Origin of the sequence: Rhodococcus sp. KB6 (assembly GCF_001445685.1) — a bacterium.
Taxonomy (GTDB): Bacteria; Actinomycetota; Actinomycetes; order Mycobacteriales; family Mycobacteriaceae; genus Rhodococcus_F; species Rhodococcus_F qingshengii.
Map to the genome: position 1 here is coordinate 1 of NZ_LNAK01000018.1, position 82,810 is coordinate 82,810.

General features: G+C 63.0%; 72 protein-coding genes, 1 tRNA gene and 2 pseudogenes. 31 read left to right on the forward strand and 44 right to left on the reverse strand.

What is annotated here, in order from left to right:
- Positions 1 to 121 precede the first annotated feature (121 nt).
- The 4 genes and pseudogenes from ASU23_RS03235 to ASU23_RS03250 form a co-directional block, all read right to left on the reverse strand.
- Positions 122 to 310: pseudogene (locus ASU23_RS03235) on the reverse strand (type I restriction-modification system subunit M N-terminal domain-containing protein); the annotation flags it as partial.
- 207 nt (positions 311 to 517) lie between these two features.
- Positions 518 to 691 (reverse strand): hypothetical protein, encoded by a 174-nt coding sequence (locus ASU23_RS34460; RefSeq protein ID WP_216637112.1) that lies wholly within the window; start codon positions 689 to 691, stop codon positions 518 to 520.
- Between the two features lie 691 nt (positions 692 to 1,382).
- Complete coding sequence (gene ychF, locus ASU23_RS03245) at positions 1,383 to 2,462, reverse strand: redox-regulated ATPase YchF (protein WP_058037238.1); 1,080 nt, start codon at positions 2,460 to 2,462, stop codon at positions 1,383 to 1,385.
- A gap of 70 nt (positions 2,463 to 2,532) precedes the next feature.
- Positions 2,533 to 3,054 (reverse strand): CD225/dispanin family protein, encoded by a 522-nt coding sequence (locus ASU23_RS03250; protein WP_050656010.1) that lies wholly within the window; start codon positions 3,052 to 3,054, stop codon positions 2,533 to 2,535.
- 89 nt (positions 3,055 to 3,143) lie between these two features.
- Between ASU23_RS03250 and ASU23_RS03255 the strand changes: the two genes are divergently transcribed.
- From ASU23_RS03255 to ASU23_RS03265, 3 genes are all read left to right on the forward strand, one after another.
- Positions 3,144 to 4,721 carry an FMN-binding glutamate synthase family protein gene (locus ASU23_RS03255; RefSeq protein WP_037132028.1) on the forward strand — a complete coding sequence of 526 codons (1,578 nt, stop codon included), beginning with the start codon at positions 3,144 to 3,146 and terminating at the stop codon, positions 4,719 to 4,721.
- 112 nt (positions 4,722 to 4,833) lie between these two features.
- A complete protein-coding gene (locus ASU23_RS03260; RefSeq protein ID WP_007726338.1) occupies positions 4,834 to 7,116 on the forward strand; it encodes a carbon starvation CstA family protein in 2,283 nt (760 codons plus the stop codon).
- A 17-nt stretch (positions 7,117 to 7,133) separates the two neighbouring features.
- Complete coding sequence (locus ASU23_RS03265) at positions 7,134 to 7,328, forward strand: YbdD/YjiX family protein (RefSeq protein WP_030536248.1); 195 nt, start codon at positions 7,134 to 7,136, stop codon at positions 7,326 to 7,328.
- A gap of 6 nt (positions 7,329 to 7,334) precedes the next feature.
- On the opposite strand, the gene ASU23_RS03270 is transcribed toward ASU23_RS03265, so the two are convergent.
- Positions 7,335 to 7,739: a hypothetical protein gene (locus ASU23_RS03270; protein ID WP_003945253.1), complete on the reverse strand. Its 405-nt coding sequence runs from the start codon at positions 7,737 to 7,739 to the stop codon at positions 7,335 to 7,337.
- Positions 7,740 to 7,891: 152 nt separating this feature from the next.
- On the opposite strand from ASU23_RS03270, the gene ASU23_RS03275 reads away from it, so the two are divergent.
- Positions 7,892 to 9,085: an AI-2E family transporter gene (locus tag ASU23_RS03275; protein WP_003945249.1), complete on the forward strand. Its 1,194-nt coding sequence runs from the start codon at positions 7,892 to 7,894 to the stop codon at positions 9,083 to 9,085.
- On the opposite strand, the gene ASU23_RS03280 is transcribed toward ASU23_RS03275, so the two are convergent.
- Positions 9,086 to 12,064: an AAA family ATPase gene (locus tag ASU23_RS03280; RefSeq protein ID WP_058037239.1), complete on the reverse strand. Its 2,979-nt coding sequence runs from the start codon at positions 12,062 to 12,064 to the stop codon at positions 9,086 to 9,088.
- A complete protein-coding gene (locus tag ASU23_RS03285; protein ID WP_058037240.1) occupies positions 12,061 to 13,236 on the reverse strand; it encodes an exonuclease SbcCD subunit D in 1,176 nt (391 codons plus the stop codon). Before ASU23_RS03285 ends, ASU23_RS03280 begins: the two co-directional genes overlap by 4 nt.
- Before the next feature lie 217 nt (positions 13,237 to 13,453).
- On the opposite strand from ASU23_RS03285, the gene ASU23_RS03290 reads away from it, so the two are divergent.
- Positions 13,454 to 14,410, forward strand: coding sequence for a DUF6542 domain-containing protein (locus ASU23_RS03290; RefSeq protein ID WP_042448843.1), 957 nt, complete (start codon positions 13,454 to 13,456; stop codon positions 14,408 to 14,410).
- Between the two features lie 69 nt (positions 14,411 to 14,479).
- Here ASU23_RS03290 and ASU23_RS03295 read toward each other — a convergent pair whose 3' ends face one another.
- Positions 14,480 to 15,493, reverse strand: coding sequence for a 4-hydroxy-3-methylbut-2-enyl diphosphate reductase (locus ASU23_RS03295; protein ID WP_003945273.1), 1,014 nt, complete (start codon positions 15,491 to 15,493; stop codon positions 14,480 to 14,482).
- A 153-nt stretch (positions 15,494 to 15,646) separates the two neighbouring features.
- On the opposite strand from ASU23_RS03295, the gene ASU23_RS03300 reads away from it, so the two are divergent.
- Genes ASU23_RS03300 through ASU23_RS03310 form a run of 3 tightly spaced genes read left to right on the forward strand, consistent with a single transcriptional unit; the run spans position 15,647 to position 17,723 of the window.
- Positions 15,647 to 16,246, forward strand: coding sequence for a lipid droplet-associated protein (locus tag ASU23_RS03300; RefSeq protein WP_134932325.1), 600 nt, complete (start codon positions 15,647 to 15,649; stop codon positions 16,244 to 16,246).
- Positions 16,243 to 17,508 (forward strand): exodeoxyribonuclease VII large subunit, encoded by a 1,266-nt coding sequence (gene xseA / locus ASU23_RS03305; RefSeq protein WP_003945258.1) that lies wholly within the window; start codon positions 16,243 to 16,245, stop codon positions 17,506 to 17,508. The genes ASU23_RS03300 and xseA overlap by 4 nt, the downstream gene beginning before the upstream one ends.
- Complete coding sequence (locus ASU23_RS03310) at positions 17,505 to 17,723, forward strand: exodeoxyribonuclease VII small subunit (RefSeq protein ID WP_003945276.1); 219 nt, start codon at positions 17,505 to 17,507, stop codon at positions 17,721 to 17,723. Before xseA ends, ASU23_RS03310 begins: the two co-directional genes overlap by 4 nt.
- A gap of 21 nt (positions 17,724 to 17,744) precedes the next feature.
- Here the strand turns inward: ASU23_RS03310 and ASU23_RS03315 are convergent, their stop codons facing one another.
- Positions 17,745 to 18,314, reverse strand: coding sequence for a DUF4245 domain-containing protein (locus ASU23_RS03315; protein ID WP_003945206.1), 570 nt, complete (start codon positions 18,312 to 18,314; stop codon positions 17,745 to 17,747).
- A 180-nt stretch (positions 18,315 to 18,494) separates the two neighbouring features.
- On the opposite strand from ASU23_RS03315, the gene glpX reads away from it, so the two are divergent.
- Positions 18,495 to 19,529 carry a class II fructose-bisphosphatase gene (gene glpX / locus ASU23_RS03320; RefSeq protein WP_003945202.1) on the forward strand — a complete coding sequence of 345 codons (1,035 nt, stop codon included), beginning with the start codon at positions 18,495 to 18,497 and terminating at the stop codon, positions 19,527 to 19,529.
- 101 nt (positions 19,530 to 19,630) lie between these two features.
- Complete coding sequence (locus tag ASU23_RS03325; RefSeq protein ID WP_058037241.1) at positions 19,631 to 21,034, forward strand: class II fumarate hydratase; 1,404 nt, start codon at positions 19,631 to 19,633, stop codon at positions 21,032 to 21,034.
- Between the two features lie 49 nt (positions 21,035 to 21,083).
- On the opposite strand, the gene ASU23_RS03330 is transcribed toward ASU23_RS03325, so the two are convergent.
- Positions 21,084 to 21,803 (reverse strand): NADPH-dependent F420 reductase, encoded by a 720-nt coding sequence (locus ASU23_RS03330; RefSeq protein WP_082661311.1) that lies wholly within the window; start codon positions 21,801 to 21,803, stop codon positions 21,084 to 21,086.
- Between the two features lie 59 nt (positions 21,804 to 21,862).
- Positions 21,863 to 22,318 (reverse strand): nitroreductase family deazaflavin-dependent oxidoreductase, encoded by a 456-nt coding sequence (locus ASU23_RS03335; protein WP_042920867.1) that lies wholly within the window; start codon positions 22,316 to 22,318, stop codon positions 21,863 to 21,865.
- Between the two features lie 340 nt (positions 22,319 to 22,658).
- Here ASU23_RS03335 and ASU23_RS03340 point away from each other — a divergent pair, with 340 nt between their 5' ends.
- The 5 genes from ASU23_RS03340 (at position 22,659) to ASU23_RS03360 (ending at position 27,483) form a co-directional block, all read left to right on the forward strand.
- Complete coding sequence (locus ASU23_RS03340; protein ID WP_058037243.1) at positions 22,659 to 23,225, forward strand: TetR/AcrR family transcriptional regulator; 567 nt, start codon at positions 22,659 to 22,661, stop codon at positions 23,223 to 23,225.
- A 97-nt stretch (positions 23,226 to 23,322) separates the two neighbouring features.
- A complete protein-coding gene (locus ASU23_RS03345) occupies positions 23,323 to 24,894 on the forward strand; it encodes an MFS transporter (protein WP_058037244.1) in 1,572 nt (523 codons plus the stop codon).
- 97 nt (positions 24,895 to 24,991) lie between these two features.
- Positions 24,992 to 26,605, forward strand: a complete 1,614-nt coding sequence (locus ASU23_RS03350) for a serine hydrolase (protein WP_047270320.1) — start codon at positions 24,992 to 24,994, stop codon at positions 26,603 to 26,605.
- A 17-nt stretch (positions 26,606 to 26,622) separates the two neighbouring features.
- Positions 26,623 to 27,048, forward strand: a complete 426-nt coding sequence (locus ASU23_RS03355; RefSeq protein ID WP_007726363.1) for a limonene-1,2-epoxide hydrolase family protein — start codon at positions 26,623 to 26,625, stop codon at positions 27,046 to 27,048.
- 30 nt (positions 27,049 to 27,078) lie between these two features.
- Positions 27,079 to 27,483, forward strand: coding sequence for a carboxymuconolactone decarboxylase family protein (locus ASU23_RS03360; RefSeq protein WP_003945227.1), 405 nt, complete (start codon positions 27,079 to 27,081; stop codon positions 27,481 to 27,483).
- 60 nt (positions 27,484 to 27,543) lie between these two features.
- On the opposite strand, the gene ASU23_RS03365 is transcribed toward ASU23_RS03360, so the two are convergent.
- The 5 genes from ASU23_RS03365 to ASU23_RS03385 form a co-directional block, all read right to left on the reverse strand.
- On the reverse strand, positions 27,544 to 28,911 hold the full coding sequence (locus ASU23_RS03365) for a PhoH family protein (protein WP_058037245.1): 1,368 nt from the start codon (positions 28,909 to 28,911) through the stop codon (positions 27,544 to 27,546).
- Between the two features lie 275 nt (positions 28,912 to 29,186).
- Positions 29,187 to 29,903: a LuxR family transcriptional regulator gene (locus ASU23_RS03370; RefSeq protein WP_007726367.1), complete on the reverse strand. Its 717-nt coding sequence runs from the start codon at positions 29,901 to 29,903 to the stop codon at positions 29,187 to 29,189.
- Between the two features lie 26 nt (positions 29,904 to 29,929).
- Positions 29,930 to 31,363: an amidase gene (locus tag ASU23_RS03375; protein ID WP_019744590.1), complete on the reverse strand. Its 1,434-nt coding sequence runs from the start codon at positions 31,361 to 31,363 to the stop codon at positions 29,930 to 29,932.
- A 152-nt stretch (positions 31,364 to 31,515) separates the two neighbouring features.
- Complete coding sequence (glyA, locus tag ASU23_RS03380) at positions 31,516 to 32,823, reverse strand: serine hydroxymethyltransferase (RefSeq protein ID WP_058037246.1); 1,308 nt, start codon at positions 32,821 to 32,823, stop codon at positions 31,516 to 31,518.
- 76 nt (positions 32,824 to 32,899) lie between these two features.
- A complete protein-coding gene (locus tag ASU23_RS03385) occupies positions 32,900 to 34,096 on the reverse strand; it encodes a hypothetical protein (RefSeq protein ID WP_058037247.1) in 1,197 nt (398 codons plus the stop codon).
- 172 nt (positions 34,097 to 34,268) lie between these two features.
- Here ASU23_RS03385 and coaA point away from each other — a divergent pair, with 172 nt between their 5' ends.
- Positions 34,269 to 35,201 carry a type I pantothenate kinase gene (coaA, locus tag ASU23_RS03390; RefSeq protein ID WP_003945270.1) on the forward strand — a complete coding sequence of 311 codons (933 nt, stop codon included), beginning with the start codon at positions 34,269 to 34,271 and terminating at the stop codon, positions 35,199 to 35,201.
- 6 nt (positions 35,202 to 35,207) lie between these two features.
- Here the strand turns inward: coaA and ASU23_RS03395 are convergent, their stop codons facing one another.
- Entirely contained in the window at positions 35,208 to 35,975 is a 768-nt protein-coding gene (locus tag ASU23_RS03395) for an isoprenyl transferase (protein ID WP_003945211.1), read from the reverse strand.
- A gap of 172 nt (positions 35,976 to 36,147) precedes the next feature.
- Between ASU23_RS03395 and ASU23_RS03400 the strand changes: the two genes are divergently transcribed.
- Complete coding sequence (locus ASU23_RS03400; RefSeq protein WP_058037248.1) at positions 36,148 to 36,816, forward strand: hemolysin III family protein; 669 nt, start codon at positions 36,148 to 36,150, stop codon at positions 36,814 to 36,816.
- Here ASU23_RS03400 and ASU23_RS03405 read toward each other — a convergent pair.
- The 3 genes from ASU23_RS03405 to mca are packed head-to-tail and all read right to left on the reverse strand — an operon-like array spanning position 36,783 to position 40,019.
- Positions 36,783 to 38,810: a thioredoxin domain-containing protein gene (locus ASU23_RS03405; RefSeq protein ID WP_058037249.1), complete on the reverse strand. Its 2,028-nt coding sequence runs from the start codon at positions 38,808 to 38,810 to the stop codon at positions 36,783 to 36,785. The two genes, ASU23_RS03400 and ASU23_RS03405, sit on opposite strands and share 34 nt — an antisense overlap.
- Positions 38,811 to 38,829: 19 nt before the next feature.
- Entirely contained in the window at positions 38,830 to 39,144 is a 315-nt protein-coding gene (locus ASU23_RS03410; RefSeq protein WP_007726381.1) for a hypothetical protein, read from the reverse strand.
- A complete protein-coding gene (gene mca, locus ASU23_RS03415; RefSeq protein ID WP_007726383.1) occupies positions 39,141 to 40,019 on the reverse strand; it encodes a mycothiol conjugate amidase Mca in 879 nt (292 codons plus the stop codon). The genes ASU23_RS03410 and mca overlap by 4 nt, the downstream gene beginning before the upstream one ends.
- Positions 40,020 to 40,322: 303 nt before the next feature.
- Here mca and ASU23_RS03420 point away from each other — a divergent pair, with 303 nt between their 5' ends.
- Complete coding sequence (locus tag ASU23_RS03420; protein ID WP_007726384.1) at positions 40,323 to 40,748, forward strand: DUF4307 domain-containing protein; 426 nt, start codon at positions 40,323 to 40,325, stop codon at positions 40,746 to 40,748.
- A gap of 227 nt (positions 40,749 to 40,975) precedes the next feature.
- A complete protein-coding gene (greA, locus tag ASU23_RS03425) occupies positions 40,976 to 41,470 on the forward strand; it encodes a transcription elongation factor GreA (RefSeq protein WP_007726385.1) in 495 nt (164 codons plus the stop codon).
- Between the two features lie 88 nt (positions 41,471 to 41,558).
- Here the strand turns inward: greA and ASU23_RS03430 are convergent, their stop codons facing one another.
- Positions 41,559 to 42,659 carry a bifunctional lysozyme/C40 family peptidase gene (locus ASU23_RS03430; protein WP_003943296.1) on the reverse strand — a complete coding sequence of 367 codons (1,101 nt, stop codon included), beginning with the start codon at positions 42,657 to 42,659 and terminating at the stop codon, positions 41,559 to 41,561.
- Positions 42,660 to 42,864: 205 nt separating this feature from the next.
- Between ASU23_RS03430 and ASU23_RS03435 the strand changes: the two genes are divergently transcribed.
- Positions 42,865 to 43,110, forward strand: a complete 246-nt coding sequence (locus ASU23_RS03435; protein WP_153211881.1) for a hypothetical protein — start codon at positions 42,865 to 42,867, stop codon at positions 43,108 to 43,110.
- Positions 43,107 to 43,901 carry an FAD:protein FMN transferase gene (locus ASU23_RS03440; RefSeq protein WP_003943281.1) on the forward strand — a complete coding sequence of 265 codons (795 nt, stop codon included), beginning with the start codon at positions 43,107 to 43,109 and terminating at the stop codon, positions 43,899 to 43,901. The genes ASU23_RS03435 and ASU23_RS03440 overlap by 4 nt, the downstream gene beginning before the upstream one ends.
- Before the next feature lie 6 nt (positions 43,902 to 43,907).
- Here the strand turns inward: ASU23_RS03440 and ilvA are convergent, their stop codons facing one another.
- From ilvA to ASU23_RS03455, 3 genes are all read right to left on the reverse strand, one after another.
- Positions 43,908 to 45,071, reverse strand: a complete 1,164-nt coding sequence (ilvA, locus tag ASU23_RS03445) for a threonine ammonia-lyase (protein WP_223304414.1) — start codon at positions 45,069 to 45,071, stop codon at positions 43,908 to 43,910.
- A 135-nt stretch (positions 45,072 to 45,206) separates the two neighbouring features.
- Positions 45,207 to 46,379, reverse strand: a complete 1,173-nt coding sequence (locus ASU23_RS03450) for a cystathionine gamma-synthase (protein WP_003943272.1) — start codon at positions 46,377 to 46,379, stop codon at positions 45,207 to 45,209.
- Between the two features lie 44 nt (positions 46,380 to 46,423).
- On the reverse strand, positions 46,424 to 47,809 hold the full coding sequence (locus tag ASU23_RS03455) for a cystathionine beta-synthase (protein ID WP_003943292.1): 1,386 nt from the start codon (positions 47,807 to 47,809) through the stop codon (positions 46,424 to 46,426).
- Positions 47,810 to 47,880: 71 nt separating this feature from the next.
- Between ASU23_RS03455 and ASU23_RS03460 the strand changes: the two genes are divergently transcribed.
- Both ASU23_RS03460 and ASU23_RS03465 read left to right on the forward strand, forming a co-directional pair.
- On the forward strand, positions 47,881 to 48,852 hold the full coding sequence (locus ASU23_RS03460; RefSeq protein ID WP_042448870.1) for an SGNH/GDSL hydrolase family protein: 972 nt from the start codon (positions 47,881 to 47,883) through the stop codon (positions 48,850 to 48,852).
- 121 nt (positions 48,853 to 48,973) lie between these two features.
- Positions 48,974 to 50,191, forward strand: a complete 1,218-nt coding sequence (locus ASU23_RS03465; RefSeq protein ID WP_058037250.1) for an acetyl-CoA C-acetyltransferase — start codon at positions 48,974 to 48,976, stop codon at positions 50,189 to 50,191.
- A gap of 66 nt (positions 50,192 to 50,257) precedes the next feature.
- Here ASU23_RS03465 and ASU23_RS03470 read toward each other — a convergent pair whose 3' ends face one another.
- The 8 genes from ASU23_RS03470 to ASU23_RS03505 form a co-directional block, all read right to left on the reverse strand.
- Positions 50,258 to 51,013 (reverse strand): enoyl-CoA hydratase/isomerase family protein, encoded by a 756-nt coding sequence (locus ASU23_RS03470; protein WP_058037251.1) that lies wholly within the window; start codon positions 51,011 to 51,013, stop codon positions 50,258 to 50,260.
- Between the two features lie 120 nt (positions 51,014 to 51,133).
- Complete coding sequence (locus ASU23_RS03475; protein ID WP_020970268.1) at positions 51,134 to 51,982, reverse strand: Bax inhibitor-1/YccA family protein; 849 nt, start codon at positions 51,980 to 51,982, stop codon at positions 51,134 to 51,136.
- A 194-nt stretch (positions 51,983 to 52,176) separates the two neighbouring features.
- The gene (locus ASU23_RS03480; RefSeq protein ID WP_058037252.1) at positions 52,177 to 53,313 is read right to left on the reverse strand and encodes a class I SAM-dependent methyltransferase; all 1,137 of its coding nucleotides are present in this window, start codon (positions 53,311 to 53,313) and stop codon (positions 52,177 to 52,179) included.
- Between the two features lie 73 nt (positions 53,314 to 53,386).
- Positions 53,387 to 54,073 carry a nitroreductase gene (locus tag ASU23_RS03485; protein ID WP_003943290.1) on the reverse strand — a complete coding sequence of 229 codons (687 nt, stop codon included), beginning with the start codon at positions 54,071 to 54,073 and terminating at the stop codon, positions 53,387 to 53,389.
- Between the two features lie 68 nt (positions 54,074 to 54,141).
- Positions 54,142 to 55,047 (reverse strand): TIGR03619 family F420-dependent LLM class oxidoreductase, encoded by a 906-nt coding sequence (locus tag ASU23_RS03490; RefSeq protein WP_042448880.1) that lies wholly within the window; start codon positions 55,045 to 55,047, stop codon positions 54,142 to 54,144.
- A 3-nt stretch (positions 55,048 to 55,050) separates the two neighbouring features.
- Complete coding sequence (locus tag ASU23_RS03495; RefSeq protein ID WP_030536264.1) at positions 55,051 to 55,902, reverse strand: SDR family NAD(P)-dependent oxidoreductase; 852 nt, start codon at positions 55,900 to 55,902, stop codon at positions 55,051 to 55,053.
- 46 nt (positions 55,903 to 55,948) lie between these two features.
- Entirely contained in the window at positions 55,949 to 58,339 is a 2,391-nt protein-coding gene (locus ASU23_RS03500; protein ID WP_156423083.1) for a bifunctional diguanylate cyclase/phosphodiesterase, read from the reverse strand.
- Positions 58,332 to 60,635 (reverse strand): bifunctional diguanylate cyclase/phosphodiesterase, encoded by a 2,304-nt coding sequence (locus ASU23_RS03505; protein ID WP_225320105.1) that lies wholly within the window; start codon positions 60,633 to 60,635, stop codon positions 58,332 to 58,334. The genes ASU23_RS03500 and ASU23_RS03505 overlap by 8 nt, the downstream gene beginning before the upstream one ends.
- Positions 60,636 to 60,931: 296 nt before the next feature.
- Between ASU23_RS03505 and ASU23_RS03510 the strand changes: the two genes are divergently transcribed.
- The 3 genes from ASU23_RS03510 (at position 60,932) to ASU23_RS03525 (ending at position 63,724) form a co-directional block, all read left to right on the forward strand.
- Entirely contained in the window at positions 60,932 to 61,609 is a 678-nt protein-coding gene (locus ASU23_RS03510; RefSeq protein ID WP_007728823.1) for a tellurium resistance protein TerA, read from the forward strand.
- A 289-nt stretch (positions 61,610 to 61,898) separates the two neighbouring features.
- Positions 61,899 to 62,093 (forward strand): hypothetical protein, encoded by a 195-nt coding sequence (locus ASU23_RS03515; protein WP_058037253.1) that lies wholly within the window; start codon positions 61,899 to 61,901, stop codon positions 62,091 to 62,093.
- 944 nt (positions 62,094 to 63,037) lie between these two features.
- Positions 63,038 to 63,724 carry a hypothetical protein gene (locus tag ASU23_RS03525; protein ID WP_007728826.1) on the forward strand — a complete coding sequence of 229 codons (687 nt, stop codon included), beginning with the start codon at positions 63,038 to 63,040 and terminating at the stop codon, positions 63,722 to 63,724.
- A gap of 93 nt (positions 63,725 to 63,817) precedes the next feature.
- On the opposite strand, the gene ASU23_RS03530 is transcribed toward ASU23_RS03525, so the two are convergent.
- From ASU23_RS03530 to ASU23_RS03555, 6 genes are all read right to left on the reverse strand, one after another.
- A tRNA-Leu gene (locus tag ASU23_RS03530) sits at positions 63,818 to 63,894 on the reverse strand.
- 34 nt (positions 63,895 to 63,928) lie between these two features.
- Positions 63,929 to 64,894: a Ppx/GppA phosphatase family protein gene (locus tag ASU23_RS03535; protein WP_058037254.1), complete on the reverse strand. Its 966-nt coding sequence runs from the start codon at positions 64,892 to 64,894 to the stop codon at positions 63,929 to 63,931.
- Complete coding sequence (locus tag ASU23_RS03540) at positions 64,891 to 65,436, reverse strand: DUF501 domain-containing protein (RefSeq protein WP_003946286.1); 546 nt, start codon at positions 65,434 to 65,436, stop codon at positions 64,891 to 64,893. Before ASU23_RS03540 ends, ASU23_RS03535 begins: the two co-directional genes overlap by 4 nt.
- Positions 65,433 to 66,002 carry a septum formation initiator family protein gene (locus ASU23_RS03545; protein ID WP_019744627.1) on the reverse strand — a complete coding sequence of 190 codons (570 nt, stop codon included), beginning with the start codon at positions 66,000 to 66,002 and terminating at the stop codon, positions 65,433 to 65,435. Before ASU23_RS03545 ends, ASU23_RS03540 begins: the two co-directional genes overlap by 4 nt.
- Before the next feature lie 176 nt (positions 66,003 to 66,178).
- Positions 66,179 to 67,465: a phosphopyruvate hydratase gene (gene eno / locus ASU23_RS03550; protein ID WP_003946309.1), complete on the reverse strand. Its 1,287-nt coding sequence runs from the start codon at positions 67,463 to 67,465 to the stop codon at positions 66,179 to 66,181.
- A 214-nt stretch (positions 67,466 to 67,679) separates the two neighbouring features.
- Positions 67,680 to 68,492: a lytic transglycosylase domain-containing protein gene (locus tag ASU23_RS03555; protein ID WP_087503791.1), complete on the reverse strand. Its 813-nt coding sequence runs from the start codon at positions 68,490 to 68,492 to the stop codon at positions 67,680 to 67,682.
- 140 nt (positions 68,493 to 68,632) lie between these two features.
- On the opposite strand from ASU23_RS03555, the gene efeU reads away from it, so the two are divergent.
- From efeU to efeB, 3 genes are read left to right on the forward strand one after another with little or no spacing between them, the layout of a single operon-like run.
- The gene (gene efeU / locus ASU23_RS03560) at positions 68,633 to 69,535 is read left to right on the forward strand and encodes an iron uptake transporter permease EfeU (RefSeq protein WP_058037265.1); all 903 of its coding nucleotides are present in this window, start codon (positions 68,633 to 68,635) and stop codon (positions 69,533 to 69,535) included.
- Between the two features lie 14 nt (positions 69,536 to 69,549).
- The gene (efeO, locus tag ASU23_RS03565; RefSeq protein ID WP_058037256.1) at positions 69,550 to 70,680 is read left to right on the forward strand and encodes an iron uptake system protein EfeO; all 1,131 of its coding nucleotides are present in this window, start codon (positions 69,550 to 69,552) and stop codon (positions 70,678 to 70,680) included.
- On the forward strand, positions 70,681 to 71,961 hold the full coding sequence (gene efeB / locus ASU23_RS03570; protein ID WP_058037257.1) for an iron uptake transporter deferrochelatase/peroxidase subunit: 1,281 nt from the start codon (positions 70,681 to 70,683) through the stop codon (positions 71,959 to 71,961). It begins immediately after the preceding gene.
- Between the two features lie 15 nt (positions 71,962 to 71,976).
- Here efeB and ASU23_RS03575 read toward each other — a convergent pair whose 3' ends face one another.
- Positions 71,977 to 73,221 (reverse strand): Hsp70 family protein, encoded by a 1,245-nt coding sequence (locus ASU23_RS03575; RefSeq protein ID WP_058037258.1) that lies wholly within the window; start codon positions 73,219 to 73,221, stop codon positions 71,977 to 71,979.
- Positions 73,222 to 73,284: 63 nt separating this feature from the next.
- Here ASU23_RS03575 and ASU23_RS03580 point away from each other — a divergent pair, with 63 nt between their 5' ends.
- Both ASU23_RS03580 and ASU23_RS03585 read left to right on the forward strand, forming a co-directional pair.
- Complete coding sequence (locus ASU23_RS03580) at positions 73,285 to 75,213, forward strand: alpha/beta hydrolase (RefSeq protein WP_082661312.1); 1,929 nt, start codon at positions 73,285 to 73,287, stop codon at positions 75,211 to 75,213.
- Positions 75,210 to 76,442, forward strand: coding sequence for a lipase family protein (locus ASU23_RS03585; RefSeq protein ID WP_082661313.1), 1,233 nt, complete (start codon positions 75,210 to 75,212; stop codon positions 76,440 to 76,442). Before ASU23_RS03580 ends, ASU23_RS03585 begins: the two co-directional genes overlap by 4 nt.
- 1 nt (position 76,443) lies before the next feature.
- Here ASU23_RS03585 and ASU23_RS03590 read toward each other — a convergent pair whose 3' ends face one another.
- From ASU23_RS03590 to ASU23_RS34170, 5 genes and pseudogenes are all read right to left on the reverse strand, one after another.
- Complete coding sequence (locus ASU23_RS03590; protein ID WP_253741170.1) at positions 76,444 to 77,829, reverse strand: glycoside hydrolase family 71 protein; 1,386 nt, start codon at positions 77,827 to 77,829, stop codon at positions 76,444 to 76,446.
- Between the two features lie 254 nt (positions 77,830 to 78,083).
- Entirely contained in the window at positions 78,084 to 79,865 is a 1,782-nt protein-coding gene (locus ASU23_RS03595) for a polysaccharide biosynthesis tyrosine autokinase (RefSeq protein WP_058037262.1), read from the reverse strand.
- Complete coding sequence (locus ASU23_RS03600; RefSeq protein WP_058037263.1) at positions 79,862 to 81,277, reverse strand: hypothetical protein; 1,416 nt, start codon at positions 81,275 to 81,277, stop codon at positions 79,862 to 79,864. Before ASU23_RS03600 ends, ASU23_RS03595 begins: the two co-directional genes overlap by 4 nt.
- Positions 81,274 to 82,077 (reverse strand): SGNH/GDSL hydrolase family protein, encoded by an 804-nt coding sequence (locus tag ASU23_RS03605; protein WP_007728848.1) that lies wholly within the window; start codon positions 82,075 to 82,077, stop codon positions 81,274 to 81,276. Before ASU23_RS03605 ends, ASU23_RS03600 begins: the two co-directional genes overlap by 4 nt.
- A pseudogene (locus tag ASU23_RS34170) lies at positions 82,074 to 82,810 on the reverse strand (hypothetical protein); the annotation flags it as partial. The pseudogene ASU23_RS34170 and the gene ASU23_RS03605, both read right to left, overlap by 4 nt.

Here is an 82,810-nt window from a genome sequence, read left to right on the forward strand (position 1 = left end):
GTGTTCCACAAAGGCAAGCTGCTCGAACGACCCATCGACATCTCACCCGCTGAGCCCGACGAATCAAGCGAAACGGAGGTCGCCTGAAACACCCTCATCCACAGGTCTTGACAATATCTCCGTCGCCTGCGTCGTGCTCGCTCTTGTTGATGTAGGCGGTGAGGTTCTCTGAGATGAACCGGTAGAACAGCATGCCGAGGACGTAAGACTTGAAGTCCCAACCGTCCACTGATCCGCGCAGGTCATTCGCGATACGCCAGATTGTCTTGTGCAGCTCCGCACGCTGGGCTTCGCTCGTGGTCGGTGTCATGCGTTCGTTCTCCTTGACCGCATGGAGGCGGCTCTTCAGTCATACCTGCGGGACAATCTCAACGTACCGGCGGGCACCGACATCGCGCGGGACGCTCGCCGCGAATGGCCGTTCGAGGCAACGGTCCAGGCGGTGACGAAGCCAGGACGGTCGGCGAATAAGCCGAGAGCGAGCTCCTGATCATCCTCATCGAGCAAAATGCAGGCATCACAGACGAGTGAGTAGCGTCCGAGCCTCGACGTCCAATAGCTCGGCGAGGGCGTCGACCGAATCCAAGGTAAGGTTGCGCTCTCCTCGATCGATGCTGGCGAGGTATTGGTCCAACCCGCCTTGCGGAATGACCACACCTGCACCCGGCGTATGGAGCTGACCTGCGGGCACATCGAGATCGTGACCTCAGGCACCCTCATCACGTTCAATCAACAGCTTGATGCCCGGAGTGCGCCATCATCCGCGGAGTGGTCAAAGCCGTCCGCATCGATGATCAGACCGGCGCTGATGCCGGAGCGTGCGGCGTCCACGGCCTGGTGCCTGAGTATTCACCGCTCACTGAGGAGCAGGGGAGCTCGAAAGCACATCGTTCAAACAGACGAGGGGCCTCGCCGCGGGCGGCCCCGGGCTGACTCACGAGCCATCGTCGGTACTCCACTCTACAAGACCCCGCCGGTACCGCGTGGCGCAACCTGCCAGCGGAGTTCGGTTCGTTGCAGACATGTCTCACGTCGGCACCACCAACTCATCGCGAGCTCTCAGGTGGACGAGATCACCCGAACGCCGGCGGACAGCGACTCGCACGATGAAGCCTCGCGTTTTGAGACATGCAGACGTTTGAGTCAGACGTGACTCAGTCTACGAGGTGGCAGGAAGCGGCTTCGACCTACTGAGCACTCGGATCCTCAAGCGAAAGAGTATCGGTCCTGGCATCCGCGCCCTGCGCCCAGGAGCGCGTAACCCCTGATGGTGTCTGGTTTTACGCGTGTCCAACATTCATGTCCGACGTGCACGACTAATGTCAGAACTGAGGACAAGCCGCGTCCGCGACACTGACAAAGGTGTTGATCTATCAGGCTTTTTAGACGTTGAAGCGGAACTCCACCACATCGCCGTCGGCCATGACGTATTCCTTGCCCTCCATGCGGACCTTGCCGGCAGCCTTGGCTGCGGCCATGGAACCGGCCTCGACGAGGTCGTCGAAGGACACGATTTCAGCCTTGATGAAGCCGCGCTCGAAGTCGGTGTGAATGACGCCGGCAGCCTGGGGCGCGGTGTCACCCTTGTGGATCGTCCAGGCGCGAGCTTCCTTCGGACCAGCCGTCAGGTAAGTCTGCAGTCCGAGGGTGTGGAAGCCGGTGCGCGCGAGAGCGTGCAGGCCGGGCTCGGTCTGACCGATCGAGTCGAGCATTTCCTGGCGATCTTCCTCGTCCAGCTCGAGCAGTTCCTGCTCGACCTTCGCGTCGAGGAACACGGCGTCGGCCGGAGCGACGGAAGCGCGCAGGTCCGCGATCTTCGCCTCGTCGGTGAGCACAGACTCGTCGGCGTTGAAGACGTACAGGAAGGGCTTGGTGGTGAGCAGGCTCAGTTCACGCAGCAGCGAGAAGTCGAGCTTGTCCTTGACGCTGAAGAGCGTCGTGCCCTCGTTGAGGAAGGCCTGAGCCTTGAGTGCCTCGTCGTGGGCCGGCTTGAGCTCCTTGTTCTTGCGAGCTTCCTTGTCCAGACGCGGGAGAGCCTTCTCCAAGGTCTGCATGTCGGCGATCACCAGCTCGGTCTCGATGACCTCGATGTCCGAGGCCGGGTCGACCTTGCCGTCGACGTGGATGACGTCGTCGTCGGCGAAGACGCGAACTACCTGGCAGATGGCGTCCGCTTCACGGATGTTGGCCAGGAACTTGTTACCCAGGCCTGCGCCCTCGGACGCTCCCTTGACGATGCCGGCGATGTCGACGAACGACACGGTCGCGGGGAGGATGCGCTCGGAGCCGAAGATCTCGGCGAGCTTCTGCAGCCGCGGATCGGGCAGCTCGACCAGACCGACGTTGGGTTCGATGGTCGCGAACGGGTAGTTCGCTGCCAACACGTCGTTGTTGGTCAGTGCATTGAAAAGGGTGGACTTGCCGACGTTGGGCAGTCCGACGATTCCGAGGGTAAGGCTCACGGTCTGTGGATTCTACGGCCTCGCGGCGACGTGACGGGTACTCGCCCCACCGTCACGTCGCGGCAGGTGATCAGTTGTAGGTATACGAATCGACGGACGACACGATCGCAACCAGGAAGATCACGTAGAACGCGATGAACAGCACCCAGCAGATGACGGCTATCAGGAGCGAAATCTGCCCGAGCTTCTTCACCCGCTCGGACGCGTACTGCGCGCCCTGGTGATCGCCCATCGCCCACTTCGGGTAGATGTCGTGGAGATGGTTGAACGCGGCGAACGCGATAGGCCAGAAGAAGATGATCGACGCGACGGCCCATCCCGCGTTGGACTTCGGCGGACCGTACTGAGGCGCCGCGTACGTGGGAGCAGCGCTGTACTGCTGGGCTGCGCTGTACTGCTGACCGGTCGGATACTGCTGTCCGGCTGAGTACTGCGGGTCGGTTGGGTACTGCTGGCCCGTCGGATATTCCTGGCCTGCTGAATATTGCTGACCGGCTGAATACTGCTGGCCCGCCGGATACTGCTGTTCCTTCGGATACTGCTGCTCCTTCGGATCCTGCGGGTCGGTCGGATATTGCGGTTCGGTCATGATTCCCCCAAAGAGTCGGATTCGGTTCTCTATCGCAGAACCTAGTGGAGACTTACCGCTGCCGTGTCACAGTGAGCGCCTACGCTCTCGAGGTGACTCGGATGCTGATCGTGCTCTTGATATGGATAGTGGGTCTCGGCACCGCCGCGCTCGCAATTGTCGCCTCGCCTGGATGGTGGGTGATCGCTGTCGTCACTCTCGCGCTGGCGGCGATGGGCACCTACGACCTCACTCAGAAGTCTCACAGCATCCTCCGTAACTATCCGGTCCTGGGGCACGCGCGATTCCTCCTCGAGAAGATTCGACCGGAGATCCAGCAGTACTTCGTCGAATCATCCACCGATGGAATGCCATTCGATCGCGAAACGCGAGATCTGGTTTACGAGCGGGCAAAGGGAACACTGGCGGAAGAGCCCTTCGGGACCGAGCGCGACGTCAATGCGATCGGCTACGAGTTCATGACGCATTCGATTCGCGCACGGACCGCCCCCGACACCGTTCCGCGAGTTCGCCTCGGCGGACGCGATTGCACGAAGCCGTACGACATCGCTCTCCTGAACGTCTCCGCGATGAGCTTCGGGTCGTTGTCCGCCAACGCAATCGAGGCCCTCAACGCCGGCGCCGCCAAAGGCGGTTTCGCTCACGACACCGGTGAAGGCGCGATCAGTCCGTATCACCGCAAACACGGCGGCGATCTGATCTGGGAAATCGCTTCGGGATACTTCGGATGCCGGACCGAGGACGGCCGATTCGATCCTGACCGTTTTGCCGAGCGCGCAGGCTCCGACCAGGTGAAGGCCATTTCGATCAAGCTCTCGCAAGGTGCGAAACCCGGGTTGGGTGGCGTGCTTCCCGGAGTCAAGGTCTCCCCCGAAATCGCCGAAACCCGCGGGGTACCCGTCGGCCAGACTGTGATTTCGCCACCCGCGCACACCGCGTTCAGCACCCCGGTCGAACTGGTCGATTTCATCGCGACCCTGCGAAAACTGTCGGGAGGCAAGCCGGTCGGGATGAAACTGTGTGTCGGCTCGCGTCGTGAATTCCTCGGAATCTGCAAGGCGATGATCGAACGCGGCATCACGCCCGACTTCATCATCGTGGACGGTTCCGAAGGCGGCACCGGCGCAGGTCCGGTGGAGTTCGAGGACCACATGGGCATGCCGTTGACCGAGGGCCTGATGCTGGTGCACAACGCTCTGGTGGGAACTGGTTTGCGCCCTCTCGTGAAAGTCGGCGCTTCCGGAAAGGTGGCGAGCGGTTCCGACATCGTCAAACGCATCATCCAGGGCGCAGACTTCACGATGGCGGCCCGCGCAATGATGTTCGCAGTGGGCTGTATTCAGGCCCAGATGTGCCACACCAACCGCTGCCCGGTCGGCGTTGCCACTCAGGATCCGGCACGCACCCGCGCACTCGACATCCCCGACAAGAGCGAGCGCGTCTACCGATTCCAGAAGGCAACCGTCGCCAGCGCGCAACAGATGATCGCGTCGATGGGCATCGATTCCTTCGACCAACTGCAACCGGGAATGCTCAACCGCCGCGTCGACGGTCTCACCACTCGCACCTATGCCGACCTGTTCGACTGGCTGATGCCGGGCGAACTGCTCGACTCCCCGCCGCAGAGCTGGCTCACCGATTGGATCGACGCCGACGCTCACCGATTCTGACGTCGGTCGACTCCCGCGTTTCAGATCGCGCGGATTCACCCTTCTGGTCCTACAGTGACAGATGGCCCGCTGTGACGGCGGCCACACGTGCACTAGTGGACGGAGTTCGACGATGAGCTTGACGACTGCGCCGGAACCAAATGTCGAGTACCTGAAAACCGATCCTGACCTGCCACCTGTCGGCGTCATCGACAAAACACCCATCTCCACGACTGCGCGCGTCGTCTTCCTTGTTCTCGGACTGGTCGGCGCGGGCGCCTGGTACATGATTGCGATCGTCCGCGGTGAACACATCAGCGCTGTGTGGTTCGTGTTGGCCGCAATCTGTACCTATCTGATCGCCTACCGCTTCTATGCGCGGTTGATCGAACGCAAGATCGTCAAGCCTCGCGACGACGTCGCCACTCCCGCCGAGATCATGGAGAACGGCGCCGACTACATGCCGACCGACCGTCGGGTGCTGTTCGGTCACCACTTCGCGGCAATTGCCGGTGCCGGCCCCCTGGTCGGACCCGTGTTGGCCGCGCAGATGGGATATCTTCCGGGAACGATCTGGATCATCGTCGGCGTCGTGTTCGCCGGGGCGGTGCAGGACTTCATGGTCCTGTGGATCTCGTCGAAGCGCCGCGGGCGCAGCCTCGGTCAGATGGCCCGCGAAGAACTCGGCCTTGTCGGCGGCGTCGCCGCACTGATCGGCGTGTTCGTCATCATGATCATCCTCATCGCGGTGCTCGGACTTGTGGTCGTCAATGCGCTCGCCGAGTCCCCGTGGGGAGTGTTCTCGATCGCGATGACCATCCCCATCGCGCTGTTCATGGGCGTGTACCTGCGGTATCTGCGGCCGGGCAAGGTTTCCGAGGTCTCCCTGATCGGCGTCGTCCTGCTTCTCCTTGCCATCGTCTCCGGCGGATGGGTTGCCGATACCGGTTGGGGCGCAGACTGGTTCACACTCTCGAAGGTCACCATCGCGTGGCTGATGATCGCGTACGGATTCGCCGCATCGGTGCTGCCGGTCTGGCTGCTCCTGGCACCGCGCGACTACCTGTCGACGTTCATGAAGGTCGGCACCATCGCGCTGCTGGCCATCGGAATTCTGGTCGCACGACCCGCTCTGAACATGCCGGCAGTGACGCCGTTCGCCTCCAACGGCGAAGGCCCGGCCTTTGCCGGTTCACTGTTCCCGTTCCTGTTCATCACCATTGCCTGTGGCGCACTCTCGGGCTTCCACGCACTGATCGCGTCCGGTACGACGCCAAAGCTGCTCGAGAAGGAAAGCCAGACCAAGATGATCGGGTACGGCGGCATGCTGACCGAATCGTTTGTCGCGATCATGGCTCTGGTCACCGCCTGCATCCTCGATCAGCACCTGTACTTCGCACTCAACGCTCCCGCGGCACTGACCGGTGGAACACCGGAAACCGCAGCCGAATACGTCAACAATCTGCCCCTCGGCACTGCCCCCATCACACCGGACGTGCTGACTCAGGCAGCCGAGGCCGTCGGCGAAGAATCGATCATCTCGCGAACCGGCGGCGCCCCGACGCTCGCGTTCGGAATGTCCGAAGTACTCAGCGACGTCTTCGGCGGCGACTCGCTGAAATCGTTCTGGTACCACTTCGCGATCATGTTCGAGGCGCTCTTCATCCTCACCACGATCGATGCCGGCACCCGCGTCGCTCGATTCATGCTCTCCGACTCGCTCGGCAACTTCGGCGGTCCGGCAAAGAAGTTCAAGGACCCGTCGTGGCGCATCGGCGCGTGGCTGTGCTCGCTGATCGTCGTCGCTGCCTGGGGCGCGATTCTGCTCATGGGTGTCACCGATCCGCTGGGCGGAATCAACACACTCTTCCCGCTCTTCGGCATCGCCAACCAGCTACTCGCCGCGATCGCACTGACGGTGGTCATGACGATCGTCATGAAGAAGGGCCTGTTCAAATGGGCCTGGATTCCCGGCGTGCCGCTGGTGTGGGACCTGGTCGTAACCATGACCGCGTCGTACCAGAAGATCTTCTCCGACAACCCCGCGATCGGGTACTGGGCTCAGCACAACGTGTTCAAGGACGCGAAGGCTGCCGGCGAGACGGCGCACGGTTCCGCGAAGACTCCGGAGGCCATCGATGCCGTCATTCGCAACACCTTCATCCAGGGCACGTTGTCGATCATCTTCGCGTCACTGGTGATCGTCGTGGTCATCGCCGGGATCATCGTATGTGCCAAGGCAATCCGAGCGGGCGGGCTGCCGACCACCGAGTCCCCTGAAGAACCGTCGAAAATCTTCGGACCCGCCAGCTTCATTCCGACGCCCGCGGAGAAGGAAATCCAGAAAGAATGGGACGAGCTGATCAAAGCCGGGAAAGTCCGGGCGCCCGGCGCCGCACACGGAGGTGGGCACTGACCATGACGACGGCGACCATGACGGCAAAACTCACCACAGCGTTCCGCGGAACGCTGTGGTGGGTTCGCTCGGTGATGGGTGATCTCGACTATCAGCGCTACGTCGAGCACACCCGACGCCACCACGCCGACTCACCGGTGATCAGCGAACGAGAGTTCTGGCGCCGCCGACACGCAGCAGCCGACGCCAACCCAGGCGCCCGCTGCTGCTGAATCCGGTCAGGGGCAGGTGGCCTTCGCGAGTTCGTAAATGTGGCCGGCCTGCTCGTCGGTGGGCTTGTTGCCGTTGTTCTCGGCCAGGTCGGTGATCTTGGTCTTGACCTCCGCCTCGTCCGTGCCGTTGGCGACCTCGGTACACGTGGTCGTCAAGATCTCCTCGATGTCTGCGTCGTCGCGGTTCTCCGCCAACGGTGCGTAAGCCCCACGGAACGTGGCGACGAACAGCGCCGTCTTGCCCTGATCGATGGCGTTGCCCGCTGACTGTTTCGCCGTCTCGAGCGCCTGTTGCCCGCTCGTGACTGCCTCGCTGATCTTGTTCTGCGCGTTGTCCTGATCCTCGGTGCTACACGCGGTGAGCCCGAGAACGACGATTGCTGCTGCCCCGACTGCTGCTGCGATTCTCATGACGGAAATGTTAGTCCGATCAGCATGCTTCAAAACACAGTATTGCAGCGCAACACACGAGTTATCGCATGCAGTCGTTACGATCAGCTCAGCTAGATCACCGGATTCGCACATCGGCGAGGAGATCCCTGCGCCGACGGAAAGGACGATCAGTGAGCGAGCAAGACAAGGGGACGTCCGCAGGGGTGCGCAAGCGCGACCGCGGCGAGATCATCGGGCAAGGGGGTATGTGGCTCGCAAAATGGTCGTTGGTGTTGGCGTCGATTTCGCTGGGCGCCTGGATTTTCGGCTGGCTGATCGAAAAGCTCTGGGTCATCATCCTGCCGGTGGCTCTGGCTATCGTTGTTGCGACAGTCATGTGGCCGCCGACCCGCGGCATGATCAAGCGCGGTATGCCACCGGCCGCGGCAGCCGGCATCACCCTGGTGCTCTCGATCGGAATCCTGGCCGGTGTGATCGCCGGCATCGTTCCGTCAGTGGTCAGCCAGGCCCCCGAGCTCGCGAACAAGACCACCGAGGGCATCAACCAGGTTCAGGACTGGCTCCAGGGTCCGCCGCTGAACCTGAAGGACGACCAGATCGACAACGCCGTCCATGCCGTCATCACCAAGGTGCAGGAAAGTGGAACCGCCATCGCTTCAGGCGTTTTCAGCGGCGTGAGCACAGCGAGCTCGTTGTTGGTCACGCTCGGTTTGGTCCTGATTCTCGCTTTCTTCTTCATCAAGGACGGACCGAGGTTCATCCCCTGGCTCCACGCTGTCGGCGGCGGCCGCGCCGGTCGGCATCTCGAAGAGGTCCTCACCCGCATGTGGGACACGCTCGGCGGATTCATCAGGACACAAGCACTGGTGAGTCTGATCGACGCGGTCTTCATCGGCGCCGGACTGCTGATACTCGGGGTCCCGCTGGCACCGGTGCTGGCAATTCTCACGTTCATCGGTGGCTTCATCCCGATCGTCGGTGCCTTTGTCGCCGGCGCCCTGGCCGTGTTGGTTGCGCTGGTGGCCAACGGTCTCACCACCGCCATCATCGTGTTGATCATCATCCTGGCCGTTCAGCAGATCGAAGGAAACGTCCTTCAGCCTGTGCTGCAGAGCAAGTCGATGAAACTCCACGCCGTCATCGTGCTGCTTGCCGTGGCCGCCGGTAGCTCGCTGTACGGCATCGTCGGCGCGTTCCTCGCAGTGCCCGTCGCCGCTGTGGCAGCAGTTGTCATCCGGTACATCGGCGAGCAGATCGACGAACGCGCAAGCGACAACGAGCCGATGCCCGCCGGCGATGCGTCGGACATCCTCGAGGATCAAGACGACGACGCCGAGTCAGAGGTAGAGAACAAAAAGGCCTGATCAGCCCGCGATCACCTTCACCGAGGAGCCTGCACGTCCGCGAATGACGTGCAGGCGACTCGGGATTCGCTGCCTCATCTCGTCCACGTGACTGACGATGCCCACCACTCGTCCACCGTCGCGAAGCTCATCCAACACAGCCATCACCGAGTCGAGGGTGTCGGCGTCGAGAGTGCCGAATCCTTCGTCGATGAACATCGTGTCGAGAACGATTCCGCCGGACTCCGCCGCAACCACATCGGCAAGTCCGAGGGCCAAAGACAATGACGCCAAGAATGATTCACCGCCCGAGAGCGTCTTCGCCGAGCGAACGACACCCGTGAAGTCGTCCCGGATGTCGAGCCCCAGACCGCCGCGGCGACCCCGAGAACCTGCCTCGTCACTGTGCACGAACTCGTATCTGCCCCCGGACATCCGCTGCAGCCGAACCGATGCCGACACCGCGATCTCTTCCAACCGCGACGCGAGTACATAAGCCCTCAGCGACATCTTGCGACTGTTCTGCCCTTTACCGGCGATCACGTCGGCGAGGGCCGCGAGTTCGTCGTGCAGTTCCCGCTCAGGTGCAACCGCTTCGTATGCCTTCTCGAGTTGTCCGCTGAACCGTTCGAGATCCGACACACGGTTCTCGGCCAGGGAAGCAGCTGCAACAGCCGAGTTCACCACCTCGGCGCACTGAAGAGCACGCTCGCGAGGACCGTCGACGTCGACTGTCTCGACTTCGCTCACCGCAACGACCTCGGGGTCGTCGAGGACCGTCCGAGCGGCCACCTCGAGGTCGCGTGCTTTGGCGAGTTCCGTTTCGATCGCTGCGATTCGGGCCGGCGATCTCACCCCTTCGATCGCAGCCTCGACCGAATCGAATCCAGCAGCGGCCGCCGCAGCGGCCAGTTTGGTCGACAGTTCCGCCGATCGCGCCTGCGCACGAACGGCGTCGTCACGCATCTCAGACGCCGCCGAGGCAGCGGAGGCAAGCCTTTCGAACCGCGAGCGCTGAGCAGCGATGGTCGAATCTTCTCCCACCGCAGCGACGATCGCCGCTCGAATCTGCTCGACCGTGGCCGACAGAGTCGTCGTACGCTCGGTCAGTGCCGCCAATTCGGCCGTCAGAGAAGCGGATTCCTGTTGCAGCTCGCCGTCACGCTCGTTGAGATGCCCGAGCTTGTCGGCCAACCCTCCAACCTGACCGGCAGAGTGGGTCGCCTCGTCAACGGCGTTCCGAGCCGCGGCGCGGAGCCTGTCGAGTTCTGCGACGTCGCCGTCCCCGCCGCGGGCGATCACCCGGTCGATGTCACGGTCGACGGTTACCTGGCGGTCGACTACCTTGCTCAGGGCTTTCTCGGCCGCACGCTCGGCTGCGGACGCGACTTCCAGATCGGGCTCGGTGACCGTCACGACATCAGACTGCGCCGGCGCAGGGTGTTCACGCGAACCACACACCTGGCATGGGTCACCGGGCGCGAGTGAACTCGCCAACTCCGCAGCCATGCCCTCGATACGCTTCTGCACGAGGTCGAGCCAGCGCCCGCGAGCACTCTGATGGGCGTCGCGCGCATCCAACACCTGCACACGAATCTTCTCGGCTTGCGCACGCAGAGAGACGAATTCATGAGCCGCTGCCGCAGCATCCGATGCTTTGGCCAGTGCAGCTTCGAGGCCGGGCAGAGCCGCGTGCGCGCGTTGCGCATCCTCCAGTCGTTGGCCGGCCGAGCGCACCATTTCTGGCAGTTGAGTGCGTTCAACCGCGATGGCATCGATGCGCTCGGACAGAGCGTCTCGCCGAACTCCGAGTTTCTCGATCTCGGCTTCTGCCGCATCGGCTCTGCGAGCATCCTCCGCCATTGCGTCCAGGCGAACGATCTCGTCACGCCAGGTCCGGATCCGAGCTACGACGCGTTGACGCTCGTCGTCGGTGGGTGGCCACACCTCCGGCACGAAAATCTCCGGACCGCCCGTTGCGGAGTAGGTCGACATCGCTGCGGTCATCGATTCGAGTGCGGCAGCGAGGTGCAAGCCGGCAGCGTCCACATCGCCGGCGACAGCGGCCACCGGCAGTGCGCGCTTGGCGGTCTCGAGTTCAGCGCCGATCACAGCTCTTTGGGCGGCGCCCGTATTGAATGCTGCGAGTTCAGCGGTCGCACGATTACGACGAGCGACCAGATCTGCGGTTCGCTGCGCCGCCGACAGAACCCGATTAGCCTCGGCTGCTGCATCTTTCGCGGTCACCAGCTCCGCAAGACTTGTATCGCGGGTGTCCTGAGCCTCGGCGAGGAGTTTGCGCGACCATTCCAGTGGGTGTGCCTCGGCGCCTACCTCGAGTCCCGCAGCTGTCTCGACCTTCGCGAGCAGCAGCCGCACGGATTGCTCCCTGGCCGCGAGCGCGGTCGCACTTGCCTTTCGCTTGGCGTCGAACCATGCCTCGACGGAGACAAAACGCTTGGTGTCGAACAGACGCTCGAGCAGTTTGCCTCGCTCGTCACTCTCGGCACGCAGGAATTTGGCGAACTCACCCTGCGGCAAGAGCACCACCTGGAAGAACTGATCAGCGCTCATGCCCATGAGGCGGTTGATCTCGTCACCGATGTCAGGGATGCGCGAAAGATTCTCGCCGCGGCCGTCCAACCACGTCAGTGTGGCCTTTGCATTCTCGGTGATCGAACCGGTGCCACGCTTCTTCGGGCGCGAATACTCTGGACTACGAACAAGTTTGATTCTGCGACCACTGATGGTCGCTTCGAGTTCCACGCGCGGCACCGAACCGGCGGGCGCGTGATCGGACAGTAGCCGTTTGCCCTCGTTGCGCGTACCCGGCACCCGCCCGTACAGGGCAAACGCAACCGCGTCGAGGATCGTGGTCTTGCCTGCCCCGGTGTCACCGTGCAGAAGGAACAGCCCGTCTGCACCCAAACGGTCGAAGTCGACTTCGACCGTGTCGGCGAAGGGCCCGAAAGAGCTGACTTCGAGTTTGTGCAGCCTCACGCGGTTTCACTCAGTTCTACCGTGGACTCCTCGGCGCGCGCGGCAGCGCTGAGCGCTTCGGCCATCAACGTGACCTCACGCTCGGACGGGTCACTACGCACTGCCGAGACAAAGCCGCGGGCGATCTCCATGTCGGATCGACCCCGTACCGCGTCACGGTACTTGAGATCCGATTGCCCTTCCGGCCTTTGCCATTCGAGATGAACGGCAAAGGGAAAACGCGCCTGAAGTTGCCTCATGGCATCGACGGGACGAACCGGATCAGTGAGCAATGCGGAGAGGTAGCACTGCTCGGAATCGGTGTACTTCGACTCACCGAGTAGTTCCTCGAGAGTTCCCGTCACCTGGCTCAGCCCCCGAATGACCGGGAGATCCAGGCGCTGCACCGACGACAGGCCGGCTGCGTCGAGTTCTATCAGCAGCGCCGCCTTACGGTGGCTGCGCTCACCGAACGAATACGGCAACGGTGAACCTGAGTACCGCACACTCTCCGAGAGCATCTGCGGAGAATGCAGGTGTCCGAGGGCGACATAGTCGACGCCGTCGAATTCGCCCACTGCGACGGTCTCCAGTCCGCCGACCGAGATGGAGCGTTCCGATTCAGAGGCCTCACCGCCCACGACGAAGGCATGGGCGAGCAATACCGATCGAGTCGCGGGGTCGGCAGCCGTTCGTTCGGCGAGATCTCGCCGAACACGCGACATGGCCGCTCCGAGGATGTCGGAATGAGTACGAGCCCGGGGCACGTCCAACTCCACGCGCGTGATCTCCGGCTCGAGGTACGGAATCCCGTAAAAGGCGACAGGACCGAACTGATCGCTCAGCATCACCGGAGTACCGATCTGGCCGACGCGAGTGATCAAGTGCAAGCCGCCGGCAGCGGCAAAGGATGCCCCGGCTCCGAGCCGCACCGCGGAATCGTGATTGCCGGACGTCGCGACGATGACCGCCCCCGCCGCCCGGATTGCCTCGAAGCCTCGATTGCACACGGTGACCGCGTCGGAACTGGGAATCGAGCGGTCGTAGATGTCACCGGGCACGACCACGACGTCGACGCCGTGTTCGCGGACGGAATCTGCGATGGAACCGAGCACACTCGCCTGATCGGCCAACAGATCGACGCCGTGAAAGGTGCGACCTATATGCCAATCGGAGGTGTGCAGAATCTTCATGAATCCGACGGTAGAGCAGCCCACCGACACCGCCGATCTCCCACGCTGACGGCTTCGTCGGTGTGCCCCAACCCACGAGCGTCCGGTGACCCTGCACACAATCCGTCCGGTTCGTTTGACGAAGAACCCGAAACCATCGCGCCATCGCGTCGATAAATGCGCCAGCCACGACCCGCACAAACACGGCCGACAACGCAAGAACCGCTAATGTCGTTATGTGTCTGCAACCCAACGTGCTCGCTCCGGGGTACCGCTGGACAAGCGATCGCTCATCGTGACCGTCCCCGGCCTGCCCTGGTGGGGAGTGATCCTGCTTGCTGCCGGTGTGACCGCCGTCGGCGTACTGATCGATGCCACCGGAGGCGGCGGAGAGCTCACCGCGGTGTTCTCGACGTTCTACTTCCTGGGCTGTCTCTTCGCTGTGGTTGCCGCTTCGAACAAGGCCCTCTTCACCGCGATGGCCCAACCGCCGTTGCTGCTCTTCGCTGCGGTGCCGATCGGGCACACGCTCATCGGCAAGGACAACAGCACCGCGCTGCGCGATATCGCGATCAACATCGCGTATCCGTTGGTCAACCGCTTTCCGATCATGTTGGCCGCAACCGTGGTCGTGCTGATCATCGGTGGCTTCCGATACTTCCTGCTCAATCAGCGCCCCACCGGACCCGCGCGCTCGACCCGCTCCCGCCGCTCGGCGGCCACCACTCGTGACTCCTCTGCAGCTGCCACGCGAGAACAACCCGCACCCGAGACCGGGCGTCGACGCAGAGTCTCGGACGCGCCCGTCCCCGGGCCCCCGCGTCGCCGCGCCCCCGAGGTGGACGAGCAGCCCGCCTACCGAAGCACCCCCAGGCGCGAGCCGATCCAGGACGAGCGTCCGCTGCCGCCTCGGAGAAGCCCTCAGCCACCCAGGGTCGATCGCACGCACCAACCGCCTACGCGTCGCCCCCAGCCCGACAGTCGGCCCGTGGCAGACGACGACTACCCGTCGTACGGTCGCCGCCGGGCGCCCGAGCCCACTCCGTCGCCCAGACGTGAGGAGCGGATGGAGCCCTTCTTCGCTTCGGGTGACGACGTATCGCCGCCGCTGCCCCCTCGCCGCCGCCCACCCGGAGTCGATCTTCCCGCGTATCCGCCGCCGCGAGTTCGGTACCGCGATCGCGAAGAGCCCTGAACAGACGCGCCCGGTAGCACAAAAATGCGGGGCACCTTCCAGATGGAAGGTGCCCCGCATTTTCTTGTTTCAGGACGTGCGCGCTGCTCGCAATTCACGGGGAAGGGCGAACACCAGAGTCTCGTTGGCAGTGGTGACGGGTTGAACGTCGTTGTATCCGTGCTCGGCAAGAAGTTCGATCACGCCGCGCACGAGCACCTCGGGTACCGATGCGCCTGACGTGATGCCGACTGTCTGGACACCCTCGAGCCACGCGAGATCGACCTCACGGGCGTAGTCGACCAGGTACGACGCGGCAGCGCCCGCCCCGAGCGCGACCTCGACCAGGCGAACCGAGTTGGACGAGTTCCGCGAACCCACCACGATCACGAGATCGCACTCGGGAGCCATCGCCTTGACCGCGACCTGACGGTTCTGCGTGGCGTAGCAGATGTCGTCGGACGGCGGGTCCTGCAGATTGGGGAAGCGCTCACGCAGGCGCGCGACGGTCTGCATCGTCTCGTCGACGCTCAGTGTGGTCTGGGAAAGCCAGATGACCTTCGACTCGTCACGAACCGTGACCGCGTCGACCGAATCCGGGCCGTCGACGATGGTGACGTGATCGGGAGCCTCACCTGCGGTGCCCTCGACCTCCTCGTGGCCTTCGTGGCCGATGAGCAGAATGTCGTAATCGTCGCGGGCGAATCGCTTTGCTTCCTGGTGCACCTTCGTGACCAGGGGGCACGTTGCGTCGATCGTGCGCAGGTTCCGCTCGGCAGCCGAGTCGTGGACGGCCGGCGACACACCGTGCGCCGAGAACACGAGCAACGATCCCTCGGGAACCTCGTCGGTTTCGTCGACGAAGATCACGCCTTGATCTTCGAGCGTCTCGACGACGTGGCGATTGTGGACGATCTCCTTACGCACGTAGATGGGTGCGCCGTGCTTCTCGAGGGCCTTCTCGACGGTCTCGACCGCGCGGTCGACGCCGGCGCAGTAGCCGCGAGGCTCGGCGAGGAGCACGCGCTTGGCGCTGCCCTTGCGGGTGGACGGCGAATCAGCCGAGTGCGCGATACCGAGATTGAGAGGAACAGCCGAAGACATGTGACCAGCCTACTGGCACCTCGAACGTGAGACACTCCGGCAAACGTGAACACCTCGGTTTCGGGCTCCGATCGAAGGTTCCGAAGTAAACGAGTACGGCCGTCACAGGCAAGTCGGCTACCGATTGTCGGAGCTTTGCGGCAAGCTGTGGGAATGATCCGACCACCGTTCGTGGCGCGCGTTGCCGCGGGACTCGCCGTCACCGCGATGGAAGAGGCAAAGAAGTTGCCCACCACCGCCGTCGCCCTGCCGATGACCGCCGTGAGCCAGATGCTGCAGACAAGCATGCGCGTGCAGCAGTCGATCACCTCGTTGGCCATCAAGGGCGATCAGGCATTTGCACTGATCAACTGGTCTTCCGAGGACGAACAGCCCGAGTGGGCGGTCTTCGACGAAGACGTCGACGCGCCTGCTGACCCGACGTCTTCCACCGGATCGACCACCGCTGACACCCCGACCAACGCCGGTCGCTTCGCGCTCTACTCGCTCGAGCCGACTGCCCCCATCGAGGAACCCGCACCCGTCGCCGAGTCCGAATCCACGGCAGCTACGACGGACGGACCTGCCGAAGAGCCCGAGATCGTCACCGAACTCGACTACCCCAACCTCACACTCGCACAGCTCCGTGCGCGCATCCGGACGCTCAGCATCGACGAGCTGACCGCAGTCCTGGACTACGAGAATGCGACGCTCGCCCGGGCACCGTTCCAGACCATGCTCACCAACCGCATCACCACAGCCAAGGCAAAGTGACTTCCGCAACGCCCCCCGCTTCATCGCAGCGATCGTCCGGCGCCAGCAGCGCTGAGCAGCCGTGGCCGGTCCGCACGGTTTCCGCCAAGGTCGCCGGCTGGATCGATCGGCTCGGCAGCATCTGGGTCGAAGGCCAGATCACCCAGATCAATGCACGCCCCGGCACCCGAACGGCCTTTCTCGTCCTGCGTGATCCGTCGGCAGACATGTCGCTGTCGATCACGTGCTCACCGCAGTTGTTGCACAACTCCCCGGTGCCGTTGACCGAGGGCTCGCGTGTCGTGATGTTCGGCAAGCTCTCGTTCTACACCGGACGCGGAACGGTGTCGTTGCGTGTCACCGAGATTCGCGCCGTGGGTATCGGTGAGCTGCTTGCCCGCATCGAGAGACTGCGCGCCTTGCTCGCCGCCGAGGGCTTGTTCGATCCGCGGCTCAAACGGCCGCTTCCGTTTCTGCCCGGCACGATCGGCCTGATCACGGGCCGAGCCAGTGCGGCCGAGAAGGATGTCGTCTCAGTCGCCCATCGTCGTTGGCCAGCAGTTGCCATCGCAGTGCGTAACACCGCGGTTCAGGGCCCGACTGCTGTTCCCCAGATCATCGAAGCGCTGAAGGAACTCGACGCCAACCCGGTAGTCGACGTCATCATCCTCGCTCGCGGCGGCGGTAGCGTCGAGGATCTCCTGCCGTTCTCCGACGAAGCGCTGTGCCGCGCCATCGTGGCCTGCACGACGCCGATCGTCAGTGCCATCGGACACGAGCCGGACAGCCCGCTCAGTGACCACGTCGCCGACCTGCGCGCAGCCACACCCACGGACGCGGCCAAGCGCGTCGTACCCGACGCGGTTGCGGAAGCTGCCCTGGTTGCGGATCTGCGTGACCGCAGCGCTGCGGCACTGCGCAGCTGGGTCAAGCGTGAGTCTCATCTGATCGAACAGTTGCGCACTCGACCGGTCATGGCATCGCCGCTGCTCGCGGTGGACCGTCGCGCCGAGGAGGTCGAAAGGCTCCAAGCCGCCGGGCGACGCGATGTGACTCGGTTGATCGACTCCGAGTCCCGAACGATCGAGCATCTGCGCGCCCGGCTCACCACGCTGGGCCCCGCCGCGACGCTGGCCCGCGGGTACGCAGTCGTGCAACGTGTTGTCGCCGATGGCGATCCGGAGGTTCTGCGCTCGGTCGAGGACGCGCCACCCGGTACCCAGATTCGAGTTCGACTTGCAGACGGCGCCGTTCGCGCCGCAGTGATGGGAAGAGAAAAATGAGCAACGCCACCGACACCGACATCAACGAACTCGGCTACGAAGCAGCCCGGGACGAACTGGTGAGCGTCGTGAAGATTCTCGAACAGGGCGGTCTGGACCTCGACGCGTCACTCTCACTGTGGGAGCGAGGCGAAGCGTTGGCCAAGCGCTGTGAAGAGCACTTGGCCGGCGCGAGGGCCCGCGTCGAAAAGGCTCTGGCCGAAGCGGACGAGTAGCGTCCGCTCCGACCGCAAATCCTATGGCGTGATCGGCTGCGCTGCGCCGACCTTCTCGGCAAGTATCCGGAACTCTTCCGGCGTCGCCGCGCCCGTGAGCAACAGGCGAACATCCCCGACGTCCGTGACCCAGATCGACTCGACACCTTCGCCGCCGAAGACGTTCCACGTATCGGCACCGACGGTCTCGACTCCGGTCGCGAATCGCTGTCCACCGGCAACATGTGACACCAACGGGAATTCCTCGGCGTTGCTCTGTGTCAGCTGGATGTAGCGACCACTGGTCGTGATGAATCCCACAGTGCTCGAATCTCCGCCGCCGTCGCCGGAGATGATCTTGCGACTGCCGGAGTTCGGAGTCCACCCGTCCGGAACACCGGGATTACGGATGGGAAATCCGAGTTCCTTCGCGTCGTAGTTCAGAGCTGCGTCCACGTCGACGCTCGGGATAGGCCCCTGTGTCGGGCCGCCAGGACTGAACGTGCACTGGCTGGCGATGCCCGCAATGATGATGCAGAACAGCACCAACGGTACGAGAGACCAGACCATGTCTTTGTTGTCTTCGAGAATGCGGGGTTTCTTCGATGCCACACCCCCAGTATCCAGGTACTGCGCAGTAGATACGATTCCCGGTCCCCCTCGAGCGAGACAAAACGTCTCTGCGGCGACCCGACAGCGCACGTAGCCGCTCCCATCTGGGACAATGACGCCTGAAGAAACCACTGCGTCGACACACCCCGTCGACCGCGACCGCGCCAGGAGGCACCGCACATGACGGCCAGCAGCACTCATCGTGAGACCCCGGACCGTAACCTCGCACTCGAATTGGTCCGAGTCACCGAAGCCGGTGCTATGGCTGCCGGCCGCTGGGTAGGCCGCGGCGACAAGGAAGGCGGCGACGGAGCAGCCGTCGACGCCATGCGTCAGCTCGTCTCGTCAGTCTCGATGCGCGGCATCGTCGTCATCGGTGAAGGCGAGAAGGACGAAGCGCCGATGCTGTTCAACGGCGAAGAGGTCGGAAACGGCGACGGCCCCGACTGTGACTTCGCCGTCGACCCGGTCGACGGCACCACCTTGATGTCCAAGGGCATGCCCAACGCGATCTCTGTTCTGGCTGTTGCCGAGCGCGGCGCGATGTTCGATCCGTCGGCCGTGTTCTACATGGAGAAGATCGCTGTCGGGCCGGATGCCGCAGATGTCATCGACATCAGCGCACCGATCGCCGAGAACATCAAGCGCGTGGCCAAGGTCAAGAAGGCGTCGGTCTCCGACATCACGATCTGCATCCTGGACCGCCCGCGTCACAACCAGCTGATCCAGGACGTTCGCGACACCGGCGCTCGTATCCGTCTGATCTCCGACGGTGACGTTGCCGGCGCGATCGCCGCAGCGCGTCCGGAGTCCGGCACCGACATGCTCGTGGGCATCGGCGGAACGCCAGAGGGCATCATCGCCGCAGCAGCCATGCGCTGCATGGGTGGATCGTTGCAGGGCAAGCTGGCCCCCACCGACGACGAAGAGCGTCAGAAGGCCATCGACGCCGGTCACGATCTCGATCGGATCCTGTCCACCGAAGATCTCGTCTCGGGCGAGAACGTCTTCTTCTGCGCCACCGGCGTCACCGACGGTGACCTCCTGCGCGGCGTCCGCTACTACGGCGGCGGCGCCAGCACGCAGTCCATCGTGATGCGTAGCAAGTCCGGCACCGTTCGCATGATCGACGCGTACCACCGTCTCGAGAAGCTGCGCGAGTACAGCTCCGTCGACTTCGACGGCGAAGAGGGCGCGGTTCCCCCGACGTTCTGATGGGCTCCGCCCCGTGAGTGGTTAGGGAGTCCCTGCATTCCTCAACCGCTCACGGGGGACGTAGTCCCCTACCCGCTCTCGAAAAGTGGCAATGTGGAGCCATGACGGAGAGCAACGATCAACAGTTCCGAATCGAACACGACACCATGGGCGAAGTTCGGGTGCCCATCGACGCACTGTGGCGAGCACAGACCCAGCGTGCAGTCGAGAACTTCCCGATCAGCGGGCGCCCGCTCGAGCGCACCCAGATCCGCGCAATGGGCTTGCTGAAAGCAGCGTGTGCGCAGGTCAACAAGGACCTCGGACTCCTCGACGCGGACAAGGCCGACGCAATCATCGCCGCCGCGAACGAGATCGCCGAAGGCAAGCACGACGATCAGTTCCCCATCGACGTCTTCCAGACCGGCTCGGGAACCAGTTCGAACATGAACGCCAACGAGGTCATCGCATCCATCGCGAAGGCCGCCGGTGTGGACGTACATCCCAATGATCACGTCAACATGTCGCAGTCCTCCAACGACACCTTCCCCACCGCCACGCATGTCGCAGCTACCGAAGCAGCGGTCACCGATCTTGTTCCGGCACTGGAACATCTGCATGCTGCGCTTGCCACGAAGGCGACCGAGTGGAAGACCGTCGTCAAATCCGGGCGCACCCATCTGATGGACGCTGTGCCGGTCACGCTCGGTCAGGAGTTCGGCGGCTACGCACGTCAGATCGAGGCCGGCATCGAGCGCGTCAACGCAACACTCCCCCGCCTCGGCGAGCTGCCGATCGGCGGAACAGCAGTCGGCACCGGTCTCAATGCTCCGGATGGATTCGGCCCCAAAGTTGTTGCCGAACTGGTCAAGTCGACCGGTGTCGACGCGCTGACTCCGGCGAAGAACAGCTTCGAAGCGCAGGCCGCGCGTGACGGACTGGTCGAGGCATCGGGCGCGCTGCGGACCATCGCCGTCTCACTGACGAAGATTGCCAACGACATTCGGTGGATGGGATCGGGTCCGCTGACCGGACTCGGCGAGATCGCACTCCCCGATCTGCAGCCGGGAAGCTCCATCATGCCCGGAAAGGTGAACCCGGTCCTGCCCGAGGCAACCACTCAGGTTGCGGCTCAGGTGATCGGAAACGACGCCGCCATCGCGTGGGGTGGCGCCGCCGGAGCTTTCGAACTCAACGTCTACATCCCGGTCATGGCCCGCAACCTGCTGGAGTCGTTCACCTTGCTGGCCAACGTCTCTCGACTGCTCGCCGACAAGTGCGTCAGCGGACTGGTCGCGCACGAGGAGCACCTCAAGACACTCGCCGAATCGTCGCCGTCGATCGTGACGCCCCTCAACTCGGCAATCGGTTACGAGGAAGCCGCAGCCGTCGCGAAGCAGGCGCTCAAAGAGAAGAAGACGATCCGTCAGGTCGTCATCGAGCGCGGACTCGTCCCGGACAAGCTGAGCGAGGAAGAACTCGACAAGCGTCTCGACGTTCTGGCGATGGCGAAGGTCAAGGACTGAACAAACAAAAGAGTGGCGGTTTCCACTTCGGAAACCGCCACCCTTGCACTCACACCGCAGCGGTTGCCCGCCACTCGTCGGTGCGATCGGGGCTCGCCTCGGCCAATGCCTTCAACGTCGCTTCTCGATCGAAGTCCTTGCCGTACACCGGAGTTCCCGGCTGCTGACGCCAGGAATCGTCGATCGTTCCCGCATCGACGGGATCGAAGCCCAACTGATTGATCAGATCGAAGACGACCTGCTTGTTCGCGTCGTCGTCGCCGGCGACGGGTAGCGCAATGCGCCCCTCTGCACCTTCGGGAAGCCCCTTCTCGAGGAGATGCTTCCACCAGATTCCGTTGAACGCCTTGAACACCGGTACACCCAGGTGTTCCTGCACCCATCCGCTTTCGGTCTGTCCGTCCTCGATGGCGGCGATCAGACCGTCACGCTGTTGCGGGTAGTAGTTGTTGGTCTCGATGACCGGGGCACCGGCGACCGCACCGCTGAGAATCCCCGCCGGTAGATCAACCACGTTCTTCTGCGGAATGCTCACGATGACCAGCTCGGCACCCTCGGCGGCCTCGGTGCTGCGGACTGCCTTCGCACCCGTCTCGGCTTCCAGTTCTGCAAGCGTGTCCGGTGTCCGCGAGTTCGAGACGCGCACGTCGTGACCGAGCGCAGCGAGCCTACGTGTGAGCGTGCCACCGATCTGACCGGCTCCGATGATTCCGATGCGCATGATCCTGCTCCTTCGTCGTGTGGAGTGGCGATCGCGCCACCGCTGCATTCGTCAACGACGAGAACGCACCGGGTCATTCCGCACCGGCCATTTCAACTCCCGTTGATTCAATCGGTTGACGAATCGAGTGCGAGTTTGATGCGAACACTGACCGGGTCGGTCTGCAATCCGCGAAAGGCAGAGGCCGTCAGCGCCGATCTGATCTTCCCCGACGCAAATGTCTTCACCCGCGCCGGCACGTCGTCGTCCGGCATGATCTGGGCCTGTCCGTCCACCCACTCGCCGCGGCGACGGATCCGAACCTTCGGCGTCGCAGAGATATTGGCACCCCACCCCGTGCCGGTGCCATGCTGCGCAATGACCCACGCCTCGTCACCGTCGTAGGTGATCGCAACGGGCACTCGGCGGGTCAGACCGGTTCGGCGTCCAACCGTCTCGATCTCGGTCATCAACGACGGCATCAAACCGATCCGATTCAATCCGGTGACCAGCGGATTGGCGAAATACTTCCCGACTGCGACTTCGATTCTTCGTTTTCGTGCAACTGACGTCGGTACCGGCATGTCGTTTCCTCTCCTCCGAAGCTGGTGCTCGAAGCAACAGCTCTATACCGCACGATATAACCACTGTTCGGGGAGTTTTGCCACCAAGAATCTCCGTCGATACCCACCACCTGCACACAACACTTGACTGTGTCTGTCGGTTACATCTAGTCTCAGATTCGTTCCTATACCGATCGACATACTGGGAGGCAGTGATGAACACACCTCGAGACGCCTCGTTGCCATGACCGGCCCGCAGACGCGTTGTCCGATCGCCGCAGCGCGTCGCAAGTGGGGAGTACCAAGAGAATCAGCGGCACCAGATGATTCGAACAGCACTGCGATTGCATACGATGGCGGGATGGCCGACTCCGATTCCCGCACTCTGATGCTGGTCGGCGCCATCAATGCCTTCCGTGAACACGGGATCGCGACGACCTCGCTCACCGAGATCGTCGAACGCTCGGGAGCTCCCCGAGGGTCGGTGTACCACTACTTTCCCGAGGGCAAAGGACAGCTGGCCGGCGAAGCAGTTGCCTACTTCGGCCGGGGCGTCAGTGCCGCCATCAGTTCGATGATCGCTCAGTCTTCCCCACCGGAGATCATCGACGCGGTTGTCACGATATTTCGAAACAGCTTGGTAGAGAGCGATTTCACCTCCTCCTGTCCGGTCGCAGCCGCGGCAGTGGAGGGCGCGTCGACGCTGGCGGCATTAACTGCTGCGGGCGAATCCTTCACCTCGTGGGAATCGCTTCTCACATCGTTCTTCTGGCAGCAGGGACAGCCGTCCGAGACTGCAGCACAGTGGGCAACCGTCGTGATCGCGTCAATCGAAGGCGCGACGCTGATGGCAAAAGCTCAGCACACCACGGCGCCTCTCGATCGCATCGGCGCTCACCTCAAGGCTCTGGTCTCGGCCCCGAGCTGACCAACCCTCTTTCTTCCAACCGCTGCTGCCGTCCGCGCAGGAGCAGAGATGGCGTACAAACATGTCTCACACACTTGCACCGGCGCCCTCGGCGCCCATGATGACCAAGTCCCGTCGATTCACTGCGCTGATCTTCATCTGCCTCGCCGAACTCCTTGTCGTGCTGGACAACACAGTGGTCAACGTCGCATTGCCGACGATGAGCGTCGACTTGTTCGCCAGCGTCAGCGACCTGCAATGGATCGTCGACGCGTACACGTTGACCTTCGCCGGGTTCCTACTCACTTTCGGCCACCTGGGTGACCGCTTCGGACGCCGCCGAGTGATGATCATCGGCTTGATCGGCGTCGGTGCGATGTCGCTCGTCGGCGCTTTGGCTTCCAACCTCGAACAGGTGATCATGGCGCGAGCCGCCATGGGTGTCTTTGCCGCAGCGGTCTTTCCGGCTACATTGGCCATGATCACCAACATCTTCACCGACGCCAGAGAACGAGCCATCGCCATCGCGGCCTGGACCGCAATGGCCGGCTTCGCGATTGCCATCGGCCCGACTGCGGGCGGCTGGCTTCTCGAGCACTTCTCCTGGCACTCGGTGTTCTGGATGAACGTTCCGGCAGCACTGTTGGTCATCGTGGGTGTGCTGCTGGTTGTTCCGGAATCGAAGGCGCTCCACGTCGGCCGATTCGATTTCGTCGGAACAATCTTGTCGCTCCTCGGCATCGTCATTCTGGTGTGGACCATCATCGACGCACCACATCGCGGATGGGTGTCGACATTCAGCATCACGGGATACCTCTCTGCGACAGTGTTGTTGGCCGCATTCGTAGCATGGGAACTGCGCACCGACGCGCCGATCCTGAACATGAATCTCTTCCGAATCCGGCGGTTTTCTTTCCCCGCCTTGGCTATTGCTGTCAGCTACTTCAGCATGTTCGGATTCTTGTTCCTGATCACGCAGTACTTCCAGGGCGTTCGGGAGTACTCGCCGCTCGAATTCGGCATCCACTCTTTGCCTTTCGCTGCAGCTGTCGCCGTGGGCGCCCCAGTCGCCACCTTGGCGGCACAGAGACTCGGCACGACTGCAGTGATGGTGTTCGGCCTCCTGGTACTCAGCGGCGGGATGTTCCTGGCGGGTCGGACGACCGTCGAGACGCCCTACCTCGGACCCGTCGTGATCTCGATGGTCCTCATGGGTCTGGGCCTCGCAATTGTCCAGGGACCGGCGACCGACTCCATCATGTCCTCGGTGCCCCTCGACGAAGCGGGCGCAGGTTCGGCAGTCAACGACACGACGCGTGAGCTCGGCGGGACCCTGGGTGTCGCCGTCATCGGTTCGATCGTCGCCTCGTACTACACGTCCAAGGTGGCTCCGATCGTCGACGCCATTCCCGACGCCGTGATGTCGGCGCAGGAGAAAGGCTTCGCTCGTGAGTCCGTGCTCAGCGTCATCGAGATCCGCTCCCGCGACATCAGTCCGCTCTTCGAGCAGCAGAAGGACAGTCTGATCTACACGATGAAGACCGCATGCCTGGAAGGTTTCGCCATCGCGTCGTACTTCACGGTCGGAGCAGCATTGATCACCGCTCTGCTGGTCGCGTTGTTGCTCCCTTGGAAGCCGGTCACGGAAGGCTCCATTCTCGGCAGTCTGACAACCAAGACCCCGAAGTAGCTACAAGGTTTCCCGATTTGTCCCAATATCAGCCCGCCGTTCCCCGATACTGGGTTGACCGAGTGGTACCGACGACAACCCTGCTAGGGAGAATCTCGTGTCCATCACCAGTAGAAACAGCTCGCGACTGTCGGCAGCGGCGGTTCCGGTAGTACTCACGGTCGCCCTGCTCGCCGGATGCTCGTCCGATTCAGACACCACCTCGGCGCCCGGGCCGGTCGTCAGCGACGCCAGCCCGGGTCTCGACGCCGGGGTGCCGATCCCGGACGGGCAAATCGACGACGCGGTCGGGAAGCTCGACGGCCTCGCGAACGACCTCATGGCAAGTTCCGGTGTTCCCGGCATGGCGGTGGCCGTGGTGCACGGAGGTAAGACTGTGTACGCGAAGGGATTCGGGGTTCGCGAGTTGGGTAAGAGCGCCACCGTCGATGCCGACACCGTGTTCCAACTGGCATCGGTGTCGAAATCGGTCGGGGCCACGGTGGTCGCCCACGAAGTCGGAATCGGGACCGTCGACTGGGACACTCCGGTGATCTCGAAACTGCCGGGGTTTGCGCTTGCCGATCCGTGGGTGACCGACCACCTCACGATCTCCGATCTCTACACGCATCGGTCGGGGTTACCGGACCACGCCGGCGACGGGCTGGAGGACCTGGGCTACAACCGGGCCCAGGTGCTCGAAAAACTTCGCCAACTACCGCTCAATCCCTTCCGAATCACATACGAGTACACGAACTTCGGCGTCACTGCCGGCGCGGAGGCCGTTGCAGCCGCGGCGGGCACCGATTGGGAAACGCTGTCGCAGAACACGATCTACGGTCCGCTCGGTATGACTTCGACGTCTTCGCGGTTCGCCGATTACCAAGCCCGAGAAAATCGAACAGTCGGCCACATCCTCGAAGACGGAAAGTACAAGGTAGGGCCGGTTCGGGACGCCGACGCCCAATCCCCCGCCGGTGGAGTCAGTTCCTCGGTGAACGACATGGCCAAGTGGTTGGACATGGTGCTGTCGGGCGGCCGGTATCAGGGGCAGCAGGTCGTTCAGACGGATGCGCTCGTGCCAGCAGTCAACCCGGAAATCGTCTCGCGCCATGCGCAGGAAATCGGGGAACGTTCCGGCTTCTACGGCTACGGGTTCAACGTTTCCGACAGCGCGGCAGGCCGTGTGACCGCCAGCCACTCCGGCGCCTTCCTGCTCGGTGCCGGGACCAATTTCGTCACGATTCCCTCCGCTGACGTCGGCATAGTCGTTCTGACCAACGGCACGCCCACCGGCGTCGCAGAGACCTTGACCGCCGAATTCGCCGATCTGGTGCAGTTCGGGAAGATCACCCGCGAGTGGCGCCCGCTGTACGAAGCGTCCTTTGCCTCACAAGCCGACCCTGAGGGCGAACTTGCCGGGAAGACGCCGCCGGCCTCCCCCGCTCCCGCGCCACCGACAGACCAATTGACCGGCGACTACGGCAATCCGTACTGGGGTCCCGCGCTCGTGACGCAGCAGAACGGTGCGCTGACCTTGACCATGGGTCCCGCGGCCGCGACGTACCCTCTGACCCACTGGGACGGAAACACCTTCACGTTCCCGCTCAGCGGCGAGAACGCACCGGCCGGGACGGTCTCGAAGGCCACCTTCGACGGAAACTCGCTAACCTTGGAGTACTTCGATCACGATCATCTCGGTACCTTCATCCGGGCAACACCGGCCGAATAATCAGCCAAGGACACCCCATGAGTAGTTCGACAGCCACGGTGAACGCAATGTTCGCGGCCCTCACCGATTTCGACGTGGACGCCGCAGCCGAATTGATGACAGACGACATCGTCTGGCAGAACGTCTCGCTCCCCACCCTGCGAGGCAAGAAGACCGTCGTGCGAGCGCTTCGTCTGGTCACGAAGCCTTCACTGAAATTCGAGGCGGAGATGCACCACATCGTCGGCGACGAGTCCACGGTGCTCACCGAACGCACCGACATCCTCACTGTCGGACCGTTGCGCATCGAGTTCTGGGTATGCGGAACTTTCGAACTGCGCGACGGCAAGGTCTGCGTCTGGCGGGACTACTTCAGTCTGCGAGACGTCGCGTGGGGCGTGGTAACCGCGGTCGGCCGCGCAGTCGTCGGGACCGGGACACGAAGTAGGCTTGCTCCGGCCTGAAATCACCTGCCGAAAGCGAGCGAACCTGCCATGTCCGAAAACACCACGCCTGACTCCTTCGACGCCGGATTGGCTGTGCGCACCGAAGTCATGGGGGCCGATTTCGTCGACGCCGCCTTCGAGCGCACCCGGGGAACGGACAGCGAAGAACTGCAGAACTTCGTGACGGCCAACGTCTGGGGTTCGGTATGGACGCGTCCCGGACTCGATCGCCGCAGTCGCAGTCTGATCAATCTGGGGATGCTGATCGCGCTGCGCGCCGAGAACGAACTCAAAGGCCACGTACGTGGGGCATTGCGAAACGGATTGACGCGCACCGAGATCGTCGAAACCGTGATCCACGCGAGCGCGTATTGCGGCGCGCCGGCGGGGCTGGCGGCGATGCGTGTCGTGCAGGAAGTTCTCGACAACGAACTGGGACCGCTGCAAAACTGAACAACTTCAAACCCAGGCATCTCCCCGTGCAGACCGAAGTCCGCACGGGGAGATCACTTCTCAGGAAGTGGGGCCGAACTCCTCGAGCATGTCGGTCACCAACTCGGCGATCGGCGAACGCTCACTGCGCGTGAGTGTGATGTGCGCAAAAAGCGGGTGCCCCTTGAGCTTTTCGATGACGGCCGCAACTCCGTCGTGCCTGCCCACTCGCAGGTTGTCACGCTGCGCGACATCGTGCGTGAGGACCACTCGCGAGCCGGTTCCCAGACGAGAAAGCACTGTCAGCAGAACATTTCGTTCGAGCGACTGCGCTTCGTCGACGATCACGAACGAATCGTGCAGCGACCGACCACGAATGTGCGTCAGCGGCAACACTTCCAGCATTCCGCGGGCGAGAACCTCCTCGAGAACCTCTGGCGAGGCCAACCCGTCGAGAGTGTCGAAAACGGCCTGAGCCCACGGGCCCATCTTCTCGCTCTCACTACCGGGAAGGTAGCCGAGTTCTTGTCCGCCAACGGCATACAACGGACGGAAGACGACAACCTTGCGCTGAGTGCGGCGCTCGAGAACGGCTTCCAAACCTGCCGTCAGAGCCAAGGCCGACTTACCGGTGCCCGCCTTACCACCGAGAGAGATGATACCGATGCTCTCGTCCATGAGGAGATCGAGCGCAATGCGCTGCTCGGCGGAGCGGCCGTGCAACCCGAACGCCTCGCGCTCACCGCGCACCAACTGGATACGCTTGTCGGGAGTCACCCGACCGAGGGCGCTCGACGAACCACCGAGCAGGCGAAGACCCGTGTGACACGGCAGATCTCGCGCTTCGTCGAGGTCCAGGTAACCCTCGTTGAACAGCTCGTCGATGTCCGTTGAGGCGACGTCCAGCTCAGTCATGCCCGTCCATCCGGATGGCACGACGTCGTGAGCGTGGTACTCGTCGGCAGGTAGTCCCACCGCGCCTGCCTTCACACGAAGCGGAATGTCCTTACTGACGAGGACTACGTCCTTGCCCTCCGCCGCAAGGTTCAGCGCGCACGCCAGAATTCTCGAATCGTTACTGTCCGTGCGGAATCCGACGGGTAAGACCGCAGGGTCGGTGTGATTGAGTTCGACCTGCAGTGTCCCGTTCTCGGTGCCGATCGGTACCGGACGGTCGAGGCGGCTGTATTCGATCCGGAGATCGTCGAGCATGCGGAGCGATTCTCGGGCGAACCATCCCAGTTCGTGGTGGTGTCGCTTGCCTTCGAGTTCGCTGATCACGACGAGTGGCAGTACCACGTGGTGTTCGGCGAATCGAGTGACAGCCCATGGATCGGACAGTAGTACCGAGGTATCCAAGACGTACGTGCGAAGTGCATCTCCCGAATGATTCCCGGCTGATAGATCAGCCCGGGCCGAGTGGGCAGAGACGGAGCGTGATGCAGTCACGTTGGGCTCCTAGGTCTGCGCGGCACCCGCGCAAACTCAGCTCGCTGGGCCGGACGGCTCTGGTGTCAGGTGACGCTGTGTCAGCTGAAACAAGGGCCGGGCGCCGGCCCTCTCGTACTGAGTGTTTCAGTCACGATCAGAACCTCCCGCACAAGTAACTTCTGGTTACTCGTTACTGCCGACGGTACTGCGGATCGGACACTCGCGCCACGGAACGAGCCGCACATCTGGTGAACGCCAGGTAACAAAATGCCACTCGTGTGATTCAGCGTCACTCAGGACTCGATCAGACCCCACTTCGCGGCGCGCACCGCTGCCTGAACCCGCGAATTGGTTCCGGTCTTGACGAAGATGTTCTCGAGGTGGGTGGCGACGGTTCGACGGCTGACGAACAACTCCTCGGCGATCTCGACATTGCCCGCGCCCCTGGCCACCAATTGCAGTACTTGGATCTCCCGTGGGCTCAGATGGACACGATCGAGCGCCACCTGGTCCCCCACGACGCGCGAGCAGGCTGCGCTGGACGCCGCCACCACCTCCCGTACGCGATCGACGACGCCGGAATCCGCGAAGCTCATGTGCAGCAATCCGGTCACCTCACGGCCGGAGAACCCCAATGCGACCGAGGCACCCTCGGCGTACCCGGACGGCCGCAGAACATCGGTGACCATCTCGACCTGCTCGAATCGTGGCACGTCCTGCCAGAACACGGGCACGCCCGAAGCCTCGCGAATGATGCCGAAGAGATTGCGATCGGCGACGAAGTCGTCGAGCAGGAACTCGAGCACCCTGGCGTCGTATCCGGAACTCGCCAGAGCCCGATGCCGTCCGCTCGACGGGTCTCGGTACGTGACCGCCGCAGCCGAGTACGCGAGTCCACGTGCGCGAAGTTCTTCGGCGCACAGGCCGAGAATGCCGTACGCCCCGGCCGCCGGCGATCGCGGCGCGAACATGTCAGGTCCAGCACCGCGATCAGGCAGTACAGACGTCATCACACCAATCTAGCCAATCGTGTGAGCTAGGCCACCACCAGTGAATCGGCCGGCTTCCTGTCCGCCCACGGACGCACCGCTTCGAAGTTCGCGGCAGTCCGCAGAACCAGTGCGTCCTGGCGGTGGCGTGCGGCGATCTGCAGCCCCACCGGTCGACCGTCGGCGGTGAATCCGGCGGGCACGGTGATCGCGGGGTTGTTGAGCATGTTGTACGGGTAGGTGAAGAGCCAATCGAGCAACTGCTCACGCAACGACGCACCTTCGAGCCATGACGGCGCGAACTGACTGAGCGGGAACGTGGCCGAAGCCAAGGTCGGCGAGACCAACACGTCGTAGTCGTTCATGAACGTGGTCCACGTGTCCCACATGACGCCGCGGAATGCGTCGGCCCGCCCGACGTCGACACCGGTGAGCCGCTCGGCCTCGTGCATGATCTCGATCAGGTTGTCGTCGACCTCGCCGCGCTGGTTCTCCCAGTCGAGCAAGTCGTATTCGGAAGCGAAACCGGGAACCCAGATGCCGTTCCACATCGACTCCGACGGATTTCCCCACTGCGGGGTGGCCTCGGTGATCTGGGCACCCAATTCCTCGAATGCCGCCAGCGCGTCGAGGCACACCGCCAGCACCTCCGGATCAACATGGCCGAGGCCGAGATTCGTCGACCACGCGACGCGAAGCCCCTTCACGTCACCCTTCGCCGCTTCGACGTACGAGGTCTCCGCACGCTCGATCGAGAGCGGATCCGCATTGTCCGGCCCGGCCATGATGTCGAGCATCAGCGCGTTGTCGGCGACGGTCCTGGTGATCGGACCGTGGTACGCCCAGTTGTAGAAGCGCCCGGCCAGGATGGTCTGAGGAATCACGCCGGTGGTCGGTTTGAGCCCGACGACCCCGCAGAGCGCCGACGGGATACGCACCGATCCGGCGCCGTCACTGCCCTCGGCAAGTGGCCCGAGGCCTGCAGCCACAGCAGCCGAAGCACCGCCACTGGACCCGCCCGCGCTGTTGCCGAGCTTCCACGGGTTGTGCGTCGGCCCGTACAGGTGGTTGTCCGTGCCACCGTAGTAACCGCTTTCGGGAGTGTTCGTCTTTCCCAGGAACAGTCCGCCGGCGCCGCGCAGCCTGTCCACGACGACGGCATTTCCCGTCGCGATGTTGTCGGCCATCGGCTTCATCCCGAACGTGGTCGGCAGCCCGTCGACTGCCGTCAGATCTTTGATCGTGAATGGAACGCCGTGCAGCGGGCCGAGTTTCTCGCCCGATTCCTGTTGCCGTGAGAGTTCGGCCGCGTCGCGCGTGACCTGCTCGCGATCGAACTGCACTATCGCGTTGATCGACGGATTGACGGCGTCGACGCGCTGGATCATCGCTTCGGCAATCTCGTTGGGCGAGAGACTGTTCGACGCGACCGACGCCGCCATCTCGGTAGCGGAGAGCCAATGCAGATTCTGTTCGGTCATGGGGTTTCCTTCGCCGGAGGGGTGATGCTCTCAGGCTAGGAAGCACCGAACTCGGCCACCATCGGTCATGTGACCGATGCCACAATCCGCGACTGGAAAAAAACCAGCGGCCCGGCCCCTCGAAAGGGACCGGGCCGTCGGTGAAGGAATTCCTAGACGTTCTTGCTGAGCAGGCCCCAGTTCTCGAGACCGTCGTACAGCGGAAGGTCGAGGGCGAGCTTGGCGACGCGCGCACGCAGCACCGGCAGATCCGCGTTGCCGGCCAGAGCGGTACCGATGATGTCGGCGACCTCGGTGAACTCGGCATCACCGAATCCGCGAGTGGCCAACGCTGCGGTACCGATACGCAGACCGGAGGTGGTCATCGGCGGGCGGGGATCGAACGGAACAGCGTTGCGGTTGACCGTGATGCCGATTTCGTGCAGAAGGTCCTCACCCTGCTGGCCGTCGAGCTGCGAGTTACGCAGGTCCACGAGCACGAGGTGGACGTCAGTGCCGCCGGTCAGGACGCTGATGCCCTGGTCTGCGACGTCCTTGTTGCCCAGACGCTCGGCAAGGATGCGCGCACCGGAAAGGGTGCGTGCCTGACGATCCTTGAACTCTTCACCGGCAGCGATCTTGAAGGTGACTGCCTTGGCCGCGATGGCGTGCATGAGCGGTCCACCCTGCTGACCGGGGAAGACAGCGGAGTTGAGCTTCTTGGCCCACTCTTTCTTCGCCAGGATCAGGCCCGAACGCGGACCACCGAGGGTCTTGTGGACGGTCGAGGAGACGACGTCTGCGTACGGGACGGGCGACGGGTGCAGGCCTGCGGCAACCAGTCCGGCGAAGTGAGCCATGTCCACCCACAGGTACGCGCCGACCTCGTCGGCGATCGCACGGAACGCCGCGAAGTCCTGCTGACGCGGGTATGCGGACCAACCGGCAACGATGACCTTCGGCTTCTCGGCGAGGGCGATCGAGCGCACCTCGTCCATGTCGATGCGGTGATCTTCCTTGCTGACGCCGTAGGACGCGACGTCGTACAACTTGCCGGAGAAGTTGAGCTTCATGCCGTGCGTGAGGTGACCGCCGTGTGCAAGGTCGAGGCCGAGCAGCTTCTCACCCGGGTTCATCAGTGCCATCAGAACAGCAGCGTTGGCCTGTGCGCCCGAGTGCGGCTGAACGTTCGCGAACTCTGCACCGAAGAGTTCCTTCGCACGGTTGCGCGCCAGATCCTCGATGACGTCGACGTGCTCGCAACCGCCGTAGTAACGACGTCCCGGGTAGCCCTCGGCGTACTTGTTGGTCAGGACGCTGCCCTGAGCCTGCAGAACCGAGCGGGGAACGAAGTTCTCCGACGCGATCATCTCGAGCGTGTCGCGCTGACGAGCCAATTCACCAGCCATCGCCTCGGCGACTTCGGGGTCGAGTTCGGCGAGTGATGCAGAGTTGACGTCGGAGCCGGGCACAGCGGTCATCGAGGAATCTCCAAGCTGGATGCGGAAACGAATGCGTCCAGTCTACGAAGTTCGCTCCCGCCGTCTCCACCCGGCACTAGGCAGCACGCAGAGAGCTGGGGACCAGCGGCTCGTCGAGCAGCCTGCGGAAGCGTTCGGTGCGCTCCGCGCCCACCGGCACCTCGTCCAGCCAGCCCCCGAGCAGGCGGTATCCCTCGACATACGTGCTGGTGTATGCCCGCCACAGCGGCGAAGACAGGAACTTGAGCGACTGGCGAGCGCGTTCCGGCGTCGACAGCGACCACCGTTCGAGGAACAGCGCCACGTCGTCGAGGCTGCGCCCCTCGTCGTGCAACATCAGCGCCGCATCCTGCCGGACACTCAGCAGTTGCCCCGACGCGGCGGAGAGCCGTTGCGCCTTTTCCCCGTCGAAAGACAAGCCGAGATCGGCGTAGATGTCCTGCGCCCACAAACCCCAGTCCGGGCCGACAATCGCTTCCAGCGCCAAATCCGCGAGGCCTTCGGCCATGATGCACTGCGGCGTGTTGACCAGGAACAGTGTCTGCTCGAGCTGGCCCGAACCGACCAGACCGGCTTCCTTACGGCAATGCTCGGTGTGATGGCCGGGGTAGGACTCGTGCGCGATCAGCCGCGGCAGGTTGGCCATGAACTGCGGCAGATCCGAATTGATCGCAACCTTGGAGCGGTAGTCACCGAGGTAGTAGTTGAAGCCGGACCACGGCTTGTCCCCCACCACTTCGTATTCGACGGTTTCCGACGCGGGAAGCCCGAACGTGCCGCGGACCAGATCGCGCAGCGCACTCGACATTGCCTCGACGCATTCGTTCAGTTTCGCCGCGGGGATCTCGTCGGCCTTGCGATGGGCCTGCACCCGCTCGGCCAACGGTCCCGGACCGGGCAGAACTTCACCCATCAACCGGTGAGCGTCGCGGTAGGCGTCCTCGTTTCCCTTCTCGATTCGGACGTCGAAGTACGCCTCGACCTCGTCCACGAAGCCGATGTCCTCACCCGCGAACTTGCGCCCGGAGCATTCCAGAGCGCGAAGGTGTACGTCGACGAAGTGGGAGCGTTCGGCATTCAGACCACTTCCGGCCAACTCGCCCCGCAATTCACGTGCCGTGCGGGCAAGTTCACGCGGATCGGGCTTCGGGGCGCTCTCGATCTGCTTACGCAGCACCGGGTCACCGGTGAACGCGTCGACGAACCCGTCTTCGAGACGGTCGAAACCCAGTCCGAGCAGCAGGTATTGGCGAACAAGTGTGTCTGGATCCATAACCACCGAGCCTAGTCGCTCGCTCCGGAATGCCACCCGGCGAAAGTCCCGGACGTGGCACCGAGCACAATCCGACTATGCACTCGGATCGTGCGCACACGCGCCTGGCTTGCTCGCATAGCTGTTTCGTCCGCCGGGCCCCGGGTTCACTACGTGCCGGTGAGCTGGGCTGATGGCGCGCACCAACGAATCGAGTCCCTACGTCGAGTTCGACCGCAAGCAGTGGCGGACACTGCGTAAGTCGACGCCACTGGTGTTGACCGAGGACGAGTTGTACGGCCTGCGTGGTCTCGGCGAGCAGATCGATCTCGAAGAAGTTGCCGAGGTTTATCTCCCCCTCGCACGTCTGATCCACCTGCAGGTGGCGGCACGCCAACGACTGTTCGCGGCCACCGCGACCTTCCTCGGCGAGAAGCATCCCGATCGTCAGGTGCCCTTCGTCATCGGTGTCGCCGGTTCGGTCGCGGTCGGAAAATCCACGACTGCTCGTGTGCTGCAAGCTCTCCTGGCCCGCTGGGATCACCATCCGCGCGTCGACCTCGTCACCACGGACGGATTCCTCTATCCGACCAGGGAACTCCAGCGTCGGGGCATCATGCACCGCAAGGGTTTTCCCGAAAGCTACGATCGCCGCAAGCTGTTGCGCTTCGTCACCGAAGTCAAGTCCGGGGCGGAAGAGGTAGCGGCGCCGGTCTATTCGCACACGTCGTACGACATCATCCCGGGCCAGTACCACCTGATCCGCCAGCCCGACATCCTCATCATCGAGGGCCTCAACGTCCTGCAGACCGGCCCGCGTCTGATGGTCTCCGATCTGTTCGACTTCTCGATCTACGTCGACGCCCGCATCGAGGACATCGAAGCCTGGTACATCCAGCGGTTCCTCGCGCTACGCAACACGTCGTTCGCCGATCCGAACGCTCACTTTCACCACTACTCCGGCCTCTCCGACCGTGACGCGACCATCGCGGCGAAGGAGATCTGGAACTCGATCAACCACCCGAACCTGGTGGAGAACATTCTCCCCACCCGCCCCCGCGCAACCCTGGTGCTGCGCAAGGACGCCGATCACACGATCAACCGGCTGCGACTGCGCAAGCTCTGAGACGGCTCAGGCGCCGAACCGGCGGTGGCGCGCCGCGTAATCGCGCAAGGCTCGAAGAAAGTCGACTCGACGGAATTCGGGCCAGTACGCCTCGGTGAACCAGATCTCCGAATAGGCGCTCTGCCACAACAGGAATCCGGAGAGCCGCTGCTCGCCGGAGGTGCGGATCACCAGATCCGGATCGGGCTGTCCCGACGTGTACAGATGCCCGTCGATGCCGTCGACCGTGACGGCCTGGATCAGTTCGTCGCCGCTCAGACCCGCACCGATCTTGTCGCGCAGGAGCGATTGGACGGCGTCGGCGATCTCCTGACGCCCGCCGTATCCGATCGCGACGTTGACATGTGTCCCGGTTCGGCCGCTCGTCCCCGCCGCCGCTTCCCGCAAGCGCCTGGACTGCTCGGGAGGCAGAAGATCGAGAGCCCCGACGATCTGCACACTCCAGTTCTTGCCGGGCCCGGAGATCTCTTCGACGACGTCGGTGATGATTTCGAGGAGGGTGTCGAGCTCTTCCGGCTCGCGGCGCAGGTTCTCGGTCGAGAGCAGGTAGATGGTTGCCATCTCGATTCCGGCGGCGTCGCACCACTCGAGCAATTCGGCAATTTTGAGCGCGCCCATGCGGTGCCCGTGACTGACATCGGTGAAGCCGTTCTCGCGAGCCCATCGCCGATTTCCGTCACACATCACCGCTACGTGCCGTGGGTGCGCGAGACCGTCGAGATGACTGAGGAGTCGTCGCTCGTAGATGCTGTACAGCAGTCCGCGCAGATTCACCGTGACATCACCATGGTGTCAAAGACTACGCCCGGCAGTGACAGCCACATGCGAGCGCCGTCACGCTTTTTGTACGCGTCGAAAACCCGCAGGTAGGTTATGCTACTGATGCGTAACCTACGGTACCGTAGGTTACGCGGTTGGCAACAGTACGGAACGAGAGGGGTTGCACATGACGGCATTCGGGCTCGAAGAGCTTCCGGTCAAACCACGCATGCGCGGTTGGATCCATCTGTGGGCGCTCGGTGTCTCCGTCGTCGCAGGCATCGTTCTCGTCTCCGTAGCCGGCGCTCAGGTCGGCGCCAAAGCGGCTTGGGCAACCGCGATCTACAGCGTCACGATCTGCGGCCTCTTCGGCATCAGTGCGACGTATCACCGCATCCAGTGGCAGACGGTCAAGGGCCGTACGTGGATGAAGCGTGCGGACCATTCGATGATCTTTCTCTTCATCGCCGGCAGCTACACACCGTTCGCCATGCTCGGCCTCCCGACTCACACCGGCAAGATCATCCTCGCGATCGTGTGGGCAGGCGCGCTCGCCGGCGTCGCACTCAAGATGCTCTGGCCCACCGCCCCGAAATGGGTGGGAGTCCCGCTCTACCTGCTCCTCGGTTGGGCGATCGTTCCCGTGGTCGGTGAACTGACGCACCAGGTCGGTGTGGCGCCTATGGTGCTGCTGCTCGTCGGCGGAATCTTCTACAGCGTCGGCGCAATTCTGTACGCGACGAAATGGCCAAACCCGTGGCCCACGACGTTCGGGCATCACGAGTTCTTCCACGCCGCGACGGTCGTCGCAGCGATCTGCCACTACATCGCGGTATGGCTCGTCGTGTTCAACTGACTCGCCAGTTCCACCACCGTCGTCACCGGCCGATCACACACGAATCCCCGACAGATGTACGCGGCTTCACCACCGTCGACGAGGGGTCGATCTGCAAGCAGCGGTGAAGAATCCGGGGCACCCCCGACAACCACTGCACCACCCGGCGCAAGCCGGCGGGCATCGGCCAACAGCGAACCTTCCCCGACGACGGCCACCTGTATCGGACCACGCAACGACGCTTCCGCCACCGCGAGCCAGTGCCCCGCCGACCGAGGCGCACGCTCGAGCGGCAGCGTGGCCCTCGCCAGCGCGTCCGCCGCGGCCTGGGCGTAACGAGAAGAGCGCTCGGCATCGGTCAACGCCGCTGCGGTCAACAGAGCCTCCGCGACGCTCGACGCACCGGACGGCGTCGCGCCGTCCAACGGGTCTCGGGGCCGAGTCACGAGCGACTCCGCGAAATCGGCCGTGTCGAACCAGCTTCCCGGCTCGGCCGGATCAGCGAAGTGGTCGACAGTGACGTCGAGCAACTGCTGCGCCGCATCGAGCCACCGCGCCAATCCCGTTGCCTGGTATAGAGCCAGGAGGCCGGTGGCCAACATTGCGTAATCCTCGAGCACGCCCGTCGGGGCGCCGACAGCCCCGCCGAGGGAAGCGCGACGCAAGTGACCGTCCACCAGGTGAAGGTCGAGAAGAGCGCCAGCGCACTCGGCCGCCGCCGCGATCCAGTCGGGTCGGTCCAGGGCAAGTCCCGCTTCCGTCAAGGCCGTGACGGTCAACCCGTTCCAGGCCGTCACCACCTTGTCGTCGCGGCCGGGCTGTGGACGCTGAGCCCGGACGGCGCGTAGAGCGTCGGAGACCGTCTGCCAGCGCGACCAGTCGTCGGGGTCACGGAGCAACTGCAGTACCGACGCACCCTCTTCGAAGGTTCCGGTATCGGTGACCCGGAACAACTCCGAGGCCCACTGCCCGTCCTCCGCGCCGAGTACCTCGACCAGCTGCGTCGGCGTCCATACGTACGTGAGGCCTTCGACGCCGTCGGTGTCGGCATCGAGAGCCGAAGCGAAGCAACCGTTCTCGGTCAGCAGATCGGAGAGCAGGAACCTTGCGGTCTCCTCGGTGACGCGAGTGGCGAGGTCCGATCCGGTGCGCCGCGCCCAGTGCGCGTAGAACCGCAGGAGCAGCGCATTGTCGTAGAGCATCTTCTCGAAGTGCGGAACCACCCACTCGGCATCGACCGAGTACCGCGAGAAACCGCCACCCAACTGGTCGTAGATCCCGCCACGTGCCATTGCTTCGGCGGTGCGCTCGATGCCGCCGAGGATCTCGCCCGAACCCGTTCGCTCGTACTGTCGGAGCAGCCCCTCCAGTAGTGCCGACGGTGGAAACTTCGGTGCCCCACCGAATCCCCCGCGCGGGACGTCCTCGTCGCCGAGGATCGACCGACCCGCCGCGTTCAGCAGCTCGGCGTCGATGGGTGCTCCGCCGTACGGAATCCCGCCCGACGCGCGCTGAAGTTCCGTGACGATCGACTGTGCCGCGTTGTCGACCTCGTCGCGCCGATTCGTGAAGGTGTCGGCTATCGCTTCGAGAAGCTGTGTGAACGAAGGCATTCCGCCGCGAGGCGTCGGCGGGTAGTACGTGCCGCAGTAGAACGGTGAACCGTCGGGAGTCAGGAAACAGGTCATGGGCCAGCCGCCCTGGCCGGTCATCGCAACCGTCGCATTCATGTAGACGGCGTCGATGTCGGGACGTTCTTCTCGGTCCACCTTCACACAGACGAAGTTCGCGTTCATGACGGCCGCGATCTCGTCGTTCTCGAACGACTCGTGCGCCATGACGTGGCACCAGTGGCACGCCGAGTATCCGATCGAGAGGAGGATCGGCACGTTGCGCTCGCGCGCCCACTCCATCGCTTCTTCGCCCCACTGTTGCCAGTGGACCGGATTGTCGGCGTGCTGACGCAGGTAAGGGCTCGAGGACCCACCCAGGTTGTTCCGCATCCGTGGGTCCATCGCCGCTACCTCGTTCGTCTCAGGATTCTTGCTTGGGCTTCTTCTCGGTAGAGACGTTGGGTTCCGCCGGGCTCGGAGCAGTGATAGCTCCCCGGTCGGTGCCTTCGTCTGCCTGCTGATCGAGTTCGGGATGATCCGGTTCGAACGTCTCCGGCAGCTTCTTGAGCTGGCGGTTCATCGACCGAACCAGGAGGATCACACCGATGAGCAGCGCAAGAATCACCAGCAGGCCGACCGGAGACGACTTTCCGAACTCCGGGCCGGATGGGTTACTCGGGGTCTGAGCAAGAAATTGTGTGGTGCCGAGAACTACCTCGGCGGACAGAGCATTCACTTCTGAGCGTCCTCTTCGAGACCTGCGAACAGGTCGGTTTCCGGAATGGACGTGGTGACCCGCGTCTTGGCGAGCTCGAATTCCTCGGTGGGCCAGATCTTCTGCTGAATGTCGAGCGGCACAGCGAAGAACGAACCGTTGGGATCGATCTGCGTCGCGTGTGCGCGCAGAGCATCGTCACGCTGGGGAAAGTAGTCGCCGCACGTGACCTGAGTGGTCACCCGGACCATCATGTCGCCGCGTTCGGTCTTCCACTTCTTGAGCCAGTCCGCCATCGGGAACGGCTCTCCGCGACGCTCGTACTCCTCCTGGAAGAGTTCGAGGCGCTTACGGATGAATCCGTGCGAGTAGTAGACCTTCTTGATTTCCCACGGCTGACCGTCCTCGGGGAAGTACTCGGGATCGGCGGCGGCTTCGTAGGCTGCCATCGTCACCTCGTGGCACCGGATGTGATCCGGGTGCGGGTATCCGCCGTTCTCGTCGTACGTCGTGACGACGTGGGGACGGAACTCGCGAATCACCTTGACCAGAGCGCGCGTCGACTCTTCGAGCGGAACGAGGGCGAAGCACCCTTCGGGCAGCGGCGGAAGAGGGTCGCCCTCGGGAAGCCCGGAATCGACGAAACCGAGCCAGCGCTGCTTCACGCCCAGGATGCGAGCGGCCTCGGCCATCTCCTCCTGGCGAACTTCGCTGATTCGATCGCGGACACCGGGAACGTCCATGGCCGGGTTGAGAATGTCGCCACGCTCACCCCCGGTGAGCGTCAGGACCATCACTTCGTGGCCTTCGGCTGCATAACGGGCGGTGGTGGCCGCACCCTTGCTCGACTCGTCGTCGGGATGGGCATGGACGGCCATGAGCCGGAATCCGCTCACGTGTTCGTTCACCTCAACTTCACCTGTAGCCGTTGCCGGCAGTTCACCTGTAGCCGTCACCGGCAGTTCACCTGTAGCCGTCACCGGCAGTCTTCGAATCACACGCTGTGCACCGCTCGGATTACTCCGGGCCGTTGCCGTCAAACGTACCGACTGCCGACAAACCTACCGACGGCGCGACGGGATACGTCCTCTATAGTTCCACCCGAGAGTTCCTGGCGCAGCCGTGACCCCTTCGGTAATCCGGCGGGACACAGTCAGTTGCTGCACGACACGCGAACTCGAGTCTTCGAGAGCAGAGTGATGAGCAAACCGCTTCCCCAAGATCGGTACCCGAGCACAACTCGCACGGGCAGTCCCCGCAAGTGGATGGTGTGGGCTCTGACCGCTCTCGTCATCGTCGTAGGCGGCGGAATCGCGTACTACGCGTACGGAAAATTTGCGGTCAAGGAAATCGAGACCGAGACCATCTCGTTCGACATCGCCAACGACTCCACGGTGAAGATCCGTTTCACCGTCACACGCGACGACTCGTCGCGTGAAGCGATGTGCATCGTGCGCGCACGCTCGAAGGACGGCTCCGAAACCGGTCGACGTGAGGTCTACGTCCCGTCGTCGGAACATCAGACCCTCGAGTTCAACACCGAGGTCAAGACGTCCCAGCCGCCAGGCATGGCCGACGTCTACGGCTGCAGCTTCGACGTTCCGGAGTACCTGACCAAGAGCTGACCTCGGAACGCACCCACCCTGCCGGACGTTTGACGCCGGACAGGGCGGGTAGTCATGCGTGATAGAATTGCCCGATACACGGTTCCGGGTGGAACCGTGTATTGCTGCATTGACGCAAGGTTTGACGGCAAGGTTGCATCCCTGGTGGTGCTTCTGTGTCGTTGTTCGCTGCTGTTGCAGCGATCGTCGAGGGAGCCCCCGGCTCCGACTACTAGGGAGTGATCGAGATGACCGAGACCCAGGTGACCTGGCTTACCCAGGAATCACATGACAGGCTCAAGAACGAACTCGACCAGCTCATTGCCAATCGCCCGGTCATCGCCGCCGAGATCAACGAGCGTCGCGAAGAGGGCGACCTGAAGGAGAACGGCGGCTACCACGCTGCCCGCGAAGAGCAGGGTCAGCAGGAAGCCCGCATTCGCCAGCTCCAGGAGCTGCTGAACAGCGCAAAGGTCGGCGAGGCCCCCACTCAGTCCGGTGTCGCACTGCCCGGATCCGTAGTCAAGGTCTACTACGACGGCGACGAGAGTGACACCGAGACGTTCCTGATCGCTACCCGCGAAGAAGGCGCACGTGACGCCAAGCTCGAGGTCTACTCGCCGAACTCACCGCTGGGCGGCGCGCTGCTCGAAGCCAAGGTCGGCGACACGCGTGAGTACAACCTGCCCAACGGCAGCACCATGAAGGTCACGCTGCTGAGCGCGGAGCCTTACCACAGCTGATCGGCTGTACCAGCTCTGAAAAGAAGCGCCACCCGACTCGGTCGGGTGGCGCTTCTTGCTCTGTCGACGCTCGCCGTTTCCTGCCCACTCACACCACGCGGCGAGCCTTCATGCCGGCGAAGATCGGGCCGACCTTCACCACGTCGCCGAACGTGGGTGCGTGAAGCATCTGACCGTTGCCGACGTAGATCGCCACGTGGCCGGGGCCGCCTGCCTGCCAGTTGCCGAACAACAGGTCACCGGGCTGCGCCTGATCCAGCGGGATCTCGACGCCGACACCCCACTGCGTCTCCGAGGTCCGGGGCAGAGTCACCCCGGTGGCCGCGTGGATCGCGTACGACGTCAGCCCCGAGCAGTCGAACCCGCCCATCGACGGCCCGTTGATGTTTCCGCCACCCCACACGTACGGCAATCCGAGAAACTTCAGACCGGCCTCGACGACGCCGCCCACCGCTGCGGCGAGGTTGTTGTAGTCGAAGGGCGCAAGCATCAGGGCGAACGAGTCCTGCAACGATTTGATCTGGGCGACGAACGGAGCGGCGACCGCCTGCTCCGCAGGAACCTCGCCCGACTTGTCTGCCGGAACGCCGCCCGCTTCGCGAACTGCGTCCGGCCCGACGTCGTAGGCAGCGAGCGCGAGGTCGACGGTATCGCCCTCGACCTCACCGGACTTCTGCCAGGACTGCGCTTGCTTCACGAGATCGCACAACCGGTATCCGGTTGTCATCACCGGATCGGCAACGCCCAGGATGTCCATCTTTCCGTCGCCGTCACCGTCCTTGCCGTATGCCGTCCACGCTGCGGTGGTGAAGCGGCCAGGCCCGCGCCCACCTTCCGGTGAGATGTCGGTATCGGGTCCGTACTTGAATCCGTTCTCGACCGAGTACAGCGAGGCGATCACCGCGGGCGTGATCTCCGAGCACAGAGCACCGGCCTTTTTGATCCACGGCGCGAACACTGCCACCGCTCCCACGGGCGCCAATGTCGCTCCCGGAAAGTTGGAGGGTACGGAAGGCACGATTCCCTCAGGTGTGTCCTGAGTTCGTGCCGGTCCGTTCCAGGCTGCAAGTGAGACTGCAGCATTCGAAGACTCGTTCTTCTCGACTTGTGCGGGCGCTCCGAGAGTTCCACTCATCACGCCCAGTGCGGTGCCGATCGACACAGCGATCGCCAGGACACCGACTGCCATCCGAACCTCCGATAAACCTCTGAAAATCCACGTACGTGGTCGTACCCGAAACTTGTCGGTGCGAACATCTACTCTTTCGAACATGCATTCGACACGGCTCAGTCTCGCGACTCCTGTAACCAATGTCTCATTTATCTCGGCGGGCGTTACGCAAATGACTACAGACGCCAAGGCTTTTCTCAGGTTCGGCGTGCAAGCTGAGTCCATGAGCGACGATCGGCCACGACCCGCCCGGGGACGCACTACGGTGTATCGACCCGTTCGCCTCGCCCTCGCAGCCACGGCTGTGGCGGGAGCACTCGCAAGCGGCGGACTTTCACTCGTTTCTTCTCCCACTGCCACGGCACTCGCACCGGACACGTCGGCTTCTCACACCAAGAATCCCGTAGCGAAGCGGCCCGTCGTGGTCGCCGGATTCGGAACCCCGGACGCCGTCTCCAACGGTTCGTGAGTACTCCGCGCTCGGCCTCCGAGTGGCTCACGTGGGGGGTTCAGGCCCGGGTCGTCGTCACCGACCCTGAAGTCCTTCCCTCCGCGGCCAGCCTGGTTCGCGGGTACCTCACCGCTGCCGACGCCGCCACCAATCGAGATCGTGCCGACTCCGAGATTCGTACCTATGTCAGCGCCGCGAGCAACGTCGACGGCGTCGCCGTGACCCCGATGTTCGCGCACTTCCTCGAAGACGCGTTGGCTGTCGCACGACTGACCGACGGCAAACTCACGCCGACGGCCGGGTCGGCAGACCCTCACTCCTGGTGGAAGATTCGCGTCGAGAACAACCGCGTGTACAGCCCGGACGACGTCGTTCTCGATCTGTCCGCGACGGCCCGCGCCAGTTCAGCGGACCACTGTGCCGCGTCCACTGCGACTCTTCTCGGGTGTGGCGTGCTGGTCGGCCTCGGCGGGGACATCGCGGTTGCCGGCCCGGCGCCGGAAGACGGCTGGCAGATTCAGGTGCAAGACCTGCCCGGCGACCCGACCTGCCAGGTAGCACTTCCGTCCGACTGCGGGATCGCCACGGCCAGCACCGTCAAGCCACTGCACCGCGAATCGACGGCGACGCCGATGTGGCGCACGGTGTCGGTGATTGCATCCTCCTGCGCCCAGGCCGCCGCATTCAGTCGGGTTGCGGTCGGCATGGGCGGTTCGGCCATCGACTGGCTACATCAACTCGACGTACCCGCCAGGCTGGTCGACCAGGAGTACCGCGTGACGGTTCTGGGCGGCTGGCCTGACGAGTAACTCGCCTCAGTTCTGCAGTCGTACTGCGTAACCGGCGCGGTCGAAGGCCGTCAGAAGTTCCGCCTTGTTGTCCGGACCACGCGTCTCGACGGTGAGGAAGACTTCCACTTCGTCGAGCGCGAGTTCGCCACCGGTACGGGAATGGATGACATCGACCACGCTGGCGCCGTTCGCTCGAACCACTTCGAGCAACGAGACCAGTGCGCCCGGCCGATCGTCGATGGTGATGTGAACACCGAGGAACCGTCCGGCCGCTCGCAGACCGTGCGAGATGACGTGCGTGAGAAGTAGCGGATCGATGTTGCCGCCGGAAAGCACGGCGCACACCGGCCCTGTCAGTCCCAGCTCCTCCGGAGTACAGGTCATCAAGGCCGCGACGGCCGCGACGCCGGCCGGTTCGACGATGAGCTTGGCGCGTTCGAGGCACAGCAGGAGCGCTTTGGACAGCGCTTCCTCGCTGACCGTCACCACGGCGTCGACATGGGCGGCAACTTCGGCGAACGGAACCTCGCCCGGGCAGCCAACGGCGATACCGTCTGCCATCGTGGACATCGACGCCAAGGCGGTCGGCTTCCCGGCTGCCAACGACGCCGGCCAGGCAGCCGCGGTCTCGGCCTGCACTCCGACGATGCGGACCTGCGGGCGTACAGCTTTGACGGCTGCAGCCACTCCCGCGATCAAACCGCCGCCGCCGGTGGGAACGAGGATCGTGCCGACCTCAGGCAGTTGCTCGAGGATTTCGAGCCCCACAGTCCCCTGCCCCGCCACGACGTCCTCGTGGTCGAACGGGTGGACCAGAACTGCTCCGGTTCGGTCCGCGAATTCGCGAGCGGCCACGAGCGCTTCGTCGACAGTCGAACCGTGCAGGTGGACCTGAGCTCCATATGCCTTGGTGGCCACCAACTTCGGCAGCGGCGCACCCGTCGGCATGAAGACGGTCGACTTGATTCCCAATTCTGTTGCAGACCAGGCAACTCCCTGCGCATGGTTACCGGCACTGGCCGCCACCACGCCCGCTGCCCGTTCCTCTGCGGAAAGATTGGCAATGCGGTTGTACGCACCGCGCGGTTTGAAAGAGCCGGTGCGCTGCAGGTTTTCACATTTCAAGCTCACGGCGAAGCCGGTGGTTTCGGACAACACTCGCGAGGCCACGACCGGGGTGCGTCGCATGACCGGGGCGAGCAGTTGCTGTGCAGCCTTTATCTGTTCGAGATTCACGCATGCCTCCAGAAAGTGCGCCTCCACACCCTCGTGAGGTGTGAAGGCGCACTGCAGATTCGAAGTCGAATTACTGTAGAGCGAAGATCAGGACAGCGCTTGCTCGATGTCGCCGACCAGATCGGAGGCGTCTTCGATGCCGACCGACAGGCGAACCAGATCGTCGGGAACCTCGAGAGCGGAACCGGCCGTCGAGGCGTGGGTCATCGCACCGGGGAATTCGATGAGGGATTCGACTCCGCCGAGAGATTCTGCCAGCGTGAAGATCTCGGTGCGCGAGCACAGGTCGAGAGCTGCCGCCTTGCCGCCCTTGAGGCGGACGGAGATCATGCCGCCGAAGCGTCGCATCTGCTTGGCCGCGACCTTGTGCGACGGATGCGAAGCCAGTCCGGGGTAGATGACGCCGGCAACCGCGGGGTGGCCGTCGAGCAATTCGACGACCTTCTCCGCGTTGTCACTGTGACGCTCCATGCGCAGCGCCAGTGTCTTGATTCCGCGCAACGTCAGGAACGCGTCGAACGGGCCGGGAACGCCGCCGGATCCGTTCTGCAGGAAGGCAAACGCGGTGTCCAGTTCTTCGTCGTTGCAGACGAGAGCGCCACCGACCACGTCGGAGTGTCCGCCGATGTACTTGGTCGTGGAGTGCAGCGCGATGTCGGCACCGAGCTGCAGCGGCTGCTGCAGGTACGGCGAGGCGAAGGTGTTGTCCACCACGATCTTTGCGTTGCCCTCGTGGGCGACCTCGGCAAGGAGCTCGATGTCACCGATATTGAGCAGCGGGTTCGTGGGCGTCTCGACCCAGACCAGCTTGGTGTTGGACTTCATCGCCGCGCGCACCGCATCGACGTCGGACACCGGAGCCGGGGTGTACTCGATCCCCCACTGCGTGAAGACCTTGTCGATGAGGCGGAAGGTTCCGCCGTACGCGTCGTCGGGGATGACCAGGTGATCGCCCGGTCGAAGTACCGAACGGAGCAGGCAGTCGGTGGCCGCCATTCCCGAACTGAACGCTCGGCCGTAGGTTCCGGATTCGAGCGCTGCGAGGTTCGCCTCGAGTGGGCGACGGGTGGGGTTACCCGTTCGCGCGTACTCGAAGCCACTGCGCATTCCACCGACGCCGTCCTGGGCGAAGGTGGAACTCGCGTAGATCGGCACGTTGACCGCACCGGTCAGCGGATCGGGTTCGTAACCCGCATGCACCGCTTTCGTGGAGAAACCCTGCCAGCTGATGTTGTCGGCCTTGCTGCGTTGCTCACTCATGGTCCCCAGCCTAACGGCGCCGGCGCCGGCGCAGGAATCCGAACTCAGGAATCCGAACTCAGGAAACCCAGGAGATCGTGGCGCGTGATGACACCGACCGGCTTGCCGTCGTCGACGACCATGAGTGCGTCGGTGTCCCCGAGCGCCTTCGTGGCAGCCGAGACCGGCTCGCCGGAACCGATGAGCGGGAACGGCTTGCTCATGTGCTTCTCGACGGAATCCGCAAGGTGCGCACGGCCTTCGAAGACCGCGCTCAGCAGATCCCGCTCGGACACACTTCCGGCGACCTCGCCTGCCATGACCGGCGGTTCCGCACCCACGACGGGCATCTGGGACACGCCGTACTCGCGCAGGATCTCGATCGCGTCGCGCAGGGTCTCCGACGGGTGGGTGTGAACGAGGTCCGGCAGCTCGCCCGACTTGCCACGCAGAACGTCGCCGACGGTGGGGACGTTGGTCTTGCCGTCGAGTGGGGTGCGCAGGAATCCGTACGACGCCATCCACTGATCGTTGAAGATCTTGGACAGGTAGCCGCGGCCACCGTCCGGGAGGAGGACGACGATCAGGGCGTCGGGGCCCTCACGCTTGGCTACTTCGAGGGCAGCGACGACGGCCATACCGCAGGAACCGCCGACCAGCAGTCCCTCCTCGCGGGCGAGGCGACGCGTCATCTCGAAGGAATCGGCATCCGAGACGGCGATGATCTCGTCCGGGATGGACGGGTCGTATGCCGACGGCCAGAAGTCTTCGCCGACGCCTTCGACCAGATACGGACGACCGGTGCCGCCGGAGTAGACGGAGCCCTCGGGGTCTGCGCCGATGACCTTGACCTTGCCGCCCGAAACTTCCTTGAGGTAGCGGCCGGTGCCGGTGATGGTGCCGCCGGTGCCGACGCCCGCGACGAAGTGCGTGATCTTGCCGTCGGTGTCGGCCCAGATCTCGGGGCCGGTGGTCTCGTAGTGGCTCTCCGGTCCGCCCGGGTTGGAGTACTGGTTGGGCTTCCAGGCGCCGGGGATCTCACGGGTGAGGCGGTCGGAGACGCTGTAGTAGCTGTTCGGGTTGTCCGGCGCGACGGCCGTGGGGCACACGACCACCTCGGCGCCGTAGGCGCGCAGGACGTTGCGCTTGTCTTCGCTGACCTTGTCTGGGCAGACGAAAACGCACTTGTATCCACGCTTTTGCGCCACGAGCGCCAAGCCGATTCCGGTGTTGCCCGAGGTCGGCTCGACGATGGTGCCGCCCGGCTTCAGTTCACCCGAAGCCTCGGCTGCGTCGATCATCTTGACGGCGATGCGGTCCTTGGAGCTACCGCCAGGGTTGAGGTATTCGACCTTGGCTGCCACCGTGCCGAAGTTTTCGCCCGTGACGGACGTGAGCTTGACGAGTGGGGTGTTGCCGATGAGGTCGACGACGTGTTCCGCGATGCGCATTCGTCCATGTTCCCAGATGAAAGAAAACGGTGCGCGCGGACGTCGGGCGAAGGTGGTGCAATCCGGCTAGATTGGCAAGTGTGAGTCGAACCGGACTGAAAGCGTCGGTGGCCACGGTGGTGGCCGGATCGAGTGCAGGCACGCTCTCCTGGTTGGGCTACAACTATCTGATGTCGCAGGCGGGGGCGGCCCGCGGGGTGATCGGTCGCAATATCGCCAAGCCACCCGAGGCGGACGGGGTGTACGCGCCCGGCGCCGACAACCCGGAACTCTGGTGGCGGGCCGTGCCCTTCGATCTCCACTTGATGATCTTCGGCGATTCGTCTGCGGCCGGCGTCGGCGCGCTGACGGCCTCGGAAGTACCGGGTGTTCAGGTCGCGAAGCTGCTTGCGAGTGAAACCGGGAAGCGAATCCGTTTGAGCACCAAGGCCATCGGGGGCGCCACCTCCCGCGGGTTGAGTGGGCAGGTCGACGCCATGTTCGTCGCCGGTCCTCCCCCGGACGCTGCGGTGATCCTGATCGGCGCCAACGACGTCACCGCCAAGAACGCGATTCACGCGTCGGCTAAACGCCTCGGCGACGCGGTTCGACGCTTACGCGAGAGCGGCGCCGTCGTTGTTGTCGGCACCTGCCCGGATCTAGGGGTGGTCACGGCGATCCCGCAACCTCTGCGCTCCGTGGTGCGCGAATGGGGCCATCGCCTCGCACTCGCCCAGGCGGCCGCGACCAGAAACGCCGGGGGTCATCCCGTTCCACTGGCCGACCTGCTGGCCAAGGAATTCCTGGCCTCGCCCGACACGATGTTCTCGGCCGACCGTTTCCATCCGTCCGCGGCCGGATACGAACTCGCGGCGAAGCAGATCGTCCCGGTTCTCGCGTCGGCTCTGGGTGAATGGCAGGGTGGCCCGCTACCCGAGCTCCCCCACGTTTCAGAGGCGGCGCAAGCCCGCACCGTCGCGGCCCGACTGACGGCGGCGGCAACCCAGTGGAAAGCCTTCGCGAGACGCACCAAACCTGCAGGTCAGCGCCCCGACGTCAACTGAGTGAGACTGCGTGACCACCATCTGGGAGCGGCAACGTAAATTGTAAGTCGAAGCTGCATTCAACTTGCCCTGCTCGACGGCGTTTCAAGCCGCCCTCGAGCAGTACACAAAAGGAGTTTTCATGCCCGAGGCAGTAATCGTCTCAGCAGTACGGTCGCCCATCGGCCGCGCAATGAAGGGTTCGCTCAAGGACATCCGCCCGGATGACCTCGCAACTCAGATGGTTGCCGCCGCGTTGGCAAAGATCCCCGAGCTCGACCCCACCGAGATCGACGACCTCATGCTCGGTTGCGGCCAGCCCGCCGGTCAGTCGGGCTTCAACATCGCCCGCGTCGTCGCCGTCCAGCTCGGCTACGACTTCCTCCCCGGTGTCACGGTCAACCGTTACTGTTCCTCCTCGCTGCAGACCACCCGCATGGCTCTGCACGCCATCCGCGCAGGCGAGGGCGACGTCTTCATCTCCGCCGGCGTCGAGTCCGTCTCCAGCTTCATCACCGGCAACGCCGACGGCCTCCCCAACACCAAGAATCCGCTCTTCGACGCAGCGCAGGCCCGTAGCGCCAAGCTCGCCGAAGGTGGAGTCGCCTGGACCGATCCTCGCGAAGAGGGCCTGATCCCCGACGTGTACCTGGGCATGGGCCAGACCGCCGAGAACGTCGCTTCGGCCACCGGCATCACCCGCGAAGACCAAGACCGCTGGGCAGTTCGCAGCCAGAACCGCGCCGAGGAAGCCATCGCTCGCGGCTTCTTCGAGCGTGAGATCACGCCCGTCACGCTCGCCGACGGCACCGTCGTCACCAAGGACGACGGCCCCCGCGCCGGCACCACCTACGAGGGCATCAGCGGCCTCAAGCCCGTCTTCCGCCCCGACGGCACCGTCACCGCCGGCAATGCCTGCCCGCTCAACGACGGCGCAGCCGCACTGGTGATCATGTCCGACACCAAGGCAAAGGCACTCGGCCTGACCCCGCTCGCTCGCATCGTCTCCACCGGCGTCTCGGGCCTGTCCCCCGAGATCATGGGCCTCGGCCCGATCCAGGCCGTCAAGAACGCCCTGAAGATCGCCGGCAAGTCGATCTCCGACATCGACCTGTTCGAGATCAACGAGGCATTCGCAGTGCAGGTCCTCGGATCCGCTCGCGAACTGGGCATCGAAGAGGACAAGCTCAACATCTCCGGTGGCGCGATCGCGCTGGGTCACCCCTTCGGTATGACCGGTGCCCGTATCACCAACACCCTGATCAACAACCTGCAGGAGCAGGACAAGACCTTCGGCGTCGAGACCATGTGTGTCGGCGGCGGACAGGGCATGGCAATGGTGATCGAGCGCCTCAGCTGATCCCCTGAGCACGTCGAAAGCGGCCGCCCGGCTTCTGCCGGGCGGCCGCTTTCGTGTGGTCGGGTTTCAGGTAGTCGTGAACTTCCGAGCAAAACTCCCCAACTCGCGAATCAACTCTCGCGCAGCGTCGTCCTCACGCTGCACGGCAGCGCGAGCTTCGTCCGCCCATCCGTGACGGAGCAGTCGTTTGGCGGCAAGGACTGCCGGTCCGACGTTGGCGGCAATCTGCTCGGCGCTCTCCCGAGCACGGCTGTGAACCTCTTCGGCCGGTACGGCCACGTTCGCCAGTCCGTAGTCGGCCGCTTCGACGCCGCTGAGCCACCGCGCCGACAGGATCAGCTCGGCGGCTCGCTGCGTTCCGATCACCTTGGGCAGCAACCAACTACTGGCAGCTTCGGGAGCTGTACCCAGCGAAGTGAACGGTGCCCGCAGACGTGCGTCCTCGGCAACGTAGACGACGTCGCAGTAAAGCAGCATGGTCAGGCCGATGCCGACGGCAGCGCCGTGTACCGCGGCGATCAATGGCTTCGGGAACTCCACCAGCGCGACGATCAGCGGCGCGAATGCGTGGCCGAAGTCGGCGTTGTCTGCGCCTGGTTCGGCGAGTGCGCGTAGGTCGACGCCACTGGAAAATGCCTTGCCTGCGCCCTCGACGATCACCACGGCCACGGCTTCGTCCGACGCCGCGTCGTCGAGCGCCTTGGTGAACGCTCGAAAACCGGCTGCATCAAATGCGTTCAGGCGACTCGGATTATTGAAGGTCAGCGTTCGCACTGCTCCGGCATCCGCGACCAGGATGGGTTCAGAGGTGTTTGTCGACATTCGCTCCCCTTCGTTCCAAACCAAGCAGTTGCTAGGTATCCAAGCACCGTAACCGTCCACAGACGACAAAAGAAGGGCCCCTCGCGGGGCCCTTCTTCGTGTTACGGATCGACTCGAGAACTAGTCGTTGTTGAAGTAGCTCAGCAGACGCAGGATCTCGACGTACAGCCAGACCAAGGTGACGGTGAGCCCGAATGCGACGCCCCAGGCTGCCTTCTCGGGCGCCTGTGCGCGGATCAGCTGATCAGCGGCGTCGAAGTCGAGCAGGAAGCTGAAGGCTGCGATGCCGATGCAGACGAGGCTGAAGATGATGGCGACGGTTCCACCGTCACGCAGGCCCAGTCCGCCCTCGGTGAAGAAGCTCGCGACGAGGTTACCGAGCGCCAGAACGACAACACCGATCAACGCACCGATGATCATTCGCGTCAGACGAGGTGTCACCCGAATCGCACCGGTCTTGTAGACGACCAACATGCCGAAGAACACGCCGAAGGTTCCGAGGACCGCCTGCGCAATCAGCATCGACGCGTCAGCGCCTTGGAGTTGGAAGGTGAACATGAACGACAGCGCACCGAGGAACAGACCCTCGGCCGCGGCGTACGCCAACACGATTGCCGGGTTGTCCATTTTGCGACCGAACGTCGCGACCAGAACCAGAACGAGGCCGACGAGACCGCCGCCGATGACCAGCGGGGCTGCGAGGTCGGCGTTGTTGTTGACCAGGAAGTACGACACCAGTGCCGAGATCGTCAGCACACCGAGCGTGATGCCCGTCTTGGTGACGACGTCGTCGATCGTCATGGCCCGCGAGGTGGGACCGGTCTGGTACGGCTCGGCCGGAGCGTACTGCGGCTGACCGAACTGCTGGGTTGCCTGCGAGGCGCCCGCCGTCGCAGATCCGAACGAGGCGTATCCGTTGCCCTCTTGCTTGGGCAGATTGCGGAACACCGGGTTGCTGGTGGTGCGCACCGTGATCATCCCTTCATCGTGGTGGCCTACGACGGGTGCGTCGCGGGTTCGCCGGACGGATCCGAGTTTCCGACACGGTCCGTGTACCTGACTAAAAGTAAAGCACTCGTAATTTACAACGTCGAAGCTTCGGTTGTAGTTCCCGGCGCATTTCCGGAAGATCAACACTCTTCGACACTCGTCCCTTTTCGATACTAGGACGGTTTGACCGACTTCATCACGATGAACTTCGCGTTCTTCGCCATCGCCTCGCTCGGACCCACCGCGGCTTTCAACGGTTCGCGATACCCCAGATGCGCGTTGTGAACAGTCCACAACTCGCCACCGGGACGCAGGACACGGCCGGCAGCTTCGAACATCTTGAGTGCTCCGCCGGTGTGGACCGCCGCGCCGACGTGGAACGGCGGGTTCAACAGAACCAGATCCGCGCTCGCACTGGGCAACGAACCCACGGCGTCGTCGCGCAGGCCGCTCACTCGATCGCCGACGCCATTTGCGGACGCAGTCGCCAGAGCCGAAGCGACGGCTGCCGAGGACTGATCCGTTGCGATCACGTGCACGTCCGGGAACTTCCGCGCGATCACCGCCGCGAGAATGCCGCTGCCACAACCCAGATCGATCACGTCGCTCAGCGGATCGACCGCAATCTTTCCGAGGTTCTCCAGGAGCAACCGGGTGCCGATGTCCAGGCTCGCACCGGCAAACACTGCGCCGTGAGCAACGACGTCGAGGTCGAATTCGTCGAGGCGTTCGGTCATCGGGAACGTGATAGCAACATCGGCCTTCGGTTCCGAAGCCTTGAGTACGCGGGACTTCTGCCGTCCACGCGAGGCGCTGACGTCGGAAAACGATTCGCCGAGAACCTTGTTCATCGCCGGGGTGATGTGCTTGTCACGCCCACCGGCGAAGACACGAACCGCCGGGTCGGCGTGGAGCGCGATCAACTGGGCGATCTCGGCAAGTTCGGCGAGGCTACGCGGCAATTGCATGAGCACGACGCGGGCGCCGCTGAGCAACTCCTCGTCCAGTCCGTGCGAGGTGAAGGCGTCACTGAATCCGAGTTCGCGCGCATTGTTCGCGAGGGCCAGCTCTCCGGTGAGCGGATCCTGGTGAACGCGCACGGCAGCGATTCCGTGCACGAGCGCAACACCGGCAGTCAGCGCACCGTAGTGATCGCCGATCACGACGACGGTGCCCGCCGGTGCCGCGGCGAGAGCGTCGGCGGCCTCGTCGAGGATCAGACGATCAGCCGCATCGACGGCAAAGAGATTGGGTGCCTCGACATCGGGGAATCGGCGCAGACGATCGAACAGTTCGGGTGTGTCGGACATGCCACCAGTCTTTCAGGTGGAACTACGCAACACTCAATCCCCCGACCAGCAGGTGATCAGTTCGACATCCCTGTCAGTTCGACATCCACTGCACGACGTTGTCGACGGTTTCGCGTTCGGTGCGGAATCCGTTCACCGGGTGGTCGGCGTCGGGGTATCCGAACGAGATCGCGCAGACAACCTTGCGAGTGTCGTCGATACCGAAATGCTCGTGAATGAACTTGGAGCTGCCCGCGAGCGCCGCCTGCGGGATCGTGGCGACCCCCAGACTCTGGGCCGCGAGCAGGAAGCTGTTCACGTACAACCCGCAGTCGACTGCGCCGTAGGTGCCCAATGCCTCGTCAGTGGTGATGATCGCGACGTGAGGAGCGCCGAAGAGCTCGAAATTCTTCATCGTCTGTGCCGCGGATCCGGCGCGGTCACCGTGCTCGATTCCGACGCTCGAATACAGCGCCATCGCGCAGTCGAACCGACGCGACTTGTAGATGCCCTGGTACGCGCGCGGGAACTCGAAGTCCGACTCCTGGGCGTTGGCCATCACGTACTCACCGAGGCCGGCGCGGAATCGCTCGGTGCCCTCCCCTTCGGTGATCGCGACCTGCCACGGTTGCGTGTTGCACCACGACGGCGTCTTCTGCGCCAGCCGAAGGATCTCCTCGATCACCTCACGTGGCACCTGACGGTCCTCGTAGGCGCGGCAGCTGATCCGGGCGTCGAGCAGCGCTTCCAGGCTCGTATCCACGACGATGCTCTCGGTCATGTGTTCTCTCCTCGATCAGGCTGCACTACAACACTTCGCACGATAGAACTACCGCCTCGACGCAATCGTCAGCGGGTCACCTTTGCGAAGGCCGCCACCAGCTCGCCGAACTCTGCCATCGCCGCATCCGGATCCGGGTCTACTGCCGCCAGCGCGACCAGCACATCGGTGGCACCGGATTCGAGCAGCTGCTCGGCGCCGATCATCGTCGCCGGGAGGTCGATCGAACCGTCGGACCCGCGTACGACGGTCAGTCGCCCACGGACCTGCAATTCCGCTGGATCGCGTCCGAGATCCGCCATCGCTTTGCCGATGACGTCGATCCCTTCACGTAGGTCGTCGTCCGCGGCACCCATGATCGGAATCCACCCGTCACCCCAGGTTGCGACGCGTCGTACAACGGCCTTGGAGAGCGAACCGGACACCCAGATCGGGATTCCAGCGGCCGGACGGGGCGCGCAGTACACGTCGTCGAACTTCAGACGAGGGGTGTCGATGCTCGCCGGCGCCGAACTCCACAGGGCCCGGCACACTGCGAGAGCGTCGTCGAGCAGTGGTCCCCTTTTACCGAAGTCCATACCTGCCGCCTCGTATTCACGTTCCTGCCAACCTGTTCCGACGCCAAGGTCGAGTCGGCCCCCGGAGAGCAGATCGAGTGTCGCGGCCGTCTTGGCCAGTACCGCTCCCCCGCGCAGCGCCGCGATGACGATTCCGGTCCCCAAGCGAATTGTCTTCGTCTGTCCGGCAACAAAAGCCAGGACGGTCAGCGGCTCGAGCCAGTTGGCGTCGGGCTCGGTGGGGAACGCCGACCACGTGTACGCCGAGTTGTCCGAGCCCATCACCACGTGATCGGTGACGAGGACCCGGTCGAAGCCCGCAGCTTCCGCGCTCTGACAGACCTGCACGAGTTTCGCGTAGGAGTCCTCCGCGAGAGTGGTGCCGAAGTTGGGAACGTTCAGACTGAAAGTTGTCATGTGTCAAGCCTTTCGGGGCCGGTTGGTCCAGCCACCCTCTTCTGTGGGGAACCAGCCTCCGGCAGCGTGCGAGCCGCCGTCGACGTGGATCACGGTTCCGGTGATGTATCTCGCCAGGTCGGAAGCCAGGAACAGTGCGGGGCCGGCAATGTCGACCGGCTGGCCCGGTCCGCCCAACGGTGCCCACCCCGGCCACTTGTCCCAGTCGTCGGCAGGAACGATCGTGCGATACGGCACCTGTACCGACTCGATCAGATCCGGGGCAATGGCGTTGACGCGCACTCCGGTTCGACCGATCTCCACACCAAGGCTCCTGGTGAACTGTGTCAGCGCGGCCTTGTATGCCGAGTACATCGTGTGGCCCGGGATCGCTCGATGCGCCTCCACCGTCGTCAGGTTCACGATCGATCCACCCAAACCGCGGTCGATCATGCCGGGAAGCAGGGCATGGGTCAGACGCACGACGTGATCGAAATTGATGCTGCCGGCCTCGGACCAGAAACCGGGATCCGTACCGGTGAACTCTGTCGGCGGGTTCAGGAAATGACCCACGTTGTTCACCAGGACGTCCGGAGCGAACTCGGTCAACGCTACGGGGACTTCCCGCGTCCGCACGTCGTACTCGAGATAGTTGATCGAACCACCTGCAGCCGAGTCGAATTCGACGTCGCCAAGAGGAGCTACGTCGACAACCAGAACTGACGCGCCATGCGATGCAAATGCTCGAACAATCGCTGCGCCGATTCCCTGGGAACCGCCTGTGACCACTGCCTTCTTACCCACCAACATCGGCCCTGGGGAGTACGCCGATCCGACCACCACGAAGACACCCTTCTGCAGTTCGATGTGAAGCACTTCGGCGTACCGTCACACATCGAACGGCAAAACGGGCGCAAAGTTCTCACTCAGTGGTAGCCGCGACACCCCACCTGCTCGAACCGCCGAGTCGCCCATTCAAATAGCGCGGAATCTCGGCTGCCCGTATCGGCATTCCCTCGAGGTACCCCTGGATCACGTCACATCCGCACTCGGTCACTATCGCGCGCTGCCTCTCCGTCTCCACGCCCTCGGCGACGGTGTCCAGCCCCAGAGACTTGGCAATCGCGATGACGGCTCGCAAGACAGCGAACCTCGAATTCGAGGGATCCGCGTCCAGCGGTGCGACGAACGCCCGATCGATCTTCAACCGATCGAGCGGCAGCCGGGCCAAGCTGGCAACCGAGGAGAACCCTGTGCCGAAGTCGTCCATCGCAATGGCGATGCCGAGCGCCGAGAGCTGTACCAACACATCTCGGTCGGCGTCGTCGATGACCAACGATTCGGTCACCTCGATCTCGAGTCGGCTGGGGTGGAGGTTCACCTCGATCAGTGTCCGGCGTACCGAGTCGACGTATCGACTCGAACGCAGTTGCACCTGAGAAACGTTGACGGCAACCCGAATGTCCTCCGGCCACGTTGTCGCCGCCGTGCAGGCAGCCCTCAGAACACCTGCACCGATCGGCACGATCAAGCCGGTTTCCTCGGCGACCGAAATGAAGTCTCCCGGCGAGACGAGACCTGAAGTCGGATGGTTCCACCGCAGCAGAGCCTCGAACCCGACAACAACTCCCGTCGCGGCCGAGACCTGTGGCTGATAAACCAACTCGAACTCTTCGTCGATCAACGCACGACGAAGATCCAACAATGCCCTGGCCCTACCCGTCGCACGATCCCGCAAAGTCGCATCGAAGGCGCGAATCTGGTTCCGACCGCTCTCCTTTGCGTGGTAAAGCGCGAGGTCCGCGACAATCACCAGGTCTTCGAGGCTGTCGGCATCGTCGGGCATCGAGCCGTACCCCAGACTGGCACGAATGCGAATCTGGTTGCCGACCAGTGAAAATGGTCGTTCGAATGAGTCGAGAATCGTTTGGAATCTCTTCTCCACCTCATCTGCACTCCCGATGTCGTCGAAGGCTAGGTCGTCGAAGGCGATGGCGAACTCGTCACCCCCCAGTCGGCCACAGATCTCGTTCGATCGCAGAACGCTGTGCAGTCTGCCGGCAACATCGCGAAGCACGTCGTCTCCGATGTGGTGTCCCAACCGGTCGTTGATCGACTTGAAGTTGTCCAGATCCAGAATTGCCAGCCACACCCTGTGTCCGTCCCGAATCCGCGAAGACAGTTGAGCGTTGAAGCTGTACCGATTTCTGAGCCCGGTCAACGAATCGATCTCTGCCAATCGCAAGATGTTCTGGCGCTGGTGATACGAGTGCGTGATATCGGATCCGACACCGCGCCACCCGTAGGTCGCCCCATCGCCACTGCCCGGGTGACCTGACATCGACCACCAGCGAGTATCGCCCCGAACGACGACCTGCATGGTGAGGTCCCGAAACGCCGTCCCGGCTTGAAAATTCGCGGCGAGGAGATCAAGGGACTTCCTGCCCACATCTGTTCGGGACGCGCCGATCCCGATCAGGATCTCGTGCATTGTGCGGCCCCGAATCTGTGCTGCCGGCAAACCGACCTGCTCGGCGAATCGATACGACACGGTACTGGCGATACCGCGCGAATCGGTCTCCCAGAGCCAATCCTGTGCTCCGTCTTCGAGATCGTTGAGCAACAACTCGACGAGATCTCGTTCGTCCTCGGCTATGAGTTCGGCGCGTAGCCGTCTCTCGAAAAGTTTGGCCAACAGCAAAGTTCCGCTGTAGAGCGAACCTACAAAGACGACCAGCACCCCGATCAGCACGAAACGCGATGTGCCCGGTTCCGTCCAGAACGCCCCGGCCAACCCGACTCCCACCAGGCTGATCCAGACCACAGTGATTCCGCGAAACATCATGGTGGGAAACACGCCGACCGCGATCCCACCGATCAAGGTCGAGCTCAGTACCAACTCGTCACGAGGATCGAGCATCGGAAAGAGAACGAGAGCCAAGCACGCCAGGAGCACTCCCCAGACAATGATTTCGACTGTGAGTACCACCAGTTCGGTGGTCTGGGACTCGGAGACGCCGAGACGCGAGCGCCGGAGCCAATACACACTGAATCCAGCGCTCGACAACAGCATGACGCTCGACCAGGCGAAGGTGAACCATCCGGAATCCACCGGTAGAAGCACCACGATCGCTGACAACGCAACCGCTGCGGTCAGAAACGACCACGGCAGTACGCGCGCGGTGAACCGCAGTCGTCGATCGAGTAGGCGACGGCGATCGTAATCCGAGAGGTGTTGTTCCGTGCCGCTGCGACCGAGTTTGCGCACCGACGTCTCGACACGACGCCTACGGAGTACTGCCGGGTCATCCACGTCGGCCTGCTACCGCCGCTGCGACCGCGTCGACCGACATGGCTCCGCCGGCGATGTATCCCTGAACAGTCCTCACCCTTGCAGCGGCCACGGACTTCAAGTCTTCCTCACCGTCGACTCCCGAGACGACGACCTCCATTCCCAACGCGTCGACCAGATCCACGACAGCTTCGAGGATCGACCGTCCACCAGGCACTGCACCCGAAATGGAGCGCTCTATCCGGACTCGGGTGAACGGAAGGCCGGACAGTGATGCGAGCGAGGAGAATCCGGCGCCGAACTCGTCCACGGTCAGCGCGATTCCCATGTCCGCGATGGCGTGCAACGCAAACTTGGACTCGTCGGTGATCGCCGATGATTCGTTGAGTTGGAGCTCGAGCTGATGTGCACTGACACCTGATCGTCGAAGCGAATCCCCTATCGCGACGACAAAGGAATCCGATTCGAGCTGACGCGTCGATACCGCGACGGCTACCCGCAGGTGATCAGGAAGGCGGGACGCCGCCTCGCAGGCCAACTCGAAGACGGTAGTCCCCAGTGAGTACGCCAAACCGGTGTCGTCTGCGACGCTCATGAATTCGGCGGACGTAACGGCACCGAGGCGGGCGTTGTGCCAGATCACGCGGACTTCCACGGCCACGATCTCGCGGGAAACCACGTCGATCCTGGGCAACAGCTCGAGTTCGAGGTCCTTCTCCGCGACAGTGTTTCCCAGATCTTCGAGCAGGCGGGCCCGCCGATCGGCCACGGACTTCATCGAGTCTCGATATTCACGTACGGCCCCGCGCCCGGATTCCTTTGCCGCGAACAAGGCCAGGTCCGCAGCGCCCATCATCTCGTCGGCGGAGGACGGCAGCTCGTCGGGGAGGTAGTACCCGATGCTGCATCCGATCTCCAACCGCGTACCGGCCACTGTGATCGGCTCGTGCAGAGTTTCGATGTAGCGGCCGAGCAGAGTACGAACTTGTGAGCTGTCACCCACATCGGTGAAAAGAACCGCGAACTCGTCTCCCCCCAGACGTGCGAACAACTGTGACACCCCGCCGGCTTCGGACAGGCGATCCGCGACCTCTCGCAGAACCGCGTCGCCAACGGTGTGTCCCAGTGTGTCGTTGACCGACTTGAAGTTGTCGAGGTCGAGCATGGCCAACGCGAGACCACTTTCGCTTGTGTACGGCTCGCGCAGCAGTCGCTCGAGCTCGGTCCAGAAGCTGTGCCGGTTCGGCATACCGGTGAGTGCGTCCACACGACCCATCCGCACGATCTCGTCACTCTGCAGTTTTACTTCCGTGACGTCGGAACCGACTCCTCGCCAGACGAACTCGTCGGGTGTACGGCCGGGGCGCGGGCGTCCGGAGATCTGCCACCACCGAATTTCACCGTGAACTCGGACCGGAACGAGCACGTCGACGAATGCGGTCTTCGTGTGGCGGGCCTGCTGCAACTCCATGAGCGCATCGATCCCGCCGGGGATCCGTAGGGTGCCCAACTCCATGAACAGGTCCTGCCACGCCGTTCCCTGCAACTCGGTGGAGTCCAGCCCCGCTTCGACCGCGAGCCGCGTCGGGATTCGGTTGAACTTGCCTTTCTGGTCCGTCTCCCACACGAAGTCCCCGGCGTTGCCTTCGAAGTCTTCGAGAAGCATCTGCACGACCGATCGTTCCGACGCGGCGCTCAATTCAGCTCGATAGCGAGATTCCAGGTTGCCCGAGACCACTATCGTGCCGCCGATCAGAGCCGCGCCATAGGCGATCATTCCAATGAGAATTCGTTCGAACTCGGGTCCCGGCTGAAGCCAGAATGCCACCCCGAGGATTATCAGATTGGACAGGACCCAGGTGACCCCCACCACTCGCAACATCGCGGTGGCCACGGCTCCGGCACCGGTGATCGATGTGGTGACCGCTATCAGGATCAGATCGCCGGAATCGTCCAGGATCGGGTACAGGACCAGGGCGAGCGAGGAATACAGGATCCCGACTACAGCAAATTCGACGATGAGAAACGCGTAGGACATCCGGTACGTGGGTGTGATCAGGTTGAAATGAATGGCGAGACCCACGCACATCCCCACCAACCCGATCACGCCGGACAGCAATGGCCACACACGCGGCAGCGGTCCGCCGTCCGGGGGAATTACATACAACGTCAGCCCGAGTGTGACGACGAGGTGGACGGCAGCGGCCCATGGCAGCACGCCGAAGGTAACGGCTATCTGCTCACGAGTTACGTCATCACGTTGGGCGGGCGTCAGTCTTTCTCTCTGGCGGGGTTGCAGAAGCGACAGGACTGGCATCACTTACCTCCCGCTCCCACGACGAAATTGAATCGGACGTTCGACTCAGCAATTCTTCCGTAATTGGACGTTGCCGTGTCAACCAGTGCGTCCACCCTATTTCGGAGTCGCGTCTGCCCACAGACACAGTAATCAGCAAACTGCTGGTCTGCCGCAAGTTGGCGCCGCAAGTTTGATGCCCATGGGTTGAAATCAGACATGAGGGACAATGGCCGGAGATCGCCGATCACGTCGGTGGAGATTCCTCGACGGGTAACACGATCGGACTCATTTGAGTTCAGACAAGGACTATCACGATGGCAATCGACTACACCCGACGTTCCGGCGAGTCCACTCCGTCGCAAGCACCGGTCAGCCTGAGCAAGATCACGCTCACCAAATCGGCACCGACGGTCAACCTCGCGAAGGCGGGTGAACGACAAGGCAATATGCGCGTGAACCTCAACTGGTCACAGGGGGCACCACCGAAGAAGACCGGTTTTCTCGCCAAGCTCGCCGGCGCAGGCTCTGGTGCGGTCGACCTGGACCTCGGATGCCTCTACGAACTTGCCGACGGGTCCAAGGGAGTAGTTCAGGCCTTGGGTAACAGTTTCGGTTCACTGACTTCTCCGCCCTACATCTCCCTCGACGGCGACGACCGCAGTGGTGCGAACACCGGCGGCGAGAACATGCACGTCAATCTTGGTGACCCAAGCGCTTTCCGGCGAATCCTGATCTTCGCGATGATCTACGACGGCGCTCCCAACTGGGCGGCGGTGGACGGCGTCGTCACCTTGTATCCCACCAACGGGCCGGAGGTGGAAGTGCGACTCGACTCCGCCAGCAACCAGGAGCGACTGTGCGCAATCGCTCTCATCCAGAGTTCAGGTCAGGGCGTGACGGTGACCCGTGAAGTTCAGTACATCAACGGCAGTCAGTCAGATCTCGATCGGGCCTACAACTGGGGAATGAAATGGGCTGCCGGACGAAAGTAGGGGCTGCGGACGGGATCTCCCCCATCCGAATGACAATGTCCGAATCATCCACAATGTCGCAAGTTACTGGATAGTGTCGAGAAGTGGGGTCGGACATGAGGGGTCACGCTCGACACCGATAGTGGGTCGGTGACGCTATGTGCTTGGCGGCGCCGACGTTCGACCGGAAAGGCCCTCGATTTCCCCCGAGATCGAGGGCCTTTTCGTATCTTGCGTCACTGTTCGCACCCTTTCATTAGTTGATCGTTAAACTAGGCGTTCGTCCAACATGCACCGATGGAGAACGTGAATGTCCACGAATTCAGATCGACGCCCGCGCCTGCCCGTGAGAATCGCCTACCTCGCCGCAGGAGTTCTCTTTGTCGCCGCCATGCTCCTGTTTGCAAGCGTCGTCAACCCTGATCGGGACCGCGATTTCTCGATGAACCACGTCCCCGCGGGGACGTCGACGACCGCCTTCGCCGCAACGTCCGACCTCGGCTAACGAAGGTAGCGGTACGTAAGTGGCGCACGTCACGAACTGTGGGTAGTTTCAACGCCGATGGTTCGCCGTAGGTCGGTATTGAGAGGGACGGCCAACCACTGCCCTGCCTGGTTGCCCCACCCAAGCAGGCAGGGCACCCCAGATCAGGCAGGCACCCCCGATAATTTAAGCCTCAAGTAACTGTTACTCGGGAAAGACTTGTATGAAACGGGGACGAATCGTACATTTCATCCGGCAGTCGGCCTTCGTCCGACGCCTTTGCCGTCAATGTCGACGGAACTTCTCTGAACACCACCACAAGTCGGCCACTTGTCGTGACCGCATTCGTCCTCGCGAAAGGCTCGCCCATGTTCGATTTCTTCGGCGCAATCTCCGGCTTCTTCGGCCTACTGTTCGGCACCGGCTCGTCGAGCGGGAGCTCGGGAGGAAGCAGCGACGCACCCGTCGCCCCGCCTACCTGATCCACAAGCCTCACCCGGCACCGATCCGCCGGGTGAGGCTCTCGCGAATCTCTTTGAAACACAACGTAACAGCACTTCAACCCCACCGACTTTTCTGCGGATCCACGCCGACACACTCCGGCGTCCGGACAGTTTCACCACATCGCCTGCAGTAATGGGTCCTGTGTCCGCCATTCTCCGTCGAGGCACACCCGCAGACCTCCCAACCGACAAGGCATGTGTTCGCCGTGAGCCGGTGTCCGTTGGAGCAGCAGTCCGGGGATTGCTCGGTCAACCGCATCTCCACATTTTCGCACACATGTTCGACAACTTGATACTGCACGCTGCACATTCGATTACACCGGCCGCTTCCGGTCGGCCCGAGCGCAACTATCCCTTCCGTCACTTCGGTCTGCTTTAATACGAAGGCTTTGTCGGGGGTTTACCAATGTCCGAAGTTGTCGAATTTCTGCGAGCACACGCAGGCGAACACGGGGTTGAACTATGGGTTTCTTCAAGAAGGCGGCTGTGACTGCTCTAGCGGTCGCTGCAGTCGGAGCATCAACAGGGATCGCATCAGCTGATCCGTCGACCGACGTGAATTACGAAGCGAAGGTCGTCGACAAGTCGATCGTCACCACCATCGACGCCGGGCTGTTCAAGGTGTCCGGCGACGGCAAGTCCGTCGTCTTGCAGGACAGCAAGGGAGCCGACCTTGTTTCCCTGCCTCTCGCATACAACCTCGGGGATCTACAGTTCCCCTTCGATCGCACGATCAGTGAAGACGGTAAGACCCTCACGCTGACACCGATCACCGATTCTGCGAAGGCAACACCTCGACCCGAGAGTGCGCCTGCGGCAAAGGAATGGACGCCCGTCGCCTCGCCCGAGGAGAATGATCGGGCGATTGCGCACTTCCAGAGCCAACTCGGACTCGGCACTCAGGTCGGCAGCCTGCTCGGCACCATCGTCGGCGCCGGAATCGGTTGCGCTGTCGGCGCTCCGCTGGGCTTGACCATCGTCGGACTCCCCGTCGCCGCGGCACTGTGCCTGGGTGGCCTCGCAACAGGCGCCGGAATCGGCGGTGTCGCCGGAACGATCCTCGGCGGCGGCGGCGCGGCTGTCGTAGCCGGCATCGATCTCGTCAACACGCTGAATGCTCCTGCAGGGACGACCGTCTGGGCTCAGTAGCCACGTGGTGGTCAGTCGCTGCTCCACGGAAAGCCCCGCCCGCCCGAAGAGGACGAGCGGGGTTTTTCGATTCAATGTGCAGGAGGATCTACGTGGTGCCCCCAGTCGGACTCGAACCGACACTTGACGGATTTTAAGTCCGTTGCCTCTGCCAATTGGGCTATGGGGGCCTTGCCGCACCCGACGGGTCGGGTGCGGCAGGGATCAGACTATCGGGTCGGTCTGAGCTACCGACATCGCGATGCCGTCGAGTATGTCGTGTTCGCTGACAACCAGTTCGGCGATCCCGGCTTTGGCTTCGAACGCTTGAGCCAGCACCGTGGTGATGATCGCTCCGCCGCCGATGACGTCCACCCGCCCCGGATGCATCGGGCCGAAGGCAGCACGATCAACCCGAGGCATAGCAATGAGACGCTCGCACACGTCGAACAGTTGATTGAACGAAATCCTCGACAGGTGCACCTTCTCGGCGTCGTACTCCGGAAGATCCTGCGCGATCGCGGCCAGCGTCGTCATGGTTCCAGCGACACCCACCCACGTGTGCGCCTTCTCGACAGGTACGGCCTCGAACGCCTCGGTAAGTTTCGCGGTCGCGAAAGCCGTCGCCTCGGAAACCTGCTCTGCTGTAGGCGGATCCGACGGTAAGCAACGCTCCGTGACGCGCACACAGCCGATGTCGGTGGAGTATGCAGCCTGGACGCCCGACGTGTCGCCGAGGACAACTTCGGTGGATCCGCCGCCGAGATCGACCACCACGAAGGGGCCCTCGGACGGATCGAGTTCTCCCACAGCACCGCTGAACGAGAGGCGCGCCTCTTCGTCGCCGGTGATGACCTCTGCTCCGGATCCGGGAATCACCGCGCCGAGCACGTCCCGCGTCATCGTGAAGAATTCTTCCCGATTCGCAGCGTCGCGAGTAGCCGAGGTGGCGACCATGCGAACGGCGGTTGCTCCGGCATCGGCGATCATCGACGCGTACTCGACCAGCGCGACCCGGGTGCGTTCGATGGCCTCGGGCGCGAATGCCCCTGTCGCATCAACACCTTGACCGAGTCGCACGACGCGCATCTCGCGCCGGACATCCACCAGACGACCGTCGGCGCCGACGTCCGCGATCAGCAGTCGAATGGAGTTGGTACCGCAATCGACTGCGGCGACACGGCGAGTCACCGGTCGGTGTTGTCGGCATCGTCGATGCCAGGCCAGTCCGCGGGAATTGCAGTGCCGCGCAGCTTTCCGTGACCGGCCAACGCGACGGACTCGTCACCGAGCGGGTTGACGCCGGGCCCCTTGGCAAGCGAATGTGCCATCAGCACGTGCAGGCACTTGACACGATCCGGCATTCCACCGCCGGCAAAGTCGGTTCCCAGAGATTCGATCGCGTCCCGCTCGGCAAGGTACGACTCGTACGCCCGGCGGTAAGCCGCGGCAAGTTCCGGATCCTGGGTCAGGCGTTCGGTCATTTCACGCATGACGCCGGCGGATTCCTGACGGCTCGCTTCGGCAGTCAGTCGCGGGTCCGTGAGGTAGTACAACGTCGGGAACGGTGTTCCGTCCGGAAGTTTGGGGGCGGTCTTGACCACGCCCGGCTGACCGTCCGGGCTGCGGTACGCGATCTCGATCACTCCGCGTGGCTCACGGCCCAATTGAGCGGCAACGGCGTCGAGATCCGCTTGTGAAACCTGTGGGGAATTTTCGGACGTGTTGCTCACCCGGTGGGTACTCCTTGTTCTTCTGGCTCTATCGGCGCCAACGGCATCGGGGCCGGTGTCGTCGTCTCGGGAACCACTGGCGGTTCCGAAATCGTTTGCCACAGATCGCGATACCACGGACCTGTGAGCGGTGTTTCCTTTTCCTGCTTCTTCTCGGGTTCCTTGTAGTCACCGGGAAGCTGAACCTGGAACGGGGTCTCGCCTGGTTTGACGTACCGAAGGCGTTCTCGTGCAAGAGCTTCGATGTACGCAGGGTCGTCGAAGCGCGCGTTCTGCCCTTGCAGCTTTCGCAGTTCTTCCTCGAGTACCTGACGTTCCGCCGCCACCTGCGCGGCATCCGAACGCTGGCTGATGTAAGTACGGAGCGGCACTGCCAGTGTCAGCGCCAGCATGAGCACAACCATCGCGAGCACAACTGCCCGACTGGTGGACAAACCGAAAATGGTGTTGTCCGACTTCGGAAGCCGAGACCAGAACTTGTTGGTTCCGCTCTTCCCCCGGGCCGACTTCGACCCTCGCGCCGATGCTTTCTCGGCGGAGACCCCCGGTTGCGCGGGGTCTGTCACAGCAGAATCAACTGCTGCCGGATCTACCGAAGGTTCCGACACGCGCGGGCGTCGGGCGCTGTCCCGACGCGCACGCGACGGTGTGTCCCCACGACGGGAACCACGACCCCCCGGACTTCCGCCGGGGGATCGTGGCTTACCGCGCTGTGCAGACACTACTGAATCTTAGATTTCCGTCAGGCCTCGAAAGCGAAGCGCGGGAACGCAACCTCGCCGGCGTAACGTGCTGCGTCGCCGAGGTTTTCCTCGATGCGCAGCAGCTGGTTGTACTTGGCAACGCGCTCGCTGCGTGCCGGAGCACCGGTCTTGATCTGGCCGCTGCCGACGGCAACCGCGAGGTCGGCGATGGTGGTGTCCTCGGTCTCGCCGGAACGGTGGCTCATCATCGTCTTGTAGCCGTTGCGGTGAGCGAGATCGACGGCGTCGAGGGTCTCGGTCAGGGTGCCGATCTGGTTGACCTTCACCAGGAGTGCGTTGGCCGCACCCTTGACGATGCCTTCTTCGAGGCGCTCGGGGTTGGTGACGAAGAGGTCGTCGCCGACGAGCTGGATTTTGTTGCCGATCTGATCGGTGAGTGCGACCCAGCCGTCCCAGTCGTCTTCGTCGAGCGGATCCTCGATGGAAACGAGCGGGTAGGCGTCGATGAGCTCGGCGTAGAACGCCGCCATCTCGGCCGCGGTGCGGTTCTTGCCCTCGAACTTGTAGCCGGTGCCGTCGGTGTAGAACTCGGTGGCAGCGACGTCGAGAGCGAGCGCGACGTCGGTACCCAGCTTGAGGCCGGTCTTGTTCACGGCGATCGTGATGAGGTCGAGTGCTTCCTTGGTGCCTGCGACGTCGGGCGCGAATCCGCCTTCGTCGCCGAGACCGGTGGAGAGGCCCTTCTCCTTGAGAACCGACTTCAGGGAGTGGTAGACCTCGGCGCCCCAGCGCAGCGATTCCTTGAAGCTCGGTGCGCCGATGGGAGCAACCATGAACTCCTGGACGTCGACACCGGTGTCTGCGTGTGCGCCACCGTTGAGGATGTTCATCATCGGGACAGGGAGAACGTGAGCGTTGGGGCCACCGACGTAGCGGAACAGCTCGAGGCCCGAGGACTCGGCGGCGGCGCGAGCCACGGCAAGCGAGGCACCGAGCAGAGCGTTTGCGCCGAGACGCGACTTGTCCGGGGTGCCGTCCGCGTCGAGCAGCGCCTGGTCGACCGTGCGCTGCTCGGTTGCGTCGATGCCGATGATGGCAGGAGCGATCTCGCCGAGCACAGCCTCCACGGCCTTCTCGACGCCCTTTCCGCCGTAGCGTGCGCCACCGTCGCGCAGTTCGACGGCTTCGTGCTCACCCGTCGAAGCGCCGGACGGCACCGCAGCCCTGGCGAAACTTCCGTCTTCGAGCAGAACCTCGACCTCAACCGTGGGGTTACCACGGGAATCAAGGATCTCGCGAGCTCCGACCTGCTCAATACTGGCCACTGTGTGGTTCTCCTTCGAATGGGCTTCGCATTGGGGCACGCTCTGCGTGCTTGACACTTGGGCTCCGACCCCTCCGGTCGAAAGAGGACCACGATCGCGGCTGGGCCTCTGCAGTGCCAGCACCTCTGTAGTGCCAGCACACAGCCTAACCGCACGGGCCGAAGGCTTCTTTATCGACGCGCGGTCACGGGTCCGACCTGCGGATCGATCACCGTCAGTCCGGCCGTACCCCGACTGAATACGCCGACGCACGATCACGAACGAGCGCGAGATAGTCGCCCGAGAGGTTGTACGCCATCAGTGCCTGCTGCCATCCGGCAGCGGAAGTGAGGTCTCCCCCGCGTGCACACAGGTAGCGGGCGGCCGTGAGGGCAGCGTCGTCGATGTTGTCGGGGTCCACCCGGCCGTCGCCGTTGGCGTCGACTCCCCATTTGAGCCACGTCTCGGGGATGAACTGCATGGGCCCCATCGCACGGTCGTGCACTGGATCGCCGTCCATCGCCCCGCCGTCGGTGTCGGGGATCTCGGCAACTCCCGGGCCACCGTCGAGAGGGATTCCCCGAATGATCGGAGCAACCTGGCCGAACGCGTCGACCGACGAGCCGTCGTAGGTCCCGTGGCGGCTCTCGACGCTGCCGATACCGGCCAAAGTTGTCCACCCGATTCCGCAGCCGGGAAGCGTCTCGGCCATCACCGCGGCGGCGTACCCGTAGGCCTCGAGTGCCGTCGTCCCGATCCCGATGTCGTCCGACAATCCCGCTGCCCAGTCGGCGAGTTGATCAGCACTGCGGCCGGGAGCATTGATGTCGATCGGCGGCGTCGGAGAGCCGGTACCTGGGGGTATGCCCTCGGGAATAGCAACCTTCGGTTCGTTCGATCCGCAAGCCACGACGCCTGCGCCCAGCAAAGCTGTTCCGGCAGCTACTGCTGCTACGGCTCGCGAGAGACGCCGGGGACTTCTGCGGGCTACGGGAGTTCGGTACACCCCTCCATCATCCACATGCGAGTGAACTACTCCCGAATCCATTGGTAAAGAACAGCAAAAGTACAGGTGAGGGCATGGTTCGCCGTCGATGATGGAGTATCTTCTTCTGAGTTAAGGCTGGCCTAGCCTCACGAACTTGTCCGAAGCTGTTACACCCTTCCTGTCAGGAGTCGCCCGTGCCCGTGTCGGTACTCGCTGCCGCGAGCACACCATCAGTTGCCACCCAGTTATTCGGCAGTGGCCTGATCGGTCTGCGCGAAGGCCTCGAAGCGGGCATCGTGGTGATGATTCTCGCCGCCTACCTCGTGAAGGCGCAGCGCAAGGACGCACTGAAATGGGTGTGGCTCGGCGTCGCGATCGCCGTCGCGATGGTGGCGATCATCTTCTTCGCGATCCACTACGGAACGTCGACGGTCGACGGCCTGACCGCAGAGATCATCGCGGGCGTTGCCTCCCTGATCGCCGTCGTCATCGTCACGATCATGGTCCTGTGGATGCGTACGGCAGCGAAGAACATTTCCGGAGATCTCAAGGCGGGGATGGAAAAGGCGCTCATTGCCGGACCCGTCGCCATTTTGTCGCTGGCATTCTTCGCGGTCGGTCGTGAAGGCGTCGAGACAGCGTTGCTCATGGTGGGGTACGCAGAGAACACCGCCGGCAGCTCCTGGCCGCTGGTCGGACTGCTCCTCGGAATTCTCTTGGCCGCCGTCTTGACCGTCGCCATGTACTTCGGCGCCCTCCGTCTCAACCTCACGACGTTCTTCCGGTACACGGCGATCTTCCTCATCGTCGTAGCCGCCGGAATCCTCTCGTACGGTGTTCGCGCTCTGCAGACCGGAAACGTCCTGCCGGGCGGTTCGAATCTCGCGTTCAACCTGACACCCGGCTACGACCCGTCGACCTGGTACGGCACCGTCCTCGCCGGAATCTTCAACTTCCGCCCGGACCCGACCGTCCTGCAAGCCGTCGCATGGCTCGTCTACCTCGTAGTCGTCCTAGCACTCTTCCTGCGTCCCCTTCCGTCGAAGCCAACCGAGCCGACGGCCCCGCCCGCGCACGACACACACGTTCCCGAAAAATCCTGAGAGGCATTGCCGACATGCGTAAATCCACCCTCGTACTGGCCACGGCTGCGGTACTTCCCTTCTCCCTCGCCGCGTGCACCGAGAAGACGACGGCGAACGACGGCGACATCACGGTCACCGCCACCGACGACTCATGTGAGGTCAGCGCCACGACGGGGACGACCGGCACGTCGACCTTCCAGGTGACGAACAACGGCTCCAAGGTCACCGAGTTCTACGTCTTCGCCGAGGGTGATCGAGCGATGGGCGAGGTCGAGAACATCGGCCCAGGACTGACCCGTCAGCTGATCGTCTCTCTCCCTGAAGCAGCGACCTACCAGCTCGCCTGCAAGCCGGGCATGGTCGGAACCGGCATCCGTCAGGACTTCGTCGTCACAGGCGATTCGCAGGCGGCCACCGACGAGAGCGGCCAGCTCGCCGAAGCCGCCGACGGTTACCGTCGCTACATCCGCAGCCAGATCGTCGCGCTGCAGGACACCGCAGCTCAGTTCGTCGCCGCCGTCCAGTCCGGCAACGTCGACCAGGCGAAGGCACTCTTCCCGATCGCACGTACCTACTACGAGCGCATCGAACCCGAAGCCGAGAGCTTCGGCGAACTCGATCCCAAGCTGGACCTTCGCGAAGCGGATCTCGAGCCCGGTCAGGTCTGGACCGGGTTCCACCGCCTCGAGAAGGATCTGTGGGTGACCGGGCTTCAGCCGGACACCAACGCGGTCGCAGATCAGCTGCTCGAAGACATCCAGTACCTTGCCGACCAGGTGAACGCGGACGATTACACGATCGATCCCACCAAGATCGCCGGCGACGCTCAAGGGTTGCTCGACGAGATCTCGAAGTCGAAGATCAGCGGAGAAGAAGACATCTTCTCGCATACCGACCTCTGGGATTTCCAGGCCAACGTCGATGGCTCACAAGCGGCGATCGCGGCACTGAACCCGATTCTGCAGGAACGTAATCCCGAGCTCGCCCAGCGCATCGCTGACCGATTCGCCGACCTCGACGCTGCGCTGGCGCAGTTCCGGGTCGGCGACGGATTCGTGTACTACGACACCGTGACCGAGGCGCAGCGTCAGGAACTCTCGCGTAAAATCGATGCTCTGTCCGCCGAGGTCAGCCAGGTCCAGGAAGTAGTCGCGGGACAGTAGATGACTGATTCACCGAAAGGCACACCCGCTGCGGAAAGCGCAGCACCGCAGGCAGTCTCACGGCGCCGACTGTTCGGCGCCGTGGGGGCGGGCGCCGTCCTGGCCGGTGCCGGTGCCGTCATCGGGCGGGTGACCGCCGACGAGAGTTCCGGCACCGATCACGCAGACGTGGTGGCCTTTCGCGGCGAGCATCAGGCAGGCATCACGACGCCGGCCCAGGATCGTATGCACTTCGTCGCTTTCGATGTGACGACGAAGTCGCGCGACGAACTGATCACGCTGCTGCAGACGTGGACGGCGATGGCCGAACGAATGACGGCGGGTCAGGAAGCAACCGAGGACGGAGCGACCGGCGACGGTCCGTATGCACCACCGAGCGATACGGGTGAGGCACTCGATCTCGCGCCGTCGCAACTCACCCTGACCATCGGATTCGGACCGTCACTTTTCGACGACCGGTTCGGTCTCGCAGACAAGAAACCTGCTGCCCTGCTCGATCTCCCCCACTTCCGTGCGGACAACCTCGATCCGAATCGCAGCGGGGGCGACATCGCCATCCAAGCGTGCGCCAACGACCCCCAGGTTGCCGTCCATGCGATCCGCAACCTCGCGCGAGTCGCGTTCGGGACCGCGTCGGTCAAATGGTCGCAACTCGGGTTCGGACGAACATCCTCGACCTCGACGACGCAGGCGACACCACGAAATCTGTTCGGGTTCAAGGACGGAACAGCCAACATCAAGGCGGAAGATCCAAACGCACTCGCCCAGCACGTCTGGGTTGATCCCACTGACGATCAGGCCTGGATGGCGGGCGGCTCATTCCTCGTCGCAAGACGAATCCGCATGCTGATCGAGCAGTGGGATCGCGCAGTACTCAAGGAACAGGAAGCTGTCATCGGCCGCTCCAAACGCAGCGGAGCGCCGCTCGGTGGCAAGGACGAGTTCGACGAGCTCGATCTCGATTCCAAAATGGGACACGACTTCGTCATCCCGGAGGATTCACACGTGCGCCTGGCCTCTGCCGAGGAACTCGGTGGGATTCAGATCTTGCGCCGCGGATACAACTTCACGGACGGCTCCGATGGCTTCGGCCACCTGGACGCGGGACTGTTCTTCGTTGCGTACTGCCGGAATCCGGTCGAGCAGTTTGTTCCGATGCAGCAAAACCTTTCACGACACGATGCGCTGAACGAATACATCCAGCACGTCGGTTCTGCGGTCTTCGCTTGCCCCGGCGGTCTCGCCGACGGCAAGGACTGGAGTTCCCAACTGTTCACCTGACGCGAGTCTCTGTGTTCAGTACCTCCACGAACGCACCAAATTGACCGGTGCCCGATTCCGCTCGGTCAGTGGATCGATTGCTCTGGTCGTGGTCGGCGGCAGCAAGTCGGAGGTAGGTACCGGCGCGACAATTGCCGTTGTTTGCGCCTGCGGCGGTTCCGCCTGTGCAGGATCCGAAAACGGGCGCAGCACCGCCCACGCGAGGAAGCTGGTCAGCGCAACCATCGAGAACCCGACGCCCACAAGGATTTGCATCCTCCCAAGCCCACCAGCAGGTAGCGAATCCGATTCGGTGTCTTCTTCGGTTTCACCGACGCTGTGCACCACGGCCTGATCGGAAGACATTTCTACAGTATCCGTTGCGATTTCCGAGTCGGAGACTGCCGAAACCGCGACGTCCGAAACCGCGACTTCCGAGCTGGGGTGCTCCTGATGTAAGACCTCGGCTATCAATGCTGCGCCCTTGGCCGAGGCGAGCTCGGGCTCGGCCGGCCTGATCACCGGTACCGAAAACTCCCGCGCGAGTATCTTCTCCACCAGTGAAATTCGGGCGCCTCCTCCGACGAGAACCAAAGCGTCAGGGACACACCGAGCTCGTGCCGCAACTTCTCGAATCACCATCAGCGTGTCTTCGACTTCACGCTTGACAACCGAATCGAAACGGATGCACATGGATTCGGGAACGGGCATCACCTGCGCACGACGGGAGCCACTGGCGAGATACTCCTTGACTTCGCGGGCGTCGAACGCTGAATCAGCGTCGAGGGCTGCATCAACAGTGGTTGCGGGAAGTAACTCCGCGACAACCCCGTCGAGCCTGTCACCGGCGAGCGCCGTCGACCGCGTGGACGCGATGGTTGTCGCGGTCCCGATCTCGATCATCGAGACAGTCACTCCGGTTCGACCGATATCGAGAACTGTAAGTAACCGAAAACCTTCGGCCGCACCCGAAGTCCGTACCAACGCGACAACGGCAACCGCTTCCGGCACCGTGACAACGCCCTCGATACCTCGGGCACGCAGTTCTGATTCGAGCGCTACGTTCTGCCGCTCGTCGGGAACCGAAATGACCATCCGTGACGTGTCCCCGCGAACCGCAGCAACTAGGTGAATCGCGGCTGTCCGGACCGGAGAGGCGTCGTATGCATCTACAGTCCGAGTCAGGAATCGACCGCTCGTGGATCCGGTTTCCGGCTGGGGGTCGGCCCGAACAATACGAACCGAGGCAGCGCCCAACGACGCACCGAACACTGGATCCATCGCTGTACGCACCCCCATATCGAACTCTTGCACTGTTCATCCGCCGCAAAACATACTTGCGGTATGTTATCTGTAGCGGGAAGTTTACCGGATCCTCTGGAAACCGGAGAACTACGCGAAACTGGCAGGCCGAATCAATGTGTGGAGAGGTCCTTGAACAAGTCGATGGCCAACATGACGACCGTGATGTCCGCACTACACGCACCCAACCCCACCCTGCTGGCGATCACCACCCGGCACCTCCGCGACCGCCAGACACCGACCGGGATTCGCACGATCGACACGTGGATTCCGGGCCCTGGTGATGGGGCACTGTTCGCCTCGGTTCACCTGCCGTCGGATGCTGCCGTGCGCGGTGCCGTGGTCATATGTCCACCCCTCGCGAAGGAACACATCAGCGCTTATCGGGGACTGCGCCAACTCGCCCAAGAACTTGCCGAGCACGGATTCCTCGCTCTTCGTTTCGACTATGAGGGACAAGGAGATTCATCCGGTCGGCAGGATGACCCGCTAGCAGTTGCGCACTGGCAGGCCAGCGTGACAGCAGCCGTTTCGTACGTGCGGCGCACAGGTATCGAGTCCGTTGCCGTCGCAGGTTTGCGTGCAGGGGCCCTACTGGCCGCGTCCACCGTAGATACACTTGGCGACCTACGTGCGATGGTCTTGTGGGATCCGGTCATATCCGGTAGGGCCTATGTTCGAGAACTGACGTCGCTGTACCGCGTTTCGGTCGACGACGACCCCCACCACGACGATTGCACATCGATCGTGGGCGGCCTGCTGGCTTCCGCAGCGGTGAATGACCTTTCCGGACTTGACCTCAGCACGTTCGATCCGAGTTCGTCGACAAAAGTCCTCGCCGCGATTCGCCCTGAATTCGCTGATTCGCCCCGCGTGGTACGGATGCTCGAGCGATCCGGTGCTGAACGCATATTCGTCGAACGCCAGAATCAGTTCGTTTCCCCCAGCAGTTTCGTACTCTCGGTGCCTACGCACGACATACAGCGGATTTCGAGTTGGGTGTCGCGACAATTCGGCGAGGACAAGACTTCCGTCGATCCAGAGATCACGTCGGCGGCGCATGTCGCGACGGCTGACGACGGCGAAGAAGTCTGGGAAATATTGGAACGACGGTCCACCGGATCACTATTTGCAATCTCCACCGCATCCCGCACGACCGCGAGCCACGCTGCCACAGCGATCTTTCACAGCACCGCGAACGAGCACCGGATCGGGCCGGCGAGACTGTGGGTCGAGTCCGCTCGAACTCTCGCCTCGCACGGTATTCGCTCGATTCGCTTCGACAGGATGGGCACAGGAGACAGCGGCACGGTCTGCACCGACGAGAGCACGCCCATCGTGTCTCCGGAAGCGCGCCGCAATGTGTTGGATCTCGTCGACACTCTCGACGTGCCGCCGTCCCGCCGGATGCACGTCGGAATGTGTTCCGGCGCATGGATGGGCGCCTATGCAGCAAGCCAGCGCGGCGCAAGGTCCGTGGTGCTTCTCAACATAGTGAACTGGTCGATCAACAATCGCCGACCACCAGTGAAGAAAGCACACGTCGATGCAATGGAGTCTGACGTTGCAAACCGAATTTTCCTCGTGGCCAGAACAATTCGCAATTCCGGACGACGAGCTCAGCGGTACGTTCCCTACCCGGTGTGGCTCGGTCTCGGTTTCCTCGGATTGGTCAATGCCCCCGAGTCGATGCTTCGGACCTTGACCCGCCGCGGGACAAAAACTGCAGTGTCACTCTCGCCGGAAGACGAAGCGTGGTTCGAGGCGAACAGAGGCCGACGAGGTATAGCGCGTCTTTCGAGATCGAGGAATCCTCCACAGGTCTTGTTCTCAGGCTCCGGCGATCACAACCTGTTCCATCGCAGTTCGCGAGAACGCGTCCGCCGGTTGATAGTTGCCTCTGCACTCGATGCGTTCGGAGACCGAAAACTCACCGTGTCGAAGCGCGATCAGGAGCGACTCGGAGCATGATGCGCACGTCTACCCGGGACGGAATTACAACGTCGTCCCAAGTATTTGTAGTCGTTGCAGCGACAACCGTGGCGCTTCTGACCGGTTGCACTGCCCACACAAGGCCCTCAAAACCGACTCCTACGTCCGTACCTCTTCCCTCGATCAGCGCCGACGCCGTCGCGGCCAGAGGCAAACTGGAAAGTGCGTCCGCGTTCGACGAAATCGATCCACTGATCGCCGACGTGGGCGCGACTGCCCACCAGATCACGTACCGATCAACTTCAGGTATGGACGGAAGCTCAACGGTCGTGTCTGGAGTCGTCTTCGTTCCGGAAGGCGATCCACCACCCGGCGGGCGGTCTGTTGTCACCGTCGGTCACGGCACAACGGGAGTGACTGCGGAGTGCGGACCTTCGATGTACCCGAATCTCCTGGGTTACGCGAGCACGATCGTCCCTTTGATGAAACTTGGGTTCGTCGCAGTCATGACCGACTACCAAGGATTGGGTCCGGCAGGCGGCATCAACCCGTACCTCGATCCGAACACCAGCGCATTCAACCTGATCGACGGAGTTCGCGCGGCGCGAGAAATGGTCCCGGACACGTCCGGGAAATGGGCAGGACTCGGCGTGTCGATCGGCGGGCAGGCGACATGGGCGGCGGCAGAGTTGTCCGGTTTCTACGCGCCCGAATTGAATTTTGTCGGATCGGTAGCGCTGGCTCCGGCGGCAGATCTTTCCAAGCTCGCCGACTTGGCCCAGTCGCAGTGGCTGACGCATGAACAGCAGATCATGATGTCGTACGTAGTATCTGGGCTGACCATCGCTCGACCCGGCACCGATCCAGGCAACTACCTACACGGCGCGCTGGCGAGCAACTCTGCGATGTGGCTGGCATGTGCGGGTCCGGTGTTGAAAGAACGCGGCGAACAAGCATCACGACTGAATCCCGCCGATACCCTGCCGAACTCCGACGAGGCCGGAGCAGTCTTGCGCGACTGGCTCATATCGATCGCCCTTCCGCAGCGTCCGGCCGGAGGACCACTCTTGGTCATCAACGGCGACGCTGATCAGACGATCCGCCCGCAGTGGGTGCAAGAGGCCGTCGACAATGCCTGTGCGTTCGGCGATTCGGTGCAGCACATCGTCAGGGCAGGCCAAACTCACAATAATCTGGATCCGGGGTCCGAGACCGCAGCCTGGCTCCAAGCGCGCTTCAGAGGCGAGTCACCGCCGTCGGACTGCTGATTTATCGTCCAAAACTCGAATCGACCAGGTACTCCATGTTCTGAACCGCAGGAGTGGACACGACGTCTGAATGTGCCTTCGCCGAAGCCACTTCCGCCCCGTTTCGAACCACGCTGACCGAGACGGCGCCGACCGCCGATGGAACCGTGCAGATGTCCATCCCTGTATCGGCACTGCACGTGGTCGTCGTACCGCCGACCGTAACTTTCACTTCGGCACCTTCGACCAAGAAGGTCAAAACCTCGATCGTGTCGCGAACCGGGGACGACCCCGCACGCAGAATCATCGGTGATACCGAGGGTAGTGCGGGTTGCGCGGACGACAGCTGGTTCCGATAGGTGACGTACGCGATATCACGTGCAATCGCCGGTGCCGTTCCGGTCTTGAACCAGTCGACAAAATATGCGTTCAAATCGAGCAGCGCACGACCGTGCCCCTCGCTCGGTGCAAACGCCGTACCTTCGCTGTAGTCGTTCCACGAAATTAGTTGCACCCATTCGCTATCCGATTCGCGCGCAATCTGCCAGGTGTTTCGGAGATTCCCAGTGTTCTGCGCTTCGTCGAAAACCGATTGGCTGGGACGCGCATCCTGGAACGAGACCGACTGCATCCATATCTTGCCGAGAGCGTGCGCTCGGTTCACCTGATCCAGTGGCGAGCCGATCCCGGTGTCCGTCACTGGGTTGAAGGAAGGGTTACGTCCACCCCACGTCGACATTCCATAGCTTATCGACGCGAATGAATCCATATTCGTGGTGGAGTTCAGGAAGAGTGGAACGAAGGCCACCTCGATCCCGTGGCGGGCCTTCATGATTTCGAGAAACTGCGACCACCACGCCGGGTCGTGTTTCTCGGCAAGAAAGGGCGAAATCACCACCCGGTTGTCCGTCAATCGAAAAACCGACGGCGATGACGCGTACTGCGACAACTCGCCTGCCAGATTCGCGGGGTCCAATGTGCCGAGTTCGCCGTTCATATCCGGCATCAGCATTATTTCGAACGCAGGATCAACCGCGGCCGAAGCGGCGAGAAGTTGGGACGGAACGGACGAAGACCACAACGGGTTCGACGACTTCGTCAGAATGTCAACCGAGAACCCACTGATTCCCGCGTCGATTGCCTGCCGCACTTCATCTTCGAGATCTCGCTGCCTCCACTGTGGGTCAGCTGAAACAGGCCGTGGTTGCGGTCGGTCTCGAAGAAACCCTCCGAATGCGGCGTATGAACCTCGTTCACCGTTCGGATTGAGATACTGCGTGGCGTAATAGTCTTCGCCCGACGGTAGGTTGTCGATCGAAAGGGGATACGGCGGGAAGTAGTGCGCAAAGACCATTTTGGCGGTCGACTGTCCGTTGTCCGGAAGCTCGACGGCGGGATGTGATGACACCGCCGCGTCAACCCTCGCGTTTGGGTCCACTCCATCAGAGAGCCTGAGGCCGGCCACTACGAGAAGCACTGACGACACCAGCGCAATGCCGATGGTAACTGCACGAAATTTCCTGTCCCGCGAACCTTCGATACTCACCCGTTTCCGTTTTCGAGCATCGGCGTTCACCGAATCAGCCACCCCTTCTCACACACGGCCTTACGCCGCAATGTCCGGTGACGTTGACATCCCGAACCTGGAAATCGAATTCCAATTCAATTCTGCTGCACAGAATCCGAAGCTTGCGGCGAATGATTCGACCTGGAATCGGAATCGCCGTTCCCACCGAGTGATCTTACCTGCCGCTTATCGGTCGGCAACTCGTCACTCGAGAGGTTCGCCTTCTGCGCGACCTTTGTGCGGAGCATCGAGCGAGGGATCGCCACTGTCGGACTGTCCAGATCACTGCGCGTGTAGCGCCCCTCAGTCTCCGCCGGCTCCCATTCGTCGAAATCGATGCGCATATCTTCGGCCGGAGATTCGACCGAATCCCCCGAATCATGCTTCTCCACTTCATTCTTCCCCGTCGATCCCACACCTGGTTCTGCGTGTATTACCTGCGCGCCGGCTCCTCGTTCAACGGGAGGCCACGCGCCGACTGGTTCATTCGATGCATCATTCACCGGAGGCTCGTTCGCCGCAGGCTCGTCCACCACACTCACACGGCTGCGGACCTTGACCCAGCCACCCCGTCCGACACCCGACAGCACCGCGCCCAACAGGTTCGCGCCGGCAGCGCGCAGCGTGGTCGCTGCGCCTTCCACCTCGTCGACCGACGAAATACTCTGTGTTGAAACAAGAACGACGCCGTCGACGACTGAGCCGATCACAGCCGAATCGGAATAGAGCGACAACGGTGGACCCACGACGATCGTGTATTCGAATTTCTCGGAGGCTTCCGAAAGCATCTCGCGTGCCGAGACCGATGCGATGGCATCACCGGAATCGGATCGTATCGAGCCGGCGGGCAGCAGAGTCAATGAGCGACCGGGTACCTGAACGAGCACGTCCACGAGCGGAATCGCACCGGCCAGCACGTCGGAAAAGCCGACTGCCGGCTTGATACCGAGGTAAGAATCCAAGCTCGGCGACCTCAAGTCACCGTCCACCAACAGCACTCGACGTCCCGCTTCGGACAGGACAACCGCGAGATCGGCTGCGATGCACCCCGCAGGCTCCGAGTACCGAGGCGAGGCGATGAGGACCGAACGGATCGCGTCGGCACTCGGGCCGGCGAACTCGATACCTGTCCTGAGCTTGCGTATCGACTCGGCATAGGCGGTCGCGCCGTCGGCGGGGAACGTCAAAGCGCGAAATCCCCGCGAGGCCGATTCCGGAACTGTCGCCAAAATCGGTACACCTGCAACGGCCGAGAGCATGGAAGCGCTTCGAACGGACCGGTCGAGTCGCCCAAGGAGCACCCGGACGCCGATGCCGACGACCAGGCCACCGATGAGGCCGAACAGGGACGTCATCACGAGATTCGAACCCCCACTGGCATCTTCAGCGTTGGCCTCGGTGACCACCTGGACGGAGGTATTCGGACGGCCACCACCGTTAGGGGTCTCCAACTGCCCCACATATTGTGCAAAATTCTTCGCATACGCATTGGCGATACCGGCCGATCCTTCGGCCGTCGAATCCGTGACCGAGACCTGCAAGAGCACAGTTTTCTCAACTGCTGCCGCCGAAACCTGCGAGGCCAACTCATGTCCGCTCATTGGAAGACCCAGGTCGTCGATCACCTTGACCGCCAGATCGTCGCTCGAAAACAGTTGGGCATAGGTCGCCGCTCGTTGCTGAGAAAACAGATCGCCCTGGTAGGCGCCAGCCGAGTCAGCACTGATCGGCGAGCCGATGAACAGCACAGTTGTCGACGTGTAGGACGACGGACTCGAGATGGCCATGAAAGCACCGAGGATCAAGCCGAGCACCGCGAAGACAGGTAGTGCCCACCCCCGCCTCAGAATTCGCGCGGCAGTGCTGAGTGCATTCATGTGTTCGCCTTTCTTGGAGATCGCTGTGTGCGTGTGTCTCCGTCGCGCCGTGGCGTGTAACTTGCCACCGAGTCAGTTGTGTCTGGCCGATTCACGGGCAACACTGCCCCTCGCTGCGTTCGGCGCGTGGTCGTCAAGAGGACCGAACCTTCGATTTTCGCTCCTGCGATTTCCAGATCGTGAATCTTCGTCATCACCGTCTGCATGTTTGTCGAATGAGACTGAACGACAAGGATTATCGAACGGCATACCTTGGCCAGTCGGCCCGAGTCGGCATACTGCGTCCCGCCGGAGTCGAAAACAACCACTACGTCGAACCTGGCACTCAGATCTCGCAGCATGCGCCTGAACGACTCAGACTCGAAGACTCGCTCCGGAGTTTCGGTCGGCGAACCGCTCCGGAGGAGAGTCGGATGCAGCGGTGTCGAGATCAGAACATCATCGAGGACGCTGTCCGACATGACGATGTCGGTGACCCCGAACTCGATATGTGCACGCGAGGATCGGAAGTTGCAGTCGACGAGAACCACCGAATACCCCAGAGCGCAAGCAGCATCGGCGATGCCGCCAGCTGCGAACCTGCTGATCTTCCCCTCGTCGGCAGCGGTCACGAGCACGGGTGACGCGGGCGTACCTGACCCGATGAGATCTCGGTTGAACTGCAGTCTCTCAAAATAACTTCTCGATGCCGACTGAGCACCTTCCTCGGCGGACAATCCCCTGTCACCGAGGTACGGGATCGACTCGAGCACAGGTAGACCCGTCCAGGCCGCTAATTCGTCGACACCCTGAACTGCTCTCGACCTCGCAGCAGCCAAGATCACACCAGTCACTCCAACCATCGATCCGACGACCAACCCCAGAAGAACGTTCGGAATCGTCTGCGGACCAGCCGGGCTCGTCGGTGCTGACGCCGTGACGACAGTCAGCGGCTGAACCGTCGGGATCAAAGTCCCACTCGGCGTCTCGAGTCGCCGGATCGTCTCGTTCATCTCATCCGAAGCCGCGTTCGTCAGTTGCAACGCCCGGTCTGCGCTGTCGGTGGTGCCAGAGATTTCGAGCAACACGGTGTCGGGCACAACGCGAACCGAAATGCTTTCGACGTCACGCAGACCACTCTCGCCCAGACGACTTGCGACGCGGGCCGAGAAGTCGGCACCCTCCGCCAGACGCGTGTACGTACCCGCTCGTTGCTGCGAGAATTCGTCACCTTGGAAAGGGCTCGAATCGGCATTGCCCAGAGTGGTCGGTGTGCCCCACCCTGGCGTGGTGAGAAAGAGCTGGGTCGAGGACTTGAAAGTGGTCGGCGTGAGCAATGTCAGCAGAACGCCTACCAGCAGGCCGAGCAATGTCGAGATGCCGACGACAACCCACTTGTCACGAAGGATTCCGAAGAAGCGGGACGGGTTCATCGCAGAATCCCCCCATTCGGCGCGCCCTCGCGAATCACACCGGAGGCGGTCAGCGATTCCACCAGTTTCTGAGCAATCACTGCGTTCCCCACTGCATTCGGGTGCACACCGTCCTCGAATTTCAGTGTCGTGAGGTCCACGTCGGCGTACCAACCGTCGGCAACAGGATCGATCACGGTCGCGGCAACCGATTCCCCGTAACTTCGCAGCGCTGATACGAATTGGTCGTATCCGTCGTACGGCACAGGTGTGACGTATGTCGGCACGATGATCACCAGACGCGCATCCGGCCATGCATCCCGGACGGTATCGATGTACGACGTCATGACGGGAAACAAATCCATCGGACTCATGTGCAGATCGTTTCGCCCACCGTCCACGAAAATGATGTCCGCTCGATACCGCTCGATCGACACCTGTAGTCGATTCTCGAATCGTGTTGTAGTTCCCTGATACTCGGGTGCGCCGTCGTTGGTGAAACCGGTGCTTCCCTGAGCATCGACATTGCAGTCCCACCCCATCCGGACGCAGATGATTCTCGGGTATGCCCCGAGCCCGATTCCGTTGATGCCCGCAGTGAAGCTGTCGCCGAACCACATCGATGCCGGCGCTGTGTCCGGCGGCAACTGAGGAACCGTTGTCGCTGCTGTGAGGGCGGACCGGCCGTTTCCGGCAGCCGAATTCTGACGCACCGCCAGCGCCGTCGCACAAACGACCAGTACCACCAGCAGAGCAAGGCCCACGAGTTCCAGCGGGCGACGGGCAGAGATTCTCGACGAGAATCGGTTCGTCCGAGTCATCGAGTCACCTCCCGCCGTGAGACGAAGAATGCACAACCGATGATGACGAGGAAGTACGACATCGCTTGCAGCAGTGATCCTCTGAGCAGAATGATCAGGTAGAAGGGCAGGATGCAGGCAAGGATCGTCGGCGCCCTGGACTGGCGCAGCGACAGTTCGATTCGCCTGTCCTGAATCCCTGCGATCAAGCCTAGAGCAACCATTCCGACAATCAGCGCGATCCACCCACCGTTGACGAACAGCTCGGACCACAACGGAGCAGAAAGGTTCTTGACCGTGTAGTTGCGGCTCTCCGCGAGCAGGATGCCCGTGTCCGTAGCTTTGCCGGGCCAGATGGTCCGCGGAATCCAGAAAAGAACAACTCCGAGTGCCTGCTTGCCATCGGTAACCCCGTGCGTATTCACAAAGTTGACGGTGTTGTTGACCTGCGCAAATGCGTCGTAGTCCGGAGACGTGAGCGATTCGAGAGGCGAGCTTGTCTTGAACTGTGCCGACGTGCTGTACCTGAACGCATCGGCGAGCGGAAAGACCAGGACAAGTGCAGCCACGGCAAGCAGGGCAACCACACGGAAACGACCACGGGTCGCGAAGAGTCCGAAAAGTGCCGCCACGGCTAGTTGTTGCGGGTACGGACGTTGCTGACGCGGGACTGAAGTAGACGGGCTGGTCCTCGGCGCGAGAATGGGAATTGCGAAATAGCCGTTCTCGACCAAGAAGGACCAACCCTGTGACA

Excerpts from the sequence above, each read along its gene's own strand:
- ASU23_RS03260 (WP_007726338.1), top strand. The coding sequence starts at position 4,834 with ATGAGCTTGACGACTGCGCCGGAACCAAATGTCGAGTACCTGAAAACC.
- ASU23_RS03265 (WP_030536248.1), top strand. The coding sequence starts at position 7,134 with ATGACGGCAAAACTCACCACAGCGTTCCGCGGAACGCTGTGGTGGGTT.
- ASU23_RS03270 (WP_003945253.1), bottom strand. The coding sequence starts at position 7,739 with ATGAGAATCGCAGCAGCAGTCGGGGCAGCAGCAATCGTCGTTCTCGGG.
- ASU23_RS03285 (WP_058037240.1), bottom strand. The coding sequence starts at position 13,236 with ATGAAGATTCTGCACACCTCCGATTGGCATATAGGTCGCACCTTTCAC.
- ASU23_RS03295 (WP_003945273.1), bottom strand. The coding sequence starts at position 15,493 with ATGTCTTCGGCTGTTCCTCTCAATCTCGGTATCGCGCACTCGGCTGAT.
- ASU23_RS03300 (WP_134932325.1), top strand. The coding sequence starts at position 15,647 with ATGATCCGACCACCGTTCGTGGCGCGCGTTGCCGCGGGACTCGCCGTC.
- ASU23_RS03310 (WP_003945276.1), top strand. The coding sequence starts at position 17,505 with ATGAGCAACGCCACCGACACCGACATCAACGAACTCGGCTACGAAGCA.
- glpX (WP_003945202.1), top strand. The coding sequence starts at position 18,495 with ATGACGGCCAGCAGCACTCATCGTGAGACCCCGGACCGTAACCTCGCA.
- ASU23_RS03325 (WP_058037241.1), top strand. The coding sequence starts at position 19,631 with ATGACGGAGAGCAACGATCAACAGTTCCGAATCGAACACGACACCATG.
- ASU23_RS03330 (WP_082661311.1), bottom strand. The coding sequence starts at position 21,803 with ATGCAGCGGTGGCGCGATCGCCACTCCACACGACGAAGGAGCAGGATC.
- ASU23_RS03335 (WP_042920867.1), bottom strand. The coding sequence starts at position 22,318 with ATGCCGGTACCGACGTCAGTTGCACGAAAACGAAGAATCGAAGTCGCA.
- ASU23_RS03340 (WP_058037243.1), top strand. The coding sequence starts at position 22,659 with ATGGCCGACTCCGATTCCCGCACTCTGATGCTGGTCGGCGCCATCAAT.
- ASU23_RS03345 (WP_058037244.1), top strand. The coding sequence starts at position 23,323 with ATGATGACCAAGTCCCGTCGATTCACTGCGCTGATCTTCATCTGCCTC.
- ASU23_RS03355 (WP_007726363.1), top strand. The coding sequence starts at position 26,623 with ATGAGTAGTTCGACAGCCACGGTGAACGCAATGTTCGCGGCCCTCACC.
- ASU23_RS03360 (WP_003945227.1), top strand. The coding sequence starts at position 27,079 with ATGTCCGAAAACACCACGCCTGACTCCTTCGACGCCGGATTGGCTGTG.
- ASU23_RS03370 (WP_007726367.1), bottom strand. The coding sequence starts at position 29,903 with ATGACGTCTGTACTGCCTGATCGCGGTGCTGGACCTGACATGTTCGCG.
- ASU23_RS03375 (WP_019744590.1), bottom strand. The coding sequence starts at position 31,363 with ATGACCGAACAGAATCTGCATTGGCTCTCCGCTACCGAGATGGCGGCG.
- glyA (WP_058037246.1), bottom strand. The coding sequence starts at position 32,823 with ATGACCGCTGTGCCCGGCTCCGACGTCAACTCTGCATCACTCGCCGAA.
- ASU23_RS03385 (WP_058037247.1), bottom strand. The coding sequence starts at position 34,096 with ATGGATCCAGACACACTTGTTCGCCAATACCTGCTGCTCGGACTGGGT.
- coaA (WP_003945270.1), top strand. The coding sequence starts at position 34,269 with ATGGCGCGCACCAACGAATCGAGTCCCTACGTCGAGTTCGACCGCAAG.
- ASU23_RS03400 (WP_058037248.1), top strand. The coding sequence starts at position 36,148 with ATGACGGCATTCGGGCTCGAAGAGCTTCCGGTCAAACCACGCATGCGC.
- ASU23_RS03405 (WP_058037249.1), bottom strand. The coding sequence starts at position 38,810 with ATGGACCCACGGATGCGGAACAACCTGGGTGGGTCCTCGAGCCCTTAC.
- ASU23_RS03420 (WP_007726384.1), top strand. The coding sequence starts at position 40,323 with ATGAGCAAACCGCTTCCCCAAGATCGGTACCCGAGCACAACTCGCACG.
- greA (WP_007726385.1), top strand. The coding sequence starts at position 40,976 with ATGACCGAGACCCAGGTGACCTGGCTTACCCAGGAATCACATGACAGG.
- ASU23_RS03430 (WP_003943296.1), bottom strand. The coding sequence starts at position 42,659 with ATGGCAGTCGGTGTCCTGGCGATCGCTGTGTCGATCGGCACCGCACTG.
- ASU23_RS03435 (WP_153211881.1), top strand. The coding sequence starts at position 42,865 with ATGAGCGACGATCGGCCACGACCCGCCCGGGGACGCACTACGGTGTAT.
- ilvA (WP_223304414.1), bottom strand. The coding sequence starts at position 45,071 with ATGCGACGCACCCCGGTCGTGGCCTCGCGAGTGTTGTCCGAAACCACC.
- ASU23_RS03450 (WP_003943272.1), bottom strand. The coding sequence starts at position 46,379 with ATGAGTGAGCAACGCAGCAAGGCCGACAACATCAGCTGGCAGGGTTTC.
- ASU23_RS03455 (WP_003943292.1), bottom strand. The coding sequence starts at position 47,809 with ATGCGCATCGCGGAACACGTCGTCGACCTCATCGGCAACACCCCACTC.
- ASU23_RS03465 (WP_058037250.1), top strand. The coding sequence starts at position 48,974 with ATGCCCGAGGCAGTAATCGTCTCAGCAGTACGGTCGCCCATCGGCCGC.
- ASU23_RS03470 (WP_058037251.1), bottom strand. The coding sequence starts at position 51,013 with ATGTCGACAAACACCTCTGAACCCATCCTGGTCGCGGATGCCGGAGCA.
- ASU23_RS03480 (WP_058037252.1), bottom strand. The coding sequence starts at position 53,313 with ATGTCCGACACACCCGAACTGTTCGATCGTCTGCGCCGATTCCCCGAT.
- ASU23_RS03485 (WP_003943290.1), bottom strand. The coding sequence starts at position 54,073 with ATGACCGAGAGCATCGTCGTGGATACGAGCCTGGAAGCGCTGCTCGAC.
- ASU23_RS03490 (WP_042448880.1), bottom strand. The coding sequence starts at position 55,047 with ATGACAACTTTCAGTCTGAACGTTCCCAACTTCGGCACCACTCTCGCG.
- ASU23_RS03505 (WP_225320105.1), bottom strand. The coding sequence starts at position 60,635 with ATGCCAGTCCTGTCGCTTCTGCAACCCCGCCAGAGAGAAAGACTGACG.
- ASU23_RS03510 (WP_007728823.1), top strand. The coding sequence starts at position 60,932 with ATGGCAATCGACTACACCCGACGTTCCGGCGAGTCCACTCCGTCGCAA.
- ASU23_RS03515 (WP_058037253.1), top strand. The coding sequence starts at position 61,899 with ATGTCCACGAATTCAGATCGACGCCCGCGCCTGCCCGTGAGAATCGCC.
- ASU23_RS03525 (WP_007728826.1), top strand. The coding sequence starts at position 63,038 with ATGGGTTTCTTCAAGAAGGCGGCTGTGACTGCTCTAGCGGTCGCTGCA.
- ASU23_RS03555 (WP_087503791.1), bottom strand. The coding sequence starts at position 68,492 with ATGGATTCGGGAGTAGTTCACTCGCATGTGGATGATGGAGGGGTGTAC.
- efeO (WP_058037256.1), top strand. The coding sequence starts at position 69,550 with ATGCGTAAATCCACCCTCGTACTGGCCACGGCTGCGGTACTTCCCTTC.
- efeB (WP_058037257.1), top strand. The coding sequence starts at position 70,681 with ATGACTGATTCACCGAAAGGCACACCCGCTGCGGAAAGCGCAGCACCG.
- ASU23_RS03575 (WP_058037258.1), bottom strand. The coding sequence starts at position 73,221 with ATGGATCCAGTGTTCGGTGCGTCGTTGGGCGCTGCCTCGGTTCGTATT.
- ASU23_RS03580 (WP_082661312.1), top strand. The coding sequence starts at position 73,285 with ATGTTATCTGTAGCGGGAAGTTTACCGGATCCTCTGGAAACCGGAGAA.
- ASU23_RS03585 (WP_082661313.1), top strand. The coding sequence starts at position 75,210 with ATGATGCGCACGTCTACCCGGGACGGAATTACAACGTCGTCCCAAGTA.
- ASU23_RS03595 (WP_058037262.1), bottom strand. The coding sequence starts at position 79,865 with ATGAATGCACTCAGCACTGCCGCGCGAATTCTGAGGCGGGGGTGGGCA.
- ASU23_RS03600 (WP_058037263.1), bottom strand. The coding sequence starts at position 81,277 with ATGAACCCGTCCCGCTTCTTCGGAATCCTTCGTGACAAGTGGGTTGTC.
- ASU23_RS03605 (WP_007728848.1), bottom strand. The coding sequence starts at position 82,077 with ATGACTCGGACGAACCGATTCTCGTCGAGAATCTCTGCCCGTCGCCCG.